The sequence below is a fragment of the Actinoplanes sp. NPDC048988 genome, from assembly GCF_043197815.1.
GTDB lineage: Bacteria > Actinomycetota > Actinomycetes > Mycobacteriales > Micromonosporaceae > Actinoplanes.
This window is the reverse complement of sequence record NZ_JBICTW010000015.1, coordinates 122,522-237,864: the sequence shown is the minus strand read 5'-3', so window position 1 is coordinate 237,864 and position 115,343 is coordinate 122,522. Positions and strand designations below refer to the sequence as shown.

The window sequence follows — 115,343 nt, the reverse complement described above, 5'->3', positions numbered from 1 at the left end:
TCTGGCTTACCACCTGGCTTACCTAAGTGTCGCGGTGCTCGGCCGGCCGCTGGCGTCGACCCAGGCGCTATTCGCCACCCCGCCAGGCGCAGTGGTCGAGCACGAGGCCCTCGTACACCTCGCCGGGGTGTCCGGGACCGAAGCCACCATCGAGGTGTCCTGGCTGGCCGCAACACCTCGATGGTGGCTCGCCGTCGACGGCACCCAAGGTGCGATACGTGTCGACGACTATCGCCAGCTAAAGGTCTGCGGGCCGGACGGCCTGTGGCGGGCCGAGCCGGTCGACGAACCGGCCGGGGGGCACTACAGCGCCCTGTATGCAGCAGCCGCGGATGCTCTCGCCACCGGGCATGCCCCGGGAACGCCCGCCGATGCCGGACTGCAGGTGTTGGACCTGCTCGACAGTGCCCGCAGCATCGCCGTCGAGAGGGGATGAACCGTGCGCATCGGTGTGCAACTGGGAGTCAACGGATACGGAATGTTCGGTTCCGCCAACACCCGCGACACCGTTCGGGTCCTCACCACCGTCGCGGACGCCGGCGCCGAAGTTGTCGAAGCAATGTTCAATCTGGCCCCAAAGGCGGCCTTGCTGCGAGGCGTCGCCCAGGACCTGGGCCTACAGGTAGCAGCGGTTCACGTCTTCTGGTGGGAACTGCTCGCTCGGCAAGCAGAGGTGATTCACTACTGCCTGCAGGCCGGTGCCCGGCAAGTGATCGTCAGTCACCTGCCGGCCAGCTCACGTAGCGAATACGAACGGGTAGCGCAGCAACTGCGAGTCTGGGCGCAGGATCTGGACGCCGATGGCATCCGTCTGCTGCTGCACAACCATGCTGAGGAGATGAGCCCGGCCACCGACGATCAACGCCCGGCCTTTCAGATCCTGCGCGACGAGCTCGGTGATTCCACCGGATTCTGCCTCGACCTGTACTGGGCGGCGCTGGCAGGCGCAGATCTCGGCCCGCTGGTCAGCTTTTGGTCCGATCGGTGCTCCTACTACCACTTCCACGATGGAATAATCGGTGATCCTGCCCGGTTCACCGATTCAGTTGATCTTGGCCAGGGTAGCGTGGACCTCCTTGCCGCGTTCGCGCGGATCCCGCCCGGCCCGGACACGTATCTAGTCGCCGAACGCAAGTTCCCGCCGGCGGACTATCGCACCGCGTGCGGCGCTGACGTGTCCTTCCTGACCCGGCTGATTAGTGCAGCCTCGAATCCCGCCGGTATCCGCTGAAGGGCAGGACAGCCACCATGGACGTGTTCGTCAACCTCGAGGCTCAGGCCGGCGCCACTTACCACGACCAGTTGCGCATCGCCCTGATCGCCGAGCGGAACGGCATCGGCGGCGTTTTCCGAGCCGACCATGTCCGAGGGTTCGGAGCGTTACAGCCCCCTGGCCCCTCGGACGCGTGGACGGTGCTTGCCGGGCTCGCCCGTGACACCACCACCGTGCGGCTGGGTACTTTGATGACGTGTGCGCCGTTGCGGCTGCCGGCCATGCTCGCGATGACTACGGCCGGTGTCGACCGGATGAGCGGCGGGCGGCTGGAGCTCGGCATTGGCGCAGGTTGGTTCGAATCGGAGCACCGCTCGGCCGGGGCTCGCCTGAACTCGCCGGCTGAGCGCCTTCAGCAGTTGCACGAATACCTCGAGATCGTCACTGGCCTGTGGCGCTGCCCCCCCGGCGAGACCTTCACACACCACGGCCGGTTCTACCATGTCGAGGACAACCCCGGACTACCCAAGCCGGCGCAGACGCCACGGCCGCCGATTATCGTCGGTGGGAATGGCCGTCGGCAGACGCCGGCACTTGCCGCTCGTTTCGCCGATGAGTACAACCTCCCGCGAGCCACACCGGCTAGGGCCCAAGCGCATGTGACCCGCGCGCAGCAGGCGTGCCAGGCTGCCGGCCGGGACCCGGCCACGCTGCGGATCTCCGTCACCCTACAACTGTGCTGCGGATCGAGCGTCATGCAAGCCGATGCTCGGGCCCGGCGTTATGGCTGGGACGGCGATCAGGACACCGTGACAGGCACCCCCGGCGATTTGCTCCAGCACCTCGCCGTGTACGCCGACGCCGGCATTTCGCGGGTCTACGCGCACATCACGGATTTCCGCGACGAGGAGCACATCGCGCTGCTCGGCGCTGCAGTCGCGGTTCCGGCGATCGGCCTCGGTAACGGCCAGCCGGTGCCGATCGCATCAACCGTCGAAGGCCCAGCCTTCGCCGTTCGCTCGGCTGGTCGGCTGCAACCCGGGGATCTGATCAGGTTGCCGTGGTCGCCGAGGACGTTCGTGCGGGTGACCACCACGCCAAAACGGACCGCCACCGCCCGGGTCCGGACCGAAGCGACCAACGACCTCGGTGAGCTGTACGTCCTGGACCTCGACGACTGGCATCCCCTCCACCTGGACTGAGCAGGGGCACATATAGGCCAGCGGCTTCAGGGCCTCGGGATGAATTGGTGCCCTACGAATCCGTACACTCCACCAGGAAATTCATAAGGCACCCGTACGCACGCTCATGCATCGCCGTTGTAAGCGAGGATGGCTGGCATGCCGGACCACACGCAACGCCTCACCGAGGCGATCAGCACGTTGGTGGACGACGCTGCTTCCCACGGCGCCGAACTGACCCACGACGAAGCGGTCGCCGCGTTCGCGGTGCCGCACCTTCGGTTAATCAACATGGCGGCAGCGGCTGCGGCTAGGGCAAATGGCTATCTACATCGTGTCGACGACGAAGCAGACAGTGGGCCGGTTGAGCATCGGTGGGGTCGAACGCTGACGGTGCACACCATGGCGAACTTCGGGATTAGCGGCGTGCTGCGGAATCCTCCGGTCCCGGACCGCCTTGCTGGTGAGCTCGCCGGCTACCTCAGCGGGCCGCCGATCACAGGTGAATACTTGACCGTCCTCGACGCCGATCTTCCGGTGGCTGGCTCGCACCAGATCGCCGGCTGGATACTGAGCCAGATCGTGGAAGGCGAGCTTGATGGGCTGGTTCCGCTGCCGTCCGCGGCCACCTTCGCACGCAACCCATGGGACGACGCGTTGCGGCACGGCGGCTGCACCGTTCTGCGCCAGGACGCACCCAGCCTAGAGCCGAGCGTCGGAAGCTTCCTGCCGCGCTGGCTCGTCGAGGATCTGTTCGCCCCGTACAGAGCGATCATCGCGTGGAAGCCGCTGCTGCTGTTGAACATCGCCCAGCCGGAACGGGTGCTCGCCGCAGCAGAATACGAGATCGAACCCGGCCGGGTCGTCGATCGGGTCCATGGCGACGGCTTGGGCATGGTGGAGAACGGCAACGGCGTTGACGAATGGGAAGAACCTGGCTGGGGACCATGCCGGCCGGATCCGGACGAGCTCGCCGAGATTTTGCAGGTCGCCGAGAAGTTATCGGCGCGATTGATGCTCTGGCCTGATCCACCGGACGGCGGGAAGAAGGCGAGGCAGCATCCGTCGAACCGGCTACGGCGGGCCGCTCACCAATTTTTGGCGACGGTCTCCCGACTTGGCGCCGACCGTGACGTCTTGCATCAGCGGAACCGGGCTGAGGTGATCTTTGGGTATGTGGCCGCACTCGAGCATTTGATGACTGGCGCGGGTGAGGGACATAGCGATCTGGGCCGCAAAGTTGCGCAGCGCACGGCGGTGCTAATCGGCCGCTCCGACGAGGATCGGCTGCAGATCCGGCAAGCGATCGCTGATGCGTACGGGATCCGGTCGAGCGTGGCGCACGGCGACGACCCGGACGAGCGGCATCTGCCGACGTTGCCACGGCAGCTGCACGCCTACCTTCAGCAGGTGTTGCGCGACCTCATCATCCTCGGCCCAGACTTCGCAGTGGACAAGTCCTGCGACGACGCACTGCTGTCCGTAGCAATCCGGGAAAAGGCGATCACCGGTCCGGTCGGAGAGGCAGTGGCCGGGCTGCCGGCGTCCGCGCGATGGATCCGCGCAGATGTGAGCATCCGGGGCCGGGCAAGGCTGCGCCGGCGAGTACCGCGCGACCGCCGCTGACGCCATGCGCCGGCTCGTAGTGATTCGTTCAAGGTCACGTGGAGCCCACTGAATAGCAGCGAACAACAGACCGAGCTTGGCCATGTATCGACCGCGCATCGGCGCTCGCCTGCTCGGACGAATTCGTCACCTACGAATCCGTGCACTCCGCCAGGAAATGCGGAACTCAGGAGCGAGGTCCCTGAGTCCTCCACGATAATTTGGACACTTGGCTAAGGCCTGGGTCGTAGACTAACTTTCCGAGCTTCGCTGCTGATCAAGGCTGCCTAGATCGAGCGTGCTGGCGCCGATTGTAACCTCAAATTCTCTAGAGAGGCGGCCGCGGAGCTTTTATGTACGCAGAATCGGACAGAAAGGCACCGTTCTGCCGCCCGATATCACCCAATCCCTGAGAAGTTGATCATCGCTGTGACCAGGCGTGCGACCACGGCCAATCAAGTGCGGTGGCTCCCATTCAGTACGCGAACCCTTTGGGCGCTGCTGGATCAAGTGGGTAAAGCGCTTAGGTCGAGTCCCGGCCAACGATTTCGGGAACGCATCATGATTCAACCAGGGCGACCACTTAACAGCCCATGAGAAGACCGCCTCTCCCACACCGACATCCGGTTCAGCTATTACCGGTTGCGCTTGCCGAATCTCAGAATAGCTTGCTATTCCTGTTCGCGTTCAAGTGTCGGCGACCGCCGACGATGGCGGGCATAGCAAGTTCAGCGATACGGTCGCTGGCCTGCGACCGGCGGGCGGCACTGACCCGGGCGTAATAGCGCATTAGTACTCCAGCAGGAGATCCGTTTCAGGGTTCTGTGAGGGCTTGTCTGGCGTAGTGGCTGGTTTTGGCTGAGTCTTGGTGCTGGCGTCGGAAGATGGACCAGGCGATGACGTCGGTGACGCGTCGGGCGGGCTCGAGGATCAGGGCGTGGAAGAGTCGGCGGAGTTCGTTGACGGTGATGTCGATTAGTCCGTCCGGACTCGCTGTGCTGAGCGTTGTTGCTGCGGCGAGGAAGGCGTGGGCGGCGATGACCAGGGTGGTCCAGCGGTGCCAGGCTTTCCAGCGGCGGTGTTGGTGCTGGTCGAGACCGAGGCCGGTTTTGGTGGCCTGAAACGATTCCTCGATGCTCCAGCGCCGGCCGGCGACGGCGACCAGTTGGTGCAGGGCAACTCGCTGCGGGTTCCAGCAGCGGTAGAACGCCAGCTCGCCGGTGGTGCGGTTGCGGCGGATCAGCAGCCAGTGATGGCCTTGATGGTGGTCGGTGGCCTGTGGCAGGGCGATGAATGCCCAGTCGTAGTAACGGAATCCTTTCGCCCCTTCGCCGGCGGAGAGCCGTTGCCAGGCCTGTTTCGGCAGGCCGGCGGCGAGCTGGTCGGCCCGGAAGACACCGAGGCCGGTCGGGACATGGTGCGAGCAAGCGACGGCGAGGACATAGCCGAGTCGGTGGCCGCGAAGTGCTGCGGCCAGGCGTGGGTCGCCGCCGTAGGCTTCGTCGCCGGCGACCCACCGACACGGCAGGCCGCCGGCCACGGCTGTGTCGATCAACCGTTGGGCCAGCTGTGGTTTGGTGGCGAAGCCGATGGTGTCGGGCACTCCCGCCTTGGCACGTCGCTCGGGGTCTTCCGCCCAGGATTTCGGCAGGTAGAGAGCGACGTCGAGCAGGGTGTGCCCGAGCGGTGAGGCATAGGAAAGGTGCACGGCGAGCTGGCAGTTCTCGATCTTCCCGGCGGTGCCGGAGTACTGCCGCTGGACGCCGACGGTGTGGGTTCCCTTCTTCAGATCGCCGGTCTCGTCGACCAGCAGCACCCCGTCCGGGTGACCGAGCCGGGCGACGATGAAGTCACGCACGTCAGCGCGGACTCCGGCATCCTCCCAACTGGCTCGGCCGATCAAATCCTGCATACCGCCCGGGCCGTCGTCACCAGCATGTTCAGCGATCGTCCAGCAGTTCTTGACCGGCAGCGGCGCCAGCAAACCGGCTATGAAGTCCCGCACCCGGCGCCGTGGTTCAGGCCGGCCGAAGCGTGCCTCGATCGTGTCCATCAACGTCTCGAACAACTCAGACCATCGCTGAGCATCTACTCTGTAGGCGGCAGCCACCGCCGCATTCTTGGTAGTCCACACAACCGCTGAGACTCGACGGTGGCTGCTTGCTGTCCACGGACAAAACCACACCGTCACCGCAGCTCAGAACGGATCTCCTGCTGGAGTATTAGGGTGGCCGGATCATGGCCGAGGCGTTCGGCGACCTCATGAACGCCTCCACAGGAACCTCCGGTCAGCCGATTCTCTCCCGGTGCAGCCGGTGTGCCGACAGCGCGGCGATCCCAGCGCCGACCGCCTCGAGCGCTGCGGACAGCTCGGGACAGGACCGCCGCAACCGCTCGTGGTCGTCCTGGCCGCCGACCCGCTGAAACCACCGAACGTTGCGACCGAGTTCGGCGACGGAGACGGCCTCGTCCGGGCAACGCGCCGCGACGTGAGCGGCCGCGGCGTCAGTCGCCACGGTGGGGTGCTCCCTCAACAGGCGTTGGGCGTCGTGCTCGCTAAGTCCGCGCCAGGCGAGCTGGGACAACAGCTCAGCGGCGAGGGCATACGGCCTGCGCGCACTGGCCGCGTCACCTGCGCCCATGATCGCGTCCGCCCAGGTGACAGCGGCCTGGATGCGAACGCTCGGCGGCGCCGTGATCGTGTCCGTCGCCGCATGCCATGCGGCGACCGCGCCGGGTCTGTCCGGCCGCCGGCCGAGCCAGCGTGCGGTGCCGAGATTGGCCAGCGCCCCGGCCCGGGCCGGATCGCCCTCCGGGATGGCGCGTGTCGCGGCCAGGGCGGCGCGGCGCGCGCCTCTTAGGTCGGACGGCTGCCCGGTGCGCTGATAACGAGCCAGGTGCGCCGCCGCCAGGTTCACCGCATGCCGGGCGCTGGCCGGATGGCCCGGTGCGGTGCCGTCGACGGCATCTCCGGCCGCTCGGACAGCCTCGTCGAGGTCGTCCGGACGGTCCCGCCGCTCGGCCGACTCGTGAAGGAGCGCGGCGAGATTGGTTAGGTACATCGGGCGGTCCGGGTCGCCCCGTTCGGCCGCTGCGACCGCAGCCCGGGACACCGTCACTGCCGCGGCGAGATGCTTAGCATTGGCTGACACGGTGAACAGCGCATGCAGCGCGATCCCCAGGTTACTAAGATAGCCGGGCCGGGCAGCATGATCTTCCGGAAGAGCGGCCACCGCCTGCGCCGACAACTGCACGGCCTCCGCGATGTCGTCCGCAGAACCGGCCGCCTCGAACCGGGTGAGCAAGCACGTCGCCAGATTCTGACAGCGTCCGGGCAGATCCGGGTCGGACTCAGCACTCAGACGGACTGATCGGCGTGCCACGACGACAGCTTCCTCAAGATCGCGTGCCCGGCCGTACCGCTCGTAATGCGCGTGCAGCACGACACCCAGGTTGGCCGACAGGCCAGGCTGATGCGGCCCGGCGGCGTCGGCGGACTCGGCCGCGTCACACAGGGCGGCAGCCAGGTCGGCCTCGGCACCGGCACGCTCGTACCTCACGAACCGAGCCATTGCCAGGTTTCCCTGATAGCGGCTACGTTCCGGATGCTCAGCAGGCGTCGTTCGGACAGCATGGTCGGCGGCCTTCACCGCCTCGTCGAGCGCCGCCGGGTCTCCGGTGGCGGCCGCCGACTCGATCAGGGCGTCCGCAAGGTTCGTGAGCCTGCCGGGCAGATGCGGGTCGTCCGGCGTGCTATCCCGCACCGCGTCGCGGAGCAGAGCGATCGCCTCGGCCCGGGCAATCGCCGAGCCGAAGCGTTCTGCCCAGGAGAGGACCGCCAGCCCGAGGTTGGATAGGCGGCCGGGTCGCACCGGGTGGCCCGGAGGAAAGACAGACACTGCGGAGCGGGCGGCAGTGATCGCCCTCTCCAGGGCGCTGATGTCACCGGTCTCCTCGAACAACGCGTGCCGGGCCAAGCCGAGATTCGACTCGTAGCCGAACCGGGCCTCGCTGTCGGGTTGGGCAACGGCCACGGCCACTTCGAGCAGTTCCACGGCCCGCTCGAGGTCGGCCTTCGAACCGTCCCGGTCATGGCGCGCCTGCAGCGTGGCGGCCAGATTGGACAACCGGCCCGCCCGGTCGGCGTCCTGCGGGCCGGTGAGCCGCATTGCCTCGGTGGCTCCATCAACGGCATCGTCAAGGTCGCCGGCGTGTCCGAGGTGCTCGTAGCGCTGGCGCAACGCCATCGCCACATTTGCCCAGGCGGCTGCGATGCTGTCCGGATCACCGGCAGCGACTGCGGCGCGCCCGGCGTCCACCGCCCGATCGAGACAGCGGGTTTCGCCACTCAGCTCGAACTCGATCAGATGACCGGCGCTCAGATTGATCAACCAGGTCGCAGGGACCACACTGCAGCCGTCGACTGCCTTGGCGAGCAATGCCACGGCCCGATTCACCGCGCTGAGGTCGGCCCTGTTCCGCGCCACGATCAATGCCTCGCTCGCAGCGGCGGCAGCCTCGGTATCAGAGGTATCCACGCCGTCATTCTTGCGCCTGATCCGGGGTTGTGCGCCAGAGCCCACCCGACAGGCTGAGTCGCGGCGTCGAGCGTGAAGGACCGGTCATGACCGCGGAGTTGCATCCGAGTTCCCCGGTGGACCGCCGCATGGCGCTCGCCTATGAGTGGGACGAACTGGCCGGTCGGGTTCGTCAGCTCGACGACTTCCAGGATTTCCTGCGGCCGCCCCGATTGAAGAGCCTGCTCCCGGCAGCGCCAAAAGGGCCGGTCGTGCTCCTCAACGTGAGTGGATGGCGCTGCGAAGCCCTCCTCGTCCGCACCAGCGGCGTGACCGCGCGCCGTCTGGAGGGTCTGCCCCCAGGCCGACGCGATCGACCGCACGAACGAGTACCTGAACGTCCTCCAACAGGCAGAGGCGGCCGCCGTCGCCACCAGTCGAAGAAATCCCGGTGATCTCGGTGACCTCGACGGCTTTCTCGACGAGGTCACGGCGTCGGCCGGCGACACGCCCCCGCCACCGCACCGGGCCATGCTGAGGCCGAAGCGCTAACCCGGCGCTTCAGCCTGTCGGGCGACCTGGCCGATCTCGAGACGGCGGAGACCCTCCAACGGCAGGCGCCACTGGGTCTCGATGCGGCGATCGCCCTGCGAACCCGGAGCTTCCCCTCCCTCGGCGACATCTTGCGGGCTGTGAGCGAACTCGGCGATGAGGCAGCGGGCCAGGTCTTGCGCCTGAGACCAATAAAGGGGGGTCATACGTCGGCCGGATTGTCCAGACCGGTCCTCGCCTTCTTCCGGCGGTCGTCAGGGTGGGGGTAATCAATGCGCAGGGTGATGGACTCCGTTACGTCCGTCGGCCTCTCCAACTGGGACCGGGCCGATTCCAGGCGGGCGACTAGGTGAGGATGTTCGGCGCGCAGACTGTTGAGGTCGGTCCGGACGTCGAGTATCTGTCCCCACATCACCGCGCGGCTATTATCCAGCAGCACCACGGTCTCTTCCGCCGCAGTGGACGCGGCAAGATGGGCCGCGACCGCGTCGGTGGCGATGTCGACGGTGGCGTTGAGTAGATCCTCACGACCGGCCCGGTCGACGCCGTGCCAAGCCAACACTGGGATCAGACTGGTCGCCTCCGTGTATGCCTTGATCGCCCAGCCCCAGTCGCCTCGCCCGGCAGCGTTCGTCGCCAGCGCCCGCAGCGCCTCGAACCGGGTGGCAGCCGGTGCGGTCGACACCTGTCCCGCACGCCACCACGCGTCGACGGCGGCCGCGAGGTCGGGCACGACGCCGGACCGTTCGTATCGCAGCATCATGCAGTTCCCGAGGCTCGCGAAAATCGGCGAGCGAGAAGGATGGTCATTGGGCAGTCGGTCGAGGATCGCTCGGCACAGGTCGACGGCTTCCTCGAGGTCGGCCTCCCTACCGGTCGTCTCGGAGCGCAGCCGTAACGCCGTGGCGAGGTTCGCCTGCGACGGGAGGAAACGCTGCGGCTCGGGCAGCGCAGCGGCCCTACGACCCGCAGTGATCGCCTCGTCCAGATCGGCTGGGTCACGGCTTACTGCAAATCGCATTCGGAGGGCGACTCCTAGATTGCTCTGTGCCGCGGTCTGGTCGGGGTGGTGGCTCGGTAGCGACTCTGCGGCGGCCCGGGCGGTCGTCACCGCACGCTCAAGGTCGGAGACTGCGAGGGTACGGGCGGCCCGCATCGTCAGTACATTGCTCAGGGCCGTGAGGCGCGCTCCGCGCATCGGGTCCCGCTCGGGAGTTCGAGACACGGCCGCTTCTGCGTACTCGATGGCCTCGTCGAGATCGGCCGGTACGCCGCGCCGGCTGTAGCGCAGCCGGAGTACGTCGCTCAGATTTCCGAGCCGTGCCGCTTGATCACCGGATGTGCGGCTTGGCGCGATGACGGCGGTGCGCGCCGCGATCACGGCGTTGTCGAGATCGGCGAGGTCGCCGGTGACCTCGTACCGGGCGACGAGCGAGCTGAGTAACGCCGTCAGGGCCGGACCCGCCTCCCGCGCCGGACCGTCGGACCTGGTCGTGATTTCGACGGCCGCCATGGCCACCCCGACCGCCTCGTCAAACCTTCCCGAGTCGGGATCGTGCCGGTGCCGGGTCCGCAGCGCGGTGCAGAGATTGGTCAGCACCGCCACGCGTGCTGGACTGGCCTCCTCGAGAAGATCCGCTGCCTCGCGGGCTGCCTCGATCGCCGCGTCGGCGTCGGCGACTTCGCCGCGGTGCTCGAAACGTAGCCGGGCGGCCACTGCCAGGTTCGACAGCGCTGCGGCCCGGTTGGGGTGGCCTGGCTCGGTCGAGGCGACCGCGTCTCGGGAAGCCTCAACGGCCCGGTCTAGGTCGCCGAGGTTGCCGGTCTGCTCGAACCGGCTGCGCAGCGCCAGAGCGAGGTTGTTCCACATCAGCGGTCGGCCGGGGTCGTCGGCTGCGGCGTAGGCCAGTGCGCGGCTGCCGGCCTCGATCGCGGCGTCGGCATCAGCGAGGTCGCCCCGGTGGCTGTGCCGTTGCTGCAGGGCAGCGGCCAGGTTGCTGAGGTGGCCGGCAAGGTACGGGTCACCGTTCGGAGCGGCCTCGACGGCCTCCCGCGCGATACTGACCGCCTCGTTAAGGGTGCTGTCGTCACCGGTCAGGTCGGCGAGGGTGCGCAGCGCGGCACCGAGATTGGACAGGGTTCCTACCAGGCGCGGGTCTTTCCTGGGTGTGCGGCGCACCACCTCGCGCATGAGGCTGATGGCCTCGTCGAGATCGTGTCGATCGCCTTGGCGCTCGAAGCGCATCCCGAGTCCGGCGGCTAGGTTGGCCAGGTGCTCCGGCCGGTCGCCGGCCGTCTCTCGCAGCACTTCAATGGCCTCGTTGAGTGCATGGATGTCGCTGATGCTCAATGCCACCCGTAGCTGCCAGGCGGCGCGATCGGCGGGGCTGGCCGAGGCCGGTGGGCCGTCGACCGCAACGGTGTCCCGCAGTTCTTCGGGGACGGCGTCAATTCGCTCCCGTGCCACCATCGCGAACAGCTCGACCGCGAGATAGAGCGCGGACATGTCCGTGTTTTCGGAGGCTAGGAAGCGGTACCAGTGCAGCCACCCGGCGGTATGCTGGGCAAGGACGCTAGCGCTCTCAGTGCCAGACGGCTCGCGTGCAGCCGCCAGCGATGCCTCGGCCTCCTGGACCGCTACGGGATCAAGCACTAGGGCGAAGTCGAGACTCTGGCTGAACTTGCGCAGCCTGGTTCTGAGAGCGTCGAGTGGGTTTTCGGCCGCGGGCGGCGGGGTGTCGCCCACGGCGATGTGGACCGCGCGTGGCGTGCCGGATCCTGTCCATGGAATACGGACGTATGCAATTCCGTTGCCGGGGCGTTCGGCGGTGTGCCAGTCCTCGCCGGCCTCGTCGATTGCAACCATGATCGGCAAGTCCGGTACCGGTGCCAGTAGGATCCCCAAGCTATCGTGCTCGGGCAGGACTCGTGCGGTGACCGCAGAACCGAGTATCTCTCGTGCCTCCGCGGGTAGGTCGAGAACGATCATGTCCGCGGTTGAACGGCCGCCCGTTCCTCGAGCGCCGGCCAGTACCAGCGGAGCGGCGAAGCGTCTGGGACCGGGATCAGCGGCAGGGGAATGCGGGTGGATATCCGACCGGACTGGCCCGGCGAGGCGAAGGCGACCGTCCGACTGGTACCAGGTTCGGGCGTGCGGTGGCGCTTGCAGGGCAGTGGTCGCACCGGGATATTCGGGGCTGCCGGTGAAGCTGGTCAAGCCGGGATCGTCGGCCGCGCGTAGGTAAGGCAGGAACTGTTCGCGTGCCGTCTCCGGATCTTGATCCATCACTGCGGCAACCAGACGCAGCGCGTCGTCCAGCAACCTCAACCCGCGGGCCGCCAGGGGTAGTCCGCACCGCGTTGCGTTTCGCAGTGCAGCACCGGCCTGCTGCCAGGAATTTGCGCTGTACAGGCATGCCCAACCATGTAGTAGGTGGGCGTCGAACAAGCGTGGCCATCGTTCGATCATTTGCCGCGACCAGTCTTGCAAACGCGGGTCACCGGCGCTGAGCAGGTAGTATCCGGCTGCGGCGGCCAGGGTGGGGTCGTAAGGCAAGAACTGGAGCGTTGCCTCGGCCAGGACGGCGGCATGGACCGGATCGCCTTCGTCGAGGAAGCCCAGTAACACATGGGCTTCGTCGGATGCTGGCTCCAGTTGCCGGCCGTCGACGAACCGCACCGCGGCGCCTGTCGGAGCGACCGTACATCGTGCAAGTCCATCGCCGATCGCCCACTGGAGTATCACGTTCTCGCCGGCAGCCGCTGTGTACTCGACCGTCAGCCCGTTACCGGAGGTTCGCAGAACCTCACCGTCGACCGGCTCGAAGGACGGGTTCGGCCGCCACACCGCGATCCAGCCACTGGCCGGCTGCTTCAGCTCTGTGGCAGCACCGGGAAACTGCAGGTGAGCGATTCTTGTCTCGTCGGATGTTCCATCAACCTGCAAGACCGCGCTGAGCTGCTTTCCTCCCAGCACGAACCCACGTACCAGGTAGACCCCCGGCACGGGGAGGTCCACCTCGGTCAAGTCGCCGGCTCGTAGGACGCCGGTCCCGACGACGTCAAGATTGGCGTCGGACACGTCGAAGACGCCCACGACAGAGCGGTCCGCGTCTGAATTTGGCCCGAGCACGTACGCGGTCATGATCGGTCCGGAAGCCGGGAGCGCACTGTGAGAGACAGGACCTCGTTCGGTGGGTCAATCTGCCACAGAATCGTGTCCCCGGTGAACCGGCTGTCCGGCGGGTATGCGACATCGATCTCGTAGAACCCGGCGGACAGATGGCCTTGATTGGCCTCGAAGACCTGCACCGACGAGACCGGGCTTGGGGAGATCATCGCCCGGGCGGTGACCCGCTCGGGCAGGGGTGTCCCGGGTGGGCTGCATCCGATCCGGAACGGCACCATAGGTGCCCCGGCCAACGAGTGCAGGACTCCCCGGCCTGCCCACTGGCCCTCGATGCGCACTTCTTGGTTTCCCTCGCCGACCTGGTTCCAGTCGATGATGTTCTGCAGATGAGCTGCCAGGCTGCTGGTGGTAACCGCCCACTGCCCGCCCTTCCGGCAGGCACCGAGCCCTTCCAGGGCTGCGATCACTCCCTCGGTGTAAGGTGTGGCTGCACCGCCGTCACCGAAAGCTGAGTGACCCATCGCGGTGGAGAAGAAGACCGGAGCGTCGACCGGATGGAGCGGCCCGTCCGGTTCTGGGACATCCACCAGTGCTCTCGGCCGCGAGCCGCTCAGCGTCAAATCCATCGGAACCTCGCGGCAGGCATCGACGAAGTACGCCTGCAGCCGCGGACCGGTCAGGTGCATTCTGGCCCGCAGTACGCCGAGGTCCACGCTGTTGGCCAGCACGAGCTCCGGATCCTCGCCCAAGTCCTCCAACAGCAGAAGCTGATCGCCGTGCCGCCATCCGTGCCCGCAGAAGTAAAAGATCGCCACGTTGTCGCGACTGGCTTCGCACCGACGTAACCACCGGCGGAAGGCGGCGCGGAAGTTTTCATGGACCGCGCTCTCCACTTCGACTGGAGCACCACCCGATGCGCGCACCTTCACCGGATGCGGTGCGGAAATCAGCACCTCGACCGTGCCGATCGGCGGATCGTCCGGTTGGCGGGGCGCGGTGAGCAGCCATTCCGCGATCTCCCGTGCCGAAGGTTCCGGTACGGTCACCTGACCGAGATCGTCGAGAAGCCGGCGCGCAGGGCCGGTGCCGAGACCCTTCCCGACGTACGGATAATGCGCCACCCCAACCACGAAAGCGTGCACCCTTGGGCCGCTTCCTGCGTCCACTACAATCTCGGTCAAGCCAGCGTCTCCCCGATGCGGGCGGCCAGCCGCTTGTGGAACAGCGGCTGCCGGAAATACGCGGTATGTGCCCACGGCTCTTCGGACGGATAGTCGTACTCCACCGGACCAGCGAAGATGGGGTCGGCCCGGTAGGCGAGGACGTCCGCTGGGTCGACGACGTTGATCCAGTGCCGCAATTTTTCCGGGGCCTTCACCCGGGGCGGAATTTGGTCGGCCGTCGGGCTTCGATCGCTGGCTTGGAAAAGCGACAATTCCTCGAAGAGGCCGACCTGAGATCCGACCGTGACGAACACCTCCACTTCCAGATCGGGTCGAAAGTGGCTGAGGATGTCGTAGACGATATTGCCGCCCATGCTATGCGCGACAATCACCAGCGGTCCGTCCTTGCTCGCCCGGTCGAGGTCGGCGCAGACCAGCTTGACGATCTCACCGGGCTCATGCTGAGTGCCGCGGGTCGTCAGGTACTCGAAGACATCGCCGATCAGCAGCGACACGTTTTCGCTGCCCAGCCGACGCACTGCGGCCACGGCCAGCCGGGCCGGCAGCCCGAGCTCCTGCTGTCGGAACCGACGTAGGCCGGCGGACAGCACCCGGCGGCCGAGCCCGTTGGACCGTCGGCTGCGGCCCAGTCGCTCCTGGCCGCTTCCGTAGCCGCGGCTGGCCAGCCGGTCCAGGTCGTCTAGGACCTGGGCGTCGTCGCGCTCCTCTGCCTCGCCGGCCGTAGCCTTGTCGTCGCACTCGTCGGCCAGGGCCACTGCATAGTCGGCCAGATCCTCGATCTCGGCAGCGGAACGCCCCCGTAGGTCAGCGATCGTGAATAGAAAGTCTACGGCGTCGGCCGGGGCCAGACGGGCCAGCGACCGACCCGGGACACCGCCGACGACGCGGTAGAGGTCGGCCAGCTCGCTTAAATCGACCCCGAGCTTCTCGCGTCGGCCGCGCGGCATCGAGGCGTGCTTGAACCGGAGCCGGGCGCCGAGATCGCCCCACATCGGATTGCGGATCTCGGTCCCGGAAAGTGCCGGCACGGCCCGGGCGATCAGGAACCGCTCGAACAGCGCGTCACGCAGAGCGACCGTCTCCGCGTACGAGCCCTTCTCCGTCCGATTGCCAATGCCGTGCACGAAGACCAAACCCACGCGCTCCCCCTGAGGTCCACGACGGATGCATCATTATCCGACGGCGGATGCGGACAGTCTCTCCCCCGAACGTAGTGTCGAACGAGCCCTCGCGCCAAAGCCGAAGCACAGGTTGGATGGACGCATGACCTCTGAGCTCGCCGGTCCCCTCGGCCCGGACATCGACCGCCGGATGGCGCTGGCTCGCGAATGGGACGAACTGGTCGAGCAAGTGCGTCAGCTCGACGGCTTCGAGGACTTCCTTCGTCCACCGCGGCTGGAGACCCTGCTGCCGGCGGCCACAGACGGGCCCGTGGTCATCCTCAACGTGAGCCGCTGGCGCTGCGACGCCCTAATCGTCGAGCTGTCCGGTGTACGCGCCGTCCCGCTTCCCGACCTCACCCAGCAGGACGTCACCGAGCAGGTGAACGGCTATCTGAGCGCGGTGCAGGCGTACGAGACCGAGACGCAGATCTACCAGCAGGCCGACCACGAGTTCACGACCGGTGACCGCGACCTGCCCTCTATGGTTACGCTCGGTGAGGCCACCGCCCGGTGGGGCCAGGCCGGAGAGCGGCTGGAGACGGCGCTGCGCAACTGCCTGCGGTGGATGTGGGACACCTTCGTCGAACGGATCATGACCGAGTTGTCGCTGGTCCTGGCGGCGTCCGGCATGTTGCCTCGGATCTGGTGGTGCCCGACGGGTGCGCTAACCCTGCTGCCGATCCACGCAGCCGGACGGCATGACCAGGACGGACAGTCCGTGCTGGATAGGGCAGTGTCCTCGTATACCCCGACGCTGCGGGCACTGCTTGAGGCGCGCGGCGCGCCCGGCACCGAGTCCGGCCGGATGCTGTTCGTCGGCCTGGCCGAGACACCGGGACGCCGGCGCCTGCCCAACGTTGCCGCCGAGGCCGAACTGATCGGCGACCTCGTGCCCAGCGATCGGCGCGCGATGCTGGTCGAGCAGGATGCCACCCGCGACCGGGTGCTGGAAGAGCTACCCAATTGCCCCTGGGTGCATTTCAGCTGCCACGGCGACCAGAACCTCACCGACCCCTCGCATGGCGGCCTGGCTCTGTACGACGGGATGTTAACCGTCACCGACATCTCCACCCGCCAATTCGACGGTGAGCTGGCGTACCTGTCCGGGTGCAAGACTGCGGTTGGCGGCTCCGAACTGCCCGACGAGGCGATCACCCTGGCTGCGGCGCTGCACTACACCGGTTACCGGCACGTCATCGCGACCCTGTGGTCGGTGGCCGACCGGCACGCGGCGCAGGTGGCCGCCGACGTCTACCGGTCCCTGGTCCAGGACGGTCGGTTCGACGCCGCAACCGCCGCCCATGCCCTGCACGAGGCGGTGCAAAATTTGCGGCGCGAAAACCGGGACCGGCCCAGCTTGTGGACCCCGTTCGCCCACACCGGCCCCTGACGCTCGCGGGCGACGGATGGACAAGATCGACCGGTTGCGTCGGCGGGTGGCGCAGACCTCCGATCCGTACGCGGCTCAAGATCTCGGCGACCTGCTCTGGGAGCGTTTCGGTGAGGCGGCCGCGGACGAGGCCGTGCGGGTGTTCGCGCTGGCGATGACCTTGGACGCCGGTCCAGTTCCGGCGGCATTGCAGACGCGCGTCGCGGACGCCGCCGCCGATTACGCTGTCGGCCTGTTACAGAGGGCGATCGCCACACCGGACCCGGTGGCCGCGAACCTTGCTGCCGACCTGTGGAACCGGATCGCCAACGTTCTTCCGCACCACGGCGGCTTCCTCTCGCGGCTGGGCGTCGCGCTGCGTGTGCAGTTCGAGCGCACCGGCGATCGGCACCGCCTCGAGCTGGCGGTCCGCGCTGGTGAGACAGCGTTGCTCCGCGCTGACGAGAGCGATCCGGACTTCCCGTCGTACCTGTGCAATGTCGGGGTGACTCTGCGCCTGTGGTATGTGCACGGTGGCAATCACGCCGAGTTGACGCGCTCGGTGGAACTGCTTCGAGAGGCGCTGGCCCTGCTGCCGATCGAGCACCCGGAGCGGGCCGCCTATCTCGGTGCGTTGGCCACGTCGCTCTGTTTGCGGCCCGAGGATCGGCACGGGCTGAGCACCGCCGTCCGGCTGGCGCGACGAGCGGCAGCGATTAGCGCGCCGGACGACATCGAAAGTCTGTCGAATTTGGCCGTCACGTTGCTGACCAGCTACCGCGACAGCGGTGATCCCGCGCAACTCGACGAGGCAGCCGAGGTCCTGACCCGGGCTGCTGCCAGCGTCCCTGCCGACCATCCGGAAAGACCGGCTGTCTTCACCAATCAGGCCGCCGTTCTGCGCTCGCGATTCGAGGCCAATGGAAACCACGCCGACTTGTGGCTCGCCGTCGGCGCCGCCGGCACCGCGTTGCGATCAGCGGCCCGCACCGACCCGGATCAGGCGCTATATCGCGTCAACCTAGCCCTTGCGCTGCTGACCCGCTTCGAAACGACCGGTCGAGCGCGGGATCTCGGTCAGGCCGTGTCTCTGCTGCGCGCCGCGGTGGCGAGCACCGCGCCAGGCCACGCCGACCGAGCGATGCGCCTTTCGCACCTGGGCTTGGCCGTCGAGATGCAAGTTCGAACCACCGGGAGCCGGACAGATCTCGACGAAGCCGTGAGCTTGCTAAGAGCGGCATGCGAAGTGGGGCATGGGCATCCGATGTGGCCAATGTTCCGATCGAACTTGGGCAACGTCCTGCAAACGCGTTTCGACTGGCTGGGTGCCGTCGAGGACCTGGACGCGGCAATCGAGGCTCTGACCGACGCGGTGTCGGTCACCTCCGACGAGCATCCCGACCGGCCGATGTATCTGGGCAACCTTGGCGCCGCGAGGCTCGCCCGGTTCCGCCGTTATAGTGATCGCAGCGACGTGGACGCTGCCGTCGAGGCTGCCCAGCGTGCGCTGCGCCTGACACCGGAACGCCATCCGGCACGGCCGGGCCGGCTATCAAACTTGGGCATTGCGCTACGGGCACGTGGCCGGCAGACGGATCTGCAGGAGGCGATCACCTGCTGTCGGACCGCGATTCGCGCCGTGACGGACAACCATCCGGAACGTCCCGCACTGTTGTCCAACCTCGCCGGGGCGCTGCTTGACCGGCAACGGCACAGGGGCGATCGGACCGATCTGGACGAGGCCGTCAGTTGGTTGCGCCAGGCGGTCCAGCTATCCCCGGCCGATCATCCAGCCCGGGGCGTGTATCAAAGCAACCTCGGGTACGCATTGGCTGCGGCCGGGCACCCGGAAGCGGCCGCGAATGTCTGCCTGGCCGCTGCGGACTCCCCAACCGCGACGATCGTGGTCCGAATCCGTGCTGCCTGGCACGCTTCTGAGCTATTGGCCACCGCCAATCCGGCTCTCGCTGCCGTGGCCGGGCGGACCGCCACCCAGTTGTTGCCACTCGCAGTGCCCCGGGCGCTGGCCCGTCCTGATCAAGAGGTGGTGCTGAGCCGGCTGTCAGGGGTGGCCTTGGACGCGGCAGCCCTCTTCTTGGCCGTGGCGGACGACGCTAGCGGCGACGCGGTCGAATCGCTGGAAACCGGACGGGTCGTACTGCTCGGACAGCTGCGCGACGGTCACCCCGATCTTACCCGGTTACGCGCGAGCCGCCCGGACCTCGCGGGTCGGTTGGCCGCGTTGACGACGGTGCTGGAAGGTAGGTAGCTCACAGCTGGGCGGAAAGCCGGACGCGTGTCTCGCGCCGACGATCAGCGTCGAGGGCATCCCGAATCTCAGCGAGGCGGGCGGCGACCGCGGGTTGCGCACTGCGCAGCGCTTCGACGTCGGCGCGCCGATCCAATGCCTGATTCCAGAGCACGGTGCGGCCCTGCTCCAGCAGTGCGACCGCCCGCGCCAGCTCGTGTGCTTGGAGGCAAGTCGCTGCAGCGCTTGCGGCCAGTCCTTGCCACCGGCTCAGATGCCGGTGTTGGGTGCTGGCGTCCAGACCGTGCCAGGCAACCAACGTGAGCAGCTCGATCGCGACTGACATGCCGGCAATCGCCTCCGGAAGATCGTCGTCTGCACGGGACCAGTCGCCCCATGCGATAGCGGCGAGTGCGCGGCTAGTTGAGGATGCGACACGGTCACGCGCCGCCGCCCTACGGTAGGAAACGGCGAGACGGCGCTCGGCGCGATCGTCGTGGTGAACGGCCCGAATCCAGTGAGCCCGGCCGAGCTCAGACAGCGTGCCGGCGCGCTCTCGGTGCTCGGCCGGCAAACGCTGCCGGGCCATTTCGGCCAGCTCGATCGCCTGATCGGCAGCAGCTGGTGCATGTAGTTCGGTGGCCACTGTTCTCATCAGGACAGATAGATTGAGTGCGTACATCGGCCAGTCCGGATCCTCGTCCGGGGTAGCCATGAGCGCTTCGCGCAGCAGCGAACCGGCCCGGACCAGGTCAGCCCGGTCATGGGCCACCTCGAATGTCTCGAGGTACGCGAGCCCAAGGTTGTTGAGCATGCCCCGGCGTTCATACGCGTCAAGAGCGGTATTGCGCAGGCAGTGTGTGCCGGCCTCGACAGCCCTTGCCAGGTCGGCCGGGTCGGCGCTGACCTCGTACCCGACCCTCCGAGCCACCGCCAGGTTCGACAGCATCTGGGCAAAGTCGGGGTCGTCTTCGTCGGCTACGGCAACCGCCTGCTCGCCAAGTTCGACAGCTTCCTCGATGTCGGCGGGCCGGCCCAAGCGCTCGTAGCGTAGGCGCAGTGCGAAGCCGAGATTCGACAGCCGCTGAGCTCGTTGGCGATGTCCGTCCGGCGTCATCTCTAGGGCTCCGCGGCCAGCCTCGATAGCCTCATCCAAGTCCCCGTCACGGCCGAGGTGCTCGAAGTGCATCCGCAGCGCGTTACATAGCCGGGATAGGTGCACCGCCTCCGTCGCACTACCAGTTTCGCAGTCTGCCAAGTCGGCTCGGCTGTGCGCGATCGCCGCGTCGAGGTGTGCGAGATCGCCAGTCTCTAGGTAGCGCAGCTGCAGCGCGGCGGCAAGCGCAACGGTCATCAGCACCTCCGTATGCCAGTTCCGAGGCTAACGCCATTCCGCGATCGAGCGCTTGAAATGAGATCGATGGTGAACCCACTCTTCGCCAAAAAGTGACCGCAATGTCGCATTACAAGTTAATTAAGCAGTGAGTCCCTTTCATCTCCGGAAGGTCGGGTTCTCCACGTGATGTAGGACGAGGATGGCCTGCACGACCGCGGTGGCTCGGCGGGGATAGCAGCGCAGCGTTGCCAGGACATTCCCGGTCTTGAGAGTGGCGTTGGCGAGTTCGCCCTGAGCCCAGATTCGGGCACGTGCTCGGTCGACGGCCTTCTGCCGGGCCGACAGCCTGGGCCGGTAGCGATGGCGTCTGAGCGGGGTCCGGATGCTGCCGCGGGCGCCTTGGTAGGCGTTGTCGGCGAAGGTCATCACGTCCGTGGTCGTCAGCGCGTCGATGATGCCGTCGTCGCCGGCGCGGCACCATGTCGACTCTGCTTCACCTAAATGCTTCGCCACTTCCTCCGCCGTATGCCAGCCCGAAGACTTCGCTCATTGGCTGAGCCGGCATGACGGCAGGGTCGGGGCCGTCAACTTTGACCCGCGCCAAGAACGGCGGTTGCGAAGGAATCTCAACCTCGGATTCGAGGGTCCCCCATAGACGGGGCTGGACTCTGGCAACGAACCACGGCTTAAGGTCGCAGGCGGTAATTACCTGAGGAGCGTGTCCGCGCCGCCAACCTTTGCGGGTAAGCCAATGCCCATCCTGATACAAATCAGACGGGTTTCTAGACGCCTCTCTAGGCGGCAGTGCGGATACGCCGTATAGCGCTTCCTGAATTTGATAGTCTCTTGTCGGATATTCAGTATTGGCCAGGACTGCTACAACAAGCGGGGCGTCAAGAATCCCATACCGCTTGGCTTTTTGGTCAACTGCTCGTTTGAGCGGGCTGACGTTGTCCACCCCTGAAGCGCGCTTTCTACCGAACACGCCAACTAGTCGACCACCTTTGCCAGCTGACTCGAGGCCGAGCGGTAAGGCTGTGAATTCCAGGATCCAACCATCGGCTACGAATCGACGGCACGGAAGAGACGGATACATAGGGTTTGCGGTGTATGCGGCAATAACTTCGCCGGGGTCGAGAGATGCGAGCCATTGCATTAGTTGGGCTCTTAGCTTGGTAGTGGCTAACGGCTGTAAGCCAATCGCGTCATAGGAGAAGCGGAGCTTGAATTTGTCTGCGGGCAGATCCTCGAGCACAGTGTGCACCTCGCCTAGACGCCGCTTCTCGGCGAGCTTTTCTGCCGACACATTGGCCCGCACCGCTTCCAAGTAGAAGCGACGCTCACCGTTTTCTACAAGGAAGTCAGGGTGCTTCGAGGAGTCCGGTACCTCCGGGTGCACGGTAAGTTGATACCCGGCGCGGCGGTAAGCTTCGTGCAGATAGAGCTCCCAAAAAGCCGACTCGAAGTCGTGATCGTCTGGAGATTGCATGCTCTTGATTAGCGAGTGTTGGCCCGAGGCGGGATACCGGTCTGCCCACTCTTGGAGCAGATCGCGGGTTTCTGCAAAAACTGCTCCTGCCGAACGATTGAGGAAGCCGTATTCGGCCTCGTTTGGTTTCCTCGGCGCGTAATCTACACGTGTCGATTGATCAAAAATCAGCACGAACACTCCCATCAACAGAACCAGCACGATTATGGGCTATCAGACTACGCAAGGCGAGTCACTTAACGTCCGGACGGCACGACTGCGAGACGCCGAAGGCAACTTCTAGGCTCACGACGGCCGGTGAACCCGCCGGCGCTGCTCGGGGGCAGACTTTCACGGCACACTGAAACGATGACGATCAAGCACGATGAGCCCGACGGGGCACTGCGCATCGAGGTGTTCCTTAACCCCCTACCGGCAGGTTTGGTCTGCGGATCGTGGATGAGTGCCAGCGGACGCTGACCCCGCAAGAGATGCAAGCCGACGTCGGCCGTGCCCATGACTACTACACCGAGCAGTGGAACAGCCACCTACTCGGCCCGGATGATGCTGCTGGTGCCCGCTCGTATGCTCGCAGCAGCCTGACTGACGCGATCGGTAAACCACCGACGGATGAGCCCGGATCCGGCCGGACCGGGCTGTGTTACGTCCAGCACCCGTAGAGGAGTCGTCGTCGCGTGGCGGCAGTTCCGGCAGCATCTGCGGCGGCGGCTGCGCCTACCACGGCCGGCCGCGCTCCACCTGGAAAGTGTGGCGTTGGGGCGACTGGAGCTGCTGACCTGACTCCACCGCCGGCGCGGATGCATGCGGCGCCGTGACAGGCCGGAAACCTGAGCCCTTAAGCGACCCGATGATCCCGGCGATCCGGGCGCGACAGAGGCGGCTGAACCGCTGCCCCGGCCACTGGCCGGATATCGATCCGGTCGAGTACCGCGCGTCGGGTGGCGCCCGACGTCGGGCAGGCGATGCAATGTAGTCCGACGTCGACGAGCACGCGAGAGGCCTGTCTGGTGAGCGCGACAGACGCGGGGTTCGACCGGGCCCGCATCGAGCGGATCTTTCACGACGAGGGGTTGCCGTCGCTGGTTCGCGGCTGGAGCATGACCACGGACGTGCTCCCGCGCACGATCCCGTTCCTGCTGTTCTGCGCGGTGGCAGGCTGGTGGCCTGCCTACGCGGTGTTCGATCCGCCCAGCGCGTACCTGTTCGCCGCCGGAGCTGCACTGTACGCCGCGGTGTTCCTGGGCGTGACCGCGCTGATCACTCGTCGTCCGAAGGCCGCGCAGGCCACCGCCTATCTGAGCGTGGCCGGTTGGCCGGTGACGGTCGTCGTGGTCCGCGTGATCACCGCCTCACCGGCGGGCGGATGGCTGGGCGCCGTCGGCTACGCGGTGAAGGTGTGGGCGGTCCTGGCGTTAGTCTGCGCCGGGGTCATTCTGTCCGCCTACGCGGTGACCGCCGTCGGCGGGTTCCGGCTGGTGCGGCTGGCGTTCGGCGACCTCGCCGAGATTACCGCTTCGGGGATGGCCCGTCCGCTGGCGATCACGCCGGTGTTAATCCTGCTGACCTTGTTCTTCTTCCTCAACCCTGATGTGTGGCAAGTCGCCGCCGGGATCGACGGGTCCCGGCTGTTGACCGCCTGCGGGGTGTTCCTGCTCATTGCCGTGTTGACTGGCGTCGCCCGCACCCGGGAAGTCATCGACCAGGTCGCCGCCGACGTCGCCGCCGGCAGCCAAGTCATCCCGTGGCCGCAGAACACTGCGCAAGGTGCGCCGGTCGGCGCCCATGACCGACAGGCTCCGCGGCTGACCAGCCAGCAGGTCCTCAACTTGACCCTGGCGCTGGTCGGCCGGCAGCTCGCCCAGGCGTTCTGGGTCGGGGTGCTGCTGGCGGGGTTCCTGGTGTTGCTTGGCGTGGTTCTGGTCACCCGCGCGACCGGGGAGAAGTGGATTGGTCAGGCGGGCAGCGACCACTACCTGAAGCTGTTCTGGGACAGCGTGTGGGTGTCGGTGACGATGCTAAAGGTCGTCGTGCTGCTAGCCGGGTTCGCGATGCTGTATTTCATCGTGGTGACCGTCGCCGAATCGCAGCATCGGCGGCTGTTGGCCGAACCGGTAACGCATCTGATGTTGCGGCTGCTGCAAGTCCACGCCGCGTACTGCGCGCACGTCGGACAGCCGGTCAGCCGTTTCGAGACGCAGCTGGTGCCCGCGATTCGGCAAGCCGTACGCGGCGAGGCTAGGCGGGTGCTACCGCGCGCGATGTTGCTGACCCCGTTCGGCGTCGCCGGGGCCGTCCTCGCTGTGGTCGCCGGCCCGCTAGCAGTCGCGATCGTCGGACCGCGCCGGCGGGACCGACGCCTGACCAGCGGTTTCGGTGCCGGGCCGGCGGCCGTGGTGGCCGGGACGCTTTTCGCGAGAGCGGTCCGCGAGATCTGGCAACGATTCGACCTGCGCGACAACTGGAACGAGCGGGTGGAGCGGTGGGACCCGGACAGCGACCCGCTGTTCAAACACCGGTCCGGCACCGGCGAACCGCCCGCCGAACTCGTCGAAGACGACCGTGACCACCGTGGGCCGGCTGCACCGCCGCGGCGGTGAATGCCGCCGCCTCGTCCGCTGGCAAGGTGGGCAAGGACTGCTTTCATGGTGCTGCAGGCTGCACCACAGCCGACAGCGCGGCGATGTCTGCCAGGGAGGTGACCGGCAGATCTGCCTGATCCCACGTCTCGGTGTACCCGTCCTCCCTGTTGGTGAGGGTCCGGGTGCGGCCGCTGCGCAGGCCATGGGAGACAAGCACGGCGAGGAAGGTCTGCTCGCGCTGGCGAGCCACCGTTCCGTCCAGGGGTGGTGACACTTCGATTGGTTGCCATCCGTATCGCCGTAGCTTGACCAGCCGGGCCTTGGGCACGTTCGTGATGCCGATCTTGCGCTGTTCGCGTCCGTCGAACTCGCGGCGCAGGAGATAGAGGACTGCTGGTTTGGCCGGGTTGTACCCGGTGACCGCGCAGGCCGGGCAGTTGGTGTCGCCGGCGGTCCGGTTCGACACCTTAGTCGTCCATGTGTGTGTCGGGTTGTTGCTACAGCGCCATTCGATCGGTTTGTGTGTGCCGGCGGTTAGCTGATCGGCGGTTACTCCCTCGTTGAGGTCGGGGTCGAGTTCCGCCGCGATTTCCGGGAATCGGGTGGCGAGGGAGTTGGTCTGTGAGAGTCGCTGGCCTGCGCAGCACGGGCAGCCGTTGCCGGCTCGAGTACGGCTGGACACGACCGCCGGCCAGGTGTGGTCTGGTCCTTGAGGACATCGCCACCACAGCTTGTCCTCGCTGCCGTTGACGATCCGATCAGGGGTCAGGCCGTCGTTGAGCAGCGGGTCGAGTTGGACGGCGATCAACGGTGAACGCGTGGCCAGCGAGTTGGTCACCGATACTTGAACACCCGCGCAGGCGGGGCAGCCGGTCGATTCGCGCCCTGTTCTCTTGTCGAGCGTCGCGGACCACTCGTGGTCCGGGCCTGCAGGACATTGCCACCAGACCGAGATCGCGCTGCCGGCCACTACGAGATCGGGCGTCAGCTGGCCGTTGCGGGTGGGATGCCATTGAGCGGCGAGGTCCGGGCGCCGGGTCGCGAGGCAGTTAGTCACCGACAGCTGCCGACCGTGGCAGGCGGGGCAGCCGGTGCCGATAACCGTCCGCTGGTAAGCCATTGTCGACCACTCGTGATCTGGTCCCTGTGCGCATTTCCACCAAACCAGGGTCGTGCTGCTGTCGGCGATCACGTCGTGTGGCGTCAGCTGGCCGTTGCGGGTGGGATGCCATTGAGCGGCGAGGTCCGAGCGCCGGGTCGCGAGGCAGTTAGTCACCGACAGCTGCCGACCGTGGCAGGCCGGGCAGCCGGCGTCGCGGGTCATCCGCGCAGCAACCGGCAGCTCCCACACGTGATCCGGTGCTGTCGGGCACCGCCACTTCGCGCGGAAGGTGCTGGTGGCGACGATCCGCTCGGGCCGGCGTCCACCGTTGAAGGCCGGGTCGAACTCCGCGGCCAGCGCAGGGTTCATCACGGCCAGATTGTTGGTCGCAGATACGCGACGGTTCGTGCAGTAGGGGCAGCCGGTCCCCGCCCCGTTGCGGGTGTTCGGGCCGACCTTCCACTCGTGGCTCGGGTCCTGCAGGCATTGCCACCAGACGGGCGTGTTGCTGTACGCGGTCACGTCCTGCGGTGTTTTGTCGCCGTTACGCGCGGGGTGCCATTGGGCGGCGACTTCCGGGAACAGCGTCGCGAGCGAGTTGGTCACCGATACTCGACGGCCCTTGCACGCCGGGCAGCCGGTTCCGCCTCGGGCGGTCCGGTCCTTGGGCTGGACCTTCCACACATGATCGGGGCCGGCCAGGCATCGCCACCACCGTGGCTTGTTACTCCCTGCGATCACCTCCGCCGCCGTCAGGCCCTTGTTGAGTTCGACGTCGAACTGGGCGGCGACCTCGGGAAACAACGTGGCGAGGGAGTTGGTCACCGACACTCGCTGGTTCTCGCAGAACGGGCAGCCAGATCCGCCGGTGGTGCGTTGCACGACCCGCACTTGCCATTCGTGGTCGGGGCCGGCCGGACACGCCCACCAGACGATCGAGCCGCTGCCCGCTGGGACGGTTGCCGGCGTCAGGATGCCGTTGCGATGCGGATGCCATTGCCGGGCGACACGCGGGTACAGCACCGCGAGGTTGTTTGTGGCCGACGCCTTCTTGTTCGTGCGGTAGGGACACTTGGTGGCGTCCGTCGTGCGCTGGAAGATCTGTGTTTCCCACTGATGCCGTCGATCGACGGGGCACTGCCACCAGGCGCGCTCGTTGCTGCCGTACACCACCTGATCAGGGCGGCGCCCTTGGTTCGCGGTCGGATGCCACTGCGCGGCCACGTCCGGGTATCGATCGGCGAGTGAGTTCGTCACCGATACCCGCTGATTCACGCAGAAGGGACAGCGGCTGTTCGGCCGAGTCATGTTCGACACGACCGCCCGCCACACGTGATCCTCGCCCTCAGAACAGCACCACCACAGTTTGCGTCCGCTGCCTGCGGTCAGGGTCTTGAGGTCCACCTCCGCGTTTCGCGACGGATGGATCCGCGGAAGCAGCTGGGGATACGCGTCTCGTAGCAGCGTTCCTCGAGGAAACCGGGCACCACCCGAGTTCCGGTTCGCCGGACCAGCGGCTGCAGAGGAAGGCTCCAAGGCATCCATGACCGAAACCTACTGTCTCCCAACGACGGTTTCCGTTCCGCCACAGAGAGCAAATCCGGGTCTGATCGACCGTCCCCGATCCGGCGAGCGGCACGGCGACCGGCCCCGGATGGTGTCCTCACAATTCCTGACCATGATCAGCTCGGAATCCGCGGAGTTCGCGCCGGGCGTGTTTACCGCGATCAGGCGAGCCCTTCAGGACGGGTCACGACGACGGGCGGGTGTGCTCGGCGTGGAGCATCCTAATGTGTTGCGCGCACGCGACGACAGCGCCTGGCGAGGGGTCCCCGGGTGACCTGGTCGGCGCCATCCCCGCGTACCGGAAGAAGATTCGTAACTGAATGCGAGTGCTCTGAGAGACGTAGCCATCGATCCTGGACGGTCTGCCACGGCCGGCGCCGTGCCGGGTGTGCCTGCTGACCGGAGCTCAGGCGCGGCGGCTGATCGAGTGTTGCGTGCCGGCAATGCGCGGTCTGGTCGTGGCGGCACTCGGGACCGGGATGCGACTGGGTGAGCTGCTCGGCCTACGCCGTACCGACGTGTGCCTTGGTGGGCAGATGCCATCCGTTCGGGTGACTCGCTCGACGGGGCACCGGTTGAAACAGGTGCAGGAGTTACAGGCTGAGAAGCGGGCGGCCGCTCGGCGGTGTCGGCCAGCGGCCCGGCCCCCGTGGACGACCGAATCACGGGCGATCTCCACGGGCGGCTTTAAGCTGTGCATCGGTTCCGCAGCCGAGGACTCGCAGCATGTGGGCGCGGGCCACCCGATCGAGGATCTGCACGACGGCATACAGATCCATCGTGGGGTAGCCCTTTGTGCCGTGGGAGAGATCGTTGCGGACGGCCCGCAGCGCCGCGGGTAACCCGACGGTCTCGCCGGCGTCGTGGATGACCTGCTGGACCAGCGTGGTCGCCGCGAGTTCTTCGCTCACGTCGTAGGGCAGCGAGGTGAACATGTGCGTCAGGCATTGGTCGAGGCCGCCGTGCGGCTTACGCATCAAATACTTCCTCAGGAACTTGAGGACGGGCGCCGGCAGGTCCGGGACCTGTTCGAGGGCGGCGATCGCCGCGTCGCGCTTGGCCTGGTAGGCGGCGACGTTTTCCTCGTGCTCGGTCTGGTGCTCGTGGCCGAAAAGCCCTTCCAGGGCCTGCACCAGCAGCAGGTACGTAGAGCGGGGGTGCTGGCGCGGCAGGACGATGGACGCGCCGTAGGTCTCCAGCAGCGGGTGGTGCTCGTCGTGCAAGCGTTGCCAGACGCGCAGCATCTGCAGAGGCGATGTGGCCTCGGTGGTCGCCCGGAACGCCGCGTTGATCTTGCGGACGTCGGTGTCGCGTGTGGCGAACGGCGCCTGGTCGAGTTTGTGGCCGTACACCTGGAACTCATCGTGTTCGCCGTCGCCGTCGCCGGCGGCGCGGCTCAGGGTGAGGTAGGTGATGTCTTCGACGCGTCCGGTGGCCAGGGAGATGATCCGTCGTAGCGGCTCGATCCACATGGTCAGGCAGTCGTCGACGTCGAGCGGCTCATCAAGGGTGACGATGGCGACCGGGCTGAACGCCATACGGAAGAACGCCAGCTCCTGAGCGACCGCGCTGGCCCAATCGAGCGTGAGCTCGGCGTGGTCATCGGCCCAGGTCTGCGTGCTGTCCGGGTTCGGCTCGACCTGCCAGAGGTGCTCGTAGAAGCTCTGCCCCGATGCGGGAAGGGTGAACGACCGGATCGGCCCTACGCCGGCGTAGGCGTCCAGGCCGGTGATCTGGACCGTGATCGTGTCGAAGAACGGCGGCACGTCGAGTACGGCCCGGGCAGGGCCGACCAGGGCCGCCCGAGCATTGATGAACGCAAGGTCGTCGTGCCAGGTCTCGACCTCCGCGTCCAGGAGCAGAACCGTCGGGCCGTTACGCAGCTCCCCCACAATCACCGGGTGGGTAAAACGTTGCGGGAAGGCCGCCGTGGTGAACCCGTCGCCCTGCTCAGCTGCCAACGGCACCCGGCCGGACGCCGAGACGGTCGGGGGCCGGCCCGCGGTCAGATCAAGGTCGCCGTCGAGACGCTGAACGGCCCCCGTCTCATCGGGGACTGACCAGCGGCCCCGATAGTGTCCCGGTTCCAGCCGCGGTTTGAGCGGCACGCCTTCAGCCATCCCAAGATCCTCGTATGGGGGTTGGCGTCACGTCGCACCTGCTGTGCGACGACAGCAGACGGTAAAGCGCAACGGCCGGCGGAGTAACGCTCACCGGCTGACCGGCGGCGTGTCCTGCTCGGTGGGGTCCCAGCCGTGCAAGTCGAAGATCCAGAACGTCCCGAGCAGGTGCTTGGTCAAGGCCCACAGCTGCGGCCGCAGCGGCTGGAATGCGCCCGTGTCGTGCTGGAAGGTGTGCGGGTGCTGCCGCATCCAGTTGGTGACCAGTTTGCCGGTGGGTGAGCTGCACACCAGCAGCGAGATCACTCCTTTGACCCGCTGTTCCTCGATGGCCAGCACATCGATGGTGCGATCGCCGGAGGTGCCGACCACCGACCACTTCGCCTGACCGTCGCTGGCCACCGTCTTCTGTAGAAACGCGAGGACGTTGCCGTCGATGAGGACGAACGCCGGCTCGAAGCCGCGGAAGTCGACGCCGTCGGGTGTGCTGTCCAGCGATCGCCAGGTCGAGAAGAGCAGCGGCGTGACCGGGTGACCGCTGCGGCGAAGGGAATGGGCGGCCGGCCCGGGCGGCACGGATGGCCAGGTGAGCCGGGACGCGTGCGGGTCGCCGTGGGTCCGGTCGCAGGCCAGCAGCCCTAGGCTGCTTTTCTCGCCGAGGGCTTGGTCGCCTGTGTCGAACTGGCGGCGCAGGAAGCCGGGGTGCAGCCAGGCCAGCCACAGGTGCGCGCCCAGATCGGGTGCGGTGCGGGCGAACTGCGCTACCGGGAAGCTGCCGTCGTCGGCCGGGACGATCTGACGCAGTGGCAGGACGTCGTGGTGCATCTGCACGCGTTCGCGTTGCTGGTCGTCGAGCAGCGAGGTGAGCCGGTCGCTGGTGCCGAGCGGTTCGGCGATCAGGCCGGGATGCATCGGCCGCAGCACTTCGATCGTGCCGGTGATCCAGGTGCTGACGGCGTCCGGCTCCGGAGTGTCGATGCCGGCGCCGGTGAGGAGGGCGCAGACGGCACCGATATCCATGACGGCGTCTTCGGCGGGAATGAGTTCGCGCAGGCTGTCACGTAGGGCGTCGTCGGCCAGTTGCCGGCGTAGGGCGGCGAAGCGCTGGTCGGGTGCGTGATCGCGGATGAGTTGTTCGACGGTGCCGGGCCGGCGCAGGTCGTCGGGTCCAAGATCGAGCAGGGCTTGCGGGGTCATCAGCAAGTGCATGATCAGGTGCAGGCCCGCGTCGGCCACCTGGTTGTCGAAGACGTCGGCGATGACGTGTGCCCGGCGCAGGTATTGCAAGTACCGGAGGTTGCCGACCAGCACGTCGAGTCCGTCGCGGACCTGCGCCACGGCGGCGAAGGTCGCGTACGCCTCGTGGGTCTCCAAGCATGCCCGGGCGAGATCCTGCCACAGGTCGGCCGCGACCTGGCCGTTTTCGTCGGCCAGCCCGGTGACCAGCATGGCCGTGCCCCACGCGGAGCCGGCGTGCAGTTGGTGATGGGCGCGTTCGTGGTGGGAGACAAAGGCCTGCCGCAGGCCGTCGGGATCGGCGGCGGCGTTAAGCGTCCAGGAGGAGATCCCGTCGTGATATCCGAGCAGCGGCGCATCCGGGGTGTCGCTGGCGCACCTGAACAGCGGCGGCACCTCGAGGCCCGGGCTCAGGTTCATGGTGTGACGGTCCACCCGTCGGGGTGGTCGGCGAGGACTTTGCGGCGCACGAGTTTGCCAAGACGTTCGCGGAGCTCACTGGTGTTGCCGTCGTAGGCGGCGGCGATGTCGTCCCACGTCGCGGGTCGGCCGCCTCGGCGAGCGCTGGCGCTGGTCACGACGAGGACCAGGTCGTGAGATTCCTCGTCCAGTAGTTTGATCGTGGCGAGGATTTTGCGTAGCAGTGCTGCGCCGGTCGACAGGCTCGTTGATCCACTCGCAGCCCATACGGCTGCGGCTGTGAGTGCATCAGCGCGCAGGTCGCGGGCTACCGCGCTGTTGACGAAGATGCGCGTTCCCGGCACCAGGTATGGGAAAGGCTCGTCTGTCGAGGCCAGGACGTCGCCGGCTGCTTCGACGCTGAGGTACGCCTCGGTCTGCGGCTCGAGCATGAGCAGCGACAACGCGTGCGAGGCTGTCTCGGCGTCCGGATTCAGGGCCGTGTTCAGCAGGCGTATCGCAGCGATCGGATCTTCGGCCTCGTTGTCCGGCATTCTTGCCCTCCTCACGGCGTGCCCTGCCCGACAAGGGTCGCACGTGACACGGGGCTTGCTCATCACCCCGTCAGGGGGCGGCGGGCAGATGAGCTACGCAACGTGTCGGCCGAAACAGTCCTGCTCGCGGTCGTTCATGGCGATCCCGAAGCCGCCCGATCCCGCGAACAAGAGGGTGACCGTGCCGGCGGCCCGCCTGATCGGTGCCCGAGATGGCGGACTACCGGCGCGGCACACTGAAGTGATGACGATCAAGGAAGACGTGCCCGACGGGGCGCTGCGCATTGAGGTTTTCTTCAACCCGCCGAGCGGCAGGTTCGGTCTAAGGATCGTCGATGAGGGTCCGCGGATGCTGACCGCGCACGAGATGCAGGACGTCCTGGCTGTCGCCCTGCGTAACGTCACGGCCCGGCGCACGATCGCCGAGGCATAGATGGCGAGGTCACGCATTCCTGCCGGGAGCTGGGGACCCATCCATCATGTCGAGCAGAGCCCCGGCCAGTGGCGGGCGTGGGCGACGTTCCGGGACACCGACGACGTGGCTCGTGTCGTGCAGGCCTACGGGAGCGGCCGGCAGCGGGCCGAGGTCAGGCTGATCGCGAAACTCGGAGATCGCGCCCAGCATGAACTGACCGCCACGACCCGGGTGAGCAGCCTGGCTGACTTGTGGCTCGAGGAGATCACGCTGCAGGGGCGCGTCGTCGCGCAGACCGTCGACCGCTACACCGGGTGCCTGCGCCAAACGGTTTTGCCTGCGTTCGGCGACCTACTTCTCGAGGAGCTGTCGGTGGGCCGGCTGGACCGGTTCCTCAAAGCGCTGGCCCCGGCCAAGCCGTCGCAGGCACGCAATGCCAAGGTCGTCTTGAAGCAGATGCTGTCGATGGCCGTGCGGCACGGCGCCATTGCGGCCAACCCGGTGCGCGAGGTCGGGCAGTTGCCCCGGGTGAGGCGGCCGGTCAACGCGCTCACGCTGGACGAACTCGGCACGATTCGAGCGGCCATCGAGATCCGGCAGCATCGTCGCAGCACCGGGCCCCGCCGTAGCAGCAACTTGGCCGACATCGTTGAGCTTTTGATCGCTACCGGCGCCCGCATCGGCGAAGTCTTGGCGTTGAGGTGGCAGGACCTCGACCTTGACGACGACCGGCCGACCGCGACGATCTGCGGGACGATCATCTTCATCAAGGGCCGGGGCTTCCTGCGGCAAGATCGCACGAAAACCGACGCAGGCTTCCGTACGGTGATCTTGCCAAATTTCGCGGTCGATGTGTTGTGGCGGCGCTTCAACGACCGCGAGCACCCGGTACGAGGTCGCCCAGGCATCGACGCGGTCTTCACAAGCCGTAACAACACCTGGCTCTCGCCGTACAACGTCGGCCGGCAATGGCGCGAGGTACGCAAACAGACAGGACTTGATTGGGTGACGCCACATAGCTTCCGCAAGACCGTAGCCACCGCCTTGGGCGATGCAGGCAAGGCCGAGGAGGCGTCGCGTCAGCTCGGACACGCCAGTGAGGAGGTGACCAAGGCCTATTACATCGCGAAGCCGAGACTCGCTCCGGACGTCACGGACGTGTTGGACAGCCTCGGTCCACGCCATGATTTCGGGCAGCGTCGCAGGTAAGACCAGTGGACAAGTTCTTCTCTGGAGGGCTTGGTAGCCAGGCACCAGTTAGAGTCGGATCAGGGCCGGGGTCGCAACTTGCCGGACGTCACGGCCAAGATTCGGCTCGAGCTGGGGCTACCAGCGACCGGCGCAGGCTTGACCCGTACCCGGGCAGAGAGGGCTATGCCAGTAGGTAGCCGTCGTGGCGTAGGGATTCCAGCATCGCAGTGTCGCCGTCGCGTGCTCGGGATCCATCGTTGTAGAAGTTGCTCATGGGATGGTCGTACCAGCTCGTTGGTAGCAAATTGCCGGAGGCGGTTCTGATCGCTGAACGTCGGTTGTCCACCGACAGCGCTGTGGCCGCGTCCACTGCCGCCGAGAGTCCGGCTGAGCGCAAGGTGATCGCGATGGCCGCGCCGGCGGGGTCCAGTCTGTCGAGCAGGAAGCGAGCTGAGGTCTGGTTCGTAAGGGTTGTCAGCGTGCACAGCGCAGCGCCGACCAGGTGTGTGAGCAGGGCGGGGATTGCTGCGATAGCGCTGGTCTGCCGCTCGATACAGGTCTCGCACCCGGCGTACCGGGCGGCGATGAGGTCTAGCAAGGGGCGCAGGTCCATATCGGCCCTGGATCCGTCGGGTTCGCGTCCTTGGTAGTCGGCTGCGTAGAGCGCCATCATGGACATGCCGATGCCGGCAGGTCGCGGATGGCGCGGTTCGTCGGCCGACGTTGGTCCTGCGCAAGGTCGGGCTGGCACTCGGCTGGCGCGGACCTCATCAAGAATGTCGTCGAATGAGGCGTCACCGGATCCACTCATACGGCCACCATATCGACATCCTCTGCCTATGTGTGGCCGCGAATGCACCCACAGCGGCACGAAAGGCGACGGGTGTTGGAAGGAAGGGTTACCCGCTCCCCCCGGCCTGCGATGCGTTCACGCGGCAGCCGGTGCGTCTATCGGCGGAAGGGGCGGCGGCCGTCTCGTGGCGTCGCGTTCTGGAAGGGCTTGAACTAGGCCTCGGGCCGGTAGTCGCCGATACGGAAGCGCTGGTTCTCTTGCGATTCCGGGTCTTCGATGCCGTCCAACTGCTCGTTAAACAGGTGCAGGATGTCCTCGTCTTGCAGCAGCACGTCGACGGCGAGGTCCCAGTCGTAGTCGGCGTGATGGTCGGGCAGCAGGGCGAGTTCCTCCGCGGGAACGCCCCAGCCGTCTGCTGCGGCTGCTTGCGCGGAGCGCAGCATCAGGTGCATGGACATCTCCTCGGCCGGGCAGGTCGCCAGCGGAAGGCGACCGCCAGCCAGGTCAGCGGCCAGGTCGTCGAATGCGCGGGCGGCCTGACGCCGCCACACCGCGTCTTGGCTCCAGGTGATTCGCGGGTAGTCGGCGAAGGCCATCCACGTGTTGTCCTTGCTCGACACCGGGGTGTCACCGAACTGCAGGACGTCGGTGTAGGCGTGATCGGAGTGCAGCTGGGCCATCGACCACAGCATCACCGCCGATCGGGGCGTCATCTGAAACCCGGTGCAGGCGTCGCAGTCCTCGGTTCCGCACTGGCAGACGGGGAACAACGCGGCGAAGTCGGGCAGCGTAGACACGTCAGAGCCGCGGTCCTCGCGGCCATCACCGTCGCCATCGTCGACCGTCACGGTCGAGCCCGTGACCTCGGCGCCCGCTCCGGTCTCGACGATCGAGTCCGGGTCGATGATCCAGTCCACGGCCGATCGAAGATCGTCTTATATGGCGGCTTTTTCGTCCGACCGGACATCCTCAGGGCTGCGGTCGACGTCGGCGTCGAAGGTCGTGGCCGCGACCTTGTCGAGCGCGGCCTTGCGCACTGCGGCCTCGTCGGTGACCTCGACTGTCACCTCGGCGGAAACCGTGAACCGACGCCGCTTCTTGTTCATGACGGCAGGATAGACAGAGGGCGGCTGCCGGACGAGGGCCCGATTGGGCCGCCGGCGAACAGAGTGCCTGCAGGTGCTTGCAGGTGGCCGGACTGATCGGCCGACCGGGGATCGGCGCGCTCACCAGGCGATCAGATTCACCCTTGTGGGTATAATCCCCGCTCTCTGGGCATGAGCTGACAGCCAAGCGGTTGGCGTCAAGTCGACGGATCTGCAGGACAGGCCGCGTCGCCGGGATCTTCGTGGGTCGATGACGGGGCGAGGATGCGATAGAACGATCCTCATGGATGATCTGGAAGCCGCGCACCGCGCCGAACTCGAGGGTTTCGGCATACCACCGCGGTTCGACATGCGCATGTTTCCTCTACTCGGCGAGGAGCAGCCGAGCTCAAGCGTGCTGCTGCGGGCCGTGACGCCTCAGCAGCGCGAGGTCGCGGAGCAGGTCGGCATGCAGTTCCGGCGTGAGCTGCGCTTCGACAGCGCACCGTTCGATCCGGACGACCCTGATTCCGAAGGCGTCTTAATCATGTCGAAGAGGTTCGCCGCGACGTTCGCGATCGTTGCCGGCGCCGCGGGCCTCGAGGCCGAAGACGGCGGCTGGGTGCTGAAGTGGATCTGGCTACACCCCTACGAACGCGGCAGCCTCTACATCGATGAGGTCTGGACCGAGCTGGAGGGACGATACGGTGCCTTCTTCGTGGAGGGCCCCTACTCCCCCGCAATGAGCGCCTTCTTCCGACGGCGAAGCGTCGCAGAGTCGCGCTTTGATTCGATGCAGCTCAAGTAGACGACGCCACAGCGGCAGCCGCTGATCATCCGGCGCCCTATCCGCACCGATCCCGCCTATGGCACGGAGTTCGTAACCACACCCGCTAAACCGTCCTAGGAACCTAGTTGGTGCACGTACCGGTGGCAGCAGGACCCGTTCGCCTTCCTCCGGTCACCCAAGCTCATACCGGGATCAGGACAATCGATCGCGACCACATCGGCAGCGAGGCGCACTGACCGGTTCGCCACGGAAGCTTGAGTGAAGAAATTATGCGATCAACTAAAGCGTTGATGTTATGCTGCCGTTTGTCTGTGAAGTGACCCTGGAGGCGACGGTGGAGCGTGCGATCAGCGGCTGGGCTCAAGAGCGTTTCGGTGAGCGCGCTCAGCAGGTTCGCGAGGCCGTGGTCCAGGCGTTACGCTCGACCGTGACGGACGCGCAGGACGCCCATAAGGAGGGTAAGAGCGACAAGCTGTACACCTTCGGCTGGACGCTCGCGGTGCGTAAGTACGAGCGCCTCGTCGAGGCCCTGCAGGACATGGATGATGTAGAGCTGGTGCGCCCGCCGGGGTCGCCCCACAATCTCGTGCTGTTCGGTGGGAACTTGTTCTATCCGTTCCGGTACGCCAAGGACGGCGCCACCCCACTGAGCGAAGCCCGCGTCACGGACGGCAGAGTCAGTGCGATGGTCACGGAGCTGTTCCAGCGCTTCGGACCCGAGCCTACCAATCAGGAAGTCACCTTCCCGCTCTTCGAGCCCGAACCGAGCCCGGACGACGACGCATTCCGGTCGGCGTTGGACCGCGTTCCCGCAGAGACGAAGTTGGTTTTGGTCGCCTTCGCGTGCAACGAGCGCAGTGGCCTTATTGATGCGGCGTGGGGTGAGGGAGAGCTGGTCGACAGCACCGGTCATCTGCGGTGGCTACCCGGTTGCTACGAGCCTCTGCCGATCGCCGCGGCGGCAGCAGAGTCGCGTGGCTCGGTCCCGCAGCCTCGCGCGGCAGGCGAAACATCAGGCGAGACCAGGTTCGGCGAGGGCGCCATGCCGAGTGTTCCGCTGACGACGCGGCCCCCGATCGAGCGGGCTAACAGCGACGCGTTCCCGCCGGCCATTGAGCCAACTCCAGAAACGCCCAGGGTCGATGAAGAGGACCAGTAGCCGTCAGCTGTCGCTGCTACCCGGCGTCGGCGCGAACTCTGCTCCGACACCGGGTGCGGTTGCCAAGGTGTTCGATCCGGCGCGATTAACCCAGGCGCGTCATCTCGCCGGTAAGACGAAGAAGGAGGTTGCCGAGGCCGTCGGAGTGACGCCGGCAGCGGTGGGACAGTACGAGGCTGGTGTCACCAGACCGCGACCGGATCTGTTGCCCAGGCTCGCTGACGAACTCGACGTGCCGATCGCATTCTTCGTCGCCGGTCGACCGCACGCGCGTATCGATGCCTCCGGCGCGCACTTCCGGAGCCTGCGTACGGCTCGCGCGTGGCAGCGAGATAAAGCGATCGCCCACGTCACCCAGGTGGGTGAGCTCGCGCTTGCGTTGGAGAAGCGGGTGCAGTTGCCGCTGGTGGATCTGCCGGGGTTCGTCGGAGGAGAGATGCATTCCGGCGTCGAGCTGCCTCAGTCGCCGGCCGAAGCCGCCCGGGCGCTGCGTTCTCACTGGGGACTGGGAACGGGCCCTATCCCCCACCTCGTACGGCACTTGGAGGCACGCGGGCTTGTCGTCGATGCCCCCGCGCCGGACCACGCCGACCGGGAGGTCGACGCGTTCTCCATCGCCTACCTGCGGCCGATCATGGTTCTGACCGCAAACCGCACCGATGACGTCTACCGGTACAGGTTCACCGGCGCCCACGAGCTTGGACACCTGGTGCTGCACGGCGACACCGCACCCGGTGACACGCAGCACGAACGAGAGGCGGACGCGTTCGCGGCCGAGTTTTTGACTCCCCGCGACAGTATCCTGCCTGAGCTGCCGGCTCGCGCTGACTTTCGTCGCCTGGCCGAGTTGCAGCGAGTTTGGGGGGTCTCGATCGACTCGTTGCTGTACCGCTGCCGCGAAGTCGGACTTCTCTCGGATCAGGCCGCCGGCCGCGCATGGCGCCGACTTGCCCAGCTGCGCCAAGAGACCGGCTTCGCCACGGAGTCAGTCGACCGCTATCCCGGAGAACAGCCAATCATGCTGCGCCAGGCGTTCGAGCTAGCCGTGCGGGAAGCCGGCCTTACTGACTACGCACTAGCCCAGGAGCTCGGCTGGTCAGTGGCTCGGACGCGCGAGCTTCTCGGCTTGGCGCATCAGCGTCCGGTACTGCGGTTGGTTCCCTAAATCTTGGGCCGCGTAGGTGTGCCGGCCCTATTTCTCCGGCCGGTCGATCGGCTCGGGGTACCAGGTCTCGCACACATAGGGTGATGGGGAATGCGTGGGCGTGCCGGAGACCTTGACCTCGACCTGTCGCTGGACGGTGAAGTTTGCTGGCCGGCTCGGACCGGTGCACGCAAGCCTGTCTTCCTTAGCGCCACTGGAGTGGTGCCACCAAAACCACCCCATGACGATCATCCCCAGCAAGAAGCCAGCCAGTAAAGCGATTCCTGCTGCTTTGGCGAGACGCTTGGGGTTGTGTCGTCCAGTCGAGGGCGTGGATGCGCGCACGGGGATAGGATTCGGGCGTAGCCGCGGGACGCTCGGTTCGTTGAGTTCGGCCAGCCGGTCGACTGCTGATTCGAGCTGGCCTGCCACCGTCTCGAGCCTGAGTAGGTCGAGTTGCGCGGTGACGCTTTCGAGGGATGCGACAGTGCGGCCAAGCGCTTGGCCGTGTTCGGCCAGAGTGGAGGCCGAGTGCTCGAACTGCGGCGCTGCGTCAATAAAGTGCCTCGAGCTGCGCTGCGGAGTGCTCGAATCCGGGCATGGCGTCGACGAACAGTCCCAAGTGCTGCGCGGAGCGGTCGAACGAGGGAACGACATCGGCGAAGAACATCAGCAGCTGCGCTGAGTGGTCGATCTCCGGCAGCGCGTCGGCTGAGCTCTGGAGCAGTTCAGCCGCACCATGGGCGATCTTGCCTGCTTGTTCCAGACGGGCAACGGTGGCTTTCAGCTCGGCTGTGATCTCTTTGAACGACTGCACGAACAGAGACTTGAGGTCGGCCGCGGACATGCGGATGGCGTGGAGCTCTCTGAGTGTCTGCTCGTCGAACTCCGCTTCCCGGGAGTGCTTCCACTTACGCAGTTCACCCGGCGGATAGTGCTGCCGGGTGTCTGCGCCGTCGACGATGGCATGATGGCGGCCGCAGAGGACCAAGAGGTTCTCGAACGCCTCAGTATTCGTCCGGCTGCCATTGCCCCGCGGGCCACCGGACGATGCGGCCACGATATGCGCGACCTCGCCCACGAACACGACTTGATCCCGGTCGATGACCAGGACCGGCTCACCACAGTTCGGCGCGTAGCACCGCCCCCTGCTCAGCACGTAGAGCGCGCGCCGGATCCTCTCCGGGATGCTTCTTCGGCTTTGACTCACGGCAGCAGAGTAGTTGCCCGGTGTGACATCTCTCGATGTCCGTCGCGCCGGAGGACTTGGGCAGGGCTCGAAGTTCTGTCGAGGTACTGGGCCGGCACACGCGCTAAAAGCTAGCCATAGGACTACCTCCGGTCCGTCCTGAACTCATTCACAAGGCTAATTAGGGCGAAGTCGTTCGGCGCGAAAGGAATAATAGTCAAGTGTTTGTGATTCGGGAAGCCGAAGCAGATACTAGTGACGCCCGAAATACCAATCATCATATCCGAGCGTTGTACGATCTTCCATTCCGTATAAGGGGTTATGCATGAGCCGTAACGTGGTTCCGCAGCAGCGGTCGCACGACTCAGTGTGCTTGCGGTGCCGTCGCCTCGATCAGTTGGTGAGCGTGCCGGCCGCGGTACGCGCCGGTCACTCCACCGGAGTGGTACATGGCAGCGTGACCGGCCGTTTCGGCTACGCCGTTCCTGCCACTGGCCGGGTGTCTCAGGTCAGCGCGTTGGCGCGTGCATTGGCTGCGCCGAGGCGACCACATGCCGCCACCGGGCCGGCCATCGTCTTCGGCGGGTCTGTCCTGCTGGCGATGTGGAATTTGCCGCTGGCGGTATCGGATCCTTCTGACAGTACGGCGTGGTTCGGGACGGTGCTCTTTCTCGCTGCGGCGGCCGGCAGCGGTTGGGTGTTGCGAGCACGGCAGCGTCGCCTTCAGGTGGTGGGTCCCCTGGCCGACGAAGCGGTCGAGCTTTGGCGGCGGTCGTGGTACTGCCGCCGGTGCGGCGTGGTCAGCGTCTACGGCACTGGCGTGCCGATGACTGTGCCGGCGGGCGGCCTCGGCACTGCTCTGATCTCGGTGGCTAAACAGCGCCGTCGGCGGCCGGCGCAGCCTGTGCGGTCCCGTCCGCGGGGGTCTCGCAGTAGCCTGTAATTGGCGGTGCCTGCCGCGCTTACAGGATCTTGGGCAGCGAGGGCTTTCGCTCGCTGCCTGGCCGCGTTCAGGCACTCTTTCCTGGTCAGCGCCGGTGGCGACTCGCTGAATGTCGGCACGTCACGACTATGGTGGATGTTGATAGTGCAACGACCGAACAGGTCGTGAAAACAGGAGTGTTGATTCATGGCGAAGCAAGTCATTACCGTCCTGACGGACGATCTCGACGGCGGCGACGCCAATCGCACCGTGGAGTTCGGGCTCGACGGGGTGAACTACACCATCGATCTGTCGGAGAAGAACGCCGGCAAGCTCCGCAAGGTCCTCGACCCTTACCTCGAGGCGGCAACCAGAATCGGCCGGGGGACGGCAGCTGGCCGTATCACGTCCCGCACCGCCGCAGCCCAGCCCAGCAGGGCTAACCGTGATCAGAACCAGGCGATCCGGGAATGGGCGAAGAAGAACGGCCACGAGGTCTCTGACCGGGGCCGGATCCCGACTGGTGTCGTCGAGGCGTTCCACGCCAATCGTTGAAGCTCTGTAAAATGTTGGTTCGTGGATAGCTGACGGGGTGCCGTTGCAGGCCTCTCTCTGATGGGCTCGCAACGGCACCTCGGCGCGCTTAACACTTGAGGTTGTCAAGCTCCGGCAAGTCATCGATAGATTAGTATTGTCGCCCCGGCGGCCTGCACTCTCAAGCTGTAGGCGTCCTGCCAGACCCTCGCCAGTCAGTGAAGGTGTGGGCAAGAGAGACGGACATTATTCAACGTCCGAACTGACTTGGTCCCTTGAGTCGACTCATCCGCGGCCGCGTAGAAACTCGGACTCGCGGGCCTTCACGATGAATTTATCTTTCCAATCGTCTTCAAGTCGGCCGACCTGCAGCACTGCACTGCCGACAAGATGCAAGAAAGCTGTCTCCGGAGTAGTAGTCGCAGCGGTGCTGTGATGCTGCTGCACGAGACGACTACCAGCTGGGACGAGGTCGAGAATCAGGTCCATGGTGCATGCACGAACACTGCGTTTAACTTGGTCTGTCTCGTTCTCGGAATGGACTATTTCGTAGCCCAACGCTCGCAGTCCGGCTTCTTGGAGTGCAGACAAGAGGGCAACCCACGCTTCGGGATCACGGTTCGCGTAGGAAAAGATTAGGTGGCCGTCTTCCTTGAGCACCCGCCGGCTCTCGGCGTAGATCCTCGTGAGTAGCTGCTGGTACTCACCCACTCCCGCCAGTTGTCCGGTTGCGGCGTTTACAACGGCCTCACCGGCGAGAGCACCATCGACTAGCCCCGCCCATGACCGAAGCGGCAGTGAAAGTTCGCTGTATTGGACGTCGTCGTGATATGGCGGGTCCGTTAGAACAAGGTCCGCGAGTTTGTCCGGTAGCAGCAGCCTCTCGCTGCTACCTTCGACAACTTGAACCGCCGACGGGCTTTGCTTCTTGGGCATGGGCTCGCTGGCGCGGCGCCTCTCAACGGTCAACGGGCCGCCGGTACGAGAATGCAGCCACTCTGCAGCCCGGACGAGCTGACCGAGGCGACGCAATACAGTGCCTCGACCGCTAACTTCCGTGCCCCAGGCGTTTGGCTCAGCGGTGAATGTTGTCAGGTTGAAGCGATGCCCTGCCATCGACTCGTAGCTTTTGAGATACCAGCGGTCCCATCTTGAGAGATGGCCGGCCATTTCTGTGCTGCCGATGATTGCCATTCGGAGTGCCGCTTGTACTGCCAGTTGGCTCGAACAGTCTGGTACGAGATCGAGGAGCTGGCGCACTAGAAAGGCTTGCCTCGTGGGGTAGAGGTCCGCCCAGTCTTTGAAGCCGTGGCGGAGCAGTACGCGGGTCTCTGCGCCTTCAGGAATCGGGCCGAGGGGTACGGGTGCGCCCCATCGATCAGCGTTTGCGGCTGCGACTTCCGCCTCTGTCGGGATTGCAAGCTCTCGGCGGAAGCCGTTGGCCCGCTCCACCAGGACGACGTCCCATTCCCACGCCCGGCTGGCGACTCGCTCGGAGAGCCGTTCACGGTGACCCTTCGAGCATGTGACTACCCGTCCCGGGGCGTACATAGCCGACGGGTCGATGACTGTTCCGCACGTCTCACAGTGGCTTGCCTTATCACTGCGGCCAAGTTGCAGGTGGCCCTGCCTACAGCTGATGAAGGCTTCTGGCAAACCTCGTTCCTTGCGGACGAGAAGGGAAACCATCGCATAAGGGAAGTGTCGGTTGCGCTCGCCGCACTGTGTGCAGTGACTTGCCGCGACGCGGAAGGTATGACTTACGTGACCGCGGGAGCCGTCCTCCATCAGCGTGCCGTAGGCAGCTGTTGCAAGAGAGTTTGCTCGCTGGGTGAGCGCCGCGATGCCCTCTCGAAGTTCGGTAGGTTGGGGCAGGGCTAGCATCGCCGCCAGCCCGGTCGCTGCCCATGGATTGAGGTCTTGGGCGTAAACCCGGTGCCCTCGTGTGACCGCGGACAGAGGTATGACGCCTCCGCCTGCGAAGGGATCAACGATCAGCAGCGGCGAATCTGCCTGAGAGGCCACAGCCTCAATCAGAGCACCGTTCACCGCGTCTGTACGGCGTGCCCACCACCGGTAAACGCTCACTGGCGGTAAGTGAACCTCACGATTGCGGCTCTCTGCTTTTGCCGCAGCACTGATCGAATCAGCGTCAAGGTGACGGAGCGGCGATCGGAGGGGCGACGCAGACGTGTCGGCCCTAGGTGCCGTCGCATCGGCACGTCGAGTGATGACAGTCATACACTCCTCCTCTCCCCGTCGTAACTCATGATTCCGTACCCTAGCCGCATTTTCCGGCATCGACGCACCCGGGTCGGTCACGGTTCATGCGGATCAGGCTCTGGGCAGCCAGCGGACGCGGACGGCTCCGGCACCAGATCGATAGTTCTTGCTGGGATGGGCTTACCGTGCTGGTGGGCAGGCATAGGCAGGCCCGGGCGGAGAGTTGCCATCGGGATCTCGATGCGAACAGACTCCCACCGCGCGCCTCCATGATCGGTCGGCAGGAAGGGATCAAGATCACTGCCGGTCAGCCATCCGGCAACGAAGAGCTGGCCGGCTAGATCCTCCTTAACCGCGACGAGAGACCAGTGGTCGTCCGCCGCACCTGTGCGAGCCTCGTTTCGGCTGAGGAAGAAGGAGAAAGCTCCCGGTTTCGGTCCAGAGGTCTTGACCTCGAGACGGTGTCGACATCCACCGGGATCTGGGCAGCTCACGTCGTAACCGAGATCGTCGCTGTGCAGACTGAGCCAGCAGACGTCAGCCGCGAGGTCCAGTCGGCCCATGCCTTTGAGCCAGTCGCGGGCGCTCTGGACGACGAACTCTTCGCCGGCTGCGCCGATAGCTTTCATGCGCTCGTCATCAACTTTCCGTCCCATCATCAGGAGGAAGTTCTCGCGGCGTTGCGGGTCGAAGACGCTACCCAGTGCTTCCAGCACGTCCTCTGGGATCATTGCTTCGCCCTGTTCCGCGACGGTGAAAAGCCATAGCGGTGGTTCGCGCATCAGGCAGTGCGCGAGCAGGAACTCACTTGCAGCATCAAGTGGCATCGACGCGAAGGTCGTGAACTCTTCAGCTGGCGCCAGCCAGTCGCCAGTCCGGACGAGAACACCTACGGTCTCGAGGAGCAACTGACCGTCCTCGAGATGTCTTGGGGCGAAGATGCCACCGCTCGGTGTAACTGCGTAGGACTGGCGTGCGTCCTCGGTACTGGCGCCTGCGCCGATTAGTCGGCATGCACGGACAGCGGCCTCTAGCTCGAACGCTGTGGGGCAGAACGGCGTCATGATCAGTCGTGGAAGTCTCGGGGGCCGGGAGGATCCGCACGTAGGTGCGCGAAGAGCGCTTGGAGGTCGTCGCTGTCGACAGCGCGCTCGATCGTCCCGGCTTCCTCGTCGGGGAGCGCGGTGCTCATAAGGCTCGGATCATCGAGCGCCTCGGCCAGGTTCTTGGCTTTGATCTGAATTCGGGCATCTACGACGTCGTCGATGGTGCCGGCAGTCACCAAGTAACGGATACGAGTCTCGTCGGAGGGAAGAAGGCCGAGTCTGTGAATTCGATCGATGCTCTGGAGCCAGTGACCAGCGTTGAAGGTTCGATCGAGATAGATGGCATCGTGGCACTCTTTATGGAGGCTGACTCCCTCGCTCATTGAAGCCGGGTTCGCAATAAGGACCATGCATTCGTTGTCTGGCGAACGAAACCTTCTAAGTTCCGATTCTCGGGTACGCTCGGCGTCCGGCTGTGTTAGCTGGGATGGCATACCACCGTAGATCAAAGCTGGACGGTAGATCGTCAACATGGTCTCGAGGAGCTTGATGTTACGGACGAAATTCGTCCACACTAATGTTTTGCGTCCAGCGTCGGCATTCTCCTTAATCATCGACAGGAGCACCTGAAACTTTGCGGGTGTCTCGTACTGGTTGTAGCGCTGCATTACCTCCCACAAGGGCGTACCTCGGGGAACGTCTAGTGGCGGATGCCGGAAGATGTCGTCGCCTGCCGAGCCAGCGCTGAGGAGTTTCGGGTTCGTTGCGGCCTCCAGCAAGTACATGACGATGTCGCCCATACGAGCCAGCTCTACTCGGGTACTCATACTCACACGCAACTCGCCTGCGTATTGATCATGCAGAGCGGCATAGATCGTCGCCTGCAGCCCTTCAAGCGGCACCGGAACAGCTTTGATGCTGACTTCCGGCAGGCCCAGTTCGGCCTTCTTAGTGCGTGTGAACATCGGAGCGATACGAGATGCGATTGCCGCACCTGCGCCCGGGGGCGCTGGGTTTAGCAGGGCTTCGGGCGGTAGAACTCGTCTCGCTTGGCCGGGCCACAGGAAGTCAATGAGCGCTACGAAGTCGGACGGCGCTTGGGGTGCTGGCGTTCCCGTTAGCAGATCACGACGGACGGCTAGAAATGCTAGCGAAAGGCAGGCGCTGCCCCACTGGCCGTCCCAACCCTTCTTCATTCTGTGAGCCTCGTCGAGGAGCACCATCGTCGGCTTCGCTCGCGCCCACGCGCTAAGGTCTTCGTAGTTCGCGGCAAGCCGTTGATAATTAACGAGCAAAATCTCGGCGTCGTGCGGAATATAATCCCCGTTGTATGCCTGGACGACGGGTTTGACCTCGTCTCCGAAGCAGACTTCAACCTCTGACGTCCATGCGTCATACGCTGATAGAGGCGCCACGACGAGCAATCGCTCGACCCGGCCGGCGGTGCGTTCAGCCTCATAGGTGGCATAAGCAACTGTAGTCTTTCCTGCGCCGGGCACAGAGAAGTTGGCACCGTGTGGCAGGCTCAACAGGTGGGCAAGGTCGCGGAGCTGAAACGGGCGCAAGGGGCGCGTGAAGCGACTGGTTTTAAGTCGAGCCTCGGCTTGTTCCGTCGTTAGCTGCGGTAAGGCATTGAGGATTTCCGACAGTGTCTTGCGCTCGGCGTGAGTCGATCTCAGGATTTGCTGCAACTCCGGCGATATCTCGAGGCCGACACGGTCACGTCGGCCCGCCGGACCGACCCAAGCCATCCTGCTGAGGACGCGTTCGAGGTTGCAAAGTGCTTGAGAGTTCGCGTTTCCGACAGTCGGATCGGCTGCCCATTCCATCATGAGCTCGAACCAGAAGCTGTCGGGGACGCCCTCGCCTCGCTTAGCGTGCACCCGCGGTGGAGAACCAGCCAGCTGCAACGTAACTTTCGCTGCCGTGGCGGTGGACGCGGTCATGCCGAACCCGTGAACGGGAAGACGTCATTGAGATCTTGGATCGCTCGGTCCAAAGCTTCGTATGCCTGCTTCCACGCCTCGGTGTCGAAATCTTGCCGATTGCGCACGTTATCGTATGACGAACGCGCGGCATCGATTCGTTTCGTAGCTTCCTTGAGGAGCTTGGTGGGCGCCAAGATTTCGTCCCCTTGGGCGTCGTCCAAGCTCTTGGTCTCGATCGCCGTGGCGTACGCGGTGGCGATGCCTCCAAGGAGCTGCTGCCGGTTGATCGTTTGCGTCGTGCCGTCTACGGACGAAATCTCGACGGTGGGAGCATCAACCGTCGTGGCAAGCAGCGTCACGAGTTCCTCGAACGGCACCGAGGTAGAGCGATCACTGGCCGCCTGTTCGACGTGTTCAGAGTCGTCGAACAGGTCGAGACCGTCGGGCTCCGTGAGGTCGGGTGACGATTCACGGCTTGCTACGACGCCAACGACCGGGCTCTCGGCGAATGCATCGCCCAGGTACGAAGCGACGAGCGTTTCATCCACCTCGCGTAGCTTCGAGTAACCAAGTCCAGCAAGCATGCCAACAATGCGAGCGTCGCGGATCCGCGCGGCTTTCACCGCGTTCGTCTTGGCGGTCTTCTGATAACCGCCGGCAATCTCCAGCAGACTTTGACGCATTCCCTCGAAGAACGTCCAGGGAATCGGTGGGTTAGACCTGGCTCGCACGCTCTCGATGATCTGCAGTATGGACAACTCTTGATCAACGCGGGTCGCAGCCTCCTTGCGGCCCCTGTCGCCCTTGGCTCGGAGCTCGCGCCACGTTAGGAGACCGATCTCCTCTTTCGAGTAGTCCTGAAGTAAGTCTCTGACAAAGAGCAGGGTGTTGACGTTGGAATAGCCTTGCTTGACGTCCTCCTCCATCTGGAGTGACGCCTCGATTGCCCGGAACTCTTTGTCCATGGCGTCAGTCGGTAGAACGACGACATCGATGTACTGCTTACCGAGTTCGCGAAGTGCAGCTGCTCGAGTGTTTGCATTTACCAGAATGCCGGTGTGACTGACGACGCCGGGGTAACGCTGCCCGTCTGCCTCGAGAGCGCCCTTGATGCGCGTGTACCCCTCGGTAGCACGAAGCTGTTCCTCAAGGAACGCCTGCGCCCTCTCCCCCCACGGCTCCTTCTGAAAAAGTTTCTGCGTCTCCTCCGGAGCGGAGAGGATTTGCGCCCGAATGCGGTGACTTGTGGGGCTGTACAGCGTGAGCTCGAGCGGGATGCTCACCACTGGCAGGAGGACATCCTTGCCCTTGTAGGTGATCAGCTCCTGCCGCGCGCTTCCGCTAGCGATCGCCGCTTGGCGGGCAGCCTCGATCGCAGCAGTTCGCGCCTCAACGGTCGTCGTCACTCGAACATCCCCCAGCACAAGGTCAGTCCCCGGTTACCGCACCGGAGGTCAGTCTCATTCTGTCCGACGGGTACGACATTTTGGTCGACTGGTCTGGTGTCCGCCTACTTGAGCTGGACAGCGAGCTGGGCGAGTGCGTGCAGCTGCAGCTCGGTGTAGACCCTGCCCTCGAAGGCGCGGGCCAGCTCCGTGGTGGAGAGCACTCGATCTGCCCAACCAGGGCCTACAACGACGGCGGCTAGCGGCAGCTGCGGAAACTGCGCGGGCAACGGCTCAAGCTGTCCGACGCTCTTACGCACGGTGCCGCCATCCCTGGCACTCGCGATCGTGACACCGAGGATGGGCTCGGGCTCATGGTCCCTGTCGCGGCGGATGGCGCAGACCTGCAGAGGACCAGCAGCCGGCCCGAGTAGTTCGTGCCACAACTTCCGACCAAGGTCTCGCTGCGTGAGCATCTCGATACCCTCTGCTCCGAGCACCGCGCCAAGTTCGTCAGTGAGAATGCCTACGAGGAGGTTATTCGTCCGATTACGGTGTGCCAGCCAAGCTCCACCAGCGCCTCGCTGCGCGAGCAGAAGCGAAAAGGGCACCCCGTGCTTGTAGAGATTAGCGACGAGATCCCACCCGGTGGCTGTCTGCCCCGGCACACCGAATAGGTGCTCGATAGCGCGCGCAGGCGTTGCTCCTGTGATGGCCGGCGCCAGGCGGCCAGTGACGTGCGCGTCGAGAACCTTCCAAGCGGCTTTAATCTGGTTGGTGTTCCACGCGCCATCCGGCTCCCCTGGTGGTGTCGCTGCACCAGCGAGCTTGAGCCTGTCAACGAGGTCGCGGTATGAGAGCCCGGCAATGTCGCACAGGCAGATCATGACGTAGTCATTCTGAGACTGGGCAGCGTGCACCACATCCGCCGAAAGGTTCGCTAGCGAGCCGCCGCCGGCGTGAATAGCAAGGGCATCCAGTGCTCCTTGGTGCTGCGTAGGCGTAACAACCCGGTCGACAGCAAGCAGGTCGGCGCTGCTATCAAGGCGGGAGACGGTCGATCGAGTAACGGCTTGACGTAGTGCTTCCGTTGTCTTAACGGTTTCAGGCAGAACTGCAAGAGCTGCGAATACTTCATACCAGCTGTGCGATGCTGTGCGTAAGTCGCGGCCCTCCGCGAGCCAGGCAAGTGCTTGATCAACATTAGGCTGCGCCGTCGCGGCGATTAGCACTGCAGCTGGCTCGTCCACGACTGCTCCGTCCTCCTGTTGAGTTGCACCGGCTAGAGTATCGGCGTCGATGGCGACTCGAATACCCGGCGCGCCGGTTGGAACCTGTCCCGCCGGATTGACCAGACGACGTCGCTGACAACGAGGTCGTCTGCCACGAAGTACGGTGCACTGTGCGCCAGGATCTGGTTCGACGCTGCTACCAACTTCATCGCGGCGCAGAAGTGACACAGGAGAGATGTCCACACTGCCGCCCGTGATAGCTCAGAGTGCGCCAGGCCGAATTCGGCGAGCTGGCCCGCTTAGCCCGAACCGATCGACACCCTCCTGCCGAGACGACAGGGCATCGCCGCGAACCGCAACGACGCCCTGTCGCCGAACTGAAGACTTCCGCTGGCGCGTACGCCGGCTCAGAAGTCGGACACGCCGGTCGCGCCGGTCGCCCAGCCGGAGGTGTTGTACAAGATCCCGGCCCGCATCCGGAAGTACGTGCCGTCCTTGACGTTCGTGGCCGCGTTGGCCCAGGCACCGGCCGCGATGGTGGTGTAGTAGTTGCACTTGTTGCTGGTCTTGCCGAACATCACGCAGACGCGGATCTTGCCTCGCGTCGTATTCTTGACGTTGATGTCGCGGCACTGGCTGGTGGTCTTGAGCACCGGCGTGACCGAGTAGTTGAACTGGCCGGTGGGGTCTTCGGGGAAGGCGATGCTTCCGTAACCCTCGAAGTGGAACGAGTACGGCGACGCCCGGCAGCCGGACGCGGCCAGGGCCGACAGCGTGCCCGAGCCGGGGGTCGGGTCTCGGTAGGTGGCGGCCTGCGCGGGGGTGGCACCCATCAGCGGCAGGGCCGCGGCGATCGCGGCGGCGACGATCACCAGCAGCGGGGTGCGCCGGCGTCTCCGGGCCGTGACCCGGGTCGCGCTGATCGTCGTGTCGTGCCGTGCAAGCGGCGCGGCGGCGTCGGCGACGGCCGGGGTGGCGGTGGCGGTGCGGGTCAGGGTGGTGTTCATCGCAGTGCTCCTTCGAGCTCGGTGACCGGATGGTCGATGTGGTTGGTGGTGAACTCTGGCGCGAGGACCTGGCCGGTGGGGCGTGTCGTGTCGTCGCTCGAGGTCAGGGCGAGCGTGGTGGTGCTGCGGGTTCTCGCCGGTCGGTGGTGGCGGCCGCGGCTGCGGTGCACGACGGGGGCGCCGATGACCAGGAGCGTCGCGAGGACCGGGAGGATGAGCAGGGCGTTGCCGAGGCCGATGTGCATGGCGGCGCCGCCGATGATGGCCGGCCCGGTGACGTAGCCGAGGTAGCCCAGCGCGGCGACGCGCGACAGGGCCGCGCCGGGTCGGGCCGGGTCGAGGCCGCCGGCGGTGGAGTAGAGCAGCGGGACGACGCAGGACAGTCCGGCGCCGAGGCAGGCGAACCCGGCGATCGCGGTGGCAGGTGTGCCGCCGATCAGGCCGAGGGCGAGGCCACCGCCGCCGATCAGGCCGCAGCCGCGTAGCAGGGCGGCAGGGGCGACGGCCGCGGTGAGCCGGTCCCCGACGAGCCGGCCGAGGGTCATGCTCGCGGCGAAGGCCGCGTAGGCGGTGGCGGCCATGGCGGGTGTCGCCCCGATGCGGGTGAGGTAGGTGCTGGCCCAGTCAGCGGCGGCGCCTTCGCTGATCAACGCGCTGAAGGCGAGCAGGCCCAGCAGCAGGACCCGGGTCCGCGGGCGGCGCTGCGCCGCCTGGGCGGCCGGGGATGCCTGCTCTTGGCTGGTGGGGCTCGAGTCGGGTGCGGGGATGAGGCGGTGAATCGACCATCCGGCCGCCGCGGTGGACACCACGGCCACGGCGGCGAAGGCGTCAGCGACGCTGAGGCCGATGTGGGCGCACGCGGCGGACAGCAGGGCCCCGGCGACGCCGCCGATGCTGAACAGCGCGTGGAACGAGGTCATGATCGGGCGGCCGTACGCGGTCTGGCATGAGACGGCCGCGGCGTTCATGGCGACGTTGAGGGTGCCGTGCAGGACGCCGAAGGTCAGCAGGGCGGCGGCCAGCATGATCCAGGTCGGGGCGTGCCCGGCGAGCAGCAGCGCGGCGCCGAGGCCCAGCGAGGGCCAGACCATGACGGTGGTGCTGCCGTGCCGGTCGATGAACCGGCCGGCGGCGCGCATGCCGAGCAGGCCACCGACGGCGAGGAGGAGCAGGCAGATGCTCAGCTTACTGTCGGCCATTCCGATGTTGTGCTGGATGGTGGGGATCCGAGCGGTCCAGGTGCCGATGGTCATGCCGGCGATGCCGAACATCAGGCTGATCGCCAGCCGGTAGCGGCGCAGGACATCGGGCACGGCGGTGTTCGTGCTGGGCTGGGTCTGCAGGGCGAGGGTCATGAAGAGGTTCTCCGCGAGAGGTTCAGGGCGGCGCGGCGGCAGCCGAAGCGGCTTCGGGTGCGGGGCCGGCTCGGGGCGCGGTGATGCCGGCGGCATCACCGGCCACTGCGGTCAGCCGACGGTGGCGCAGGCGGTTCCGAAGCTGGTGTAGCCGTTGACGCTGCCGGGCTTGGTCGAGCCGTTGTTCCACCAGAACTTCGAGCAGATCTTGGTGCCCTTGGCGTAGTTGCGGTTGACGTTCCAGGTGCCGGTGGTGACCTCGGCCCCGAAGATCGACTTGGAGCAGTAGTCCTTGTCCTTGCCGCCGTTGGAGTCGGCGTAGTGCTTGCCGTTGATCAGCACTTGGCTATGGCCGTACCGGCACGTTTTCGCGTACAGGGCGACGCGGCTCTTGATCGAGTTGACGTGCAGCTTGCTGCCGTTGACCGCCACGCAGCTGGCGAAGGCGTCGCCCTTGCACTTGTCCGCGCTGGCCAGCGCGGGCGTGGCCACCGTCAACGTCAGGCCCAGCGCCGCGGCGGCAACAGCGGCGGCACGAGCGAGGGTGTTGTTCATGGCTGCCTCTTTCCGGGAAGGGTGGTGGGTCCCCGGGGTCCGCGGCACGAGCAGTGATGCGGTGACGCCGTCACCGGAGCCGGCCGCGACCGCACCGACGGGTGTCCGCCGTCTCGGCAGGAGCCGCGCTACTGGATGCGGTGCGGGGCAAGACGGCCCAGGGCTGGGTATCGATCGCTTCCTTCACGACCCTGCCCGCCCGGAACCCCGCGATATAGCTGTCCACCGCTGTCTTGGGCTGTCCCGCAACGCGGCGGGAGCCAGCCCCCTCGGCGTCGCCGAAGCCTGATCGCGGAGCCGATCGGCAGCCGCGAACCGGCGCACCGCGGCGTCAGTGGCGCGTTCGGCGTGATTCATCAAGCAGCCCGGGCGACTCGAGCGCGCGGGTCCTCGACGTACGCCTCCCCGGCCAGCAGGATGGTCGTGTGGACGAGACGGCCAGCGCTTCAAGCCAGGTCCCCGCCGACGTCGGCGCCCTCGATCACCTGCCCGGCTGGCACCCAGGCGAGCAGCTGCGACGAACTGACAAGGCCGTCACCATCGCCGGCCGCTGGCACGGACATGACGTGGTCGCCAAGCAGCTGACCAGCTCCGAGCGGCACTGGGTCAAACGCTTCACGCACGAGGTCAGCAGCTACCGGGCGTTCACGGACGCGCCGCCGCCCTGGCCGGTACCGCGACTGCATCATGCCGGCCGCCAAGTGCTGATCATCGAACGGCTGCCCGGGAAATCCCCGCACACCGACCGCTACCCACCCCGGCTGCCCGGGCGCATCGTGACGGGCATGATCGATGCACTGACCGGCTTCGCCGCGTGGCAGCCTCCCCCAGGACCGCTGAGCATGCCGGCCACCGACTGGCCGGCCCGGATCCGCCGCTACGCCGCAGCCGGAGACCTGCCCGACGACGTTCAGCAACCGCTGCTCGAAGCGGTCACCAGCGCCCCGCTGGTCTTCGGGCACGGCGATCCGCTGGCCAGCAACGCCTTGGACGGCGCCGGTCAGCCGCTGGTCTTCGTCGACTACGAGTTCGCCGGCATGTACCCGCCCGGCGCCGACCTCGCACTTCTCGGCCTGTGGCTGGGCCGCCACGATCCCGGCGCCGAGCAACGATGCGCCCAGATCGCCGCGGCCAGCGGATCGTTGAGCCGTTACCAGGCGATGCGGGTCCTGTGGCTCGCCCGCGAGCAGCGGCTCTACCAGGATTTGTTCGACACGGTCGACGACCGCAAGCACCGGCAGTGGCTCGATGACCAGGCTGTAGACGCGATCGCCGTACTGTGCCTGGCCGTAGGCTGTCGGTGAATCTGGGTCAGGCTGGTGTATCTCTGAGCGAGTTCAGCCAGCGGGGGTCACGGTTCGTCGGTGGCCGTCTCATGCTGCCGATGCCTTCTGATCCACTCTTCGACATCGTCCATGTGCCAGACCTTGCCTTGCACCAGGTCAGCAGCGGGACGTGGGAAATCATCGCGGCGAGTGATCTGGTAAGTCCGCTGCCGGCTGACCCCGCCGAGTCGGATTCGGATCTCATGGGCGCCCATCAAGCGAAGCGGCTGACCTGTCATGAGACAACTCTAGTCGCTAAGCTAGGGTCCAGCCCTCTGAAGTCCGCGTCAGCGGAGGCAGTTCGCCGCTGGTTAGGAGCTTCTTCAGGTAGTCGTGTTCGCTTTCGATGCGAGGCCGATCGGTGCTCGACACCCAGGTGCTCCGGTTGTAGGGGCGGCCGTCCGCGCGGGCTGGCGGGTTCCACGTGGCGGCGTAGATCCGTTCGACCGACGAGAACCCAGCAGCTAATTGATGTATCTGTCTCCTCTGCCACCACTTGGTGACGGCGATGACGGTCCGGACCGGGCCGAGGCGTTCCTCGATGAGGGGGCGAGCGAAGAGGACGTTCTCCTTCGAGGTTTGAGAGCGTCGCTCGACAAGCAGCTGATCAGGGGTGATCCCGTGTGATTGGAGTAGCTGCGCGTGGGCGTCGCTCTCCACATGGGCAGGGTTGCGGCGGTTGGGGCCGCCGGTCAGGACGATCAGCGGTGCGAGCCCGACTCGGAACGCCCGTAGGGCGGGCGTGATGGCGTCCGGCAGGGTGGAGCCGAACACGAAGATCAGGTCGGCGGTTCCGAGCCCCGGCGCAGAGGCGTCGACGAAGTCCGCGATGTCTTCGGTCACCGACATGGCGACCACCCTGGCCTATCGTCCTGCCTTTCGCCGGCCGGTGCGCGCCGGAGTGCGAGGTTGGCAGTTTGCAGGGACCGGTCGTGGATCATCGCGGTGCCGCGTGGCAGGTATCGGTGTTCTTGGCGTGCAGGCGCAGGTCCCATCCGGACGGCTGGTGGTCGCCGGTAGGGGTCAGGGTGGTGGTGTAACGGTCGGGGCCGGGCCGGGCGGCGTTTTCCCAGCTGGTCAGCCAAGTGCGTAACGTGGCCAGCGACGGCGAATCTGGCCGGTCCGCGATGAGCGTTCCGTCGTCGAGGATCGCGGCGGCCGACTCCGGTGTGCTGTGGCCGATGCCGCGGTCCTGGCCGCGGGCGGTGATGACGCTCAGCTGGGGGTCGCCGGTCGCCGCGAGGTGGGCGGTCAGCGAGCGCCAATCCAGTGGCTGAAGCGGGTAGCGCTCGCGGTGCCCGGGCTCGAGCAGGCGCTCCAGGGTGGTGCGGGCGCCGGTGTGCTGCAGGTCGTCCTGGTCGCGCCAGCCGATCGCGATCCAGGACGGCTGTGGGCCGGGGATGCTCCAGTCGACCCAGCGGCCGGGAATCGTGGTGGGGTCGTCGACCTGGGCCAGGGTGCTTTGCGCGTAGCCGCCGAACACCGCGGTCTCGACCTGAGGGTTGCGGCCGGGACCGAGAGTGATGGTGGTGATCATCGTCAGAGACGGCAACGGTGCGATCGGCAGACATACGACCATCCGCCCGTCGACCGCCAGCTGTTCCACGAGCACGCGAGGCAGCTGCGCGGGCGTACACCACACCGCGACCCGGTCGAAGATTGTTGCCTGCTGGCGGATAGTCAGGCCGTCACCGGTCACGCAGCGGACGGTGCGGATGCCCCGCTGCTGGTGCAGCCGGTCCGCGCAGCGCGTCAGGTGGTCGCTGACGTCGATGGTGACGACCTGCCCAGACGGGCCGACGAGCTCGGCGAGGAGCGCACTCGAATAGCCGGTCCCGGTACCGACGTCGTAGACCCGGTCTCCGGGACGCACGCGGAGGCCTGCCAACTCGCGGCGGATCGCGGCGGGGTCGGACCAGTGTCTGGTCGCGCCGCGGTGCGGGTCGTTCAGGTAGTAGTCGAGGGGTACGCGGGTGATCGCATCGTCGATCGAGACCACGCTCTCTCCTTCCGGCGGTGATCGCGGCAGGCGGTGGGTCCGGCCCTCAGCGCGCGGCGACTGCTGCACGCAGCTGCGGCGCCGTGCGCCGAGGTAGCGCTGCGAGCCGGTCATCGTTGCCTCCCGGCGTCCGCGCGGATAGCGGTGACGTAGCGGGCGACGGCCCGGCGGCTGCGCAGGTGAACGACGGTGGCTCCGGGGGCGTGCTCGCGCAGGCAGTCGTGGACTCTGGGTAAGTGACGGACGCGGTACGTTGCCACGTACCGCAGGACGTCGATCGTGATGCGGTCGTATACGCCGTCGGCGTGTTGGCCGCCGCGGTAGCGCAGCCGCCGGACAGCGATCCCCGCGAGGCAGACCAGTGGGTGCGGGTCGAGGACGATGATCGTGTCCGCAGCGGCGGCGCGGATCGGCAGGCTGGCCAGGCTGTTGCCGTCCGCGATCCAGTGCGAGCCGGCCACGAGCTGACGTTGGGCCGCGACGAACTCCGGCTCGGGGACCACATTCCAGTCGGCGTCATAACGCAACTGGTCCAGATGGGTCACCGGCAGGTCAAGCAGCGCGCCGAGCGTGCGGGCCAGGACTGTCTTGCCCGCGCCGCTGGCACCAAGAACCGCGACCCGCTCCACAGGTATCCCCCTTTCATGATGATTGTGGTCGGCACCCTGCACGACGCTGAGCCCCTTTGCCCGCCGCGGTTGTCGGCGGCAGGACCGCGTTGCTCGGCGCGGCATCGACGCAGACGCGCGAGCATATGGTCGAGCGTTGTCATAGTTTGTGGCCGGGCCAGGTGATCGCGGTCGTGGTGTACCGGCGCGGCACCAGCAGCTGTAGCCCGCTGCTTTCGGGGAGCCGGGTGCCGGCCGGGTGCACGGTGATCAGAGGTCCGGACCCGCCGCGGTGCTGCTCGTCCCAGACGGTGAGGAGGTCGACGAGATCGGCGACCAAGGTGCCGGCAGCAGGCCCGTAGCCGTGCGCCCCGAACCGCCACGTCTCCGCGTCCTGCTTCTGCAGGGTGAGATAGGCGAAGCTGTCGTCGGTCAGCAGGGTCGGGCAGAAGAACCGGTCCTGTGGGTCCAGCAGGCCGACGGTCTTCTCGCGGTCGACCGTAAGGATTCCGTACGGGCGGGGCTGGCTGGCCAGCCACAGATGCACCGACTCGAACGCGCTGCCATCATCGAGTGCGACTGTCACGGTCGACCACTGCTGCACGCCCGGCTTGTCGAGCGCGGCTCGCAATGCGTCCTCGTCGACGTGGGTGGTGGGGTCGTCCAGCACCAGGACGGCGTCGTCGCCGCGCAGCGGCACGCGGCGTACGGGGTCGCGGCCGTGGCCCTGCATCGATACGAACCCGCACTGCAACGCCGCCGCCGCGACCAGATGATCGCCATCAGTCTGCAGAGTCAGGCAGCGGGTGTGTCCACGCATCCGCAACGGGATCACGAGCACGCCATCGGGGGCGAGCTGCTGGATCCACGCTGGCGGTACGTCGCTGGTCTCGACCGTGACGATCACGGCGTCATAGGGGCCGGCGTCGGCATATCCGTGCTCACCGTCCGCGCAGATCACCTTGACCTGCGGGTAGCCGGCTCGGACGAGCCCAGTCCGTGCGTTGGCGACAACCTGTGCGTCGATGTCGACGGTGACCACTGTGCCGGCCGCGCCGACCACCTCGGCCAGCAAGGCCGCGTTGTAGCCGCCGGAACCGATCTCGAGCACCCGCGCTCCTGGCTTCAGCCGGGCGGTCTCGATCATGTACGCCTGAAGCCACGGCGCCGAGATCGAGCTTGTCGCTTTCCCATCCGGGCCTCTCCGGGTGACCACCGTGTCGTTGGCGTAGGCAGCCTCGAGGCTGGTGCCGTCAGGGGCGAACAGATGGCGCGGTACGGCCGTGAACGCCGCGGCTACCGCGGGCTGTTTGATCCATCCTCGGGCGATAAGCTGGTCGACCAGTTGCTGCCGGACACGCTCGGGAACGTGATCCTGCACGTCGGGGCTGACGGACACGGGCACCTCTTTCAACATCATGAGGGCGGATACGGGATGAGCAGCCGCCTGACCGACGGCACCCGGACCTGTTCGCCGCGAAACTCGGCTTCCAGAAAAGTCGGGTAGTCGTGGTGCTCGCTGAAGTTCACCCGTCGGCCCGGACTGAGGATTCGGATCCGGAAAGTTGGCATCGCGAATGAATTACTTGGCCGGTCATGACATAGCGGTACCGGCCGAAGAAGGCACGCCGCGAGGCGGCGCGCACATCAGGTCGCCGACGGAGGGGATTCTGTCGCCTACCCGAAGGAACACCCGTATCTCCCCGTAGCCATCGATGCCGCTGATCCGAGTGTGCCGGTCAGGTGCGGTCGCCCGGCGGGCAGGTTGTGCGCCATCAGTTGGCTGGCGACAGTCGGCCGCTTCATCCACCACGACACCGACCGTGCTGTTCAGGCTCTCCGGGTCGGCTTGATGAGCGCCTCATCGCAAGAGAGATAGACACGGTACGAACGTGCGGTCATTGCAGGACGGAGGGGCAGTCCCGACGGGAGAATATAAGGTCGCTCATTTCCGTGACTTCGTGGTGCCAGCGGCGGGGCACGGAGAGGCTGCGTTTTGTGTAGCTGCTGGCGGCGTAGCTGTTTCCGATTTTATAGCAGTGGAAACCTGCGTCGCGAAGGGGACCTATCACGTCGGCGCTTGTCCGACCCTGGCGGACCAGCCGGCGAGGGGATACCTCAATGGCGATTTCAGCATCGGCTCGAAGTCGGCCGAGGTGGGGCGCCAATCCGTCTATCACGTCGGCCTCGGATCCTTCGACGTCGATTTTGATGATGCGAGCACTCTCAAGTTCCTTGGCGCTGAGCAAGGCGGGAAGGGATGCGGCCGTTGCGCGGAAGCTGGGTAGGATCTCGATTCGTGGGCGAACGCTGGTCGTACCGCCGAGGTTGCTGCGGTCCTTGATATAGAACGGCAACTCGCCAGCTGTTCCCGCAACGGCGCTGCTCACTACGCGGATATTGCGATAGCCATTGTTGGCTGCGGTCCGCTCAAGGGATGCTGCGAATTGCGGGAAGGCATCGATCGCAACTACCCGACCTGAGGGGCCGACCAGTGATGCGGCGAGGAGGGAGAAGTGGCCGACGTTGGAGCCGACATCAATGAAGGTGTCGCCGGACTGGAGCCGACTACGGATCCAGGCGGTCAGATTGGGCTCCCAGGTGCCGAACATGTAGAGGTAGCGCTGGATGAGGTCCTTGGTCACCACGGGAATCCGAGCGCCATATCGGGTGCGCGTGATGGTGCTGATCGGATGGCGTTGTAAATGTCCGTCAAGGGCTTCAGCTAAGAACGCAGCAAGGCGCCCGGCTGGGCCGTGACGGACATAAGCGCGTAGCAGGCGCGCAGGCATCATGGAGGTACCTCTGGTTGACTTCTGCCAGCTGTGTGGGCGGTGACCACGGATCAAGTGAGCTTTCCTTGATGATCTTTCGATCGCCGGTTCGGAGTCGGCAGGTTTCGTTTGCGCGCAGCACTCGCGCAGCGCGGCATTCGCATGACCGGCGGCCGGTGGTCCGCTCAGGAGCTGCGCCCTTCTCCGGCAGCTCGGGCATGCTGGGATCGAATTTCGTAACCGAGCAGATCGACAATGTTGAGCTCGACGGCGATGCCAGCGGCGACACGCATGACGTCGGCGAGTTCTGTGGCGAGGTTCTGCGGGACGAACTCGCCGTGTTTCTCCCGCTTGAGTCCGGTGCCGGCCCAGATGTTGATTTGCTCGGCGACCTCACCGGTTTCCTCCGCTAGCTGAACGACTCGTTCGAAGGCTCCGTGCTTCTTCGGGAACTTGTCGGTGAGCAGCTGCGAGGTGGCGATGAGCAGCGTGAACAGGTCCTGGGTGCCCGGTTCGGTATCAACGGCATCAACCGTGGTGCCGCTCGTTGCTGAGCCCGTCATGGCTGGACTTCCTTCCCTCCGTTGTGTCGAACGTCGGGCTGGTCAGCGGTGCAGTTGGTCCGTAGGTGGGCGAGCGAGGCCGTTCCGGGGACGACCACCATTGCTGGGGATCGCTGCAGCAGCGACTGCAAGAGGTGTGTCGCGATGGTGGGATCGTTAGCGGCACCGGCCAGGTCGGTGCCGGCGTCGAAGGGCTTGTAGGCGACGTAGGCGAGACCGTGTTGCTCGCAGTAGGGCAGGACCGGGTCGGTGGTCGTCAGCCCGTGCTGGTTTTGCACAGCGGCGATCTCGGTGATGGTGCGGGCTTGCCCTACTTGGTTGACGGAGACCTTGGACAAGCCGAGGTGGCGGATCTTGCCAGCCTGGCGGAGTTCGTCCAAGACGCCGAGTTGGTCGGCGAGCGGTACCTGCGGGTCGATGCGGTGCAGGTAGTAGAGGTCGATGCAGTCGACGCCGAGTCGGCGCAGGCTGAGCTCGACGCATTGTTGGAGGTACTCGGGCCGCCCGCACGGGCGCCAGACGTTGGGACCGGGGCGGGCCAGGCCGCCTTTGGTGGCGATGACGACCTCGTCGGGGTAGGGGTGCAGCGCCTGCCGGATGAGCGTTTCGACGGTGTGCGGGCCGTAGGCATCGGCGGTGTCCAGGTGGGTGATGCCGAGTTCGTGGACTGCCGTGCGCAGGACCTCGATGGCGTTGTCCGGATCCTGCGGGAGGTCCCAGTGGCCGGGCCCGGTCAGCTGCATGGTGCCGTAGCCGAGCCGGCGCACGGGCAGGTCTCCGCCGATCATGAAGCGAGACGGCATTGTGGCAGGTGGGGCGGTGGTCATGGCCGGGCGCCTTTCGCCGTGGCCGGCGCCAATTAGGGTCCTAGTCGAACAGGGTCCCCTGGTTCGCCGGGCTGGGTGGTGTCGCGGGTGATGCCGGCGTGGTCGGTATGCCGGCGACGTCGAGCAGTTGTTGAAGGGTGGGTTCGCTGGAGAAGTGCTGACGGATCAGCGCGGGGAGGAGCAGCGCCGCGCCGGTGGTGTCCCACAGTGCCCGGTGCGGGCGGCTGGCCGGTGCTGCGGTGGTGACCGCGCCGGTCAGTCGAAGGCGGGCGAGCAGGTCGGTCAGGCTGAGCTTGCCGCTCAGGTCAGCGGTTTTCGCCAGGCGGTAGGTGTCGATCAGTCCGGCGAGCGTGAGCTCGGGCAGGTGCCGGTGCAGCAGCCGCCAATCCACGCTGACGTTGTGGCCGACCAGGTAGGTTCCTTGCAGCCTGGCGAGCAGCGTGTCGCGGATCTCGGCGAAGGCCGGCTCACCTTGTAAGGCCAGGCCGCTCAGTCCGGGTGAGATCCACGGTCTCGCGGGGATCGGCCGGCCCGGGTCGAGGCAGGTGGCGTAGGCGGTGGCCATGTCTGGCTTGCCGTTGACGAGCCGGATCGCGGCGATCTCCAGGATTTGCTCATCGTCGCGTTCTTGGGCCCCGCTTCCCTCGAGGTCAAGGGCGACCAGGTTCGCCGTGTGCCAGGACTGATAGGCTGAGGTCACCGCCTGCACCGTACCGGCCCGTCAGTCGTCTTCGGTACGGGCCACGAGCGCGAACTGGTTCCTCACCCGATCGAAGTCGGCGGCCTGTTCAGGGCTGAGGTCGTGACCGGTCAGAGACCGGCCGTGGGCGCCGAGCACGTGCGGTGTGTCGATGTCCCAGATCTGGTAGCCGAGATCGTGCTGGATGGCGTAGCGGCGCTGCTCGCCGAGCCCGGTCGTCCAGACGTGTCCGTCGTCGACCTCCCAGGGGGTGTCGAAGCCGAAGTGGTCGAGCACGCGGCGCATGTCGGCGTCGGTGGGTTGCTTCAGCGCGTCGGCGCAGCGTTGTTGTTGCTCGAGCGGGCAGATGTCGCAAAGCTCGCGGACGCCCCAGTGGCCGTTGTAGTCGAAGGTGGTGTGGGCGAAGGCGACACCGCAGGAGGTCTTGCGGAACAGCGGGGTGGTGCTGCCGGAGTCGCGCCAGGCGGCGACGACGCGGGCGTCGAGGTCTGCGGCCATGGTCTTGCGGCGGTGGTATTCGTCTTCGCTGTAGGGGACGTCGACGCCGAGGCTTTCGAGGTAGGTGGCGTTTTCCTGCTTGTGGTACAGGCCGGTGAACACCATCGCGTCGACGTCACGGCCGACGTCGAGGACGTGCGCCATCGTCTCGGGGCTGTCGTTCCAGCCGGGCGTGATTGGCCGCCAGTACAGGATCACCCCGGTCCGGCGGCGGTGCGCGGCCGCGGTCCGGATGGACGTGACGGTCATGTTGCTCTTGGAGATCGGCTCGATCCGGTCGTCGCTGATCCCGGAGTACGTAAACAGCAGCGTCACCCGCAGATGCTTGAGGCTTTCCAGGAAGGCCATGTCGTCGGCGGTGACCTTGAATCGGGTGATGACCAGCATGTGGTTGGTGAACCCGCGCTCGTCTAGGGCGGCAAGGACCTGGAACAGGTGCGGTTTGACGCCGGGCAGGAACGGGTCGGTGGCCTTGTTGAAGATCTGCAGCGGGGTCGTGTGCGGCTGGAACATCGGGTGACCGATCAGCTGCTCGATCGCCTGCTCGGTGGGGACGAGCAGCTGCGGGACCTTCATATCGAAGTTGCCCCAGAAGTGCCGCACGCAGTAGCCGCAATTCAGGGTGCAGCCGACGATGTGGTTCAGCGACAGGCCGCTCTTGCGGTTGCCGATGATCTGAGCGATGTACGGGTCGAGCTGGGTCTGTTCCCCGGCGGGCATGAGGCGCAGCGTGCGCGGGCCGGGGGCGAAGCTGACGGAGACGGGCATGGTCATTCGAGCTCTCCGATCACGGGGATGAGGGCAGGAGCAGGGACGGGCGCGTGCAGCAGGTGCCGGTTGGCGGCGCCGAACCAGATGTCGAAATCGGCGGGGACGACCTCGGTGGTGTCGGAGCTGTGGATGAGGTTGTCGATCAGCCGGCCCTCGGCGCTCGCCTGCGCGAGGCTGTCGGCGGCATACCGGCCGCGGATGGTGTCCGGGCCGGCGGCCGCTGGATCGGTGGGTCCGAGCAATGCCCGTAGACGCGCTGCCGCGTCCGGGCCGTAGCCGAGCGCGACTGCGGCCGCCTGGCCGACGTAGATGCGTCGCAGTTCGGCGGCGACGTCACGGCCGAGTTCGGCTGAGCGCGGCAGCATGTCGGCGTAGTGGGCGAAGATCTGCGCCTCGGTGGGGAACACGACGGTGACGTGCTGAACGGTCAGGTGTTGCTCCACCATCGACAGGACCGGACTGAGCAGGTCTCGCGCTAGGCAGTCGGGTTTGAGCAGGATCACCGTCCAGTGGTCCCAGTCGATAGGCCGGCCGGTCATGCCGGCTGACCCGCCACGTCGGCGGCGGTGATCCGGTCCGGCCACCGGTGGGCGAGCAGCCACCGGTGGGCGGCGGTCAGCGCGATCGCGGTGTCGTCGCTGACGTGCTGGCCCGCCTGGATCTGGCGGTAGGCGTCGAACAAAAGCAGGACCTGGCGCCAGAAGTCCGGCAGCGGCAGCTCGCGGGCGGTCTCAGCGGTCAGCTCACCGCGTCCGGTGCGTAGCGCGGACTCCCGGTCCAGGAGCAGCTCTAGTTCAGCCTGGCTCAGACCGGGCATCGGCGTGCCCGGGAATGGCGGTGCCGGCGTGGTGTCGGCCTCGTGGAGGATCGCGCGGACCTTCTCTTGGTCGAGGACGTTGATGTGCATCGACCCGACGTGGTGGGTGTAGCTGCCGGGCTCGACGCCGAGCTGGCGGGCGGCGAGCTCCTGGATCATCGTGAAGGAGAACGTGTCGCACAGCAGCCCGATGACCGCGTCGTTGCCGCGCATGTAGCCGGTCGCGTGCAGCCGTCCGCCGCGGAGCATGAACTGCAGCCCCAGGGTGCAGGCGACATCCGGGTTGTCGACGCCGATCGGCTCGTGCGGGCGCATGATCACCATTGCGGCGCGTTTGCTGTCCGGGTCCTCCTGCAGCGTGCGCAGGCATCGGTCGAACTGCGACAGGCCGTCGTCGCCGTCGGGGCCGAAAAGCCGCGGCCCGTACGCGGTGCCCGTCAGCGTGGTCCCGTCGGTCGACAGTTTCGCCAGCCGCGGCGCGTAGTAGCTGATCATGGCGACGTCGTTGCGGCCGGCCACGTACCACAGCAACTCGGCGTAGTTGAACACGATGTTGGTCTTCCGCGCCGCCAGGAACGGGGTGCGGCGGGTCACGTCGGTGAGCCGGAAGCTGATGTTGGGCACCTCGAGGCCGTCTTTGCCGCGCCCGGACGTCTCGTGCTCGGGGTCGTCGAGGATCCGGCGCAGTACCGCGACGTAGGCGTCGGCGAAGGTGTCGTAGTCGGGCGGGGTGAGCATCAGCAACTCCTGGTGGTGAGAGGCGGGCCTGCGTCGGCGAGGTCGCGTAGCGCAGCGAGCAGGACCGTTGCTTGCCGCGAGGTGCGGTACGGGTCGAGCATGTCCAGGCACGAGCGGATCAGGGCGGCGTGCTCGGCGGTTCCGGCGATCCGCTCGATCCAGGTGATCTTGTCGATGACGTCGGCGGCGTCCTGGACGTGCAGCGCAGCCGGGGTGAAGGCGTCGGCACCAACGCTCTCGGCCGGGGTCAGGGGCAGGCACCCCTGGGTGATCGCCTCGAACAGCCGGGACCCGAACGCGCCGACGGTGCGGTATCGCTCGGGCATCAGCAGCACGGTGGCCAGGGCCTGCGCGTGCAGCCCGGCCACCTCAGCGAATCCGATGCGGCCGGTGAAGTTCACGTGCGGCCAGGCACCCGTGTTGGTCCACTTCCCCGCGACGCGGTGGGTTACGCGGGCTGCGGCAGGCGCGAAGTAGCGGTCGAACGCGTCGTCGCGGTCGTACTGGTTGCCGACATACACCAGCGGCAGAGGTCGAGGCAGACCAGCCAGATGCTGCGGGTCGGCGTTGTCGAGCAGATCGTCGGGGACGGGGCAGTTCACGGTGATCCCGCCCGGCCCGGGCCGCAGGCCGTATTCGGCGACCCGCACGTTCGCCAGCGTGCGCACAGGATCGTCGGCCTGTAGCTGCCGGTCTTGGTCCCAGATGATCGTGGGTAGGCGACGCAAGCGGGTGTAGTGGTCGAGTAGCTGCTGTTGCCGATGCAGATCGCAGGTGTGCCCTGCCGATCCGCAGACGGTGGTGTTGCGGCCGGGTAGCGGCCACCGCCACTCGTAAATGATCGCGTCCAGGTCAGGGAAACCGTCTTCGAATGTGTAGGAGCCGGCAAGGTCGACGCCGGCCTCGCTCAAGTCACGGTTGGCTTGAACGAATACGACGTGGTTGCCGGCTTGCTGGAGCGCATCAATGACAGGTCGGCGGTAACTACGACCCCCGTCCGGGGTATCCAGCACGCCGCCACTGAGAAAGCCCCAGAAGCTGTACCCAATCCGCAATCGTGTCTCGGCGGATTGACCAGCGCCGGCGAGGGTGAAACGCAGATCCTCGACCATGAAACGACCTTCCGAGTCGCTTGATATGTATTCGCGCAGCCGACAATTTATGAATCAGAGGCAGGCGGGGTCGCGCCCACACCTCGACAAGGGCAGCGTGGGGACGGTTATCAAGTCTGAAATTGGAGAGGAATCGCTTTGCTAGGGCAAGTCAGGCCTAACTGTCATGCGCGGCGCCATTCTATCCGGATGACGAAGACGCCTATCTCAGAACGGGGTTGGGCGACGTTGTCTCGCCTTTCCACCCGCGGTGCTTAGCCCATTGCGATGTCCAGTCGGCGAGTTGGTGCATCCAAGGCGCTGTCGCCTGTGCCGACTTGGAGGCCCATTTCTCTGCGTTCTTCGCCGCGAAGTGATCCAAGACCTCCGGGTCGGCCAGCTCCCACGCTGGCTGCTGCGCCAGCCACTGTTCGGCCTGCTCCGCAGTGTGTCCAGCGCTGATCAGCCAGGGGGTGAGCATGGCCAGTTCGACCCACGGGGCGGCCTTGGCCGCCATCGCCCAGTCGACGATGCGCAGCCCTCGCGGGGTGACGATCAGGTTGGCCGGGCCCAAGTCGGTGTGCACGAGTGTGTCGCCGGCCATCGCCGGATGATCGAATCCGAGCCGCCCTTTCGGACTGAACAACGCCACGTCGGGTGCTGGCGTCTGTCCGAGCACCTCGAGCGCTTCACGGAGGAGATCCAGATCGGCGCTTCCTGGGGACAGGTCAGCGTGCGGGCCGTCGCAGTGCTCGAAGCCCGCCACCAGCCAACCGGCCGCCTCGAAGTGCCAGGCGACCGCGGGTGAGTGGGGCCCGCTGACGGCCTCACTCACCCGCAGCTCGAAGCGCAATGACCGGACACCAAAATCGGTGTGGGCCGCCTTGACGAACACCTTCCCGTTCGTCCCGGTGACGGTTGCGGCGATCTCCGCGTGGTCACCGGTCGTGGCCGGGGTGATGTGGCAAGTTTCGCCGGTTCGGTTGGCTACCTCTGTGGTGACGGCCTCGGGCAGCTCGGTCCAGTCAATGCGCATTGCTCAGTTGCTCCTTCAGACGCCCGGGTTCGGCGGGCAGCAGGACTTCGCCTCGCCGTCCCAGAATTCGGGGTCGATGTAGTAGCCGGTCGCCTTCAGCGCCTGGCGGGTGTACTCCATGGAGGAGCCGTCCGCCATGCCCTCGGTCAGGATCGGCACGTGGTGCACGAAGCCTCCCGCGATCTGCTCGCAGGCGGCGGCGTACGGCTCGGTGTGTTGCAGCGAAACGTGCCAGGCCGCGTCGACGGGCTCGGTCGGGACGACGCGGTACGCCCGGCCGTCGGGCAGCAGCCGGCCGAAGTCGGGGTCGTGCTGCGAGTCGGCGTGCGCCTTGAGCATGAGCAGCATCTGCCCGACGGCCCGCCGGGCGTAGGTCTTGGTGACCTCCTGCACGGCGGCGAAGTGCAGGGCGAGCTTGTCGAAGGTCTGCGCGTCGATGAGGGCCTGGGGGTCCTTGTCGGCCTGGACCGGCAACGTGGGTGTGAGGGTCACGACTGCTCCTTGGGGGTTATGGATCACCGGCGCCTGCTGCACCGGAGGAATCCCTTGATCAGCGAGACGTTGGCTGGCCAGCGGGGCGAGGCCGCGGCGCGTGAGAGACGTAGTCGACGTTCGGCTCGGTACGGGCGATGTGGAGCAGCTCGTCGGCCAGAGCACCGACGTCGGCGTCGGCGAGCCACTGAGTCAGCAGGTCTCGCGCCCCGGCGACCTGCGTGGCGAAGGCGACGGAATCGACAACACTGGCGGGCGGGATGACGCGCCGCAAGGGTGTCGAGGAAAGCGCGGCTTGGGCCAGCTTTCCCGCGATCCAGTAGCCGGTGAGCTCCCGAGCCACGAACGTCACGTGCACGCTGTCCTCGGTCTGGCCACGAGCGTGCGGGTTGTGCACCCAGCCCCGCGGGAGGACCAGGACCTGGCCGGGGCCGAGGTCGAACTCGAAGTCAGGGTGCATCGACTTCGTGCGCTCGATGACATCGCTGCCCGGTGGCGTGTTGGACGCGAACTGCTCGTTGTGGGGTTCCTCGACGCCGGGCTCCCAGAGCTGCCAGGTCTTGCGGCCGGAGATCTGGTAGATCAGACCCAGGTTCTGGTCCCAGTGGTGGTACAGGCCCTGTCCCCCTGCCGGGGTGACGAAGCCAGTGGCGTAGCAGCCGTACCCTGTCTCGTCCTGAATCGCCGCACAGATCCCGTGTACCGGGGGACACCAGCGATTGAGGTTGCGTAGTTGGACGGTGTAGCCGCGGCTGCGCCACTTCGCGATCTTTGCGGGATCTAGATAGCCGCCCGTCGTATATGCGCGGGTGTGCAGCGCTGCGCCGTCCTTGATCACGATGAGTTGTTCTGCCGGCGCGGTACCGGTGTCGAGGTACTCGTTGATCAGCCCTGAGCTGACGAGGCTGAGAAGACGGCTATCGTCTGGGGGCTTGTGAAGCGTCGGCTCGGTCGGCCATGCGGTCATGAATTCGCCGACCGTGGTGTCGCCGATGAACATCGACAGAGACATTCCGACCTCCAAGGGCGGGAAGAAGTTCCGACGGATGCAATGACTGACCAAGCGCTCCCTCTATGGGCATACGCAAACGAAGACCATGATATGAGGCCCCCTGGATAAGAATGCGTCACCGGTTTGGCGGTAGTTGATTTCTTTCCTGCATTCACAATCGCGGAAAGCTCGACGGGCCGGAACTACACCGTCGTGTGCACCGTTCGCGGCCCGCTAGGTGCACATGACGGTGCATAGCCAGGGAGCGCCTGCTTGGTCGACCGATGCACGCCGTCACTCATTGTTGATCGACAATGGGGCCTACTACCGGCAGCAAGATGGCTGAGTTCCTTAAAGCGAATCAACTGGCCAAACCTCTACGAGAAGCGCCTGCCGAAGACGTGCCCCGAGCGCACTTGGAGCCACATCGAATATATCTACAGGTGACTCAGCGTCAGGTAGAGCAGATTCAGAGCAGAAGACCCCGCGGCGGGGCCACGGCGCAGCATCATGTTGACAGATGTGCGCATCCCGAGTTCTCGGCATACGGCCCCCAGCGCACGTCTACCAAGCGTGACGGTAAGTCATCAGCGCCGCAAGAAGGCCGCAGAGCTGTTCGGGCACTAAGATTGACAGCCAACAAAGGCGGGCGGCAGTCGGATTCGCCTCGGCGCAACCCTATCGACACCTGGCGGCGGCATATGCAACAAATAACGCTCGTTCAATCGGGCTATTTCTGCCTGATTACGTCAGCAACTCCGAGAGCGTCCAGATGCTTCGCAAAGGAATCGACAAGGCTCACCAACAGGGCCTTTCCTTTATCTACGTTCGCTGCGCCGGGTTTGCCGATTACACCATTCGCAGTGTAGGGTCCCATGCCGTGCACAAGTAAAAACTCTCGATCGTTGGCAATGCTGTCGGCCGTCAGCGCGCCCTCCCTGACAGCGTCGGGGTAGGAAGCAAGGAGTATTGATACTTCAAGCTCGCCGGCGTGCATGTCTTCGTGCGCGTCGGACTCTAGCGCCGCTGCTTGGCGTGCCGTATCCCAGTCAGTTCGGGTCGGGAAGAGGCTCATGGAGCCTGCCCTTTCCGCGTTGGCTGTTTGGACGACATTGCTTAGCACATAGTTGCCGCCATGGCCGTTGAGAACTACAAGGTGATTGATCCCTTGAGCTCTCAAGGATGCCTCAATATCCGTCACGATGTAGGCAAGCGTGTGGTAGCTGATACTAACCGTGCCGGGCCATTGGGAGTGCTCCTGCGAGCAGGACACTGGCAGGGCAGGTAGCAGCAGGACGTTGTACCGGGCAGCGACGCCGGCGCCAATCGCGGCAGCTACGAGCGTGTCTGTGGCTAGAGGCAGGTGATCGCCGTGCTGCTCAAAGCTGCCGACCGGCAAGACGGCTACGACGGGTTCGTCGCGACGCACATCGGCACTGGTGATGCTCGGAATCTGGTCCACCTGATCATTTTGGCAGTAGATCCGCCAAGGCTGCTCGATGCGCAGTGAGGAACTCCCCGACGGGGCCATGGTGCGCGTGTGGCCGGAGCCTCACCGCCAATGGCAGCAAGGCCCGAACGGCACGTGCGGACGTGCCACGGCTCGTCGAGCTGAGTACATCGATCCCGCCAGCTGCTGCTTGTCTCGCGTCTCTGTGCGCCAGCGCGTCGGCGCGGTAGACCATCCACATACTCCTGTCGACCGGAGCCACCGGCGCCGCATCGGTGAAGATCTCGTCGATAAGAGCGACTGCTTCGTCGGGACGGCCAAGAAGGTGGAGGCAACGGGCGCGAGCGGCCAGCACGTAGCGGTGGTCGCAGTGCTGAGCTATGAGGTCTTCGGGCCGCTGGACGGCAGCGTCCGTTCTTCGTGTGGCCGAAGACAAGACCTCGAGGCTCTCTTCGTGACCGGAAAGCGCGAGCCCTTCAGCAAGACGGGCGAGACACAGCGCCCGAACCTTTGGGGGTAGGTCTTCTTCACGAAGCGCCTTGCGGGAAAGGTCGACCGCCCTACGCGCGTCACCATTATCGAGCGCCTTCTGACTCCGGCGCATCAACATATAGCCCTTGAGGGCCTGATCATTCGCGTCGATAGCTTTGACATGCGCGCGGTTGAGCCAGTTATCGCCTTCGTCCGCCCCGCCATTATCAGATGCCCAGCTCATGAACTCGGCCCAGCGGGCTTCCGCAAACGCCAGAAGGCCTCGGGTTTCTCGGCCACTACGTCGCAGGCGATCAAACGCTTCAAGATTTCGCCGGACCAGCGGCTGGACTGCCGTCCATCCAAGACGGTTCGCCGACTCGGTAAGGCTGTCTAATATGACCACCAATTCTTCAGGACTTTCGGACACGTCCAAGCAGTCGGCCGCATGCTCCTGAACGGCCCATGCGTCTCGATCAGGCTCCGGCTCGCCTTGTCGACGATGAGAGGCGCGGGGGTGCGACGGCGCCGAGCGGGTTGGTCGGCGCCGTTCAGCAACCAGGCCGATCCCTGCCGGACTGCCGGCTCGTAGTGTGAGGCAGAGAGCCGCCAGGCGTTCGGCACACATGCCCCCGCCGATGCGGCCTTGTTCGATCCTGCCGATCCAGTTCTCGGTCATCGGCTGGTGCTCGCACGAAGCCATGATTGGCTGCTGGTTGGCATGGTCCGCAACAGCCAGTCGCGACAACCCTAGCGCCTCGCGTGCTGTCCAGAACAACTTGTTGGGCTCGAAGTCCCTCTTTGCCACCGCGGCGCGCTCCCGCCCGACTCATCCCAACAGGACCAGATCGGCCATCATCCCAGCACATTCAGTCACAACGCAACCACTCGAGCGCCGCTCCGCACACCCCTGAGACCGCGGAGCTGCATGCATCACGGGATTGATAACCATCATCATCCCGAGTGTCAACGAGCTAGCTGCGCGAACGGGATCCAACGAGCAGTCGTGTCACCGGCGCGTATTGAGTCGAGGCGTCTCTGAAACTCTTCAGCTGCGTGGGGTTCGCTCGCGAGTCGGGGCAGTGCACCGACCACCATCTTTAGTTCCCGGGCGTCTCGGAGCAGGGGCCAAGCGCGGTCTGTGGTGATGTCGTAGCCATACCCTGCGACCAGTTGAGCGTGACCTCCGGGCCGGCGGAACCGCGCCTCATTCACCGGCGTGGGGACCAGGTCCACTAGCTGCGGGCCGCGGCAGGTTCCGTCGAAGTCGCACAGCAGCACTCGACCGTCGGTTCCTCGAAGGAGGTTGGCCTGTATGGCATCGCCGTGGACCAGCCCTATTGGCTGCTGGGCGATGTAGTCGTCGAGGCGCGGTTCGAGGCGATCGCACCAGTCGAGCAGATAGTTCCTGTCACCGTCGTCAAGACCCTCGGCGTCTTTGACACGCGTGCGGGTATCACCGAGCGGGTCCCAAAGAGGTAGTGGCTCGTCGGGCAGCCCGAGTCCATGGAAGGTACGGAGGACATGTCCGAGTTCGGTGACCGACGGCTGGGGCTCCCGTGGCTCGATGAGCTGCCAGACCGTGGCTAGAAGGTCTCCATCGGCGATGGGCTGTGTCATGCCGTGTGCAAGTCGGATGGTTGGTGCGTCGACTAGGGCGAACCAATCTCCCAGGAGGACGTTCTTGTAGGTGCGGTCGCGAAGTCCGAGGCTCCGGTTGATTCGGATGACCAGCCCGGCGGTGGGCAGCGCGAACGCGGCGTTGTTGGCGAGTCGTAGCAGGGTGGCGTCGTCCGCGACGGCGCCGATGTTATCCGCCATGCGACGCATCGCGTCCCACATGGCTGACTCGGTAAATCGGCCGTTTTCGCTCACGCGGCGACTCTAACGGGTTGCGGAAGGCTTGCTAGGAAGTCGTCGACGGCGCTGTTCCCTCGGTAAGCAATGGCATCGCGGCGGAGGTTGGCGATGCGGTCGACGACTCGTGGTGAGTTGATTTGGGAAGCGGCATGCAGCAGGTGGGCGCCTTCGGCGACGGCTCGGTCTGGATCGCCGGCGAGGAAGTACGAGGAGGTCAGGCCCACGCGGTTGAGAATCATGCTGCGGACGCTTGAAGGCCCTAGTTCGGCGATTGCCTTGCTGTTCCAACGGACGGCTTCCACGCCTTGGTCGGGATCGCGTCGCGCCCAGTCCCTGTATACGCGGCCATACTGGGCGTATACCTCGCCGATGTCGCGGAAAGCAAGACGGTTGGGCTCGTTGCCAGCCACGATATTTGAGTGGGCTGCAACGGCATCTTCCAGTGCGGCGCGGGCGGCGTCGAAATCTCCTAGGGCTGCAAGCGACGCGGCCTCGGTACCACGAACGGTCGCGGTGAGCGCAGGCGTCGCGGTGAGACCGCGATGAGCCAGGGCAAGTACCTGCAATGCCTCGCGGTTGTCGCGTTGGTGTTGGAGTTGTTTCGCTTGTCCATAACGCACGAAGGCGAGAAGTGAGCGATCTCCGGATTCGGTCGCGAAGCGCTCTGCGGCGGTGAAATGCCGACTCGCTCGATCGAACTGCATGGCATCGAAGGCAGTCCAGCCAGCAAGGTATCGGAGCTCTGCGAGGGCGACGAAAAGTTGGGGCTCAACGTCCGCGGCCACTTTTTGGTGCACCAAGTTAGGGGCGAGTCGAGCGACATTATCAATTTCTTCAACAAATATTCCGCCGCCGGCTTGTCGGTCGGCTGTGCGACAAAGAGCGGTAATCTTCGTCAGCTGTTCGATATCAGCAATGCCGATAAGCCTGCGCGGTAACTGCTCAGCGCCGATTAGCCCCAGCTCGGCGGCAAGTGCTCTCAGCGTGTCGAGCAGTGGGCGTCGGTTGATGCGAGCGACATCAAATCTCTCGTTAACTCTTTGCTGCTCTTGGGATTCGAGCGATCTTGGGTCGCCTCGCTCGGCTACCAGATTCGGTAATGCTCGCCGTGCAAGGGTCGGAGCCGAGCGGGTTGGGAGTCTACGTTCGGCAATTAATCCGATATCAGCGGGATCGTCAACCTGAAGAGACTTACAGATTGCCGTAAGCCTTTCGTGGCACATGCCGCCACCGATTCGCCCCTGCTCGATTCTGCCGATCCAGTTCTCGTTCAGCGGCACGTGCTTACAAGCAGCCATGGTCGGCTGCTGGTTAGCTAGATCCGCCAGCTGGGCCCGGGACAGGTTCGCGCGAAGCCGGGCACGCCAGAAGAGCTCGTTCGCAATAGGGTTCTTCTTCGGCATCGCCCCTCCCAACGGCTGGTTCGTCCTGATGGGACCAGGTCGGTCATCATCTCAGCACCAACGGCGCCCGTGCAACCAGCCCTGCGTCTAGGTAAGCGCGCGAGAGATGATCTTGCTTCCAGCGCGCCAGCCGATGTGACGTCTTGGTGAAGCTACCGAGAGAAGTTGAAAGCTCCTTCCTTAATATCTGTCACGAGTTGGCGGAATACATCGGGCTCGAGCTCAATGACCGGGCCCGTGGGGTACCTCGAATTTCTTAAAGCGATCGTGCCGTCGGAGGCAGTGCCAACTTCAACGCAGTTGCCGCCTCCCGTACTCCGCCCCGACTTCGTGAAGGACTGGTACACCCGGCCCGACGCGCTGGTGTAGGGGGTGGTCATGCTGATCTCCTTGCTGATTGAGACAAGCTTTCGGCCTCAGCGACCAGGAACTCCAATGTCTCAGCTGGACTGAGGGCAGCTGAGCGGAGCAGCCCGAATCGGTGACGATAGGCAGCCGTCTTTGACGGATCCGTGATGAACAGGTCAGAGTCATCAGTCTCTACAGCGACCACCTCGAGGCCTTGAAGCTCCCGGTAGTGGTAGATAGAGAATGACGTTGCTGGGATCGCCTCGCTCGGTAGAGGTACCCCAAGGCGGAGAAGCCGGACCGATACCTTCGAGTTCTGAACAGCCATTCCGACGATATGGTTGATCTGATCCCGAATCACCGGGGCCGCAGCCACGGCCCGACGCAGCACCGCCTCATCAAGAATGACTTCGTATCCACGCGCAGTCAAACCGGACAAGACCTTCTGGCGTAGAGACCTCGCTTCCACGGCTCTTTCCACAAGAAACCGCTTCGAATGGTACGTTCGATCTGCCTCGGCTCGACCTGTGGCATATTCCTCAGTCTGCAGAAGACCTGGAAATAACGTTTGGCTGAACTCGCAAATCGCCGCGCCGACCTCTAGGTCTGCGTACGTCGCTTGACGGGATCCCATTTCAATGCTGAAGCGATCCCACCATCCGCTTCTCTCCGCCTCAGCAGCGGCATATAGCAACTCTTTCTGATCTTGAGGTGCCACATCCAGCGCGTCCAGAATCTTAGATATGTCTTGCACACTCGACTTGCGTTCCGCCTTCAAGAGATAGCTGATCTTGCGTGGGTCCACACCCGCCTTGCGGGCTAGTTCCCCGGCAGTGCAACCCGAGCGCTTGACGAGCTCGGCTAGCTCCGAGGCCAGCCAAAGCCGGCTGGCGAGTGGGCTGATCAATGCGACCTCCGGGTGCGGACGCTACATCGCGGCCTCATCATGAGGCCTCGGTGGCGGCATCGTATCCCGTCCCTCAAGCCTCTGGATGTCGGGTTTTCGAGTGAAGCTAAATATCCCCAGGTAGATCGACTGTGCATCTTGATGTGCACCGTCATGTGCACCTAGAACTAGGTACACCTCACGTTGCCGAGTGCATACGACGGTGTAGTTCCCCTTGTCCACGCTTTCCGCGATTGTTGCAACACGCCAGTGATCGAGCGCACATGGACGGGTTCACCAGCGTATCTCCGTGATACCAGGGAGGCGAACATGGCTGTACTGAGAATCGAAAGTATGCTGCCGTGCTCCGTCACCGAGAATCCGTCAACCATTAGCGAGATGAAGGATGCTGCGGTCCCTGGCCGGCCGAATCCTCGCGACCCTTCGACGTATGCATCGACGAACGAAGCATTACGGACGAAGCCTCTGACAGCTCCGGGGCGGGCGTTGCTGCAAAATCGCCGCCCGCCTCGGAGCAAATCGCGAGACAGGCACCTGCACGTCGACTCGAGCTACGTCCGAACGACCCGACGCAGGCCGAAGGAGGAGAAGTCGCGGCACCCGAACAATGCAGCCGACGGGCTTATCCCTAACGACGTGCATCCTCGCGGTGGTGTGCCAGCCGAAGCTTCCCCCGTGGCCGGCCGGCACACCACCGCTCAGCCCTTATCTTTTCCCTCGCGACGAGAGACCCCTTCCTCCATGTCTTCCCCTGGGCCGGTGAGCAATCTCCTCCTGCCACCGCGTACTTGTGACCGCGCGTTATGGATACGCGCCCAAACGCTGATGTCGCAGCACGCTCTGTCAGCTTTCGATGCCCGATGCGCCAATCCGCGATGCGGTCAGAGGTATCCCTGCATCCCAGCACGGACGGCGGCCAGGTTGAAAGCGGCCAGCACTGGTCCCTTCCACCAGAGAATGACGGCCCTTATCGACGCCCAATCCTGCGAAGTGCCTCCATCAGACGCCATCGGGCTTTCCACGCTAACTCCGACCGCTGAGCGTGAAAATTTCGTGACGAACCGTCCACCCGGCGGCACCTGCGTCAGCGCTTCGACCGACACGATGGTGCCGGCGGCGATCGCATGACGGCCCCCGCCGCCTCGCCGCGGAAGGGTGGGCGCCGATGGATGCGGCTGGCGGAGCGTCCGATCCGCTCCAAGTTGGCTCTGTTGTTGACGGTGCCGCTTGTGGCGATCCTGACGTTAGCGGCGCTGATCGGTGTCACTGGCATGTTCGCGGCGTTGAAGGCCGAACAGGCGCGTCGGCTGGTTAACGTCGGCGTCATCGCTGGTGAGCTGACGGCGCAGCTGCAGCGGGAGCGCGCGGCGGCTGCGGCGGTGTTCGTGCAGTCCAGCCAGCCCGGGGTGATCGAGACGTACCGTCGCCAGGCGGAGGTCACCGACGTGGCCGCCGCGCAGTTCGTGGCCGCTCAGAAGGACCTTGACGCTCCTGCCGGGCTGGCAGCGCCGTTGCAGCGCCTGGATGCGCAGTTGACGGCGCTACCGCTGTTGCGCGAGCAGGTCCGCAGCGGCCAAGACGCCACCGGCAGCTTGACGATCTTCCGGTACCGAGCGCTGACCGCCGAGCTCGGCGGCTACCGAACCGCGTTGAGCCAGCTCGGCGTCGACGCGGAGACCGCCAACGGCCTGCGAGCCTCAGCCACGGTGTCCCAGGCCATCGAAGCGCTCGGGCTGATGCAGGTCGCGGTCCTGCCGGCCATCCGGGACACGCCGTTGACGGCCGCCGAACAGCAGCAGATCGTCAGCGCGAACGCCACGTTCAACGAAGCGCTGGAGACGTTTCGGCAGATCGCGCCTGCAGACTGGCAGGCTACGCTCGCTGGGCAGGCCAGCAGTAAGACCGCACTGGCGGGTGAGCGGCTGCAGGGCGTCGCCGCGCGGGCTCAAGCGAACGCTCCGCTGGACTTGGGAAGCAGCGCCAGTAACTGGGTCACGGCTACGAACGCCCGCATGCAGCAGTTGCACGCCGCGGAGCACCAGTTCGACACCGACCTGCTTGCCTCGGTCACCGGCCAACGCGACCAGCAGCGGAACAACCTGCTGTGGCTGGGCATCGGCGTCGTGACCGTCCTGGTCGTGCTGGGGACCGTGGTGTGGCGGGTCAGCGCGTCGATCACCGGTCCGCTGCGGCTGCTGCAAGCTGGTGCCCAACGGATGGCCACCGTACGGCTGCCGGAGATGGTTCGCCGGATCACCACCGGCCCAGCCACTTGGGAGCTCGGCCCCGGCGAGTCGCTTCACACTGCCGCCGATGCTGATACCGCGGCAGGTCAGCTGGCTGCCATTGGCGGCGGCGAGGTCGGCGATGTCGCCGCGGCGTTCGAGCAGGTGGCCCGTACAGCCGTCGAGCTGGCCGGTCAGGAGGCTACGGCCCGGGCCACGGTCGATGACGTCGTGCAGAACGTCGCCCGGCGGCTGCTGTCGCACATCGAGATGCTGACCAGCCAGCTTGACGAGCTGGAACGGCCCGAGGCAGACGTCCAGCGGCTCGAGCAGCTGTATGGACTGGACCACCGCACGACTTTGGCGCGGCGAACCATCGGCAACCTGCTAGTCATCGCGGGCGGGCGCGCCGGCGAGGATGTGCACGAACCGACCGCCCTGTTCGACGTGGTCCGTGGCGCCTTCAGCCGGATTGATCAGTACACGCGGGTCGAGAACAACGTGGGCGCGCACATCATGATCGAGGCGTTCGCCGTCGCGGATCTGCTGCATCTGCTGACCGAGCTGTTCGCCAACGGAACCCGTTTCTCTCCACCGCACACGCTGGTGTATGTGCAGGCTGAGGTGGTCGGCGACACCCTGCATATTCAGGTCACCGACGAGGGCTACGGGATCGACTCGGAAGAGCTGGAGGAACAGCGGCAGCGGTTGCGGCACTTCCGCCTGGACGCCCAGACGGTGCGGCACATGGGCCTGCCGGTCGTCGGCCGCATCGCCGAACGTCTGGGCATCACCGTCAACCTGCGCTCGAGCAAGGGCGAAGGAACCCGCGTCGACCTCAACCTGCCGGCCACGCTGTTCCAGGTCGCCGAACCGCAGCCCGCTGCACCAACGGCTCTGCCTCGTCAGCCCACCAGCGCGCAGACGTCGGCTCGCGGCGCGGTCCCGGACCAGCCGTACGGACAAGCCGACACCGCACCGTTCTCCGCGCTGACCAGCGCCGCACCGGCGGTAGCGGTTATGGTGCCCACCCAGGAGCTGCTGCCGTACGCCGGACGACCACCGGCGTCCGTCGCACCGCACCACGAGGGCGCATCGGCTCCCACGGTGATATTCGATCAGCTTGCTTCGGCCAACCCGTGGTTCGCCGGCGCGGGCGGTGCTGACCAGCCACCTCCCTCACTGGGGGAGCAATGGCAGCAGGGCGCCAGCGTGATGGCTGCCCATGCCGCCGGTGCTGCCGGGCCGGATACGGCCCCGCCAGCAGAGCAGGTGACCCGCAGCGGGTTGCCGAAACGACAGCCCCGCCAGTACGAGGTTCCCCGCACGTCCGTCCAGCCGGTACCTCGCCAGCGCGATCCTCAACGTTCTCGTGCCCAGCTCAGCGCTGCCGCGATTGCTATGCGCCGTCCCGCCAGGTCTCCCTCCGGACAGTTAGGCCCATCATGACCATGTCACCCGTCAGCCCCACCGGCTACCACGCGAGCGTTCCCTCGGTCACCCAGTTCACGGCGCTGCTCGACGAGCTGCCGCAGCTAGTCCGCGGCGTCGCGCTCGTCGTGGCGGCCAGCGCCGATGGCATCACTCGCGCCGCGTCGAGCAACCTGCGCCGGGAGAACGGTGATCCGCTCGGGGCCGCGGCGTCCGGGATCGTCGGCATGATCAGCGGCATCGCGGGCCACCTCAACGCCGGAGCGACCCACCACGTGCTGGTGGAGCTCGATGAAGGCTTCATGGTCATCCAGAAACCGACCGAGCATGCCTTGCTGCTGGTGCTCGCCGGTCACGACACCAACATGGACCAGCTGTTCTTCGAGCTCGACCGCCTCGGCGAATCCGCCGGTCGCATTCTCGACCCCGGTGCCCGCGTCTTCAGCTGAGCCCGGCCCCGCCGGCTTAACCCCTCGCTGGGCGCCTCTCTGCGGCGCTCGGGGCCGGCCGGTCGTCACGGTCGGCTTGCCCACCACCCTTCCATCACTGACCCAGGAGTCCGCGTGAAACCCCGGTCACACCATCCACGCTCTCGTACTCGCTGCGCCCTCGCCGGCCTGCTGACCGTTGCGCTGCTCGCTGTCAGCGCATGCAGTGGCTCCAGCCTCGACAACGACAAGTCGGCCGATGGGGCGATCCGTATCGGCCTGATCTGGCCGAAGACCGGCCCGTATCAGGCGCTCGGTGTGGATATGGAACGCGGCTGGCAGCTTTACCTCGACTCCCATGGCGGCAAGCTGGGCGGCCACACGGTCACCACCGCGACCGGTGACGAAGGCGTCAACCAGGGCACCGCGCTGACTGCGGCGAAGAAGCTGCTCGACGCCGACAAGGCGACCGTGCTGGTCGGCACCGCCAGCGCCGACCCCACCGTCGCGATCGCGCCGATCGCGAATCAGCGCAAGGTGCCGTTCATCGGCACCGGCGGCCGGCCCGGCTCCCTCAAACCCGCCGACCTGGGCTATGTGTGGCACACCTCGTGGCAATCGCGCGAGACCGGCGCCGCGATCGCCGACCACGTCCGCACCACCGTCAACGGCCCGGTCTACTTGATGGCCCCGGACTACCAGGGCGGCTGGGACCAGCTCGGCGGCTTCACCGACGCCTTCACCAAGGCCGGCGGCAAACTCGCCAACGAGGGCGACAAACCGGCCTGGACCCCGTGGGGGGCTACCAGCGTCAACTTCCTGCCCTACTTGAACAAGATCAAGGACTCCGGGGCCAAGGCCGTCTACGTCTTCTACGCCGGCAGCATGGCCGTCGAATTCGTCAAGCAGTACAAGCAGTCCGGACTTGCCATCCCGCTGTACGGCGCCGGGTTCCTGACCGAGGGCGCCGTCCTGGCCGCCGAAGGCGCCGCCGCCGACGGGGTGCAGACGGTCATGAACTACGTGCCGGACCTCGACAACCCTGCCAACCGCACGTTCTCCACCGAGTACCAGAAGAAGTACCAGCAGCCGCCGAGCATCTACTCGGTCACCGCCTGGGACGCCGCCCTGCTGCTCGACCAGGCGATCGCCGCGGCCGGCGCGAACCCGACCAGCGAGTCGATCAACACGGCGATCGGCAAGCTCGGCGCGATCGACAGCCCCCGCGGCAGCTTCCGGCTGGGCACCGTCGGTCACTCCCCGGTGCAGGCCTGGTACCTGCGCAAGGTCGCCTTCGACGGCCGGACCCGCGCGAACGTCACCCAGCAGACCCTGACCACCCTCGGCAGCTGAAAGGCCCCTTGTTATGACCTCCACCGACACCACCACGCCAACCAGCAGGTACATGTTCGACAACGACACCGCCGAGGCCGCCCGGCAGGTTCAGATCCTGGCCGACGTCCTCGACGACCACACCATCAGCGTCCTCGAGGGCATTGAGGTGCCGCACGACGGCCGCTGCCTGGACCTCGGCGCCGGAGCCGGCACGATCTCCACCTGGATGGCCGGCGAGCTCGTCCCGGCCGGTCACGTCGACGTCCTCGACCTCAACCCCCGCCACATCCCCGCCCACGAGCGGACCACCGTGATCACCGGCGACGTCACCACCCACGAGTTCCCCGCCGCCGGCTACGACCTGATCCACGCCCGGCTGCTGCTGATGCACCTGGCCGACCGCGACCAGGTCCTCGCCCGGATCGCGGCCGCGCTCAAGCCCGGCGGGGTGCTGGTCGTCTCGGACTGGGAGACCACGCACCTCGACGAGATGTTCGTCCGCGGCACAGGCGAGGTCGCCGCGGCGTTCCTCGCCTTCCAGCAAGCCCTGATCGGCCTCGGCGAGGCAGGCGGCATGGACTCGCGGTGGGCGCGGCGCATCCCCGCCGTCATGGCCGACGCCGGGCTGGTCGGCGTCACCGCGCAGACCTTCAACCGGGTGTGGGTCGGCGGCAGCGCCGGGATGCTGCTGCACGACTGCAACAGCCGCCAGAAAGAGCGCGAACTACTGGCCGCCGGCATGACTCTCGAGCAGCTCGACACGCTGCGCACCGCGATGACCAACCCCGACGTATGGGCGTGGCACTGGCCCATGCACACCGCCGTCGGCGTACGCCCCGCGAACTAACACCCCTACCCGACGAGAAGAGCAGAGGAGCGTGCCGTGACAGCGGCAGAACTCGCGGCGACCAGCATCGACGGCGTGGCCTACGGGCTGCTGCTGTTCACCGTCGCCGTCGGCCTGACCCTGATCCTCGGCGTCATGGGCGTGATGAACCTCGCGCACGGCACGCTCTACCTGCTCGGCGCCTACCTCGGCTACGCCCTGTCCGATGGCACCCTGCCCGGACTCGCGCTCGCCGTCGGCGCGGCGCTGCTGGTCGGCGCCACCGGCGGAGCGCTACTGGACTTGCTCCTGCGACCGGTGCACGATCACCGCCAGCAAGCCCTGGTCACCCTCGGCGTCGCGTTCCTCGCCGTCGCGTGCTTCAACGCAGCGTTCGGCGGCAGCCCTCTACCCGCCGACCCGCCCGACGCGCTGGCCGGCAGCGTCGCACTGTTCGGGCACGGCTACCCCGTCTACCGCCTCGTCTTCATCGCCGTCGCCGCGCTGATCGCCGCCGGCCTGCACCTGCTGCTGCGCCACACCCTCACCGGGGCCCGGCTGCGCGCCGTGGTCGCCTACCCGGCCATGGCCGCCGCCACGGGCATCCGCACCCCGGCCGTGCGCCTGGGAGCGCTCGCCGTCGGCGCCGCCCTCGCCGTCACCGCCGGCGTGCTCGGCGCCCCGCTGATCGGCCCTGCCCCAGGCACCGACACCCACGTCCTCACCCTGTCGCTGATCGTCGTCGTACTCGGCGGCGCCGGCAACATCGCCGCCACCCTGGCCGCCGCGCTGTTCGTCGGCCAAGTCCAAACCCTCGGCGTAGCCCTCGCCCCGGGCACCGCCTCGTTCGCGCTGTTCGTACCCGTGCTGCTCCTGCTGATCGTCAAAGCCCGCCGCGGCCGGGCCGTCCTCGCCACACCCGCCGCCACGACCCCCGACCAGCTCCCCGCGCCCGTGCGACCCTGGTCGACCCGGCCGGTACGCGCTGCCGCCCTGAGCGTCCTGCTCGTGCTCGCCGCCGCCTGGCCGGCGCTGGTGGACCGCTACCTGGTCGTGCTCGCCGCGACAGCGCTGATCTACGCGATCCTGGCCGTCAGCACCCAGTTGCTCGTCGGCGTGGCCGGGCTCCCCTCGTTCGGTCAGGTCGCCTACGCCGGCGTCGGCGCCTACACCGCCGCCCTGCTCTCCCTCGCCGGACACACCAACGCGCTGCTACACCTCGCCGCCGCTGCGGCCACCGCCGCCGCGGCAGCCGCGCTGACCGCGCCGCTGGTACTGCAGGCCCGCGGCACCGCGTTCATGCTCATCACCCTCATGCTCGCCGGCACCGTCGCGCTGCTCGCCTCTCAGTGGAAGACCCTGACTGGCGGCGACGAAGGCCTCCAGCTACCGGCGGTCCAGCTGTGGCCCGGGACCGAGCCGGCCACGCAACCGGCGTACCTGTACTGGTACATCCTCGCCTTCACCGTCGTCACCATCGGCGCAGTGCTGCTGGTCACCCGGTCACGGCTCGCGCTGATCTTGCGCGGGCTGGCCGGCCATGAACCGCGCATGGCCGCCCTCGGCCACCGCCCCACCCTGGCGCACACCGCCGGGTACACCCTCGCCGGGGCGGTCGCCGGCGTCGGCGGGGCCCTGCTCGCCGCCCTCAACGCCTACGTCTCCCCGGCCGATCTCGGGTTCGACGCCGCCACGGTGGTGTTCCTGGCCGCCGCGATCGGCGGCACCAGCCTCACCGGCGCCGTCGCCGGAGCGTTCGCCGTCATCGCCGCACGCGACTGGGCCGCCAACGCGCTCGGCGGCGCTCCGCTCTGGCTCGGCCTGCTGTTCCTCGCCGCCGTCTACGCGCCCCTGGGATACAACCACGTCCGGCACCGGGCCGGCCGGGCAGCCGTCGTGTCCCCGGCGCTGACCGAGGGGAGCCCGGCGTGAGCACCCCGCTGCTGCACCTGCACCAGGTCAGCCGCCGCTACGGCGCCGTGACCGCCCTGCACCCGCTCAGCCTCGACATCCCGACGGGGGCCCGGCACGCCATCATCGGCCCCAACGGCGCCGGGAAATCCACTCTGCTCAACCTCATCGCGGGCAGTCACCGCCCCAGCGACGGCGCCATCACGCTCGACGGACGGCCGATCACCCGGCTGGGCGCAGCCGCGCGCGCCCGGCACGGTATCGGCCGCACCTTCCAGCACCCCGCCGTCATCGGCGAGCTCACCGCGTCCGACAACATCGCCGTGGCCGCACACGCCGCCGGCCGCCGCGCCCGCGCCGCTGAGCGCCGCCGCCGGGTACAGACGGCACTGACCAGCGTGGACCTCGACGCCCACGCGGGCACGCCCGCACGTGCCCTGTCCTACGGCCAGCAGCGCCGCCTCGAACTGGCCATGGCCCTCACGGCCCGACCCCGGCTCCTGCTGCTCGACGAACCCTCCGCCGGCCTCGACCCCGCCGAAATCGTCCAGCTCACCACGACCCTGCGAGACCTGCCGTCCGAGATCACCGTGCTGCTCGTGGACCACCACCTGCCGCTGGTCTTCGACGTCGCCACCGCCGTCACCGTGCTCGCCGCCGGCGCTCACGTCGCCACCGGCACCGTCGACCAGATCCGCGCCGATACCCGCGTCGCCGACGCCTACTTCGCCACCCCCGCGACGACCACGACGCGCACGGTCCGCACCGGCAGCCAGGCCGTCTTGACGGTCGAGCAGCTGCGCGCCGGCTACCACGGCGCCCCCGTCCTCGACGGCGTCGACCTCGAGGTGGCAGGGGGCGCGGTGCACGCCCTGCTCGGCCGCAACGGCGCCGGGAAGACCACGCTGTTCAACGTGCTCGCCGGGCTGCACCCGGCCCTGCCCGGCGGCACCATCTCACCGCGACCGGGCCCGCGCCACGCCGGTAGCGACGAAGTTGCGCTCGTGCCGCAGGGACGCCGGCTGTGGCCCACCCTCACCGTCGCCGAACACCTCAACCTCGCGGCCGCGGCGGGGACACGTCGCAACGGCCACGGTCGCCGCTTCACCCACGACGACATGTGGCGTCTGCTGCCCGCCCTGGACGGCAAGCAGCACCGCTACCCAGCCCAGATGTCCGGCGGGGAACAGCAGATGCTCGCGATCGCCCGGGCGCTACTGCTGCAACCGCGGCTGCTGCTGCTCGACGAACCCACCGAAGGCCTGGCCCCCCAGGTCGTCGACCAGCTCGCGCAGCTCATCACCCGCATCGCCGACGACGGCGTCGCCGTGCTGCTGGCCGAGCAGAACCAGCAGTTCGCCCACACCGTCGCCGACCGCATCAGCGTGCTGGACGGCGGCCGCATCGCGTTCTCCACCACCGAGTTCACCGAGCCGGCCACCCGTACCCGCCTCGCCGCCTACCTCGGCGTCAGCACCGCAGGAACCGCCGCATGAACCCGGTCAACCCGCGCTTCGCCCGCGGTGGACTCGAGCCCCCGCTCAACGACCCCCGCGCCGACCGGTGGCTCAACTCCACCGGCCGCACCACAGCGGAGGCCGACCTGGCCCGTCCCACCGTGGAGGATATGCGCCGCGAGTGGCAGCACCATGTCGACCAGATGCGGCGGCGGGTGCGGACCATCGTGGCGGTCGCCGCCGTCCTGGTCGCGATCGCCGTCGCCGCCATCGCTGTCCACGGACGCATCGCGACCCCCTGCTCGTCGCCCCTACAGTCCGCCCCCGCAGCGGTGACGCCATGAGCCGCCCCCGCAGCGCCCGGCCGGCCATCGCCAGTACCTCGGCCAGCATTCCCGCCGCCGGGACGGCACGTAACGAACGGTGGCCAGCACCCTCCACACCCGACCGGCCGCACAACGAAGCCACGACCGCCTACGCACCCGGGCACGATCCGGACAGCGAGCAATGGACCGGATTCGTCACCGAACTGCTCGCCCTCGGCTTCGACCCGCAGGACCTGGTCAGCGTCGCCGCCCACGCGGCCGAGCACCGCGACTATCCGCACGACGTGCGGGACCTCATCTCGCGACGAGCGTGCCAACTCGCCCAGCACGCCTGCACCCCGACCGCTGCGGCCACGCTGTTCGCGTTGCGCACTCGCGCCACCGTCCTCGACGACGCCGGCCACCACCAGCAGGCCGCCGAACTCTGGGACCAGCTCATCACCCGGTATCGAAGCGCGGATCAGCCCGGTCAGGCCCAACAGGCCCGGCTGGCGTATGCCACCTGCCTGCACCGCCAAGGCCGCTGCGTCGACGCCCTCGACCAGATTGTCCTCGGTTGGCAGACCGCGGCCGAGACAGCCGACGATGACGCGCCGTCGGCGGTCACGGTCGTGCGGCTGTACCGGTTGATGCTCGACGCCTGCCATCCCCGCGCCGGCACCACCATCACACGGCCGGCCACCCCCAGCACGGCGCAGCCACCGACCGAGGTAGCCGGCACCCTGCCGATCGCCGAGGCCCTTGAGCATCAGCGTGTGTGCGCCTACCGCGCGCGGAGCAGCGGAAGGGCACGCCCATGACCTCCGCGGAGCGGCAAGCACTGCCGATGGCCCTGCCCTTCGCCCGCCTCCTACTGGCCAACGGAGACCCCGACGGCGCAGCCCTCCTGCTGAAACATCACCTGAGCGGCCTCGATCCCGATGATGCCCCCTGCGACCTGGTGCTGCTGGAGGCCGCAGCCCTCTACAGCGACATCACCGGCGACCCGAGATGGACCCGCTACGCCGTCCGCGCCCGCCTGCGCTTTCCCCCACCGCGACCCTCAATACCTTCGCCGCGGCGTTCCCAGCCAGACACCGCTGACCAGCGGACAGGGTCGGCGTTCGTACATCCCTCGTACGACCACATGCCCTTGTCGCCGGACCTGCCGATGAAGCTGCTGCACGATGCGCAGTCCCTGCACTGGCGGGGCCACTGCGGCGAAGCCGTCCGTACCGCCACGTACGCGTTGAATTTCTGGCACAGGCAGCAGCACGACGGCGGCGGAGCAACGCTGCTGCTCTGGCTGGCCGCGATGCTGTGCGCGTGCCGGCGCGACCTCGACGCCCATGCCCAACTCCTGGCTGACAGCCGTCTTCTGCCCCCACGAGGCAGTGCCGAGCGGTACGAGCTTGCGGAGTACGGCATCCGCACCTTCACCAGAGTTGTTGCGACGCACGACAACGTCTGCGCGCGCTGGCGGCACCCGTCGCCGCTCGCTGAGCTCGGCGCCCTCACGTTCGCCGACGATGCTGCCCAGCCGTGGTCCGAGCGCCGCAATCGCTGGTGGCGGCTGCTCCTGAGCCTGCCCGGTGTGTCATGACCGGCAGCGCCCCTGATTTCTTCCCGCTCCGTCGTCACCCGCGAGGCAGCTCATGACACACGACGCACCAAAGATCGACACCAGCGTGTCGCACCCGGCACGCCGCTACAACTACTGGCTCGGCGGCAAGGACAACTTCGCCGCCGACCGCGGGTCCGCCGACGCGATCCAGGCGCGGTACCCGGACATTCGCACCGCCGCGCGGGAGAACCGGCGCTTTCTGCAACGGACGGTGCGCTACCTCACGGGCGAGGCGGGGATCCGGCAGTTCCTCGACATCGGCACCGGCCTGCCCACCGCCGACAACACTCACGAAGTTGCCCAGCAGGTTGCGCCTGCCAGCCGCATCGTCTACGTCGACAACGACCCCCTGGTGATGACCCACGCCCGCGCCCTGCTCACCAGCGATCCCGAAGGACGCACCGACTACATCGAGGCTGACCTGCGCGAACCGCACAAGATCCTCAGCGACCCGAAGCTGCACGAAGTCCTCGACCTCGAGCAGCCCGTCGCGTTGATGCTCGTCGCGGTGCTGCACTTCCTCGACGATGACCAGCGGCCGCACTCCGTCGTCCGAGAGTTGCTCGACCGCCTCGCGCCCGGTAGCTACCTGGTTGCCTCGCACGCCACCGGCGACTTCCTCGACCAAGGCACTCGCGAGCAGCTGAACCAGTACGACTTCGTTCTCCGCAGCCAGGAACAGTTCAGCGAGTTCTTCACCGGTCTTGAGCTGATCGAGCCGGGGATCGGCCCGATCACCGCGTGGCGGCCAGACAGCACCGAGATCGTCAATCCCAAGGAGGCATCGGTCTACGGGGCGGTCGCCCGCGTTGCCGGCCCGCGGACCGCACGGGCCGCCCGATGAGCGCCATGCCGCCGGAGCTGGCACGCCACGAGCCTGCGACCGCACCCGACGATGAGCGGCTTGTCGACATCGTCCTGAGGTGGATCGCCGAGGCGCCGCATCGCGGGCCGGTAGTGGCCCAGTGGGCGCAGTATGCCGCGGCGGCCAGCGCCCGGCTGCACCCGAACGGGGATCAGCAACGGCAACGCGCCACCCTGGCCGACGCCGCCGTGCGGGCGGGCATCCTGCCGCTGTTCGACAGCACGTCCCGGGTGGCGGCAGCGGTCGCGGCACGCATCACCGATACCGGCCGTTCTTCCGCCGATGCCGTGAGCATGCTCGACCATCTGCACGCCTACTTCGCCCTGCATACCCACGGGATGTGTCCCCTCGCCCACCAGGGAGTACGGCATACGTCCATCCCTGCGGAGCATGGCCAGGGGCCCAAGCCGGCCCTGCTGACGACGGTGGTCGTCGGCGTTGCAATGGCCGGCGCGTGTGGCCGCGACGACCTCGCCGGCCGCTTGCTCGAGGTGCGCGCAGAACACCTGGACGTTCTGGACGCACCCGGGCGTGCCCTGTTCGCTGCTCTCGCGCTGGACCTCACCGACCGGATCTCTGGACCGCACCGCGGCGTATGCACCCAGACCCGGCGCCGGGCGCTGGACCGGCACCAGTTCTCGGCCCTGCTGCACGGCGAACCCCCCTCCGGGCACCGTGCGCCGGCACCGTCCGACACCGCGCCACCTACCGCAGACGTGGGCGCAGCGGAGACGAGGTGGGAGGTAGACCTGGACGCTGTCTGGTACGGACTCAGTGCGTACACCGAAGCCCTGCACAACCGCCAGCGGCTGTCCGCCACACCGGCAAGCAGCGGCGTATGGCTGGTCTGTGACACCTGCCGGCTCGCGCTGCGAATAGGTAGCTCCGTGGTGCACAGCGCGCTGGGCACGCTGACGGCTCCGATCATCGCCGCCGGTCAGCCTGCCTGGCTGCAGGCCGACATCAGCCGGGCGACGTGGCGGATGCTCGGCGAGCACCCCAACCATGACCTTCGTGTCCTGACCGATATCTCGCCTGCCTGGCGGAAATACGCGTTCACCCCCACCGACCTGATCGCCTCAGCCGGCACCGACCCGAAACCGGACATCGCTCTCGCCGACTACCTCACCGACTGGCCCGGCCCGCTCACGTCCACCGACTTCGCCGGCGCTACCGCCGCTCAGCCGCAGGAACCGGTCGACGGTGCAGTGAGCCTGGTGTGCCTGCCCTGCCGCCTCGATCTGGCCCTGGGCCGCAGCACCGGCCAACCCGGCGCCGCCGTCATCATCGGCGGCCGGCCCGCAGCCGATCAGGCCGTCGCCACGACCGCCGTGTTCCGGATGCTGACCGAGCACGCCGGGCACGACCTGGCCGTCTTCAACAACGCCGGGCCGTGGGACCAATACGTCGACTACGGCGAGTGGGGTTTCTCCATCGAGTGCGGCGATGACCGCCGGCCGCCGAACCTCGGCGATATCACCCACCGGCAGTACATCGAAGGCTGGCCCGAGGCCCCCACCCGTCAGCACTATCGCGGCGCCGACCCGGTGGAAACGCCGGCATGGCCAGGCAGGTCCTCGGGGGCACCGTGGTGACGCCACCAGCGCTCTCGTCGAACCTCCCGTCCGTTCCCCTCGCCCCGTCACGCGCGGGCACCACACCACACGAGGAACCATGAAGCAGCCTGCGCCACCCACAGCGCCGACCGACTCCTACAGCCTCGGGGCAGACCCCGGCCCGGCCCCCGCCGGTGACCAGGTCTCACGCAGCCCCTGGCGGGCTGTCGCCGCAGCATTGACAGCCGTCGTCACCATCACCACGGCTGGAGCTCTGCTTCCCCGGCGAGCCATCGACATGCCCAACCTGAGCCGGCAAGCCCGCAGCGACGCCGCCGCGCCAGCCCTTACCGTGCCGGCACCCGCCACCGCCCCCGGCTCCGCGGCGGCGAGCGTGCCGGCCGCGCGACTGCTGCAGGTTGCCGATCACCTCAGTGCCGCACCCTACGAGGCCCACCCGGGGCGGTTCGACTACGTCGAGACGCGCCGGTGGGAGACCGATCCACCCGCCGGTGGCACTGCGCCGGCGAGCCCGCCTTCGGCATCGGTACGTCATCTCGCCGCCTGGACCGACAATCAGGGCAGCGGCCGGTCCTACGAGCTCGACGAAACTCACGGCTGCACCCTCGAGCGCGACGAATCGTGGACTCAACCGGAGGCGGCGCCCTGGGACGGTCCGTTGTCCAGTGACCCCCACGCGGTGCGCCGTCAACTACTCGGCCCACCACCGAATACCGGCATCGACCTGTTCGGCCAGATCTCGGAGCTGTTCGCCGCCCGAGTCGTGCCGTTACCCACCCGCCGCGGCGTCCTGCGCATGCTCGCCGGCCACCCTCACACCGTCGTTCGTGAAGGCGCCTTCGACTCCAGCGGGCGCGCCGGGATCACGGTTACCACCACCGTGACGACCCCGGCACCACCGCCCTACGACTCATACGAGCGCACGCTGACCTTTGACCCCGCCATCGGTGACCTGCTCGCCGCAGGCTCCACCGACCCAGACGCCGGCGCAGCCGATCCGACTGTTGCACCCTGGCACCGCCCCGGCTTGCGCACCTACACCGAGTACCTGGACCGCCGCCACACCAACAACCGGTCGACGCCGCAGCCACGCTGCTCCGAACACGAGCACAGCACAGCGCTCCGGCCCGCCGGCACCTCGAGAACGGCCACCCACGACCAGGCCGCGAACGCCACCGACTTCACGGTCCTGGTCGAGGACACCACGTATCTCGGAGTTCGCCGATGAACGCCCGGCCCGGCGCCGACCAGATCTCCTTCCATATCGGCGAGCAGGCCGTGACCGCACAATGTGCCCTACACCCCGACTTCGCCGAGTCCCACCCGTACGGCGACGACCAGCTGGTGCCGGCCACGTGGTTCGTCCGCGTTCTGTCCGAGCACCTCAACGCCCACCCCGCAGCCACCCCTGACGCCCCGGCGGTCGAGCAACTCGCTGCTGACCCGGCTGGTGTTCTGAGCGCGGCACCGGCGTTACCGCTTGACGAGTTCAGCCGTGAGGTCGTCGCCCGCTGCCGGTGGGCAACGGACATCAACGACGACGACCCTCGCGGCGACTGGCCGCTTGAGCTGCGCCTCGCCGTGGCGCTGGTGCTCGGCAACACCGACTACCTAGGTGACATGGGACCTGGGCCCGGCTACACCGCCGACCAGGCAGCAGAGCTGCTCGTGCGCAGCATGCCCCACCCGCCGCCGGACCTGCGCGCCTGGATCGAAGCCATCCGCAACGAGATCAAACCCCAGCAGCCCGGCAGCCCACACACGCCGTGGCTGCCGCCCAAAAACTGCGGCTCGGCCCCTGATCAGCGCGCTGGCTCAGACAGGTGATCCGTCACCAACGCCCGTCGCCTGAGGCGACCCTCAACTCCCGCCGCCAAAGATGACGGCGGGCTGATACCGGTCTGCAACCCGCAGGCCGGTCCATCCCTCATCTGAAGAAGGACGCGACTTTGACGTCACGTACCTGGCTCGGCGGCATCACCGCCGTAGCCGTGACCACCGCCTCTCTGCTGATCCCGGCCACGCCGGCATCAGCACGCACGCCGCACGCCGCGGCGCCGGCTCAGCTGGCCGAGCCCACGAGCCTCGACGACAACGGCGAGGTCTCGCCGTTCATCATCGGCGGCACCGACGCCACCGAGAACTACCCCTTCGCCGCCCGGGTGCTGACCACCTTCCCCGGCCTCGGCACCGCGAAGTGCACCGGCACCTTCGTCAGCACACCGCGAGGACGCATCGGGGTGGTCAGCAACGCCCACTGCTTCGAGCTCGAGGGCGACACCGAGCCCGCACCGTTCACCAACGTGCAGGTCCAAGCCGGCTCCATCCATCTGGACCAGCTGGTCACCCTCAACGCCACCGGGCTGCAGCTGCACCCGGAATGGGACTGGATGACCGGCGCCGACCGGGTCGCCGACCTCGCCGTCATCATCCTGCCGGTCCCGGCGGGCCGGCGCATCCGAGCGATCCCGATTGCCGAGTGGGTACGCGCCTACCAGAAGGTCCGGCTGCTCGGCTGGGGAAAGACCACCTACGACGCCACCCAGCCGCCGCCGGTCCTGCAGCAGCTCGACACCCGCCTCGCCACATCCTCGACCTGCGCGGTAGCCGGAATCACCGCCGGGGAACTCTGCGTCGCCGCGGCCGCCAACGGCGGTTCACCCTGCTTCGGTGACTCCGGCGGTCCCGCTCTGGCCCGCCGCGCAGGCTCCTGGGCGCTGCTCGGCAGCGCCAGCCGCGGCACCGACGAATCCACATGCACCGGCGCGATGATCTACACCGACGCCACCTACTACGCCGGCTGGATCGAACGCACCATCGACGGCAAGCACAAGCCGTATCGGCCGCGGCCCACCGCGCCGAGTCTCACGAAGAGGCACTGGGCGCTCGCCGGCTGACCGCCGCGAGAGCAGGGCGCGGTGTGCTGGGCGGCTGTCCGCTGTTCCGGCACACCGCGCCTGGGGCACCCGAACACCGCGGCGCGCATGGGGTGCAGGTATCGACCCCTGCCGCCCTTCCAGCGGTGACCGCAGAGGCGGGACGCCTGCTCGGCGAAAGCGCCTTCGCCACGCTGGATGAGGAAGGGGGCCGGGCCGAATGAGCCACGATCACGGCCTCGCACCGTGGGCGAACCTCGGTTGCGCCTCCCGCCGCCGGTCACGCTGGTGAACATGCCGCCTCGGCGGCGCGGCCATCCTGCCTCTCCGCCGCCGCTCGACCCGACGAACCACGAGGAAGGCACCTCGATGTATCCCAACCCCACACCGGGCCCGAACGACCCGACGCGGATGACTGCGCCGACCGGCCCGGGGGGAAGAGCCGGCTGCCGTGTGCTGGTCACCGGCGTCCCAATCCCGGGCCACGTCATGCCGGTGCTGCCCCTGGCCCACGCGATCGCCGCAGCCGGCGACCAGGTCACCATGGCCGTTGCGGCATCGATGGCCCACCTTATGGGCGGCCTCCCGGTCCTGGCGACCGGGGCGGACGTCGACGTGCTGCTGACGGAGAACGCCCGGCGTACCGGCGGCGCTGATCTGGGCGACATCTCCGCGCTTGCTCAGTTCTTCACCGCAACCCGCATCAATCTGACGTTCGACGACGCGATGCGGCACGCGCACCGCATCCGTCCCGACCTCATCATCAGCGACGAGTACGACACCATCGGCCCGATGCTGGCCGCCGCGCTGGCCGTGCCATGGGTGCAGCACGCGATCGGCCTACCGGTGTCACCGCCTCCGTTGGCACCGGCCATGAAAGGCCTGCTCGTACCCGAGTACGTGCGGCGCGGGTTCGTCAAGGCCGAGCGTCTGGCTCTCGTCGACCCCTGGCCGCCAGCGTTGCGGGAACCAGGCCGGGCGTTGCCACCGGACCGGCTGGCGATTCGCCCGCAGCCGTACACCGCGCCACCCACCGCTGACCAGACGGCGGTACCCATGCCCGGGCCTCATCCGCGCGTGCTGGTCACCCTGGGAACCGTCCTGCTCGACGGCGAACTGCTCGACGCCCTCGTCGACGCCGTGGCCGCGCTCGACAACGTCGAGGTGCTCGCGCTGGTGCCGCCCGGCGTCGACCACCCCCTCACCGACCCACGCGGCCACGTGCGGTTCCTGGGCTTCACCCCGATGGCGCACCTGCTGGCCGCAGGTGTCTCGGTCATCGTGGCCGCAGGCGGCGCCGGGACCGTGCTGGCCGCCATGAGCGCCGGCATCCCGATGGTGCTGCTACCGCGAGGGGCCGAGAAGCCACAGAACGCCGAGCGAGTGGTCGAAGCCGGCGCCGGCATCGCCATCACCGACCCGGCAAAGGCCGGCGCCGCCGTTCGTGGGCTGCTCACCGACCCGTCGTACCGATCCGCGGCCGAACGGATCAGGGAACAGATCCGGCGAGCGCCTCATGCGAAGCAGGTCTGGGCTGCGCTCCGTGAGCGCCTCCGAGCGTGACTGGCGACGCCATGCGTGTCTTGTCCTCCGGCACCCCTACGCCCTGAGACCGCCGCCCAGCAACGGCCTTCCAACCCGCGGCGACCGTCCTCCAGCACTGTCCAGCCGTGTCACTGAAGGGATTCCCTGCCGTGCCTATCCTGCTGCCCGCCCTTACCTACAACTACGAAGGCGGCGGTTATGACCGGACGACCCGACGCCACCGCTTCGACGGCCTGCAAAACACCCTCGAGCGGGCACCGAAACCACCTGCCGTGATCCTGTTCTGCGAGGCCAAGCACTACGAAGCATCGGGCAACGCCGGTCTTTACCAGGCCGCTGAGGCCGTCACCGACGTCTTCGGCGTCCCCTTCGGTGCCTTGCTGGGCCGCGGTGACCGCGGGCCGATCCCGCCGGCGATCTTCTACGACACCAGTCGGCTCATCCCACGGTCTTTCATCGACCGCAGCGACCCCGGCCCCTTCACCGATCAGATCAACATCTGCCGTTTCGCCGTCCTCGACAGCCACGACGACACCGGCCGCCGACGCGAGCTGATCGCCGCTGTCGACCACTTCCCCGGCGAGTCCCCGGACGCCCGCGTCAAGGCCGCCAGCCGCCTCCACAGGTGGGCGAAAGACCCCACCCCCGTCATCCTCGGCGGGGACCTCAACGAACAGCCCTCCGGCGATCACTACCCACGCTGGGAATCCGACCTGTGCACCCCGCTGGTCCGCCGCCGCAAAGCCCGGCGCGTCGGCGACAGATGGGTGCACTCGAGCGACGCGCTCGACAGCCTCGTCGGCACCTGGAACTCCACCACCGGCGGACGCGACGACAACATCGGTTTCCACCTGATCTCCGAACTGGCCTGGCAGGCCAGCAACCGGATCACCGCCATCGAGGCGACCGTCGTCGACAAACCCGGCGAAGTCCCTCTCACGATCGACCACCTCATCGTCAACGACGTGATGCGCCCACATGTCGACGCCGAGACCTTCCGAACCTTGCCCGCCGCCTGCGGCCAAGAGGAGGCGTCCGACCACATCGCGGTCTACGCCGAACTCTCCTTCTGAATCAACACGGCCCCGCAACGCCCACCTGCTGCGACCGACCACCCCGCCCTCGAGAGGACCGATCATGGCCACCCGAGTACAACAGGACCCTCCCGCCCGACGGCACCGCTTCACCTACACCGACCAATTCCGCTCTCTGCCCCGCAGCGACCGCGAGCAGGAACTGACGCTGCTGAAGAAGCTCTACGAGCAGGACCGACTGACGATCCGGCAGCTCGCAGACCTTCTCGAGGCCTCCTACGGATTTATGCAGAAGCGCCTCGCCGACGCTGGCACAACAACCAACATCACGAGAAGGAAGAGAACGTCCGTATCAGCTGACGCCGCCGCCACCATCGCCGCTTTGCCCAGCCGCCGCCAGGCACCCTCATGACCCGAGTGATCGGCGTTCACGCCTATGCCCTCGGCTGGGTCGCCGTCGAACTGCATGCCGGTGTCTTTACCCGGGCCCTGCTCGCGAGCACCCTGTACGAGGTCATCACCAACGGCTCCGGAGCTGCGGTGATCGGCGTTGACATACCCCTCGGCATGATGCCCGACCGGTGGCGCGTCGCGGACACGCTCGTCGCGGAACAGCTCGGCCCGCGCCGCAGCAGCGTCGTCCGGACCCCGCCGGAACCGGTGTGGAATGAGCCGGACTTCGCTGCCGCAAACAAGCGGTGTCGCGAACTAACCGGCCGACAGCTCGACCGGCAAGTTTGGTCTCTGCGTCCGAAAGTCCTCGAGGCCAACGCCCTCTGGCAACGACATCCCACCCTGCTGTTCGAGGCACACCCCGAGTTATCCTTCCGCACCATGGCCGGTCAGCCGCTGGAGCACGCCAAGAAGACCTGGGCCGGACAGAACCATCGAGCTCATCTACTGGCTCACAACGGCATATACCTCCCGAACCGTCTCGGCCCGGCGGGTCAGGCACCGGCAGATGACCTCTACAACGCAGCGGCGATCGCTTGGACCGCACATCGCAGAGCAACTGGCGAGGCATACAGCAGCCCCAACCCGCCGGAGCACAACGGCGCCGGCACCTTTTCCGCCATCTGGGCCTGAGCCTTCTCCCAGGTTAGAGCCCATACCAGCCCACCCCGACCGCGTGTCTCCATCCGGCGATGTTCGGCTCCTGGCGAGACGGTCTCCGCCGGCAGATGCGGAGGTTCGTCAAGGCCCTGGTCGCCAGGTTCGGACCGCCGTTTGCAGCGCATCCGGTAGACCGCTGCTGCGCACATCCCTCGCGTTGATGACGTCGAAGGTCAGCTGCCCGATCGCGGCCATGCGTGTGCCCCTGTTAGCCATGGCCGTCCTGGCCAGAGCCAGCAGCGGCTGACCCGCCGGCGTGGGCAGGTAGCCGAGCGTCGTGATGTGCCGACGCAGCCGCATTCCCTCATAGAGCGATGAGTGACTGCTCGCGGTGTCGCTGGGGACGTGCCCAAGCCGATGGACGACGGGCGTGATCAGTTCGTTCAGCATCACGTCGGCTGCGGTGAGCTCATCAGCGGCGCACCGGGCGGCTACGGCGGTGCCCGCGAGCCACGCCGCAAAGTAGGTGGCACCGCAGAAGGCGGCCGCCGCGTCGCCCGGGTCGTCGTCGCCGTCGTTTGCCGCGATGTGCGCACGCCCGAGTTCGAGGCAGCCAGACACGATGCGCTGCACAACCACGTCGTAGTCGTCTGCCAGGCCGGTCACTGCCGAGCCGATCAGCTGGGCCACGTACCGGTCGTGGTGCGTCGCGGGCACCAGGTCGCGGGCGAGGCCGGCGAGCGTGCCGGGCCGGGCCCGCCCGGTGACCACCGGCGCCAAGTTCAAGTCGTCGATCATGCCAGGGATCCTTTCGAGTGGGACACGTTGAGTGGGGCGAGCTGCAACGACCAACGCCGGCGTCGGCCGGACCGCTCCGGGCCTGGACACACGGGCTTGCGCGTGGCCGGTTCGCGAGAGGCGCGGATGCATGGGAGGTGCCCGGGTGCCGTTCCCACGTCAGAGCTCGCCGGCTCGGGATTGCCGCAGGCATTACCGGGCACCTTCCGGGTGTCCGCGTCTCAGCTGGCCGCCCGGCCGGCCGCGAACATGATTTGTTCGTCGTACAGGGTGCCGGTGGCCAGGCAGTGGTGCAGGCCGGACAGCAGCCGCCCGGCGAGGCGACGCAGCGCCCCGGCGTAGGAGTCGCCGGCCGCGCGGCGCCGGTCGTAGAACGCACGGGCACCCGGCGAATGGGTGAGCGAGCTGAACGCCCACCGGTGGCACACCAGCTTCAGCCGGCGATTGCAGATCCGGCGGTGGGTGACCTGTCGGACCGTGCCGCTGGCCCACGTCAACGGGGCCAGCCCCGCGTAGGCGCGCAGCCCTTTCGCGGTGGCGAACCGGTGCGCATCATCGCCGAGCTCGGCGAGCAGCCGCGCCCCGGTCAACGCCCCGCAGCCCGGGAACGACAGGTACGTGACCGCGTGCGGATGGGACTCGAAGGCGTCGGTCAGGGTGGCGGTGAGTTCGTCGGCACGCCGGCAGGCGTCATCGAAGGCCGCGAGCAGCGTGCGTACCTCGACCGCGGTCGCCGTTTCGATCGCTGCCGGCAGCCGCAGCACCGGCGCGACGAACAGCTCGTGCAGCCGGTAGGCCTCCTGCTCGATCAGCCGCAGCCGGGCCCCGGTCAGAATCTTCTCCCACCGATAGACGCTGATGCGCTGCGCGGCGGCCGCGGTCGGCCCGGCCGCCAGGACCGCGCGGGCCTCCGCGCGCCGCAACCCGTGATCGCGGCCGTCCCAGGCGCGCGCCGCGACCGGATGCACCTGCACCAGCAGCGCCCGCAATCGGGCCTGCAACTGCTCACGCAGCCGCTGCGCCCGGTACTGCGCCGATGCGAGCACCGTAAGTGCCGCCGCGTCCGGGCTCACCACCGGCAGCTCCCGCAGAAGGCCCCACCGGTCACGCAACATCACGGCTAGCAGCTCCGCGTCCGAGCTGTCGGACTTCTTCGCCGCCCGCGACGTACGCCGCCGCTGACCGGCCACCTCGCTCGGCGGAATCTGGAACACCGGCTGGCCCTTGGCACGCAGCGCATGAACCAGCAGCCCCTGATTCGTTTCGATCGCCACCGGCACCTTCCGCCGGCCGTGGGTATGACTGGCCCGCAACCCGTCCAACACGCGGAACAGCTGCCGCAGCCCGTCCGGGGTGGCACTGATCCGGGCACGGGCCAAGACCTCGCCGCGACGGTCGACGACCGCGACGTCATTAAGCTGATCCGCCCAGTCGATGCCGCAATAGAACCGTGGTGAGCCCTGCACGCCGATGTCTCCTCCGCCGATCGGGGTTGTCGACCAGCGCCACATCTCACCGCAACCTCGCACCAGCGCACCGCCGACGAAGTTCGGACGGCACACCAAAGCCCGCAGTCACGCGAGCTTTGCAGGAGCGTGAGCGACATCCCGAGCTGATGCCGGGAACCACGAACCGCCACGACCCAATGGCCGGGGGCGTCGGGCGTCTGACGCTGGATCAACCCCGCTCAGGCGGGGACCAAGGTGGAACGACAACTACGGTACGACACCAGCCGGGCCCAGCACCACCCATCTCTGTGGTCGAAGGTGGGGTGCTCGATGGCCAGCCCGCTGGGGCGGGCGTCATAGCCGGAATACCCGATCGGACGTCTTGGGCCGTCGCCGGCCGAACGACGGCGCGTGGCTACGCGGTGACTTGTGGGCCGGCACCGCGATTTGGAACCGGTCTGGGTCGCAGGACCTGGATGGGTTGGCCTGACCAGTCGGGCCCGCCGCCTACGGGCGCCGCCGATCTGGAGACGGAGCACGGTCCCGGCCGTCCGTGGCGCCATCAAGCCGCACCCCGGCGAACGCCCCTTGACGCTGCTATTCGAGGCACCGCAGGGCATCAAGCTTCAGTCGTTCGCGACGGCTGCGGCGGGGCGCCGGGGTGGGCTGGACACCGCCTGTGCCCGGCCGGGCCTGATCGTGCCGTCCCCGCTCGGACGGCACGCCATTGCGCCGTCAGGGCCATCGCCGTCCGTGGACGACCTATCGGCGTAGCTCGCTACCCACAGGCTTTTCGGCCGCCGCACCCGGGGCGACCGCCTGCAACCCCGGACTGCGTGGGATACGGCCCCTTGTTCTTCTCCCATCTGCTCAAGATCCCCATCGACAACTCGAAAGTGACGGTGTGCTGATGGTTATCACTGCTGCAAAGTCCGGCAGGCGGCAGGCGTTCTACATCGACGAAACGATGCGAACCGAACACGGATTCATCCCCTCAATCGTCACTGAGGACACGCCCGGGCACACGCCGCTGAGCGGCAGCGGACCGCAGTCATCGCCCTGGTTCTGGGGTCACGACTTGGCCAGCGCTCGCAGGATCGCCGCAACAGCCAACGCCAGGCTCGGTCTCAGTGACAGCGACGTACGAGACATCGTCGCCTCGTCGTTCCGCGCCTCCGAAGCGATCGCAGAGGCGGGGCAGGTCATCCGCTCGATGGCTGCGGGCGCCGTTTCGTACGACGTGGCCCGTGGCGACGAGCCCGACGACGGCTGGTTCTTGCGCCGGGTGACCTTGGCAGACGGCGCGGTCATCGATCAAGACGACCCATCTCTTGCGATCATCGAGCGTACCGTCGCGCTCTACTTGTCCCAGATCGCTTGGGGGGCATGGGGTGGCAGAGACGCGGTCAGTGTTCTGCGTATCGACGCGCGCACCGGCCGCTGGTTGCGGGAGCCGTGAGCGCGGCGCGGCCGACCGGCGGCCCGCAGGAGCAGCAGCGACCAGATACAGCAACGCCGACGACTGCTGGGGCTGCGGCGCCCGAACAACTGGCCCTATGGCCGGCGGACTCACCAACTCGCTCTGCGCAGCGCTCAGCCCGAGCTGCCCGGTTGCTGACGAACAGCAACCGGCGACTCAAGGACATAGGCGTGTGGACGTGGAGCCTGCCCGCGTGGGCCGGGCGGCTGCCCGACGGGCGTACGTACAACACCTGTACGTCAGCTGGAGTCTGCCGGCAGGTCTGCTATGCCCTTCAGGGCGCCTACCTATGGCCTGTTGTGCGCGGCCGCCACGAGGCGAACCTGCGCTTCGTGCTTGACGATCTGCCAGGCTGGCGGCAGGCGATGATCGCTGAACTTCAGTCGCCTCGATCAGCGGGCCGATGGGTCAGAATTCACGACTCGGGTGATTTCTTCTCCGACGACTATCTACGCGCCTGGACCGACATCTGCCGGGCCTGCCCGAGTGTCCGTTTCTACTGCTACACCAAGGAAGTCGACCGGTTCCGTCGGTTGGTGGAGCCTGATCCGCCCGGCAATCTGCGCTGGGTGTATTCCTACGGCGGGGTTCAGGACCGCTCACTGAATCCGGGGGTGGACCGGGTCGCCGACGTGTTTCCCGACGAGGACGCGATCGACCGCGCCGGGTGGTCCTCTCAGCGTGCCTCCGACCTGCTCGCGGTGCTGGGGCCGCCCCTGGTGGGGATGTCGGCCAATCGCATACCGGCCTTCTTGAAGAAGATTGCCGGCCGCCGGTTCAGCACCTGGCAAGCAATCGAGTCCGCAAAAACGGCCGCCCGCGACGTCCGTCGCATCGCCTCCGCCGAAGACCGCGGACGCTGTGATGACGGTGGGCACACGGGGTTGTCCGGGCTGGCTGAAGGCTGACGGCGGTGCTGGCCAGGCACGGTGGCACGGCCCGGAGCGGACGCAAGCCGGTCCGAGAACATCTTGGCCTTCGGCCAGAGATCTTCTCGTTCCTGATGGCTTGCCGCCCGCCGATCCGGGCCGGCCCCGGCCAGGTTGGCCAGCACGCGCTCGTCGCCTCGGCGTGAACGGCCGCCGACAGGTCAGGTCGGCTCTGTCCATACCCATGGCGTCGTGCCGCGTTGCGGCGGGCGGCCGCGTTACCGCCTCCCGCAGCGGTGGTCACCGGTGCCCGGAGCCAGACGGGCGCAGGGCGATCACCGCTTGGTGGCTCTGTCTGCGCCCGTCCGCCGTGTGCGGCCTACCAGGCTGCCCGGCACGGACGGCCCTACCGTGAAAGGGCGCTTCCCATGCGTAAGACCCTGATTGCCGGCCTTGCCGCCACCGCGCTCGTTGGGGCGCTCGGCGGCCGCCTCAGTGCGACGCCAACCATCCGCGCCCTGCGCCGGCACAACGACACACTCGCCGAGCAGGTCCGCAGCGATCGGCTCACCGGCGTCTTGAGCCGGGCCGGGCTTGAGCAGGCGTACGCCGCGAGCAACGATCATGGGCGTTTCGTGGTCGTCGTGGATCTCGACACCTTCAAGTCCGTGAATGACGAGCACGGTCATCCCACCGGTGACCGGGTCCTCAGCGCGCTCGGTGCACGCCTGGCCGATCTCGCGTCCCGGCACCGCGGGTGGGCGGGCCGGCTCGGAGGCGACGAATTCGCGCTGATCCTGGCCGACTGCACCGCATCGCAGGCGCTGCAGATCGCGACGCAAGCGGTGGCCGCAATCGTCACCGACAGCCGCACCGGATCGGTGCAGGTCGCCGGCAGTGCGGGGGTCGCCTATGCGGCGGCGACCACCTCGTGGTCGAACGCTCTGACTGACGCCGACATCGCGCTCTACCACGCGAAGCAGCGCGGCACGATCACGCTGTTCGAGCCGGGAATGACCTACCCACAGCCTCCGGCGCCTCGTCGGCGAGCCCGTGACGTACGCGAGAGGAACTAGCGGCGCCCTCCTGTCGCGAGCGCCGCCCTGGCAGTCGTCGAGATGGTCAATCCGCGCACCTCCCCACAGCCGTAAACCGGACACGCAGCCGCTGGTCGCGAGGCTCCCGCTGAGCCCGGCACCGCTTCGGATGGCGCCGCCGACCTCTCAGCTGGATTTCTCCTTTCGGCTTCCCATGCAGCCGTTGCGGTTGCACAACACCAGCCCAACTCTCCTGCCTGTGGCCTCGCCCGGCCGCAGGCTCATTCGCCTGCGTCCGCGAAGGGACAACCCCATGACAAACCGAGCCACCTCTCCGACACCGCACTCTGCCGACGAGGCGGACCGGATCGCCCGCGCTGCCTTGACGCTGCTGACCGAGCCCGGCCACCCGGTGCTCTGGTCCATGGCACAGCGGGACGGGGCCCCCGCCACACTCGACCGTCTGCTCACTGGTGACATCCCGGACGCGTCACTGCGCGCGGCGGTCGCGGCCCGCTCGGCCCGGGGTGACGTGCGTCGTATGGCGCAGGCTGCCTTGCGTCGCGCACAGCGGCTGAACGCCCGGCTGGTCGTGCCCGGCGACCGCGAGTGGCCGGCACAGGTGAACGACCTCGCCCGCCTCGCACCCGGCGCCCCCGGGCCGTTCATCCAGCGCACCGCGCCGCCGCTAGGCCTGTGGGTTCGCGGCGAACGCTCGCTGAGCGAGGCGTTCACCCGGTCGGTAGCAATCGTGGGAGCTCGAGCAGCAACCTCGTACGGCGTCCACGTCAGTACCGATTTCGCCCACGTTCTCGCAGGCCAGGAATGGGCAATTGTTTCCGGCGGCGCTTTCGGCATTGACGCCGCTGCGCATCGGGGTGCCTTGGCCGCTGGTGGCCTGACCGTCGCCGTGCTGGCCTGTGGGATCGACCGCCCCTACCCCGTCGGCAACGCCGCACTGTTCGACCAGATTGTCGCCGACGGACTGCTGGTCAGCGAATGGCCGTTCGGTGCCGAACCTCTGCAGCACCGATTCAGCATCCGGAACCGCCTCATCGCCGCCGCTGGTGGCACGGTGGTCGTCGAGGCCGCGGCGCGCAGCGGAGCCGTGCAGACCGTGAGGCGGGCATTGGATCTGGGCCGGCCCGCGATGGTCGTACCTGGTCCGGTGACCTCGGCCATGTCGACGGGCTGCCACGGCATCCTGCGCGATAACCCGGCAGCCCGTCTGGTGACGTCGGCCGACGAGATCGTCATCGAGCTGAGCCAGGCCGACCACTGAATCCGATACCCCCGGGCAGTGTCGCAAGCGGTCCGTGTCGATGCGCAGCCACGGTGCGGTTGTTCGGGTCCTGGCTGGCAGCCGGTGGTCGTCGCTGCCCGTAAGCGCTTGTACCGGCCCCGTCCCGGGCCGGTCAGGGCGCTGCACCCGGCCCGCCCACCGTCACGATCGCCCCCGTGGCGATGCGGCGGCGAGTGGGCGGGCTGGGCTGGTCCCTGGCCTGCCTCGGGCCGTCAGGGCCGGTCCGCGCCCGGGGTCAGCGCGACCCCGCGTGCCCGCCTTCGGCCGGTGCACCGCGATCGGTGGCTTTCCCGGTCGAGGTACCGGCGAGGGCTTTCCGCAGGTCGGGGTCGCGACATCTGCCACGCCCCTGAAGGAGTGTGATTGTTGTGCTCGACCCTGCACCGTCCGTCGTTCGCGGTCCGGCTGACCTGCTCGCCGCCATCCCGTACGTCCTCGGATACCACCCTCACGACAGTGTCGTCGTCGTGTTCGTCACCGGCGAGGGACGCCTGACCTGCGGTCTGAGCGTCGGCCGGCAGGCCCCGGACGAGTTCATCATTGCCGAGAGCAGCACCGCAGCCGCCCGCGCGGACGCCGCCCTCGCCTTCGTCGTTTACTACGGCGCGCTGTCGAACCGCGAACGGATCGCCGGGCTCGCTGAGGCGTTGAGCATGGCGGTCACCGTCGCGGCGTGCCTGCTGGTCGACGAAGGCAGGTACTACTGCCTCAACGACGAGTGCCCCTGCACACCTGAGCACGGCGCTGTCCTGGACCCCTCTCGTAGTGTCATCGCCGCCGAGATGACGTTGCGCGGCCGCGTGGCGCTGCCCTCGCGGGAGCACTTCGACTCCGTCGTCGCGCCGGACCCCGACGCGCAGTCCCGCACCGCCGCCGCCCTGAGCCGGGTGCCGGAGCAGGTATCGGACGCTGTCGCCGTCGTGCAAACCAGCCTGGACATCGCGTCCGCGGGAGATCGACTCAGCGACGAACAGGCAGCGCATCTGGTAGTCGCCCTGTCCGACAACGACGGCCGCAGCGCGGCATGGCAGGCAACCACAGGCGAGATCTGGCAGCACGACCTGTGGCTGGACATGACCCGCCGCGTGCCGCCGACCTGCGTAGCAACGCCGGCCAACCTGGCCGCTTGGAGTGCCTGGCGGCGTAGAGAGCCGGCGCTCGCCTGGGCCGCGCTGTCCCAGGCCGTCCAAGCGGAGCCGGACAACACCCTGTCCCACCTGATCGGCCTGGTGCTGAGCTCCGGGATCAACCCAGCGACGCTGCCCTGGCCGCTGACCGACGGCACTGACCTCGAGGACCTCCTGCAGTAAGTCCGCCGACGGTGTCCCCGCGCCGACCGTGCCGGGACACCGCCCGCCAGCCCGCTGCCCCACGTCTGCACCTCGCTGAGCTGCGGACTACTGGCGCGCGCCTGCATGCGACGTCGGCGGCGCGTGCGCCTTCTTCGGCCCGCCTTAGCGGCCATGACGCCGCAGTCGGGCTGCCTCTTTTCCGACTGGCCAAGGAGATGTCTCGTGGACGACTTCCCACCTGCGGAGCTCGCCGAACACCACTCAACCTTCTCTTCCGCAACCGCTGAACCCGCGTCGGTCGACACGCTGGCGTACCCGATCTCGCCCGAGTACGTGAAGTCATGGACCCCGGTGCGGGCGCTGTGCGAGCTGATCGCCAACGCCCTCGACGAGGACCCCGGCGCCCGCGTCGAGTGGGCCGACGGCGTACTGACCATCAGCGACGACGGCCCCGGCATCCCCGAAGAGGGACTCGTGCTGGGGTATTCGACGAAAACCGACGCCCAGATCGGCCAGTTCGGTGAAGGCAAGAAACTCGCCTGCCTGGTCCTGGCCCGCAGCCCCGAGGTCGGTCAGCTGCGATACGACACCGTCGGCTACGGGTTCACCCCCGTCGTCGAACGCCGCCGGCTGCTCAACGGCATCGTCCCGTCACGATCCGCCGACGGCACCGAAGTCCTCGTCTACCGCCTGCACCGCAGCGACCGCACCCGCGGCACCGTCGTCACCGTCGCCTGCTCCGAGGACCTTGCGGACCAGGCCATCGGCCGGTTCCGGGCACTGAGTGAGCCCGGCTACCAGCCGCCGCAGGGCAACCGCACGTGCGTACTCACCGGCCAGACCGGCCGGATCTGGATCGGCGGCGTCCTGGTCACCACCATGCTCGGCTTGCTGGCCTCCTACGACCTGCCCTTGGACGCCAAGGGCCTGCAGAACCGCGACCGCACCGTCATCGAAGCCGGCGCCCTACGCGACGCGGTCCGCGCCATCCTGGCCGACAGCGAAGACCAGCAGATCATCGACCGGTTCGCCCAGCACGTCCTGAACGGCGGCAAGCTGCGGGAGCCGGAGCAATACTTCACCGACATCCGCCTGCCCCGGGCCCGGGCCGCGTGGCGGACCTGGGCGCGGACCCACCTGCCCGCCCTGTGCTTCTACACCACCTCGGGCAACGAGGAAGCCAAACTCGACCTGGCCGACAAGGGCTACACCGAACTTGCCGCCACAGGCCTGCCCCACGAGCAGCTGTGGGCGTTCATGGACCGCCTCGGCGTCGAAATCGCCCGGACCCGCCGCGTCCACCACTACGAACGCACCCGAGACAAGACAACCTGGTTCCCCTACGGCAGCTCACCACCGCCGAACGCGACGTGCTGACCGAGACCCGGCAGCTCGTGCGCCGGGCGATCGGCCCGTTCGCGCTGGACCGCGTCAGGGTGTACTCCGACAGCGAAGAAACACCGTGCTCCGACGGGTTCTACCACCCGGGCACCGGCGACGTCGCCATACACCGCACCGCCCTGAACAGCCGGCACCGGGCACGGCGCGTTCTGCTGCACGAGGCCGGGCATCGCGTGGCCCACCGCGGCGGCGGCCGATGGCTGCCCATCGGTGACTATCACGACCGCAGCCGCGGCTTCGAGCAAGTCCTCGACGACTTCTCCGCGGTGCTGCTGGACTACCTCGCGGCCGGTGCCGCTCTTCCCGAACTGCCCGACGAGCCGCTTCCCGCACCCCGCGCGCCGCGCCTGGCCGCAGCCGACGATCCGGCGGTACCGGCCGTCCGCCGCGAACTGGCCCACCTGCTTCTCGACCAACTGCCCCACGCCCTGACCGCCGGTGGCTTCACCGGCGAGAAAGACCTGGTCGCCTCCACCGGAGTCCACCCGGACTACTGGCGCACGCTGACGAACCCGAAAGTCACCGGACACCGTCAACAACGCGGCGGCCGGGCCTGGGACTACGACAAAGTCGCCCTGCTAGCACAAGCCGCCGGTATCCATCCGCCGGTCGTCTGGCTCGGCTACCACCTCTGCGAAGGACCGATCTACGGCCGCGCACGCCGCCGCGGAATCCCAGATCTGCCCGACGTCCTCGGCCACCTCGCTGACGACAGCGCGCCTGATCCCAACAGCGCCCCCGCTAGACAGCACCAGCAGCCGCACTCCGCCGCGACCCAGCGCGCCGGCTGGACCAAGAAGATGCGCGACGCCACGCTGCGCGCCTGCGCCGACCTGCAGTCGATCGGCGGTGCCTACGCCGAGCAGATCCCCGCCCTGCACGCGCTGATCGACGGACGGACAACCGCGGTCATCGGTGACGACCGCTGGCACGCCCCCGCTCGGACGCTGCTGGCGCTGGAACGCCAGCGACTGCTGTCCGAGGCCGAACCGGCGTAGCAGTGCCTGGCCCGCCTCGCCCTGCACCAGCACGCGACTCTCGGCGGTCTGCGAACGCCGAGAGCCGCGAGTGCATCGCCTTCAGCTCGGTCCTGGACCGACTAACAGCTTGGAGCAACGGCATGCTGATCAGGCTGGAATGCGTCCAAGCAGAAGGCGCTCAGACAGCCGGCGGCGTGTCGGGTGCGGACGACCGCGCGGGAAGGGACTAGGCACGGTCCCGCCCGCGCGCGCCGTCGTCAAGCCACCGGCCAACCGTCGCGACCAGCGTGGCGTCGGGGTCAACGGCTGCACCGACGCGGTCAGCCTGTCGCGCCGGGGCTGGACACCGTCACCACGCCGGGCGGGCCGGCTCGTGCCGTCCCTGCCGGCTGCCACCGCAACACCTCGGTCGCCGGGACCGTACTGACGACGGAGGCCGTCGATGTCCATGCTCGATAACAACGCCCGCTATGTAGGGGCCGGTCAGGAGATTCCCCTCGATCTCGTCCTGCCGGGGCGCCGACGTGCCCCGGCAGGGATCAATCACAGCGTCTGCTCGGCGCGGTGGACGGCATGACGGCGCTGAGCGTGGCGACGTTGACGCTCGACGGCGGTCCTCAGGAGGTAGTCGTCCAGGTGAGCGCGCTGACCGGCGGCCGCGGTCTGAGCGCGGTCAATCCGGCGGGCTTCTCGAATTTTGAGCTGCGCGACCGTGTGTACGCAGGTATCACCAACAGCGGCCTGAGCTGGCCGGACCGCAACATCATCGTCTCCTTCGTTCCGCTGGGGCTGTACCCGGTGCATCCCAGCACCGACCTGACGGTCGCTGCGGCGGTTCTCGCCGCCGCCGGTCACCTTCCGTTCACCGCGCTGAGCGACACGATGTTCTTCGGCGAAATCGGTCTCGACGGAGCAGTACGCCCAGTCCCTGACACGCTCGCCCTGGTCGCCGCAGCCGCAGAGCGCGAATTCCACACGGTCGTGGTACCTGCGGCCAACGCCCCACAGGCGATGCTGGTGCCCGGCGTGCGCGTGATCGGCGTCAACAGCCTGTCCGAACTGCTGACCTGGACCACCACCGGCACCGACCCGGTTCCACCCGGCCCGGGGCCAGACCGTGCGGTGGGCACTGATGGTCAGGCCGAGCCGGACCTGCCGCCGCTCCCGGCGTGGATGCAACCAGCACGGTTCGCCCTCGAGGTCGCCGCAGCCGGACGACATCACCTCGGGGTCACCGCCGCACCGCAGCTCCCAGTGACGTTGATCGGCCAGTACCTGCGTTCGTTCCTGCCCGACCTCGACGACCGTCAGGCCGTGGAGGTCAGCGCGCTGTACGCCGCCGCCGGTCACCCGGTCGACGCGCTAATCCGGCGCCCGCCGTTGCAGGCTTCAGGACCCCAGACGTCGATGACCAGCATGATCGGCGGACACCGGCCGGGCTTGGCCAGTTTGGCGCACCGTGGCATCCTGCTGCTGCACGACGCCCCTGACGTCGCACCAGAGGTCCTGCACGCCCTGCGTCAGCCGCTCGACCGCCGCATCGTGCAGCTCGCCCGCCCACAAGGCACCACCACCTTTGCTGCCGACGTCCAGCTGATCGTCACGTCCAAGCCGTGTCCCTGCTCGACGCCCCACAGCACGAGCAGCGGGTGCAGCGCGCCGGCACGCCGCCGGTACCGAGATCGGCTACGGGCAATCTCTGACCGCCTGGACATTGCCGTCACCATCGAGGCGACCGCCGGCGACGCCGGCACCGGTGAGTCAACCGCCACGCTCACGGCGCGGGTTGTTGCGGCCCGGGCAGCCGCCGCCGCGCGGTGGGCGCCGGAGGGCTTCTCCACCAATGCGGAAGTCACGAAAGACGTCTTGAGGCGACCTTCGTTCCGTATCCCCGCGCCGGCCACGGAGCCGCTGCGGCGGCTGCTCGATGCCGGCCAGCTGAGCGTGCATGCCTACGGCCGGGTGCTGCGGCTCGCGTGGACAGTCAGTGACCTGCGCGGTGCCGGCCGCCCCGACCGGGATGCCGTCGACACCGCCATTGAGCTCTACAACCCACGGCGACACACCAGCTGAGCCCTCGGTCTTCTCGGCCCTGGTGAAGCCCACCACTCCACTTCGCGACTTGCCAAGCAGGGCGCTCATCCATGCGGTGGACGCCCTGCTCGATGCTCAGGAGCAACGCATGCCCCTCAAAGACCTCGTCCGCGCAGCGCTTGCACGGCGGCGCGGCAAAGACCGGCCGGAGAGCTCGGTTAGCGCTGGGCTATCCGTCTGGGCTGATCTGACCCGGCTGGATGAACTCGTGGCTGGCGCCACCGAGGATCTACCGACTCTGTTCATGCTGATCAACCCTGCCGGTCATGACTTCGGCACGGACGTCGCCGCCTTCATCGACCACTGCTGCGAACAGCAGGTCCTGCTGCTCGCAGCACCGGTCACCGCAGTCGGTATCGAGGCGACCGTCAGTGGTGATTACCGCGACGGCGGCTTCTTGGTCATGGTCACCATCGCTGACCAGATCACCCTGGCCTCCGGTCAGCTGGTTCCGGAGGCGTTCCGTGACGCCGACAATCTGCCACGCCAGGTCCTCGCTGTGGTCGTCGACGTCGCCGACCACGCGTATCGCGAGTTTCTGCGCACCGCGGCCGAACTCGCCGGGCGCACATCATGACCGTCCGCCCAGATATGCGCCGTGCCTGGCCCCGCCCAGGACCTGCTGCCACCGACGCACCGCCGCGTCGCGACGACCACGGTTCCATTACTGTCGGCGCAGGCCGCCATGACTGAACATCCGTGCCACCGCCACCGTCCGGGGCAGCACACCAAGGCCTGCATGAGCGGCTCATGCGGATTCTGCGACGCCGACCTGAACACCACCGCTTCCGGTGAATGCCGCAGCTGCCTGCGGATCGTCTGCGAAATCTGCGACGCAGGCTACGACGCTGACCTCGGGCCGATCTGCCGGCCCTGCCACGACGCCGACAACGCGACATCTGGCGCCTCGCCGTCGGGTAGCCCCCACGAGCAGCGGCGACGCTGCGTGTTCGAGCTCGACCTGTCCTGCGGCCACGTCGTCACCTACGCCGTGACCGGCTGGTACCCGGTGCGCGTGTCGTGCTGCGACCGGCTCGGCGGCACCGTCGTGCACGGCCAGTACGTCGCCTTCGCGTCAGACGTCGACTTCGTCCGCCTGGTATCAGAACGCTACATCGACTGTCCGGCAGATACCGCACATCGCCCGAACCGCGTGCTGCGTCGGCGCTCGCGGACCGACACCCCGTCGAAACCGTCGTATCCGGGCGACCGCGCGAGCACCGGTCGATACCCGGCCCGCGTCGGCGCTATCTGGATTCTCGGCGAATCAGCGTTGCGCCCGTCCTGAGGTAGCGGCATTCGAGAACAAGCCGCACATCAGCGACGGTACGCATGGCGTTACCCCGAGCTGGCGCAGTTCCCGGCAAAACGAACACAGGGCTCGGGTTGATCACCGAATCCTTGGCGGTTCACGATTCCCGGTCCGGTCACCGGCGGGGGCGGCGGTGCTGGCCGGGGCACGGTGGCCGACCCGGCACCGGGCGCAAGGCGGTCTGAGGACATCTTGGCCTTCGGCCAGAGATCTCCTCGTCCTGGCCGCCTTGCCGCTCCGGCCGGCCGGGCACGGCCCCGGCACCGCGGGCCAGCACACGCTCGCCCGGCCGGCTACGGCCTGCCGCGGGCGTGCCCGCCGGCCGTCACCGTTGGCGGTGGCGGCCTTGCACGGAAGGCCCGTACTCATGGCTCAGCCGACGCTAGCTGTGGCACCGAATCGCCACATCGGCATGAACACTCTGATCACCACGCTGCGCGATCAGCACAGCCGGTCGGTCGACGTCATTGCCGGCGCCGCAACACTGCACGCGGACAACGGCAAGCTGATCATTCCGCGCACCGCGCCGCTGCTCACCTCGACGGGTGTGGATCTCGCCACGGGCACCTTCACGCTCTCCGACGTGGCCCTGGGCGGCGTCGGCACAAAGCTCTCCATCCCTGTCGACTACCTGCGCCGGATGGGCCGCGAGAACATCCCGGCGCTGGACTTCAACATCAACACCTGGCTGGAGCGCGACGACCGCCGGTTCCTGGTGCGATGCCTGCGGCGGAGCATCGGCAGCGGTGAGGGCACCGCCCGGGCGTTCCTGTCCGACAAGTATCTGCGCATCGACAACCTCGACGTGCTGATGGCCGCGATCAAGGGCATCGAGAAGGCCGGCGTGGCGGTGAACATCGCGTCCTGCGACCTGACCGACCGGCGCATGTACGTGCGTTTCGTGTCGCCTGAGGTGCAGGTCATGGCGCCGGAGTTGCTGCGCAACTATCGCAGCCCGTTCGACGGGCGCCGCGGCAGTGACCTGCCGGTCATCTCCGGTGGGTTCCTGCTGAAGAACTCCGAGACCGGCTACGGCCGGTACTCCCTCGCCCCGTGGCTGCGTATCGAGGTGTGCCGTAACGGTCAGACTGTTGAACGAGGGGACGTCGGACGGCGCCACCTCGGTGCCCGCATCACCGACGACGACGGCATCGTCGACCCCTCGGCCGAGACGATGGGCAAGCTGCTAGAACTCATCACCGCGCAGACGGTCGACACGATCCGCGCCTACCTCAACGTCGACTTCGTCGCCCGCGCGGTGGCCGACCTGGAACACGCCGCCGGAGTCACGGTCCGCCGACCGGAAGTCACCATCAAGATCGTCTCCCAGCAGTTGCACTACACCAAGGACCAGCAGGACGCGATCCTCGCGCACTTCATCGCCGGGGCCGACCTGAGCGCCGGCGGCATCATGCAGGCCGTCACCTCCGTGGCCCGCAGCATCCACGACGCCGACGCGGCCTACCGGATGGAAACCACGGCCTCCAAGGCACTGCGTCTGGCCGCCGCCGCAGCCTGAGGTAGCTGTCCGTCACTGCTTTCACCGCTGGCCATTGCAGGGCGCCCGCCGATTCGGTGGGCGCCCTGTCGTGCGTTCTGGAGGTAGTTCATGCCAGTTCAACGGCACCGCGTGCGCCCGCGGTCCACCGCCACGCCGAGCCCGTCCGGTAGCGATGCTCACAGCGCAGGTCTCACCGTCGACGGGCGAGCGCCGCGGTTCGCGTGCGGCACCTGCGGCAGCCCGCTCGACCGCTACGCCGAGCTGCCCTCCGGCGTCGTGACCTACCAGCATCCGATCTGGAAGGACGCCGACCACCCGCCCGTACCGGTGACCGCCGACACCGTCGCGGCCACCTATGTCTGTGACTTCTGCACCGATCCCAAAATCCTGTTCGTCTACGCGACGACCCGGCGGGTTCTCATCCATGTCGAGACGGCGCAGGGCTCGGTCGTGCGGGACTACGGCATTCGCTGGTCGGCATGCGTCGAGTGCGCTGCCTTGGTCGAAGCCCGCAACCTGTCCGGTCTGCTGGACCGGGTCCTGGCGCGCGGCATGAGCTTCGCCGCCGAAGTAAGGGCGCACCTGGCCGACATGCTGCGACAGGTCCTCACCCTCCTGCGGCCTGGCCGGGCCTTGACCGCCGATGGGCGATGGGACGCTCTCCCGCTGGTCGCGACGACCTTGCCGAAGGTCCGCGACCGGCTGGCCGCTCTGCTCGCCGGTGATGTCGGGTTGCCCTTCGGGCTCGGCCACGAGGCGGTGCGCGCGTCGCTGGCGGCCAGCTTGGCGATCACCCGGCTGTACTGGATCGACGAGGAGTTCACCGTCCTGACCCGCAGCGCCGCCCAGGTTCTGCCGCGGATGGGGTTCTCGCCGGGTGACTTGCCGGCCGCCCACGGCTTCGTCGCGTGGACGCAGCCGGTCGACCGGCGCCGGCGCTGCGTGGCCGCGTCGTGGAGCAGCCACGGCGACACGGTACAGCTCGTGGGCTACCGCAGCATCGGTGACGGCCTCCCGCCCGTGCCGTTGCAGCAGCTACGCGGGGAGGTCGGCTGGCTTGTCCCCACGTTCGCGGTCACGCTGCGCCCCGGACAGCCCGTCACCGCCACCCATCCGGCTGCCCCGCTACTGACCACGTGGCGGCTCATCCGCCAGCGCCTCGCCGAGACAACGCCCGTCAAGGTCGACACGTCGGTTCGCAGGGCGTACCGGCGCGCGCGGCGGCCGGAACCCGAGGTGGCGTTGGTGCGGATCCGCGGTACCCGGACACGCTCGGCGCCCGCGCAGCACACAGGCACCGGCGGCGAGTCCGAGCGTGATTTCCGCTGGTGGGTGACGCCGCACTGGCGGTATCAGCCGTACGGGCCACGCCGGGCGCTGCGGGATTGGATCGTCGTGCGGCCGCACCTGCGGGGCCCGGAAGACAAGCCGATCAGGGCCACCACCACCGTGCGGGTGCTCGGCGCGCTACCGCCGCGGCCCGACGCCCCTGCCGGCCGGCGGTAACCGGTTCACGAAGGCGCGCGCCGTGTCGCTGTCCGACGGCACCACACCCGCATGCCGCCCGGCCGGACATCCCGCCGACGCCGGGACGGCCGCGTACCCGACCCCTGCTTGGTGAAGGAATTCTGATCATGACCGAACACTTCTCGGACACCACCATCAACAACCCTCAAGACCTGCTGGGTGCCGTGCCGTACCTGCTGGGCTATCACCCGGGCGACGAGATCGTGGCGGTGTACCTCGCCGCGGACCGGCGTGTCTTAGGGGTGGCTGCGGAACCGTTGCGGTTCTCGGCTGAGGCTCTCAGCGAGCACCTGATGCTGCAGGCACCGGCCGGGCCGTGCGCCGAGGTCGCCCTCATCGGCTACGGCCCACCCCCGATACGACCCGTGTTGGCCACGATCGGCCGGATCCTCGATCTGTTCTGGCCGCTGCACACCCTGCTGTGGGTCACCGGATCGCGGTGCGTGTGTCTGCTCGACAGCTGTACGTGCCAGGCCAGCCGCGGTATGGACATCGACCCGGCCACCAGTGCGGTCGCCACGCAGCTGACCTACGCCGGCATGGTGGCCTTACCGTCGCGGCAGGATCTGGACACTCTGGTCGCCCCCGACCTGGTATCGCAGGCAGAGACGGAGGCCGCGGTGGCGGCCCTGGCGCCGGATGCCGCCGTCCCCGGGTTGCACGACGACGTTCTGACCACCGCCAGACGGGGGCAGCGCCTCACCGCTGGGCAGCTGGCGCCGCTGGCGCTCGCCCTGGCCCACCGCGACATCCTCGAGACGGCGTGGGGCGGCGTGTGCGCGTGCATGTGGCAACGCGATCTGTGGCTGGATGTGACCCGCCGCGTCCCGGACCGCTACGCCTGCGGCCCGGCCACGCTGGCCGCCTGGTGCGCGTGGCGGCGCGGCGAACACGCGCTGGCCACCGTGGCCTGCAGGCGCGCTGTCCGCGAAGGACCGGGAAGCCGGTTGACCCGGCTGGTGGCCAGCGTGGTACGGACCCATGTGCCCGCTCACCGGCTACGCCACCCCGCCGCGCACTGACGTTTGGCGTCGCGCAACGCGCACATCGCCCAGGCCGCTTTCCGTCACCGCCGGCACCAACCCGAACGGCTGCCTGACCTTCAAGGGGCCGGTTGTCTCGTCAGCGACGAACGCCGATCGGGTGCCGGCGGGGCTGGCCGCTGATCCTGGCCGCCCGCGCCGCGCCCCGCAAGCCCACCCCTACCAGCCATTCCTGCGTCGATGTGACCGCCGGGGTGGGCCCTTGCGGGTTCACGTCGATCGGCCGGCCCGGGGCGGATCAGGCCAGCACCGCTCGGGCGCCCGCCCGAGCGCAGCTCATCACTGCTCTATGTGGAGGTAATTCCATCGTGACTACCGTCATCAACGACACCACCACCGAGACTGCTGCGGACGACGACTTCGTCGCCAATGACGAGCCCGGCACCGAGCTGGTCGCGGCCGCGGCCGCGCTGATCGGCGAGGTCGTCGACGGGCCGCTGCACCTCAACACCGGATCGGACGGCCAGCAGCTGCCGTTCCGCGCCGGGCTGCTCGACGCCCGCCACGTGCACGAGCCGCAGGGCTTCAAGCGCACGCAGATGGGCGAGTTGGACGACCTGATCGCCTCCGTGCGGCTGTTCGGCGTCCGCGCCCCGCTGGTCGTGCGCTCCATCGGGTTCTTCCCGCCTGTCGACGCCGAGGGTAAGCCGATCGAGGACGCCGAACCCGTCGAGCACTTCGCCGTCGTCGACGGGCTGCGGCGCCGGATCGCGGCGATCGCGGCCGAACGCTTCGAGCTGCCGTGCTTCATCGCCGACACCGACGACGACATCCAGCTCATCCTGCAGATGCTGGAGGTCAACGACCACCACAAGGACCTGGAAGGTATCGAGCAGGCCGAGGCCTACCAGATGCTGCTCGACTTCGGTCTCAGCGACCAGCAGATCGCCGACGCCCGTCGCGTCGACGTCAGCCGGGTCCGCACCGCCATCAAGGCCCGCACGCTGCCGGCCACCGCGCAGCGCGCGCTCAACGCCGGCACCCTCACCCTCGACCAGGCGCTCGCGCTGGAGGAGTTCGCCGACGACCCGGACGCCCAGAGCAAGCTGCTGAACAAGCTGGGTGACCAGTACGACTTCAAGCACGAGCTGTCGCGGCTGCGTGACAAGCGCGCCTACGCCCGCAACCGCGACGTGGCCAAGGCGCACCTGGTCCTCGAGAGCGTCGACGTGACGCCCAAGCCGCGCGGCTTCGGCTACGACGGCACCGCGGTCCGCGCCGACCTGCTCCTGGACGCCGACGGCCGGCCGGTCGACATCGACGCGGTCAAGACCCAGCCCGGCTTCCACGCCTTCGTGGAGAAGGACGGCGGTCAAGCGAAGACGGTCGTGTACTGCGACGACCCGGCACAGCGCGGCTACACCCGCCGCAAGGAGATCCCGGCGGCGCACCGTGGCCTAAGCCCCGAACAGATCGCCGCCAAGGAACTCGCCGAGCAGCAGAAGAAGGAGCGCCTCGAGCGCCTCACGCTGGCCGCGACGGTGCGCCGCGAATTCATCGTCGAGAAGTTCGGCACCGCTAAGGGCGCCCGAGCGCTATTCGTCCAGGCCCTGCGGACGGCGGCCCTCGGCAAGACGATGAGCCGCTCTACCGACCTGGACGAGCTCTACCGGGCGCTCGGCGGCTCCGACAACGACACCCTGCACGGAGCCGGCGAGGACCGGCTGCGCCGCAGCCTGGTCGCCAAGTACATCTGCGCACAGGAGTACAACCTGAACGGCACCACCCAACCGGACCGGTACTGGGTCAACCAGGGGACCGCCGTCGCTTGGTACGACGAGCTGCGCCAGCGCGGGTACCCGCTGACCGACGACGAGCAGGAGCTCTACCAGGGGTGGACGGCCACAGCCGCCGACGACGAGGACGAGGACGAGGAGGACGACGGCGAGATCCAGGCTCTCGACGATGAGGAAGCCGAGGTTCCTGACACCGCGCCGGTCACCGACCTGAAGCCGATGCCCGACACCGGCGAGCAGGACGAGATCGTCGACGTCGTCGCGGCCGACGAGGCGGCGGCGGACGAGGCGGCGAGGATCGAGGACGCGGACGCCGTGGTGATCGAGGCGACGTTCGACCGCGACGAGGTGCGCGCCGACGACACCAGCGAGCCGCACGATCTCGACGAATTCTCCAACGCCGCCTGACCGGTCTGCCGCGCTGCATCTCTCGTCCGCACCGCGGGAGGTGCAGCGCGGCGCCGCCCGCAAGCATTGCCTGACCTCGGTCGGACGCACAGGTACCCGGGCCGGGACCGGGTGACTTCCCGCCGTCCGACCCCGCAGCTGGCCCGAGCCTGTGAACGCACCGAGCGGGCATCACGCCGTAGGGCCGCATCTGCCCGTAGTGCCTGGCGAGTTCTGTGCGCTATGGCCGACGGCTTCGGATCACCTCCGCTCTGACGACGAGAGTCGGTTCACTGCCGACCCGTCGACGTCTGCCTCCTGCGATGCCTGCACAGCGAGGGGTCGCATCGCGGTGATCCGCCCACCACCATCTGTCACTCGCCGTCTGGCACGTCCCCGATGACGTGCCAGGCGGTCTTTCTTTCATCGGAGTTGCGCCATGAACCCTTGGTTCACCCCGACGTCACCGCCGCCGACGGTCACCGTTGTCCGGCGTCCTCTCTCAGACAGCGAGCTGGACATCGTTCGCGCGCGGATCCACGAGGACGCCGCCGGCCCCTACGAGCTGGTCGACGCCGTGGTCACCGCGGTGTTCGACGCCCTGCTGACCGACCAAGGAGTCACGTACCGCGACCACCGCGACGACGCGCTGTTCGACCGCAACAACTACGCGATTCCGGTCACCCAGTGGACCGCGATCGTCACCACCGTCACCGATCGGGCCTACACGTGGGGCGCCGCGGCCTCGGCCGGGATGAACCTCGCCGCGCTGCTGCCGGCAAGCTACGACGACCCGGCCGTACCCACGCCGCTGCTCACACTCGTCGACACCCAGCCCCACCTGGTGCGTCTCGACATTAGCCGTGATGCGACCGCCACCGTCGCCGCCTGCCAGCAGCATCTGGTCGACCTCGCCGACGCGTATGGCACCGACAGCGACCTCTACCGCGTTGCCGCAGCCAGCTGGTCGCTGCAGCTGACCGCCCTGATCAGCGCGCCGCCCGGCGCCCACCGGGTGCTGCACCCCGACGGGCCGCTCTCGCTGTATGTCAGCACCGACGACGCCGGGCACTACGGCATCGTCTTCGACCCCCTCGCGCCGCACTGCACCGTCGAGGGCTGCCACGCCGTAGCGGCAGACGGCCAGTGGCAGCCGAGCCATCGCGACGCCACGGTGATCGATCACGAACACCAGCCCAGTCACCCGGCCGACGGCCCGCAGCCTGGTCGTTGGGAAGCCAGGCCCTAACCGCCCACGGGGGAACACACCCGCCGACCGTCGCCCGTGTCGAGTGAGGCGCACCAGCACCCGGCCAGCCGCCGTCGACCGACCGGTAGCGGCGGCACGCCCGCGGAGCGACGGCGGGTGAAGCACCGCGGGCGTGGGGGGGGGGGGGGGGGCGCGGGCCCCCCCCCCCCCCCCCCCGGCGCCGGGCGGCGGGCGGCCCCCCCCCCCCCGCCCCCCCCCACCCCCCCACC

Annotated in this window: 96 protein-coding genes and 1 pseudogene (1 of these 97 cut by a window edge); 48 read left to right on the top strand and 49 right to left on the bottom strand. The window is 67.3% G+C overall.

Translation table 11 applies throughout. The annotated features are described in order from the left end of the window. From ACGFJ7_RS35695 to ACGFJ7_RS35680, 4 genes are all read left to right on the top strand, one after another. Nucleotides 1-436, top strand: partial view of a Gfo/Idh/MocA family protein gene (locus ACGFJ7_RS35695; protein WP_392646347.1) — the 3' portion only. The gene continues 554 nt to the left of window position 1, outside the view; the window shows 436 of its 990 coding nt (coding positions 555-990); its start codon lies beyond the left edge, outside the window; it ends in the stop codon at nucleotides 434-436. Between the two features lie 3 nt (nucleotides 437-439). Continuing rightward, nucleotides 440-1,231 carry a sugar phosphate isomerase/epimerase family protein gene (locus ACGFJ7_RS35690; RefSeq protein WP_392646345.1) on the top strand — a complete coding sequence of 264 codons (792 nt, stop codon included), beginning with the start codon at nucleotides 440-442 and terminating at the stop codon, nucleotides 1,229-1,231. A 17-nt stretch (nucleotides 1,232-1,248) separates the two neighbouring features. Next, nucleotides 1,249-2,415 (top strand): LLM class flavin-dependent oxidoreductase, encoded by a 1,167-nt coding sequence (locus ACGFJ7_RS35685; protein ID WP_392646343.1) that lies wholly within the window; start codon nucleotides 1,249-1,251, stop codon nucleotides 2,413-2,415. 138 nt (nucleotides 2,416-2,553) lie between these two features. Next, nucleotides 2,554-4,020 (top strand): hypothetical protein, encoded by a 1,467-nt coding sequence (locus tag ACGFJ7_RS35680; RefSeq protein WP_392646342.1) that lies wholly within the window; start codon nucleotides 2,554-2,556, stop codon nucleotides 4,018-4,020. Between the two features lie 793 nt (nucleotides 4,021-4,813). Here the strand turns inward: ACGFJ7_RS35680 and ACGFJ7_RS35675 are convergent. After that, nucleotides 4,814-6,052 carry an IS701 family transposase gene (locus tag ACGFJ7_RS35675; protein ID WP_392646340.1) on the bottom strand — a complete coding sequence of 413 codons (1,239 nt, stop codon included), beginning with the start codon at nucleotides 6,050-6,052 and terminating at the stop codon, nucleotides 4,814-4,816. Nucleotides 6,053-6,287: 235 nt separating this feature from the next. Next, nucleotides 6,288-8,537, bottom strand: coding sequence for a hypothetical protein (locus tag ACGFJ7_RS35670; RefSeq protein ID WP_392646338.1), 2,250 nt, complete (start codon nucleotides 8,535-8,537; stop codon nucleotides 6,288-6,290). Between the two features lie 86 nt (nucleotides 8,538-8,623). Between ACGFJ7_RS35670 and ACGFJ7_RS35665 the strand changes: the two genes are divergently transcribed. Next, nucleotides 8,624-8,971, top strand: a complete 348-nt coding sequence (locus ACGFJ7_RS35665; protein WP_392646336.1) for a hypothetical protein — start codon at nucleotides 8,624-8,626, stop codon at nucleotides 8,969-8,971. Nucleotides 8,972-9,270: 299 nt separating this feature from the next. Here ACGFJ7_RS35665 and ACGFJ7_RS35660 read toward each other — a convergent pair whose 3' ends face one another. The 3 genes from ACGFJ7_RS35660 to ACGFJ7_RS35650 are packed head-to-tail and all read right to left on the bottom strand — an operon-like array spanning nucleotide 9,271 to nucleotide 15,520. Further along, nucleotides 9,271-13,212, bottom strand: a complete 3,942-nt coding sequence (locus ACGFJ7_RS35660) for a tetratricopeptide repeat protein (RefSeq protein WP_392646334.1) — start codon at nucleotides 13,210-13,212, stop codon at nucleotides 9,271-9,273. Continuing rightward, nucleotides 13,209-14,339 (bottom strand): caspase family protein, encoded by a 1,131-nt coding sequence (locus tag ACGFJ7_RS35655; protein ID WP_392646332.1) that lies wholly within the window; start codon nucleotides 14,337-14,339, stop codon nucleotides 13,209-13,211. The genes ACGFJ7_RS35660 and ACGFJ7_RS35655 overlap by 4 nt, the downstream gene beginning before the upstream one ends. 35 nt (nucleotides 14,340-14,374) lie before the next feature. After that, nucleotides 14,375-15,520: a hypothetical protein gene (locus ACGFJ7_RS35650; RefSeq protein WP_392646330.1), complete on the bottom strand. Its 1,146-nt coding sequence runs from the start codon at nucleotides 15,518-15,520 to the stop codon at nucleotides 14,375-14,377. A 25-nt stretch (nucleotides 15,521-15,545) separates the two neighbouring features. On the opposite strand from ACGFJ7_RS35650, the gene ACGFJ7_RS35645 reads away from it, so the two are divergent. Further along, entirely contained in the window at nucleotides 15,546-16,934 is a 1,389-nt protein-coding gene (locus tag ACGFJ7_RS35645; RefSeq protein ID WP_392646328.1) for a CHAT domain-containing protein, read from the top strand. Between the two features lie 16 nt (nucleotides 16,935-16,950). After that, complete coding sequence (locus ACGFJ7_RS35640; protein WP_392646327.1) at nucleotides 16,951-19,182, top strand: hypothetical protein; 2,232 nt, start codon at nucleotides 16,951-16,953, stop codon at nucleotides 19,180-19,182. A 1-nt stretch (nucleotide 19,183) separates the two neighbouring features. Here ACGFJ7_RS35640 and ACGFJ7_RS35635 read toward each other — a convergent pair whose 3' ends face one another. The 3 genes and pseudogenes from ACGFJ7_RS35635 to ACGFJ7_RS35625 all read right to left on the bottom strand — a co-directional run bounded on the left by ACGFJ7_RS35635 (nucleotide 19,184) and on the right by ACGFJ7_RS35625 (nucleotide 22,187). Then, complete coding sequence (locus tag ACGFJ7_RS35635; RefSeq protein ID WP_392646325.1) at nucleotides 19,184-20,515, bottom strand: hypothetical protein; 1,332 nt, start codon at nucleotides 20,513-20,515, stop codon at nucleotides 19,184-19,186. Between the two features lie 138 nt (nucleotides 20,516-20,653). Then, a pseudogene (locus tag ACGFJ7_RS35630) lies at nucleotides 20,654-20,956 on the bottom strand (IS5/IS1182 family transposase); the annotation flags it as partial. A 34-nt stretch (nucleotides 20,957-20,990) separates the two neighbouring features. Continuing rightward, nucleotides 20,991-22,187, bottom strand: coding sequence for a hypothetical protein (locus ACGFJ7_RS35625; RefSeq protein WP_392646323.1), 1,197 nt, complete (start codon nucleotides 22,185-22,187; stop codon nucleotides 20,991-20,993). Between the two features lie 737 nt (nucleotides 22,188-22,924). On the opposite strand from ACGFJ7_RS35625, the gene ACGFJ7_RS35620 reads away from it, so the two are divergent. After that, on the top strand, nucleotides 22,925-24,583 hold the full coding sequence (locus tag ACGFJ7_RS35620; protein WP_392646321.1) for a hypothetical protein: 1,659 nt from the start codon (nucleotides 22,925-22,927) through the stop codon (nucleotides 24,581-24,583). A gap of 43 nt (nucleotides 24,584-24,626) precedes the next feature. Here ACGFJ7_RS35620 and ACGFJ7_RS35615 read toward each other — a convergent pair whose 3' ends face one another. From ACGFJ7_RS35615 to ACGFJ7_RS35600, 4 genes are all read right to left on the bottom strand, one after another. Then, nucleotides 24,627-27,212 carry a zinc-ribbon domain-containing protein gene (locus ACGFJ7_RS35615; protein WP_392646319.1) on the bottom strand — a complete coding sequence of 862 codons (2,586 nt, stop codon included), beginning with the start codon at nucleotides 27,210-27,212 and terminating at the stop codon, nucleotides 24,627-24,629. Between the two features lie 683 nt (nucleotides 27,213-27,895). Further along, nucleotides 27,896-29,353, bottom strand: a complete 1,458-nt coding sequence (locus ACGFJ7_RS35610) for a hypothetical protein (protein ID WP_392646317.1) — start codon at nucleotides 29,351-29,353, stop codon at nucleotides 27,896-27,898. 90 nt (nucleotides 29,354-29,443) lie between these two features. After that, a complete protein-coding gene (locus ACGFJ7_RS35605) occupies nucleotides 29,444-31,009 on the bottom strand; it encodes a hypothetical protein (RefSeq protein ID WP_392646315.1) in 1,566 nt (521 codons plus the stop codon). Next, nucleotides 31,006-31,542 (bottom strand): hypothetical protein, encoded by a 537-nt coding sequence (locus ACGFJ7_RS35600; RefSeq protein WP_392646313.1) that lies wholly within the window; start codon nucleotides 31,540-31,542, stop codon nucleotides 31,006-31,008. The genes ACGFJ7_RS35605 and ACGFJ7_RS35600 overlap by 4 nt, the downstream gene beginning before the upstream one ends. A 136-nt stretch (nucleotides 31,543-31,678) precedes the next feature. Here ACGFJ7_RS35600 and ACGFJ7_RS35595 point away from each other — a divergent pair, with 136 nt between their 5' ends. Both ACGFJ7_RS35595 and ACGFJ7_RS35590 read left to right on the top strand, forming a co-directional pair. Beyond that, nucleotides 31,679-31,975, top strand: a complete 297-nt coding sequence (locus ACGFJ7_RS35595) for a hypothetical protein (RefSeq protein ID WP_392646311.1) — start codon at nucleotides 31,679-31,681, stop codon at nucleotides 31,973-31,975. Continuing rightward, nucleotides 31,976-33,166, top strand: a complete 1,191-nt coding sequence (locus ACGFJ7_RS35590) for a tyrosine-type recombinase/integrase (protein WP_392646309.1) — start codon at nucleotides 31,976-31,978, stop codon at nucleotides 33,164-33,166. A 163-nt stretch (nucleotides 33,167-33,329) separates the two neighbouring features. On the opposite strand, the gene ACGFJ7_RS35585 is transcribed toward ACGFJ7_RS35590, so the two are convergent. The 3 genes from ACGFJ7_RS35585 to ACGFJ7_RS35575 form a co-directional block, all read right to left on the bottom strand. Continuing rightward, nucleotides 33,330-33,959 (bottom strand): hypothetical protein, encoded by a 630-nt coding sequence (locus tag ACGFJ7_RS35585; protein ID WP_392646307.1) that lies wholly within the window; start codon nucleotides 33,957-33,959, stop codon nucleotides 33,330-33,332. Between the two features lie 194 nt (nucleotides 33,960-34,153). After that, nucleotides 34,154-34,858: a hypothetical protein gene (locus tag ACGFJ7_RS35580; protein WP_392646305.1), complete on the bottom strand. Its 705-nt coding sequence runs from the start codon at nucleotides 34,856-34,858 to the stop codon at nucleotides 34,154-34,156. Between the two features lie 18 nt (nucleotides 34,859-34,876). Next, nucleotides 34,877-35,047, bottom strand: coding sequence for a hypothetical protein (locus ACGFJ7_RS35575; RefSeq protein WP_392646303.1), 171 nt, complete (start codon nucleotides 35,045-35,047; stop codon nucleotides 34,877-34,879). A 283-nt stretch (nucleotides 35,048-35,330) separates the two neighbouring features. Between ACGFJ7_RS35575 and ACGFJ7_RS35570 the strand changes: the two genes are divergently transcribed. From ACGFJ7_RS35570 to ACGFJ7_RS35560, 3 genes are all read left to right on the top strand, one after another. Further along, nucleotides 35,331-35,834, top strand: a complete 504-nt coding sequence (locus ACGFJ7_RS35570) for a hypothetical protein (protein ID WP_392646301.1) — start codon at nucleotides 35,331-35,333, stop codon at nucleotides 35,832-35,834. Between the two features lie 277 nt (nucleotides 35,835-36,111). Beyond that, nucleotides 36,112-36,975 carry a hypothetical protein gene (locus ACGFJ7_RS35565; RefSeq protein WP_392646299.1) on the top strand — a complete coding sequence of 288 codons (864 nt, stop codon included), beginning with the start codon at nucleotides 36,112-36,114 and terminating at the stop codon, nucleotides 36,973-36,975. Between the two features lie 67 nt (nucleotides 36,976-37,042). Beyond that, nucleotides 37,043-38,140 carry a helix-turn-helix domain-containing protein gene (locus ACGFJ7_RS35560; RefSeq protein ID WP_392646297.1) on the top strand — a complete coding sequence of 366 codons (1,098 nt, stop codon included), beginning with the start codon at nucleotides 37,043-37,045 and terminating at the stop codon, nucleotides 38,138-38,140. Between the two features lie 27 nt (nucleotides 38,141-38,167). Here the strand turns inward: ACGFJ7_RS35560 and ACGFJ7_RS35555 are convergent, their stop codons facing one another. Together ACGFJ7_RS35555 and ACGFJ7_RS35550 are read right to left on the bottom strand one after the other, a co-directional pair. Further along, nucleotides 38,168-38,551, bottom strand: a complete 384-nt coding sequence (locus tag ACGFJ7_RS35555; RefSeq protein WP_392646295.1) for a hypothetical protein — start codon at nucleotides 38,549-38,551, stop codon at nucleotides 38,168-38,170. A gap of 121 nt (nucleotides 38,552-38,672) precedes the next feature. After that, nucleotides 38,673-39,329, bottom strand: a complete 657-nt coding sequence (locus ACGFJ7_RS35550; RefSeq protein WP_392646293.1) for a hypothetical protein — start codon at nucleotides 39,327-39,329, stop codon at nucleotides 38,673-38,675. Nucleotides 39,330-40,437: 1,108 nt separating this feature from the next. On the opposite strand from ACGFJ7_RS35550, the gene ACGFJ7_RS35545 reads away from it, so the two are divergent. After that, on the top strand, nucleotides 40,438-40,785 hold the full coding sequence (locus tag ACGFJ7_RS35545) for an Lsr2 family protein (protein ID WP_392646291.1): 348 nt from the start codon (nucleotides 40,438-40,440) through the stop codon (nucleotides 40,783-40,785). A gap of 264 nt (nucleotides 40,786-41,049) precedes the next feature. On the opposite strand, the gene ACGFJ7_RS35540 is transcribed toward ACGFJ7_RS35545, so the two are convergent. The 8 genes from ACGFJ7_RS35540 to ACGFJ7_RS35505 all read right to left on the bottom strand — a co-directional run bounded on the left by ACGFJ7_RS35540 (nucleotide 41,050) and on the right by ACGFJ7_RS35505 (nucleotide 51,495). Then, nucleotides 41,050-42,813 (bottom strand): hypothetical protein, encoded by a 1,764-nt coding sequence (locus ACGFJ7_RS35540; protein ID WP_392646289.1) that lies wholly within the window; start codon nucleotides 42,811-42,813, stop codon nucleotides 41,050-41,052. A 269-nt stretch (nucleotides 42,814-43,082) separates the two neighbouring features. Beyond that, on the bottom strand, nucleotides 43,083-43,895 hold the full coding sequence (locus tag ACGFJ7_RS35535; RefSeq protein ID WP_392646287.1) for a protein NO VEIN domain-containing protein: 813 nt from the start codon (nucleotides 43,893-43,895) through the stop codon (nucleotides 43,083-43,085). Between the two features lie 158 nt (nucleotides 43,896-44,053). After that, nucleotides 44,054-45,979 carry a DEAD/DEAH box helicase gene (locus tag ACGFJ7_RS35530; protein ID WP_392646286.1) on the bottom strand — a complete coding sequence of 642 codons (1,926 nt, stop codon included), beginning with the start codon at nucleotides 45,977-45,979 and terminating at the stop codon, nucleotides 44,054-44,056. Further along, nucleotides 45,976-47,367, bottom strand: a complete 1,392-nt coding sequence (locus tag ACGFJ7_RS35525) for a hypothetical protein (protein ID WP_392646284.1) — start codon at nucleotides 47,365-47,367, stop codon at nucleotides 45,976-45,978. The genes ACGFJ7_RS35530 and ACGFJ7_RS35525 overlap by 4 nt, the downstream gene beginning before the upstream one ends. 104 nt (nucleotides 47,368-47,471) lie before the next feature. Continuing rightward, nucleotides 47,472-48,596: a hypothetical protein gene (locus ACGFJ7_RS35520; RefSeq protein WP_392646282.1), complete on the bottom strand. Its 1,125-nt coding sequence runs from the start codon at nucleotides 48,594-48,596 to the stop codon at nucleotides 47,472-47,474. A 389-nt stretch (nucleotides 48,597-48,985) separates the two neighbouring features. Continuing rightward, nucleotides 48,986-49,585 (bottom strand): hypothetical protein, encoded by a 600-nt coding sequence (locus tag ACGFJ7_RS35515; RefSeq protein ID WP_392646280.1) that lies wholly within the window; start codon nucleotides 49,583-49,585, stop codon nucleotides 48,986-48,988. Beyond that, nucleotides 49,582-50,940, bottom strand: a complete 1,359-nt coding sequence (locus tag ACGFJ7_RS35510; protein ID WP_392646278.1) for an MFS transporter — start codon at nucleotides 50,938-50,940, stop codon at nucleotides 49,582-49,584. Before ACGFJ7_RS35510 ends, ACGFJ7_RS35515 begins: the two co-directional genes overlap by 4 nt. 111 nt (nucleotides 50,941-51,051) lie before the next feature. Next, the gene (locus tag ACGFJ7_RS35505) at nucleotides 51,052-51,495 is read right to left on the bottom strand and encodes a hypothetical protein (RefSeq protein WP_392646276.1); all 444 of its coding nucleotides are present in this window, start codon (nucleotides 51,493-51,495) and stop codon (nucleotides 51,052-51,054) included. A 425-nt stretch (nucleotides 51,496-51,920) separates the two neighbouring features. On the opposite strand from ACGFJ7_RS35505, the gene ACGFJ7_RS35500 reads away from it, so the two are divergent. After that, a complete protein-coding gene (locus ACGFJ7_RS35500; protein WP_392646274.1) occupies nucleotides 51,921-52,799 on the top strand; it encodes an aminoglycoside phosphotransferase family protein in 879 nt (292 codons plus the stop codon). A gap of 47 nt (nucleotides 52,800-52,846) precedes the next feature. Here the strand turns inward: ACGFJ7_RS35500 and ACGFJ7_RS35495 are convergent, their stop codons facing one another. From ACGFJ7_RS35495 to ACGFJ7_RS35390, 22 genes are all read right to left on the bottom strand, one after another. Beyond that, a complete protein-coding gene (locus ACGFJ7_RS35495; protein WP_392646272.1) occupies nucleotides 52,847-53,059 on the bottom strand; it encodes a helix-turn-helix transcriptional regulator in 213 nt (70 codons plus the stop codon). Between the two features lie 16 nt (nucleotides 53,060-53,075). Then, entirely contained in the window at nucleotides 53,076-53,669 is a 594-nt protein-coding gene (locus ACGFJ7_RS35490) for a YdcF family protein (RefSeq protein WP_392646270.1), read from the bottom strand. A gap of 88 nt (nucleotides 53,670-53,757) precedes the next feature. Then, a complete protein-coding gene (locus ACGFJ7_RS35485) occupies nucleotides 53,758-54,819 on the bottom strand; it encodes a protein-L-isoaspartate O-methyltransferase (RefSeq protein WP_392646268.1) in 1,062 nt (353 codons plus the stop codon). 110 nt (nucleotides 54,820-54,929) lie between these two features. Further along, nucleotides 54,930-55,448: a topology modulation protein gene (locus ACGFJ7_RS35480; protein ID WP_392646266.1), complete on the bottom strand. Its 519-nt coding sequence runs from the start codon at nucleotides 55,446-55,448 to the stop codon at nucleotides 54,930-54,932. Nucleotides 55,449-55,587: 139 nt separating this feature from the next. After that, nucleotides 55,588-56,826 carry a methyltransferase, FxLD system gene (fxlM, locus tag ACGFJ7_RS35475; RefSeq protein ID WP_392646264.1) on the bottom strand — a complete coding sequence of 413 codons (1,239 nt, stop codon included), beginning with the start codon at nucleotides 56,824-56,826 and terminating at the stop codon, nucleotides 55,588-55,590. Between the two features lie 499 nt (nucleotides 56,827-57,325). After that, complete coding sequence (locus tag ACGFJ7_RS35470) at nucleotides 57,326-58,222, bottom strand: FkbM family methyltransferase (RefSeq protein WP_392646262.1); 897 nt, start codon at nucleotides 58,220-58,222, stop codon at nucleotides 57,326-57,328. 164 nt (nucleotides 58,223-58,386) lie between these two features. Continuing rightward, entirely contained in the window at nucleotides 58,387-58,764 is a 378-nt protein-coding gene (locus tag ACGFJ7_RS35465) for a hypothetical protein (RefSeq protein ID WP_392646260.1), read from the bottom strand. Then, entirely contained in the window at nucleotides 58,761-59,552 is a 792-nt protein-coding gene (locus ACGFJ7_RS35460; RefSeq protein ID WP_392646258.1) for an aldo/keto reductase, read from the bottom strand. The genes ACGFJ7_RS35465 and ACGFJ7_RS35460 overlap by 4 nt, the downstream gene beginning before the upstream one ends. A gap of 79 nt (nucleotides 59,553-59,631) precedes the next feature. After that, nucleotides 59,632-60,291, bottom strand: a complete 660-nt coding sequence (locus tag ACGFJ7_RS35455; protein ID WP_392646256.1) for a 3'-5' exonuclease — start codon at nucleotides 60,289-60,291, stop codon at nucleotides 59,632-59,634. Between the two features lie 21 nt (nucleotides 60,292-60,312). After that, on the bottom strand, nucleotides 60,313-61,563 hold the full coding sequence (locus ACGFJ7_RS35450; RefSeq protein ID WP_392646254.1) for a hypothetical protein: 1,251 nt from the start codon (nucleotides 61,561-61,563) through the stop codon (nucleotides 60,313-60,315). Continuing rightward, nucleotides 61,560-62,099, bottom strand: a complete 540-nt coding sequence (locus ACGFJ7_RS35445; RefSeq protein ID WP_392646252.1) for a nucleoside-diphosphate kinase — start codon at nucleotides 62,097-62,099, stop codon at nucleotides 61,560-61,562. Before ACGFJ7_RS35445 ends, ACGFJ7_RS35450 begins: the two co-directional genes overlap by 4 nt. Beyond that, nucleotides 62,096-63,115, bottom strand: a complete 1,020-nt coding sequence (locus ACGFJ7_RS35440; protein WP_392646250.1) for a thymidylate synthase — start codon at nucleotides 63,113-63,115, stop codon at nucleotides 62,096-62,098. The genes ACGFJ7_RS35445 and ACGFJ7_RS35440 overlap by 4 nt, the downstream gene beginning before the upstream one ends. After that, nucleotides 63,115-64,227, bottom strand: a complete 1,113-nt coding sequence (locus ACGFJ7_RS35435) for a hypothetical protein (RefSeq protein WP_392646248.1) — start codon at nucleotides 64,225-64,227, stop codon at nucleotides 63,115-63,117. Before ACGFJ7_RS35435 ends, ACGFJ7_RS35440 begins: the two co-directional genes overlap by 1 nt. Nucleotides 64,228-64,429: 202 nt before the next feature. Continuing rightward, the gene (locus ACGFJ7_RS35430) at nucleotides 64,430-65,242 is read right to left on the bottom strand and encodes a phosphotransferase (RefSeq protein WP_392646246.1); all 813 of its coding nucleotides are present in this window, start codon (nucleotides 65,240-65,242) and stop codon (nucleotides 64,430-64,432) included. Nucleotides 65,243-65,257: 15 nt separating this feature from the next. Next, nucleotides 65,258-65,734 (bottom strand): hypothetical protein, encoded by a 477-nt coding sequence (locus ACGFJ7_RS35425; RefSeq protein WP_392646244.1) that lies wholly within the window; start codon nucleotides 65,732-65,734, stop codon nucleotides 65,258-65,260. Between the two features lie 58 nt (nucleotides 65,735-65,792). Further along, nucleotides 65,793-66,746 (bottom strand): JmjC domain-containing protein, encoded by a 954-nt coding sequence (locus ACGFJ7_RS35420; RefSeq protein ID WP_392646242.1) that lies wholly within the window; start codon nucleotides 66,744-66,746, stop codon nucleotides 65,793-65,795. Between the two features lie 709 nt (nucleotides 66,747-67,455). Continuing rightward, entirely contained in the window at nucleotides 67,456-68,187 is a 732-nt protein-coding gene (locus ACGFJ7_RS35415; RefSeq protein ID WP_392646240.1) for a creatininase family protein, read from the bottom strand. Between the two features lie 4 nt (nucleotides 68,188-68,191). Next, entirely contained in the window at nucleotides 68,192-69,454 is a 1,263-nt protein-coding gene (locus ACGFJ7_RS35410; protein WP_392646238.1) for a hypothetical protein, read from the bottom strand. Nucleotides 69,455-69,612: 158 nt separating this feature from the next. Further along, nucleotides 69,613-70,488: a phosphotransferase gene (locus ACGFJ7_RS35405; RefSeq protein WP_392646380.1), complete on the bottom strand. Its 876-nt coding sequence runs from the start codon at nucleotides 70,486-70,488 to the stop codon at nucleotides 69,613-69,615. 29 nt (nucleotides 70,489-70,517) lie between these two features. Next, entirely contained in the window at nucleotides 70,518-71,909 is a 1,392-nt protein-coding gene (locus ACGFJ7_RS35400) for a hypothetical protein (RefSeq protein ID WP_392646236.1), read from the bottom strand. A gap of 152 nt (nucleotides 71,910-72,061) precedes the next feature. Continuing rightward, nucleotides 72,062-72,289 carry a DUF397 domain-containing protein gene (locus ACGFJ7_RS35395; protein ID WP_392646234.1) on the bottom strand — a complete coding sequence of 76 codons (228 nt, stop codon included), beginning with the start codon at nucleotides 72,287-72,289 and terminating at the stop codon, nucleotides 72,062-72,064. Then, complete coding sequence (locus ACGFJ7_RS35390) at nucleotides 72,286-73,164, bottom strand: helix-turn-helix transcriptional regulator (RefSeq protein WP_392646232.1); 879 nt, start codon at nucleotides 73,162-73,164, stop codon at nucleotides 72,286-72,288. Before ACGFJ7_RS35390 ends, ACGFJ7_RS35395 begins: the two co-directional genes overlap by 4 nt. A 1,169-nt stretch (nucleotides 73,165-74,333) precedes the next feature. Between ACGFJ7_RS35390 and ACGFJ7_RS35385 the strand changes: the two genes are divergently transcribed. The 18 genes from ACGFJ7_RS35385 to ACGFJ7_RS35300 all read left to right on the top strand — a co-directional run bounded on the left by ACGFJ7_RS35385 (nucleotide 74,334) and on the right by ACGFJ7_RS35300 (nucleotide 93,689). After that, nucleotides 74,334-76,838 (top strand): nitrate- and nitrite sensing domain-containing protein, encoded by a 2,505-nt coding sequence (locus tag ACGFJ7_RS35385; protein ID WP_392646230.1) that lies wholly within the window; start codon nucleotides 74,334-74,336, stop codon nucleotides 76,836-76,838. Continuing rightward, nucleotides 76,835-77,269, top strand: coding sequence for a roadblock/LC7 domain-containing protein (locus ACGFJ7_RS35380; protein ID WP_392646229.1), 435 nt, complete (start codon nucleotides 76,835-76,837; stop codon nucleotides 77,267-77,269). The genes ACGFJ7_RS35385 and ACGFJ7_RS35380 overlap by 4 nt, the downstream gene beginning before the upstream one ends. 114 nt (nucleotides 77,270-77,383) lie before the next feature. Beyond that, on the top strand, nucleotides 77,384-78,601 hold the full coding sequence (locus ACGFJ7_RS35375) for an ABC transporter substrate-binding protein (protein WP_392646227.1): 1,218 nt from the start codon (nucleotides 77,384-77,386) through the stop codon (nucleotides 78,599-78,601). 52 nt (nucleotides 78,602-78,653) lie between these two features. Continuing rightward, complete coding sequence (locus ACGFJ7_RS35370; RefSeq protein WP_392646225.1) at nucleotides 78,654-79,430, top strand: class I SAM-dependent methyltransferase; 777 nt, start codon at nucleotides 78,654-78,656, stop codon at nucleotides 79,428-79,430. A gap of 36 nt (nucleotides 79,431-79,466) precedes the next feature. After that, nucleotides 79,467-81,341, top strand: a complete 1,875-nt coding sequence (locus ACGFJ7_RS35365) for an ABC transporter permease (protein ID WP_392646224.1) — start codon at nucleotides 79,467-79,469, stop codon at nucleotides 81,339-81,341. Then, nucleotides 81,338-82,816, top strand: a complete 1,479-nt coding sequence (locus ACGFJ7_RS35360; protein ID WP_392646222.1) for an ATP-binding cassette domain-containing protein — start codon at nucleotides 81,338-81,340, stop codon at nucleotides 82,814-82,816. The genes ACGFJ7_RS35365 and ACGFJ7_RS35360 overlap by 4 nt, the downstream gene beginning before the upstream one ends. Next, nucleotides 82,813-83,121, top strand: a complete 309-nt coding sequence (locus tag ACGFJ7_RS35355; RefSeq protein WP_392646220.1) for a hypothetical protein — start codon at nucleotides 82,813-82,815, stop codon at nucleotides 83,119-83,121. Before ACGFJ7_RS35360 ends, ACGFJ7_RS35355 begins: the two co-directional genes overlap by 4 nt. Beyond that, entirely contained in the window at nucleotides 83,118-83,903 is a 786-nt protein-coding gene (locus tag ACGFJ7_RS35350) for a hypothetical protein (RefSeq protein WP_392646218.1), read from the top strand. Before ACGFJ7_RS35355 ends, ACGFJ7_RS35350 begins: the two co-directional genes overlap by 4 nt. Beyond that, nucleotides 83,900-84,685 (top strand): hypothetical protein, encoded by a 786-nt coding sequence (locus ACGFJ7_RS35345; RefSeq protein WP_392646216.1) that lies wholly within the window; start codon nucleotides 83,900-83,902, stop codon nucleotides 84,683-84,685. Before ACGFJ7_RS35350 ends, ACGFJ7_RS35345 begins: the two co-directional genes overlap by 4 nt. A gap of 52 nt (nucleotides 84,686-84,737) precedes the next feature. Further along, entirely contained in the window at nucleotides 84,738-85,550 is an 813-nt protein-coding gene (locus ACGFJ7_RS35340) for an SAM-dependent methyltransferase (protein ID WP_392646214.1), read from the top strand. Continuing rightward, entirely contained in the window at nucleotides 85,547-87,166 is a 1,620-nt protein-coding gene (locus ACGFJ7_RS35335; protein WP_392646212.1) for a hypothetical protein, read from the top strand. The genes ACGFJ7_RS35340 and ACGFJ7_RS35335 overlap by 4 nt, the downstream gene beginning before the upstream one ends. 259 nt (nucleotides 87,167-87,425) lie before the next feature. Further along, the gene (locus tag ACGFJ7_RS35330) at nucleotides 87,426-88,376 is read left to right on the top strand and encodes a hypothetical protein (RefSeq protein ID WP_392646210.1); all 951 of its coding nucleotides are present in this window, start codon (nucleotides 87,426-87,428) and stop codon (nucleotides 88,374-88,376) included. Beyond that, nucleotides 88,373-88,975 (top strand): hypothetical protein, encoded by a 603-nt coding sequence (locus ACGFJ7_RS35325; RefSeq protein WP_392646208.1) that lies wholly within the window; start codon nucleotides 88,373-88,375, stop codon nucleotides 88,973-88,975. The genes ACGFJ7_RS35330 and ACGFJ7_RS35325 overlap by 4 nt, the downstream gene beginning before the upstream one ends. 122 nt (nucleotides 88,976-89,097) lie before the next feature. Next, on the top strand, nucleotides 89,098-90,045 hold the full coding sequence (locus ACGFJ7_RS35320) for a S1 family peptidase (RefSeq protein WP_392646206.1): 948 nt from the start codon (nucleotides 89,098-89,100) through the stop codon (nucleotides 90,043-90,045). A 468-nt stretch (nucleotides 90,046-90,513) separates the two neighbouring features. Continuing rightward, nucleotides 90,514-91,587: a glycosyltransferase gene (locus ACGFJ7_RS35315; RefSeq protein WP_392646204.1), complete on the top strand. Its 1,074-nt coding sequence runs from the start codon at nucleotides 90,514-90,516 to the stop codon at nucleotides 91,585-91,587. A gap of 131 nt (nucleotides 91,588-91,718) precedes the next feature. Then, nucleotides 91,719-92,642 carry a hypothetical protein gene (locus ACGFJ7_RS35310; protein WP_392646202.1) on the top strand — a complete coding sequence of 308 codons (924 nt, stop codon included), beginning with the start codon at nucleotides 91,719-91,721 and terminating at the stop codon, nucleotides 92,640-92,642. Nucleotides 92,643-92,706: 64 nt separating this feature from the next. Next, nucleotides 92,707-93,015: a helix-turn-helix domain-containing protein gene (locus ACGFJ7_RS35305; protein WP_392646200.1), complete on the top strand. Its 309-nt coding sequence runs from the start codon at nucleotides 92,707-92,709 to the stop codon at nucleotides 93,013-93,015. Beyond that, on the top strand, nucleotides 93,012-93,689 hold the full coding sequence (locus ACGFJ7_RS35300; RefSeq protein ID WP_392646198.1) for a DUF429 domain-containing protein: 678 nt from the start codon (nucleotides 93,012-93,014) through the stop codon (nucleotides 93,687-93,689). Before ACGFJ7_RS35305 ends, ACGFJ7_RS35300 begins: the two co-directional genes overlap by 4 nt. Before the next feature lie 108 nt (nucleotides 93,690-93,797). Here the strand turns inward: ACGFJ7_RS35300 and ACGFJ7_RS35295 are convergent, their stop codons facing one another. Both ACGFJ7_RS35295 and ACGFJ7_RS35290 read right to left on the bottom strand, forming a co-directional pair. Beyond that, complete coding sequence (locus ACGFJ7_RS35295; protein ID WP_392646196.1) at nucleotides 93,798-94,454, bottom strand: hypothetical protein; 657 nt, start codon at nucleotides 94,452-94,454, stop codon at nucleotides 93,798-93,800. A gap of 221 nt (nucleotides 94,455-94,675) precedes the next feature. Continuing rightward, entirely contained in the window at nucleotides 94,676-95,920 is a 1,245-nt protein-coding gene (locus ACGFJ7_RS35290; RefSeq protein WP_392646195.1) for an IS110 family transposase, read from the bottom strand. 886 nt (nucleotides 95,921-96,806) lie between these two features. Between ACGFJ7_RS35290 and ACGFJ7_RS35285 the strand changes: the two genes are divergently transcribed. The 15 genes from ACGFJ7_RS35285 (at nucleotide 96,807) to ACGFJ7_RS35215 (ending at nucleotide 115,113) form a co-directional block, all read left to right on the top strand. Then, entirely contained in the window at nucleotides 96,807-97,361 is a 555-nt protein-coding gene (locus ACGFJ7_RS35285; protein WP_392646193.1) for a hypothetical protein, read from the top strand. A gap of 152 nt (nucleotides 97,362-97,513) precedes the next feature. Next, nucleotides 97,514-98,290, top strand: coding sequence for a hypothetical protein (locus ACGFJ7_RS35280; RefSeq protein ID WP_392646191.1), 777 nt, complete (start codon nucleotides 97,514-97,516; stop codon nucleotides 98,288-98,290). A 389-nt stretch (nucleotides 98,291-98,679) separates the two neighbouring features. Continuing rightward, on the top strand, nucleotides 98,680-99,327 hold the full coding sequence (locus ACGFJ7_RS35275; protein ID WP_392646189.1) for a GGDEF domain-containing protein: 648 nt from the start codon (nucleotides 98,680-98,682) through the stop codon (nucleotides 99,325-99,327). Nucleotides 99,328-99,670: 343 nt separating this feature from the next. After that, complete coding sequence (gene dprA, locus ACGFJ7_RS35270; RefSeq protein WP_392646187.1) at nucleotides 99,671-100,570, top strand: DNA-processing protein DprA; 900 nt, start codon at nucleotides 99,671-99,673, stop codon at nucleotides 100,568-100,570. 380 nt (nucleotides 100,571-100,950) lie between these two features. Beyond that, the gene (locus ACGFJ7_RS35265; RefSeq protein ID WP_392646185.1) at nucleotides 100,951-101,901 is read left to right on the top strand and encodes a DUF4192 domain-containing protein; all 951 of its coding nucleotides are present in this window, start codon (nucleotides 100,951-100,953) and stop codon (nucleotides 101,899-101,901) included. A gap of 204 nt (nucleotides 101,902-102,105) precedes the next feature. Beyond that, complete coding sequence (locus tag ACGFJ7_RS35260) at nucleotides 102,106-103,260, top strand: ATP-binding protein (RefSeq protein WP_392646184.1); 1,155 nt, start codon at nucleotides 102,106-102,108, stop codon at nucleotides 103,258-103,260. Next, nucleotides 103,254-104,282, top strand: a complete 1,029-nt coding sequence (locus ACGFJ7_RS35255; protein WP_392646182.1) for a hypothetical protein — start codon at nucleotides 103,254-103,256, stop codon at nucleotides 104,280-104,282. The genes ACGFJ7_RS35260 and ACGFJ7_RS35255 overlap by 7 nt, the downstream gene beginning before the upstream one ends. Nucleotides 104,283-104,837: 555 nt before the next feature. Further along, the gene (locus ACGFJ7_RS35250) at nucleotides 104,838-106,337 is read left to right on the top strand and encodes an ATP-binding protein (RefSeq protein WP_392646180.1); all 1,500 of its coding nucleotides are present in this window, start codon (nucleotides 104,838-104,840) and stop codon (nucleotides 106,335-106,337) included. Between the two features lie 76 nt (nucleotides 106,338-106,413). Next, nucleotides 106,414-106,935: a hypothetical protein gene (locus ACGFJ7_RS35245; RefSeq protein ID WP_392646178.1), complete on the top strand. Its 522-nt coding sequence runs from the start codon at nucleotides 106,414-106,416 to the stop codon at nucleotides 106,933-106,935. 108 nt (nucleotides 106,936-107,043) lie between these two features. After that, nucleotides 107,044-107,646 carry a hypothetical protein gene (locus tag ACGFJ7_RS35240; RefSeq protein ID WP_392646176.1) on the top strand — a complete coding sequence of 201 codons (603 nt, stop codon included), beginning with the start codon at nucleotides 107,044-107,046 and terminating at the stop codon, nucleotides 107,644-107,646. A 436-nt stretch (nucleotides 107,647-108,082) separates the two neighbouring features. Next, entirely contained in the window at nucleotides 108,083-109,189 is a 1,107-nt protein-coding gene (locus tag ACGFJ7_RS35235; RefSeq protein ID WP_392646175.1) for a DUF932 domain-containing protein, read from the top strand. A gap of 90 nt (nucleotides 109,190-109,279) precedes the next feature. Beyond that, nucleotides 109,280-110,677, top strand: a complete 1,398-nt coding sequence (locus tag ACGFJ7_RS35230; RefSeq protein ID WP_392646173.1) for a hypothetical protein — start codon at nucleotides 109,280-109,282, stop codon at nucleotides 110,675-110,677. 128 nt (nucleotides 110,678-110,805) lie between these two features. After that, nucleotides 110,806-111,720, top strand: a complete 915-nt coding sequence (locus tag ACGFJ7_RS35225) for a DUF4192 domain-containing protein (RefSeq protein WP_392646171.1) — start codon at nucleotides 110,806-110,808, stop codon at nucleotides 111,718-111,720. A 329-nt stretch (nucleotides 111,721-112,049) separates the two neighbouring features. After that, nucleotides 112,050-113,885: a ParB/RepB/Spo0J family partition protein gene (locus ACGFJ7_RS35220; RefSeq protein WP_392646170.1), complete on the top strand. Its 1,836-nt coding sequence runs from the start codon at nucleotides 112,050-112,052 to the stop codon at nucleotides 113,883-113,885. Nucleotides 113,886-114,303: 418 nt separating this feature from the next. Beyond that, a complete protein-coding gene (locus ACGFJ7_RS35215) occupies nucleotides 114,304-115,113 on the top strand; it encodes a hypothetical protein (protein ID WP_392646168.1) in 810 nt (269 codons plus the stop codon). Nucleotides 115,114-115,343 lie beyond the last annotated feature (230 nt).

What these genes read in the sequence shown, in the direction of transcription:
- ACGFJ7_RS35505 (WP_392646276.1), bottom strand. Translation starts at nt 51,495, where the DNA reads ATGAACAACACCCTCGCTCGTGCCGCCGCTGTTGCCGCCGCGGCGCTG.
- ACGFJ7_RS35615 (WP_392646319.1), bottom strand. Translation starts at nt 27,212, where the DNA reads ATGGATGCCTTGGAGCCTTCCTCTGCAGCCGCTGGTCCGGCGAACCGG.
- ACGFJ7_RS35440 (WP_392646250.1), bottom strand. Translation starts at nt 63,115, where the DNA reads ATGCTCACCCCGCCCGACTACGACACCTTCGCCGACGCCTACGTCGCG.
- ACGFJ7_RS35330 (WP_392646210.1), top strand. Translation starts at nt 87,426, where the DNA reads ATGCCCAACCTGAGCCGGCAAGCCCGCAGCGACGCCGCCGCGCCAGCC.
- ACGFJ7_RS35420 (WP_392646242.1), bottom strand. Translation starts at nt 66,746, where the DNA reads ATGTCTCTGTCGATGTTCATCGGCGACACCACGGTCGGCGAATTCATG.
- ACGFJ7_RS35600 (WP_392646313.1), bottom strand. Translation starts at nt 31,542, where the DNA reads ATGCCGGACAACGAGGCCGAAGATCCGATCGCTGCGATACGCCTGCTG.
- ACGFJ7_RS35325 (WP_392646208.1), top strand. Translation starts at nt 88,373, where the DNA reads ATGAACGCCCGGCCCGGCGCCGACCAGATCTCCTTCCATATCGGCGAG.
- ACGFJ7_RS35370 (WP_392646225.1), top strand. Translation starts at nt 78,654, where the DNA reads ATGTTCGACAACGACACCGCCGAGGCCGCCCGGCAGGTTCAGATCCTG.
- ACGFJ7_RS35570 (WP_392646301.1), top strand. Translation starts at nt 35,331, where the DNA reads ATGGATGATCTGGAAGCCGCGCACCGCGCCGAACTCGAGGGTTTCGGC.
- ACGFJ7_RS35395 (WP_392646234.1), bottom strand. Translation starts at nt 72,289, where the DNA reads ATGACCACCCCCTACACCAGCGCGTCGGGCCGGGTGTACCAGTCCTTC.
- ACGFJ7_RS35275 (WP_392646189.1), top strand. Translation starts at nt 98,680, where the DNA reads ATGCGTAAGACCCTGATTGCCGGCCTTGCCGCCACCGCGCTCGTTGGG.
- ACGFJ7_RS35605 (WP_392646315.1), bottom strand. Translation starts at nt 31,009, where the DNA reads ATGAACCTGAGCCCGGGCCTCGAGGTGCCGCCGCTGTTCAGGTGCGCC.
- ACGFJ7_RS35575 (WP_392646303.1), bottom strand. Translation starts at nt 35,047, where the DNA reads ATGAACAAGAAGCGGCGTCGGTTCACGGTTTCCGCCGAGGTGACAGTC.
- ACGFJ7_RS35460 (WP_392646258.1), bottom strand. Translation starts at nt 59,552, where the DNA reads ATGATCGGCGGAGACCTGCCCGTGCGCCGGCTCGGCTACGGCACCATG.
- ACGFJ7_RS35640 (WP_392646327.1), top strand. Translation starts at nt 16,951, where the DNA reads ATGGACAAGATCGACCGGTTGCGTCGGCGGGTGGCGCAGACCTCCGAT.
- ACGFJ7_RS35645 (WP_392646328.1), top strand. Translation starts at nt 15,546, where the DNA reads ATGCATCATTATCCGACGGCGGATGCGGACAGTCTCTCCCCCGAACGT.
- ACGFJ7_RS35240 (WP_392646176.1), top strand. Translation starts at nt 107,044, where the DNA reads ATGACTGAACATCCGTGCCACCGCCACCGTCCGGGGCAGCACACCAAG.
- ACGFJ7_RS35355 (WP_392646220.1), top strand. Translation starts at nt 82,813, where the DNA reads ATGAACCCGGTCAACCCGCGCTTCGCCCGCGGTGGACTCGAGCCCCCG.
- ACGFJ7_RS35585 (WP_392646307.1), bottom strand. Translation starts at nt 33,959, where the DNA reads ATGAGTGGATCCGGTGACGCCTCATTCGACGACATTCTTGATGAGGTC.
- ACGFJ7_RS35215 (WP_392646168.1), top strand. Translation starts at nt 114,304, where the DNA reads ATGAACCCTTGGTTCACCCCGACGTCACCGCCGCCGACGGTCACCGTT.
- ACGFJ7_RS35400 (WP_392646236.1), bottom strand. Translation starts at nt 71,909, where the DNA reads ATGCCGAAGAAGAACCCTATTGCGAACGAGCTCTTCTGGCGTGCCCGG.
- ACGFJ7_RS35660 (WP_392646334.1), bottom strand. Translation starts at nt 13,212, where the DNA reads ATGACCGCGTACGTGCTCGGGCCAAATTCAGACGCGGACCGCTCTGTC.
- ACGFJ7_RS35315 (WP_392646204.1), top strand. Translation starts at nt 90,514, where the DNA reads ATGCCGGTGCTGCCCCTGGCCCACGCGATCGCCGCAGCCGGCGACCAG.
- ACGFJ7_RS35470 (WP_392646262.1), bottom strand. Translation starts at nt 58,222, where the DNA reads ATGATGCCTGCGCGCCTGCTACGCGCTTATGTCCGTCACGGCCCAGCC.
- ACGFJ7_RS35445 (WP_392646252.1), bottom strand. Translation starts at nt 62,099, where the DNA reads ATGACCGGCCGGCCTATCGACTGGGACCACTGGACGGTGATCCTGCTC.
- ACGFJ7_RS35465 (WP_392646260.1), bottom strand. Translation starts at nt 58,764, where the DNA reads ATGACGGGCTCAGCAACGAGCGGCACCACGGTTGATGCCGTTGATACC.
- ACGFJ7_RS35385 (WP_392646230.1), top strand. Translation starts at nt 74,334, where the DNA reads ATGCGGCTGGCGGAGCGTCCGATCCGCTCCAAGTTGGCTCTGTTGTTG.
- ACGFJ7_RS35405 (WP_392646380.1), bottom strand. Translation starts at nt 70,488, where the DNA reads ATGTGGGACGCGATGCGTCGCATGGCGGATAACATCGGCGCCGTCGCG.
- ACGFJ7_RS35680 (WP_392646342.1), top strand. Translation starts at nt 2,554, where the DNA reads ATGCCGGACCACACGCAACGCCTCACCGAGGCGATCAGCACGTTGGTG.
- ACGFJ7_RS35545 (WP_392646291.1), top strand. Translation starts at nt 40,438, where the DNA reads ATGGCGAAGCAAGTCATTACCGTCCTGACGGACGATCTCGACGGCGGC.
- ACGFJ7_RS35675 (WP_392646340.1), bottom strand. Translation starts at nt 6,052, where the DNA reads ATGGACACGATCGAGGCACGCTTCGGCCGGCCTGAACCACGGCGCCGG.
- ACGFJ7_RS35335 (WP_392646212.1), top strand. Translation starts at nt 85,547, where the DNA reads ATGAGCGCCATGCCGCCGGAGCTGGCACGCCACGAGCCTGCGACCGCA.
- ACGFJ7_RS35450 (WP_392646254.1), bottom strand. Translation starts at nt 61,563, where the DNA reads ATGACCATGCCCGTCTCCGTCAGCTTCGCCCCCGGCCCGCGCACGCTG.
- ACGFJ7_RS35380 (WP_392646229.1), top strand. Translation starts at nt 76,835, where the DNA reads ATGACCATGTCACCCGTCAGCCCCACCGGCTACCACGCGAGCGTTCCC.
- ACGFJ7_RS35610 (WP_392646317.1), bottom strand. Translation starts at nt 29,353, where the DNA reads ATGGCTGAAGGCGTGCCGCTCAAACCGCGGCTGGAACCGGGACACTAT.
- ACGFJ7_RS35510 (WP_392646278.1), bottom strand. Translation starts at nt 50,940, where the DNA reads ATGACCCTCGCCCTGCAGACCCAGCCCAGCACGAACACCGCCGTGCCC.
- ACGFJ7_RS35515 (WP_392646280.1), bottom strand. Translation starts at nt 49,585, where the DNA reads ATGAACACCACCCTGACCCGCACCGCCACCGCCACCCCGGCCGTCGCC.
- ACGFJ7_RS35345 (WP_392646216.1), top strand. Translation starts at nt 83,900, where the DNA reads ATGACCTCCGCGGAGCGGCAAGCACTGCCGATGGCCCTGCCCTTCGCC.
- ACGFJ7_RS35305 (WP_392646200.1), top strand. Translation starts at nt 92,707, where the DNA reads ATGGCCACCCGAGTACAACAGGACCCTCCCGCCCGACGGCACCGCTTC.
- ACGFJ7_RS35565 (WP_392646299.1), top strand. Translation starts at nt 36,112, where the DNA reads ATGCTGCCGTTTGTCTGTGAAGTGACCCTGGAGGCGACGGTGGAGCGT.
- ACGFJ7_RS35340 (WP_392646214.1), top strand. Translation starts at nt 84,738, where the DNA reads ATGACACACGACGCACCAAAGATCGACACCAGCGTGTCGCACCCGGCA.
- ACGFJ7_RS35490 (WP_392646270.1), bottom strand. Translation starts at nt 53,669, where the DNA reads ATGTCGGTGACCGAAGACATCGCGGACTTCGTCGACGCCTCTGCGCCG.
- ACGFJ7_RS35230 (WP_392646173.1), top strand. Translation starts at nt 109,280, where the DNA reads ATGCCAGTTCAACGGCACCGCGTGCGCCCGCGGTCCACCGCCACGCCG.
- ACGFJ7_RS35435 (WP_392646248.1), bottom strand. Translation starts at nt 64,227, where the DNA reads ATGGTCGAGGATCTGCGTTTCACCCTCGCCGGCGCTGGTCAATCCGCC.
- ACGFJ7_RS35685 (WP_392646343.1), top strand. Translation starts at nt 1,249, where the DNA reads ATGGACGTGTTCGTCAACCTCGAGGCTCAGGCCGGCGCCACTTACCAC.
- ACGFJ7_RS35665 (WP_392646336.1), top strand. Translation starts at nt 8,624, where the DNA reads ATGACCGCGGAGTTGCATCCGAGTTCCCCGGTGGACCGCCGCATGGCG.
- ACGFJ7_RS35635 (WP_392646325.1), bottom strand. Translation starts at nt 20,515, where the DNA reads ATGACCGTTGCGCTTGCCGCCGCGCTGCAGCTGCGCTACCTAGAGACT.
- ACGFJ7_RS35295 (WP_392646196.1), bottom strand. Translation starts at nt 94,454, where the DNA reads ATGATCGACGACTTGAACTTGGCGCCGGTGGTCACCGGGCGGGCCCGG.
- ACGFJ7_RS35225 (WP_392646171.1), top strand. Translation starts at nt 110,806, where the DNA reads ATGACCGAACACTTCTCGGACACCACCATCAACAACCCTCAAGACCTG.
- ACGFJ7_RS35250 (WP_392646180.1), top strand. Translation starts at nt 104,838, where the DNA reads ATGACGGCGCTGAGCGTGGCGACGTTGACGCTCGACGGCGGTCCTCAG.
- ACGFJ7_RS35350 (WP_392646218.1), top strand. Translation starts at nt 83,118, where the DNA reads ATGAGCCGCCCCCGCAGCGCCCGGCCGGCCATCGCCAGTACCTCGGCC.
- ACGFJ7_RS35495 (WP_392646272.1), bottom strand. Translation starts at nt 53,059, where the DNA reads ATGACAGGTCAGCCGCTTCGCTTGATGGGCGCCCATGAGATCCGAATC.
- ACGFJ7_RS35595 (WP_392646311.1), top strand. Translation starts at nt 31,679, where the DNA reads ATGGCGATCCCGAAGCCGCCCGATCCCGCGAACAAGAGGGTGACCGTG.
- ACGFJ7_RS35430 (WP_392646246.1), bottom strand. Translation starts at nt 65,242, where the DNA reads ATGCGCATTGACTGGACCGAGCTGCCCGAGGCCGTCACCACAGAGGTA.
- ACGFJ7_RS35530 (WP_392646286.1), bottom strand. Translation starts at nt 45,979, where the DNA reads ATGACCGCGTCCACCGCCACGGCAGCGAAAGTTACGTTGCAGCTGGCT.
- ACGFJ7_RS35235 (WP_392646175.1), top strand. Translation starts at nt 108,083, where the DNA reads ATGAACACTCTGATCACCACGCTGCGCGATCAGCACAGCCGGTCGGTC.
- ACGFJ7_RS35590 (WP_392646309.1), top strand. Translation starts at nt 31,976, where the DNA reads ATGGCGAGGTCACGCATTCCTGCCGGGAGCTGGGGACCCATCCATCAT.
- ACGFJ7_RS35300 (WP_392646198.1), top strand. Translation starts at nt 93,012, where the DNA reads ATGACCCGAGTGATCGGCGTTCACGCCTATGCCCTCGGCTGGGTCGCC.